This window comes from Plantactinospora veratri, from assembly GCF_036421995.1.
Taxonomy (GTDB): Bacteria; Actinomycetota; Actinomycetes; order Mycobacteriales; family Micromonosporaceae; genus Plantactinospora; species Plantactinospora veratri.
This window is the reverse complement of record NZ_JAZGQL010000008.1, coordinates 228,329-340,736: the sequence shown is the minus strand read 5'-3', so window position 1 is coordinate 340,736 and position 112,408 is coordinate 228,329. Positions and strand designations below refer to the sequence as shown.

Here is a 112,408-nt window from a genome sequence, read left to right as displayed (position 1 = left end):
ACGGCGCGGTGATCGCCGCGTTGAACGTCTCCGCGCACGCCAGCCGGGGCAGCTCCGAGGTGATCCGCAAGGAACTGCTGCCGCCACTGCTCGGCACCGCGAAGCGGATCGAGGAGGACCTGCGCGGCGGCCAGCTACGTTAGCTACCGGCCGTCCCGCAGGTCGGCCAGGCGGGTGGCGGAGAAGCTGATCCGGTCGAACCAGACCGGGCAGCCGGCGCCGGTCGGCGACTGCGCCGAGAGGCCGAATTGGACCGGTGTCGTGGTCGGGTCGAGCCGGAAGTGCCGGACGAACTCCCACCACGTCCCGTCGGTGCTGGCGTGGAAGGCCCAGGCCGGGCCGAGCCGGGAGATCCGCAGCCAGAGCGGGGCGGCGTCGGCGACCACGAACCCGTTGGCGTCGTCGGAGACGTCCCGGGTGATCACCGAGACCACCATCGCGGCGCCCTGCGGTGAGTGCTCGTAGGCGAGCTTGGCCCAGTGCCGGGGGCCGGCGTAGAGCATCAGGCTGCCGGCGTCGTAGGTGCCGGCGAAGCCGACCCGGACCCTGGCCGAGAACTGGAAGTCGCCCTCGGGCGCCGGGGTCAACAGCCGGGGAGCGGAGAGCATGGGCTCGCCGCCGGACGGGTCCACGAAGAGGTCACTCTGGGCCGGTGCGCTGACGGTGAGCGCGGTGACGTCGTCGCGTGCCCAGTCGGCCGGCGCGACCTCCCAGGAAAGCGGTGCCGGCAGCCCGAGGTCGATCTGTTGCATCCGAGCAGGATGCCAGAAACCACCGCCTCCCGGGTACCGGCGGGCCCGGAGATCGGGGAAAACCGCCGGTGCGGCGGGGTTTACCCCTTGGTTGAGCGGCGATTCCGGGGGTAATGGCGGTTCTCGCCGCGCCGCGGCGTGACCATCCAGGGCGGAAGCCTTGCGACCGGGAGCGGAGGAATGGGGTGGGGGGAGCATGGTACTGAGGCGTCGAGCGGTGTTGTTGGTGATGCTCGTGATGACCGCCATACCACTGGTTCTGGCGGGCTGCACGGGCAATCCGCTTGAGCGGGTCGGTCGGCCGGCACCGCCACCACCGAAGTTGGCGATTACCCCCGCACCGGATAGCCGCGATCTGCCGACCAGTGTCGAGATCGGTACGGCGGTGACGGACGGGAAGGTCGCCGACGTGGTCGTGACGGATGCCAAGGGCGTCCGGGTCGATGGCGCGATGCGTGCGGACGGTACGAGCTGGATGCCGAGCAAGGCGTTGGCGAACAAGCAGACCTATACCGCCGAGGTAACGGCGAAGAATGACGCCGGCAAGGTGGTCACCCAGAAGACGACCTTCAGCACCATGGACAAACCGGCTAAGCGGACCGTGAGCAACCTTAATCTGCAGAGTGACCAGACCTACGGCGTGGCGATGCCGATAACGGTTTCATTCGCCTCGGACATCCCGAAGGACGCCCGTGCCGGGATCCAGCGACGGCTGCTGGTCAGCACCGACCCGCCGCAGCCGGGCGTCTGGTCGTGGGACGAGAACGGCCGCCAGGTCTCCTACCGTGCTCCCGACTTCTGGCGTCCGGGTACCACGATCAGTGTCCGGGCCGCCCTGGACGGCGTACCGATGGGTGAGGGCAGCTTCGGCGACACCGACCGCACCGGCACCGCGAAGATCGGCAACCGGCTCTTCCTGGAGATCGACAACGCCACCAAGCAGATGTCGGTGTTCAAGGACGACGTGCTGGTCAAGAAGATCCCGGTCAGCCTCGGCAAGAGCAGCACCCCGACGTCGAGCGGCAAGATGGTGATCATGGAAAAGCACGACTCGACGGTCTTCGACACCACGGGTTCCCCGGACCCCTACGTGGTCACCGTATACAACGCGCAGCGGCTGACCTGGGGTGGCGAGTTCATCCACGCGGCGCCGTGGTCCGTCGGGGACCAGGGGGAGCGGAACGTCTCACACGGCTGCACGAACGTGTCGGACGCGAACTCGCAGTGGCTGATGGAGAACACCAGGATCGGTGACCTGGTGACGATCAGGGGCACCGAGGTCACCCTCGACCAGGGCAACGGCTGGACCGCCTGGAACGTGAGCTGGGACGAGTTCGTCAAGGGCAGTGCCCTGCCGGTGCCCGCCGACATCAGGCCGGCCGCACCGGCTCCGGGCGGACCGGCGAGCGGCGGACCGCCGGCCGCCGAGAAGCGGCCGGCGGACAAGCCGGCCGCGCCGCCGACCCCGTCGTCGAGCAGCGGAGGCCGGTGACCCGGCGACCGGGCCCCGGTACGCGGGTGCCACCGGCGATGGTCTCACCGGTGGCACCTGGTGTTCCGGCGGCGGGTGGGTGACCATTCCGACCGGCACTCCGGCCGGAAATCGGCAGGTCCTCGCCCGTGCCCCGCCCGCTCACCGGCTGTTGTACGCCTGCACCACCGACGACGGAATGCGACCCCGCTCGGAAACCTCGTAGCCGTTCTGCACGGCCCATTCCCGGATGGCGCGGTTCAGGTCGCGGTCACTTCGGGTCGGGCTCGTGGTGCCGCCGCGCCGGACCGACCGACGGCTTTCCACCTGACCGCGCCCGACCCGGCTGCCCGCGTGGATGTAAACATCGAGCGCCTTGCGGAGCTTGCCGGCGTTCTTATCCGACAGGTCAATCGTGTAGTTGACGCCGTCCAGCCCGAACTCGACAGTGCGGTCGGCCTCGCCGCCGTCGAGGTCGTCGGTCAGAAGTGTGATTACCTGCTTCGCCATGGTCGATTACTCCTCGTGAACATTTATTGCTAGGAGTCGAGTTTGACTGATGGCATGGCAATTCTGCAAGACATTGGATATTTCTCGCGCGTCGGCGGCGGCCGCCGGGGACTTCACTTCTGGCGTCGACACGCGCGGTATCCCCGCCGGAGTAAGGCTTCCGTGGTATCCCGGCGCGGCGCCGCCACGGCAGGATGCCCCGGTGTCATTGTGGGCCGTGGAGTGCTATCGGCGATTAATCCGGCGCCACGCATTTCGGGCGTGGCCCCGCGCGGTGCTCCGCTGTGCCGGGCGCCGGGCCGGAACTCGTCCGGGTGACGAACCGGGGAGTCAACGAGACCCGCCGGTTGGTGCGGCCGCCGCTTTCGAGTTGCTCGATCAGCAGGTCCAGACTGCGCCGGCCGAGTTCGGCGAAGTCCTGCCGGACCGTGGTCAGCGGCGGCAGGAAGTAACCCGACTCCGGTACGTCGTCGAAGCCCACCACGCTGACCTCGTCCGGTACCCGGCGCCCGGCCTCGTGCAGGGCCCGTAACGCGCCGAGCGCGATCTGGTCGTTGCCGCAGAAGATGGCGGTCACGGTCGGGTCGGCGGCGAGCAGCCGGCCGTGCTCGTAACCCGCCCGGGCGCTCCAGTCGCCGGACCGGGGCGCGGGTACCGGGGCGCCGGCCGCGTGCAGCGCCTCCCGCCAGCCCTCGATCCGGTCCCGTGCCTCCGGCCAGTCCGGTGGGCCGGCGATGTGCTGCACGGTGGTGTGCCCGAGTCCGAGCAGGTGCCGGGTGGCCATCGCGGCCCCGGTGGAGTTGTCGATGCAGACCGTCGGCACGTGCTCGCCACCGCCGCCGACCCCGACCACGGCCAGTCCGGCCGGCGCCTGGGCCAGGGCGGTGCCCACACTGCTCTGCGGGGCGATCGCCACGATCCCCTCCACCGACTGCTCGCAGAGCCGGTCGACCGCGTCCAGCACCGACTCCCGGTCCAGCGCCCGTACGCTCGCCACGCTGACGAAGTAGCCGGCGGCCCGGGCGGCCTGTTCGAGGCCGTACAGAGTGGAGGCCGGGCCGAAGAGCGTGGTCTCGTAGGCGATCAGTCCCAGGGTGCGGGACCGGCGGGTGACCAGGGTGCGGGCCGCCGAGTTGCGCCGGTAGTTCAGCGCCCGCATGGCCGCGAGCACCCGGTCGCGGGTCTCCGGCCGGACGTTCGGGTGGTCGTTGAGCACCCGGGAGACGGTCTGGTGCGAGACCCCGGCCAGGCGGGCGACGTCGCGCATCACGGAGCCCCGGGTCCGGGGTACCGGGACGCCGGGCTGGTCACCGGCGTCGATACGATCAGCTGTCAACGGCCGCTCCTTCGTCTCGGCCGGCCGCCGGGCGTGCGGGTCCGCCAGACTTCCAGCATCACGGATCCATACCGTCGCCGGAAGTACCCCTTGACGACCGGCATGAGAACGTTAACACTCACGAAACAGGAAGCCCTGTGGATCGTCCGGCGTGCCCTGAAGGTCGGCGTTCTCCGTGGCAGACTGGGCCGAATCCAGGAATCTCCGGCATCGCGCGAGTGGCGAAGCGGGGCACTGGTCGGCCTTGCGTGTGAACGGTAACTACGACAGACAACGATGTTCCCAGGCGAGGAGGAAACGGTGCTGAAAAAGATCTCCGCCGTTGTACTCGGCGGACTGATGGTGACCGCGTTGGCCGCCTGCGGAGGCGACGGCGGCGCGGGCAGCGGCTCCGGAAACGACGATGGCAAGATCACGCTGGGCTTCGCGCAGGTGGGTGCCGAGAGCGGCTGGCGTACCGCGAACACCAAGTCCATCCAGGACTCGGCGAAGGAGGCTGGCATCGACCTCCAGTTCTCCGATGCGCAGCAGAAGCAGGAGAACCAGATCAAGGCGATCCGGACCTACATCACCCAGAAGGTCGACGTGATCGCCTTCTCCCCGGTGGTGGAGTCCGGTTGGGACACGGTGCTCCGCGAGGCCAAGGACGCCAAGATTCCGGTGATCCTGACCGACCGGGCGATCGACTCCCCCGACAAGACGCTGTACAAGACCTTCATCGGGTCCGACTTCGTGCTTGAGGGGAAGAAGGCCGGTGAGTGGCTGGTCACCGAATACCAGGGCAAGACCGAGCCGGTGAACATCGTGGAGCTGCAGGGCAGCACCGGGTCGGCGCCGGCCAACGACCGCAAGGCCGGCTTCGCGGACGTGATCAAGGCGGACCCGAAGTTCAAGGTGATCGCCTCGCAGACCGGCGAGTTCACCCGGGCCAAGGGCAAGGAGGTCATGGACGCCTTCCTCAAGGCCCACAAGGACATCGACGTGCTCTACGCGCACAACGACGACATGGGTCTCGGTGCGATCGAGGCGATCGAGGGTGCCGGCCTGAAGCCGGGTGTCGACATCAAGATCATCACGGTCGACGCGGTGAAGGACGGCATGCAGGCGCTCGCCGACGGAAAGATCAATTTCATCGTGGAGTGCAGCCCGCTGCTCGGCCCACAGCTGATGGACCTGGTGAAGAAGGTCGTCGCCGGTGAGACCGTGCCGGATCGGGTCGTCACCGAGGAGACCACCTTCAACCAGGAGCAGGCCAAGGCCGCGCTGCCGAGCCGGCAGTACTAGCGAGGATCCCGCACCCGAACGACGCGACGGACGGAGGAGAGCGGATGGAGACGTCGGTGCAGCCCCGGGCGATCCTGACCATGACCGGCATCGGCAAGCGGTTCCCCGGGGTACGGGCACTCGACGAGGTCGACTTCCGGCTCTTCCCCGGCGAGGTGCACGCCCTGATGGGCGAGAACGGTGCCGGGAAGTCAACACTGATCAAGGTGCTGACCGGGGTGTACGACGTGGACGAGGGCGAAATCGTGCTCGACGGCACCCCGGTCCGCTTCGCCGGCCCGTTGCAGGCGCAGCACGCCGGGGTCAGCACCGTCTACCAGGAGGTCAACCTCTGCGCCAACCTCTCCGTCGCGGAGAACATCTACATCGGACGGGAACCGCGCCGCTTCGGCGCCATTCACTGGGGCGAGCTGCGGCGCCGGTCCCGGCAACTGCTCGACGGGCTGGGCCTGGACGTCGACGTCTCGGCCCCGCTCGGCAGTCTCTCCCTGGCGGTGCAGCAGATGGTCGCGATCGCCCGGGCCATCGACATCTCCGCCAAGGTGCTCATCCTGGACGAGCCGACCTCAAGCCTGGACGCCGACGAGGTCGGGCAGCTCTTCCGGGTGATGCGCCAGCTCAAGCGGGAGGGCATGGCGATCCTCTTCGTCAGCCACTTCCTCGACCAGGTCTACGAGATCTCCGACCGGATGACCGTGCTGCGCAACGGGCGTCGGGTCGGCGAGTACGCGACCCGGGAGCTGAGCCAGCTCGACCTGGTCAGCGCGATGATCGGCAAGGAACTCGCGGTACTGGAGGAGCTGGAGGAGCAGCCCCGGCGCTCACTGGCCACCCTGGAGCGGGGGCAGCCGGTGGTCGAGGCGGCCGGGCTCGGCCGGGGCGGCGCGATCGCCCCGTTCAGCCTCACCATCCACCGGGGTGAGGTGGTCGGGCTGGCCGGGTTGCTCGGCTCGGGGCGTACCGAGATCGCCCGGCTGCTCTTCGGCGCGGACCGGGCCGACGCCGGGGAGCTCAGGGTGGACGGCGCGCCGGTGGCGATGCGCGGCCCGCGCAGCGCGATGGACCGGGACATCGCCTTCTGCTCCGAGAACCGCCGCACCGAGGGGCTGGTCGCGGAACTCACCGTCCGGGAGAACATCATCCTGGCGCTACAGGCCGCCCGGGGCTGGTCCCGTCCGCTGCCCCGGCGCCGGCAGGACGAGCTGGTCGACAAGTACGTCAAGGCGCTGCGCATCGTGCCGGCCAACCCGGAGGCGCTGGTCGGCCAACTCAGCGGCGGCAACCAGCAGAAGGTGCTGCTGGCCCGCTGGCTGATCACCGAACCTCGCCTGCTGATCCTGGACGAGCCGACCCGGGGCATCGACGTCGGCGCCAAGGCGGAGATCCAGCGCCTGGTGGTCACGCTCTCCGACGGCGGGATGGCGGTGCTCTTCATCAGCGCCGAGCTGGAGGAGGTACTCCGGCTCAGCCACAAGATCGCCGTACTCCGGGACCGGCGGATGGTCGACGAACTCGCCAACGACGACGAGGTGACCGCCGACCGGATCATGGCGATCATCGCCAGTGGCCACGGTTCGGCGCCGCCCGACGCGGCTGGCCAACCGCACGACACGGACGCGGTCGTCGTCCGGGAGGAGGTGTGATGGCCGGCCTCGTACGGCACCGGTTCTTCTGGCCCGTGCTGACCCTGGTGGTGTTGCTGGTCAGCAACCTGTTCTTCACCCCCGACTTCTTCGTCGTCGACGTCCGCCAGGGGCATCTGTACGGCAACCTGATCGACATCGTGCGGTTCGGGGCGCCGCTGATCCTCGTCTCGCTCGGCATGACCCTGGTGATCGCCACCGGCGGCATCGACCTCTCGGTCGGTTCGGTCGTCGCCATCTGCGGCGCGCTGGCCTGCCTGCGGATCAGCGAGCTGGGTGACCAGAACAGCGTGCTCGGGGTGTTGGCGGCGGTGGGGCTCGCCCTCGGACTGGCCCTGCTGCTCGGCGCCTGGAACGGCCTGCTGGTCGCGCAGTTCGGCATCCAGCCGATCATCGCCACCCTGATCCTGATGGTCGCCGGCCGAGGGCTGGCCCAGCTCATCACCGACGGGCAGATCATCACGGTCAACAGTTCGCCGTACAAGCTGATCGGTGGCGGCTACTGGCTGACCGTGCCGTTCTCGATCCTGGTCGCGCTGCTGGTCTTCGGGCTCGCGCTGCTGCTCACCCGGCGTACCGCGCTCGGCCTGCTGATCGAGTCGGTGGGCGGCAACGCCGAGGCGAGCCGGCTGGCCGGGATCCACGCCCGGCGGATCATCTTCACCGGGTACGTCTTCGCCGCGTTCTGCGCCGGGGTCGCCGGTTTGATGATCAGTTCCAACGTCTCCAGCGCGGACGGCAACAACGCCGGCCTCTGGATCGAGCTGGATGCCATCCTGGCGGTCGTGATCGGCGGTACGTCGCTGGCCGGCGGCCGGTTCTCTCTCGGCGGTACGGTGCTGGGCGCCCTGATCATCCAGACCCTCACCACCACCATCTACAGCATAGGCATCCCGCCGGAGACCACGCTGCTGTTCAAGGCGCTGGTCGTCACGATCGTCTGCCTGCTCCAGTCGCCGGCCTTCCGGGCCAAGGTCTTCGGCCGCCGCCGGAAACCGCCGTTGCCGCCCGCTCCGGAGCCTGACCGACAGCCGAAGGTCGAGGTGCCGGCATGAGCGAGCGAAGTGAGCGAATCGAGGAGAGGGCATGAGCGCCGTTCCGGGGACGGTGGCGAACGGGCGGGCCCGGATGCTCCGGCCGCAGCAGAAGTACCTGCCGATCTTCGCCACTCTCGCCCTGCTGGTCCTGATGTACAGCGCCGGGGTGCTGCGCTACGAGGGCTTCTCCGACACCCAGGTGGTGCTGAACGTCTTCGTCGACAACGCGTTCCTGCTCGTCGTCGCGGTCGGCATGACGTTCGTGATCCTGACCGGTGGCATCGATCTCTCGGTCGGTTCGGTGGTCGCGCTGACCACCATGCTCTCCGCCTCGCTGCTGGAGGAACGGGGTTGGTCGCCATACCTCGTGCTGCCGCTGGTGCTGCTGATCGGGGCCCTGCTCGGCTTCGCGATGGGCTGCATCATCCACTACTTCGAGATCCAACCCTTCATCGTCACGCTCGCCGGGATGTTCCTGGCCCGGGGTCTCTGCTACACGATCAGCACCTCGTCGATCACCATCGACGACCCGTTCTGGACCTCGGTCGCACAGCAGCGGATCCGGTTCGGCGGCTTCTTCATCTCGACCAGCGTGATCATCGCGCTGGTGGTGGTCGCGATCGGGATCTACGTGCTCGGCTACACCCGGCTGGGTCGCAACACGTACGCGATCGGCGGGAACCCGCAGTCGGCACTGCTGATGGGGCTGCCGGTGGGGCGTACCCGGATCGCGGTCTACACGATCAGCGGATTCTGCTCGGCGCTCGGCGGGCTGCTGCTCAGCTTCTACATGCTCTCCGGCAACAACGGGCACGCAGTCGGCCTGGAACTCGACGCGATCGCCGCCGTGGTGATCGGCGGCACGCTGCTGACCGGCGGCTCGGGCTACCTGATCGGCACCGTGCTCGGGGTGCTGGTGCTCGGGCTCATCCAGACCATCGTCACCTTCCAGGGCGACCTCAGTTCGTGGTGGACCAGGATCGTGATCGGTGTGTTGCTCTTCGTGTTCATCGTGCTGCAACGTGTGGTGACCCGACGGCAGGCATAGGCGGTGACCCCGCCGCTCCGGCGCCGGGCGGCGGTGCCGGTGGGACACCCCCGGGCTTGGTGATAGCGCTAACACCGTGGTTGGCTGGCGGGTGGCGGAGGTGCCGACGGGTGCCGCCGCGAGCCGGTCCGCCGGGTACGGGTGGTGGAGCCGGCGAGGGAGTACAGGGAACGTCCAGGAGGGACACGAGTGAGCGCTAACGGTGCGGACCGGTACGTGGTGGGCGTCGACTTCGGCACGCTCTCCGGCCGGGCGGTGGTGGTCCGGGTCTCGGACGGCGCCGAACTCGGCTCGGCGGTGCACGAGTACCAGCACGGGGTGATCGACGACCGGCTACCGGAGACCGGGGCCGAACTCCCCGGCGGCTGGGCGTTGCAGATGCCGGAAGACTGGCGGTCGGTGCTGCGCGAGGCGGTGCCGAAGGCGCTCTCGGCCGCCTCGGTGCCGCCCGAGGCGGTGATCGGGATCGGCACCGACTTCACCGCCTGCACCGTGCTGCCGACGCTGGCCGACGGCACCCCGCTGAACGAGGTCCCCGGGCTCGCCGACCGGCCGCACGCATACCCGAAGTTGTGGAAGCACCACGCCGCCCAGCGGCACGCCGACCGGATCAACGAGCTGGCCGAGCAGCGCGGCGAGCCGTGGCTGCCCCGGTACGGCGGCCGGATCTCCGCGGAGTGGCAGTTCGCCAAGGCGCTCCAGGTGCTCACCGAGGACCCCGAGGTCTACGCCCGGACCGAGCGGTGGATCGAGGCGGCCGACTGGATCATCTGGCAGCTCTGCGGCGAGGAGACCCGCAACGTCTGCACCGCCGGCTACAAGGGCATCCACCAGGACGGGCAGTACCCGTCCCGGGACTACCTGGCCGCGCTGCACCCCGACTTCGCCGATTTCGTCGACACCCGGCTCGCCCACCCGCTCGCCCCGCTCGGCGGGCTCGCCGGGCGGCTCACCCCGGAGGCGGCGGCCGCCACCGGGCTGCCGGCCGGGATCGCGGTCGCGGTCGGCAACGTCGACGCGCACGTCACCGCCGCCGCCGCGAACGCCGTCGAGCCCGGCCAGCTACTGGCGATCATGGGCACCTCGACCTGTCACGTGATGGTCGCCGACACCCTGGCCGAGGTGCCCGGGATGTGCGGCGTGGTCCGGGACGGCATCGTCCCCGGCCGGCTCGGCTACGAGGCCGGACAGAGCGGCGTCGGGGACATCTTCGGTTGGTTCGTCGAGCACTGCGTACCGGCCGGTTACGCCGAGGAGGCGGCCCGGCGGGGGACCGGGGTGCACGAGTACCTCACCGAGCTGGCCGCCGCGCAGCGCCCCGGCCAGCACGGGCTGGTCGCCCTCGACTGGCACAACGGCAACCGCTCGGTGCTGGTCGACCACGACCTCTCCGGCGTGATCGTCGGGCAGACCCTGGCCACCCGGCCGGAGGACCAGTACCGGGCCCTGATCGAGTCGACCGCCTTCGGCACCCGGACCATCGTCGCCGCCTTCGAGAACGCCGGAGTGCCGGTGACCGAGTTCATCGCCGCCGGCGGCCTGCTCAAGAACACCTTCCTGATGCAGGTCTACGCCGACGTGCTGCGCCGGCCGCTGTCGGTGATCGACTCCGACCAGGGGCCCGCGCTCGGCTCGGCGATCCACGCGGCGGTGGCCGCCGGGGCGTACCCGGACATCACCGCCGCGGCCGCCGCGATGGGCAAGGTCCGGCGGGGCGTCTACCAGCCCGACCCGGCCAGCGCCGACGTGTACGACCGGCTCTACGCCGAGTACGAGCGACTGCACGACTACTTCGGTCGGGGCGGCAACGACGTGCTGCACCGGCTGCATGCGCTACGCGAGGAGGCACGCGGATGACCAGCGGCGAACTCACCGGCACGATCAGCGAGACGGTCGCCCGGATCCGTGCGGAGGTGTGCCGGCTGCACGAGCAGCTCACCCGGTGGGAGCTGGTCGCCTGGACCAGCGGCAACGTCAGCGCCCGGGTGCCCGGCGCCGACCTGATGGTGATCAAGCCCAGCGGGGTGTCGTACGACGACCTCACCCCGGAGTCGATGGTGGTGACGACCCTGGACGGGGAGATCGTGGACGGCAACTACTCGCCGTCCAGCGACACCGATGCGCACGCCTACGTCTACCGGCACATGCCGCAGGTCAACGGCGTGGTGCACACGCACAGCCCGTACGCCACCGCCTGGGCCGCCCGGGACGAGGCGATCCCCTGCGTGCTGACCGCGATGGCCGACGAGTTCGGCGGGGAGATCCCGGTCGGCCCGTTCGCGCTGATCGGCGGCGACGACATCGGCAAGGGGATCGTCGCCACCCTGGAGGGCCACCGCTCACCCGCGGTGCTGATGCGCAACCACGGTGTCTTCACCATCGGGGCCAGCGCCAAGGCGGCGGTGAAGGCGGCGGTGATGTGCGAGGACGTCGCGCGTACCGTACACATCGCCCGGGCCGGCGGTCCGCTGGTCCCGATCGAGCCCCGGCACATCGACGCCCTCTACGAGCGCTACCAGGGGGTCTACGGCCAGCGCTGACATCCGGGCCGCCAAGGGGGCGCGCCGCAGGCCGGGCGGGTGGACGGTGCGGGCCGGGCGGGTCGACCGGGCAGGCCGGGCGGGTGGACGGCGACGGTCCACGGGCTGGTGCGCCGGCCGCGGGGCTGGCATGCTCGCGCCAGAATGTTCACCGGGCGGGCGGTCCGTGCCCGCCGTCCATCCGCGAACCCTGGTGGTGCCTGTTGACCGGATCCCGCCGCCCGCCCGCCGACCTGCCCGAGGCGGTCCCCTCGACGCCTGCCGGAGCGGGCGGACCGGTCCCGCCGGTGCCGGGCGAGTGCCAGGTGTGGCGGCTGCCGATGGGTCCGGCACACTGGGCCGGAGTCGACGTGCTCGACGACGAGGAGCGGCAGCGGCACGCCCGGTTCCGGCGGGTCGCCGACCAGGAGCGCTACCAGGCCGCCCACGTCGGGGTACGGATGCTGCTCGGGCACTACCTCGGCGTACCGGCCGGGCAGCTCAGCTTCTCCCGGCACTGCCGGCACTGCGGCGCCGGGCACGGCAAGCCGGTGGTCGACCGGCCCGCCACCAAGCTCGACTTCTCGCTCACCCACTCGGGGGAGTGGGTGGCCGTGGCGGTGGCGACCGACCCGGTCGGCCTGGACGTGCAGGAGCTGACCGACGGCACCGACGTGGCCGCGTTGAGCAGGAGCGTGCTGTCGCCGGCCGAACTGCGCTGGTGGGACGGGCAGCCGGCCGAGTCCGCCCGACGGGCGTTCTTCGGGTACTGGGCCCGCAAGGAGGCGCTGTTGAAGGCGACCGGACACGGGCTGGCCGTACCGATGAACCGGATCACGCTGACGCCGCCGGACGAGCCGGCCCGGCTGGTCGACTGGGCCGCCGGGAACCCCCTCGACGGCCCGGTGCAACTGCACGACCTCGACGCCGGCCCGGACTACACCGCCGCCGTCGCGGTGCTCTCCAGCCTGCCGGTCCGGGTCAGCCTGGCGGACTTCCCGGCGGCGCTGGCCAGCGGCCGTCCGATGCCCGAACCGGCCTGAGCCCCGACCGGCCTGAGCCGGGACCGCGTTCTCCTGCCCGCACTCTCAACGGCGGGTCGCGACGATCTCCAGCGTCAGCCCGATCCGCCGGCCGGTCATCCCCCGGGCCCTGGTCAACCCGAAGGCGTACCGGTCGACGGTGGTGCCGGCCCGGGCGCTCAGTTCCGCCGTACCGCCGGCCACCCGCTCGACGTCGAGCGTCACCGGCCGGGTGACGGTGCGTACCGTCAACTGCCCGTGCAGGGTCCCACCGTCACCGGACGGTACGAACCGCTCGCCCCGGAAGCGCAGACAGGGGTGAGTGGCCGCGTCCAGGTAGTCGGCCGAGCGGACGTGGGCGTCCCGGGGGCCCAGCCCGCTGTCGAAGCTGCCCGCGAGCACCTCCGCCTCGGCCGTCGACTCCTCGACCGGCGTGGCCACCGTGATCGTGCCGCTGCCGATCCGGAAGGTGCCGCGTACCGGAAGCAGTCCGAAGACCGCCCGGGTGTCGAACCGGATCACCGAGCGTGCCGGGTCGATGGTGTAGGTGCCGCTCGGCACGTCCTGCCCGGGGTCGCTCCCCGGCTGCCCCGCCCTGTTGGTCACGGTCATGGCCGCTTCGTCTCCTCCGTCGAACTCCTCGTCGAACTCCTCGCCGGGCCCGGAGCGGGCGCACCCCGGACCGGCCCGGGTGACCCTCCAGGATCAGGCCGGCGGACCCGCCTCGACCTGCCGGCGCAGCCGGGCCAGCCAGTCACCGTCCGGAGCGTCCGGGCCGACCACCAACCAGGTGACCCCGGCGTCGGCGTACTCGTCGACCGGCACCGCCGGATCGTGCGGCACCACGATCTCCCGGTCCGGCCCGAGTACGGCGCGTACCTCGGCGACCTGTGCCGGGGTCAGGCCGCCGACCGCGTCGCGGCCGAGTGCGAACACCCCGTCATACCGGGCGGCCCGGTCCAGCGGACGCCGGTGCGGCCAGGTCGCGGCGACCCAGATCGGCGGCCGGGGCCGCTGCACCGTACCCGGCCCGAGCCGGGCCCGGACCCGGAAGAGCGGACCGTCGTGCGTCACCTCGTCGCCGCGCAGCAGCCCGTCCAGCACCACCAGCGCCTCGTCCAGGGCGGCCGCCCTGGCCCGTGGGTCGGCCGATTCGCCGAACCCGGTGAAGTCGGTCTCCGGGACGCCGAGACCGACCCCGACCACCGCCCGGCCGGCGCTGAGCTGGTCGAGCGTGATCACCTCCTTGGCCACCTTCCAGGGCCGTCGGCGGGCCAGCGGGGTGACCATCGCGCCGAGCCGGACCTGCCCGGTGGCGGCGCCGATCGCACCGAGCAGGACCCAGGGGTCGTGCATCGGCATGCCGTCGGCGCCGAGGTGGTCCCAGAGGAAGAAGCCGTGCCAGCCCGTGCGGTCGGCCGCGACCGCAGCGTCGATCAGGTCGGCGGGCGATCCGGCCGGCGGGAGGGATATCGCGTACCGCATGCCCGCATGTCTACCGGTCCCCGCCGATCCTGTCTGTCCCGTCCCGCCCGCTCACCGGGGTTCAGAGGCCGAAGACGTCCTCCTCGGCGCCCTCCCGGACGCCGTCGACGAAGCCACGGAACGCCGGATCGTCCCGGTCGGCGGTCACGCTCGTCACCTGCTCCCCGGTCGCCTCGGCGACCGCGTCGACCAGCGGGGGATAGGTGAGGTCGACCTCGGCGAGTTCGTCGTCGTCGGCCTCGGCCAGGTTGATCACGTCCTGGAGCTGGTCGGCGTCGGTCTCCGGATCGCCGGCCCAGGACTCGCCGAGGTTGAAGCACTCGTCGTACAGCGCGCGCTGGTCCTCGGTCCAGTCGTCGTCGTAGTTCCTCACGCCGTACTCCCTTCCCCGCCGACCATCTGAGCATGCCCCGAGAGCTGCGGGAGGGTTCCCGGTTATCGCTTTTTGCCCGTCGGAGCGGGCCGGCGGCGACCGGCGGGATTACCCCCGCTCGGCCTGGGTAACCATCTCGGCGGCCTGGGTAACCAACTCGGCGCGGACACCCGCGCGGGCGGCGCCGAGCGAGGCGACCGGGCCGGTCGACTCCCGGACGACGAGCCGGCAGGGCTGCCGGATCACCCCGGAGGCCCGTTCGCCGTCGAGCGCGGCGAAGAGCTGCTTGACGGCGGTCGCGCCGAGCTGTTGCAGGTTCAGGTCCACGGTGGTCAGTGGCGGCCGGCAGTCGGCGGCGAAGACCTCCCAGTTGTCGTAACCGACGATGGCGACGTCGTCCGGGATCCGCCGGCCGAGGTCGAGCAGGGTTTCGGCGACCCCGGTGGCGATCTGGTCGTTGCCGCAGAAGACCGCGTCGATCTCCGGGTCGGCGGTGAGCAGCATCCGGCCGGCGTGCCGGCCCCAGCGCTGGGACCATTCGCCGTACAGCGGGTCGCCGCCGGCCAGCGGCAGCCCGGCCTCGCCCAGTACCGAGTGCAGGCCGGTCACCCGGTCGCGGGCGGCGCGGTAGGTCTCCGGGCCGGTGATGTGCCCGATCCGGCGCCGGCCGAGGGCGACCAGGTGCTCCACGGCCAGCCGCGCGCCACCGGCGTCGTCGGCGAGCACCGAGAGGTCGCTCGGGTCGTCGGACTCGCCGTAGACGTAGACGACCGGGACCGGGATGTCCCGGGTCAGCGAGGGGCGGATGTCGTTCGAGTCGCCCAGGATGATGAAGCCGTCCACCTGGCGGGCCAGCAGCGTACGGATGTAGTGCCGGCGCCGGATGACGTCCCCTCGGGCGTCGCAGAGCAGTACGCACATCTGCTCGTTGCCAAGTGCGTTCTCGATGCCGAGCAGCACCGGGAAGGCGAAGCGTTCGCCGAGTTCGTCGGTGAGCAGCCCGATCGTCCGGGTACGCCCCGAGATCAGTCCCTTGGCCAGGGCGTTGGGGTGGAAGGAGAGTTCCTCGGCCGCCTCCAGGACCCGGCGACGGGTGGCCGGCGCGACCTCGTCCCGCGCGTTCAGCGCCTTGGAGGCGGTGGCCACCGAGACCCCGGCCCGCCGCGCCACGTCGGTCAGGGTCACTGATTGAGAGCGTTGTCTGACCACCGAAATCCTTTCGGACCGTCTTTCGAGAAGGCCGAGCACCGAGATTCTAGTCTAGGCCGACTACGCCGTAATTTGCCCCTTCGCGGGGAAGGACGGGTAGTCGCACAACCCGGTCGCTATCCGCCGAAAAGCTTTTCGGAGCCCCGCTCCGTGCCGGCTGCGCCACCGGGCACGAGCCGGGTCCTGGGCACGGCCCACGCCGCACCTGCCCGCCCGAGGTGACCTGAGGGCACGTCCGCGCGTCGGGTACGGCGGCGGGACGCGAGCGGTGTACGGCGGGCGGATGTGCGGCGGCGCGGTTCGGCGGCTCAGCTCCCCGCGGCCGCCTGCTGGTTCCACATGGTGATCACCACGCCGACGACGAAGACCTGTACCGGCATCGGCAGGCCGGGCAGGTCGGCGACGACGTCGCCGCGCCAGAAGCTGGTTCGCTTCACCGAGCCGACCCGGCGCCCGCCAGCGTGCAGTTCCTGCTCGGTGCCGAAGAGCGAGGCGCGCTGGAAGTGGTACGTCTGTCCGTCGGCTTCCACCGTCCACCGCTTGCGGCCGACCCGGTCCGCCGAGGCGACGGCCCCGCCCGCCCCGTCGAGCAGGGTGTAACGGGTTCCCCAGGCGTTGCCGCGCACCTGGTAACGCTGTCCGTCCAACTCGAAGTCGCCGCCGCTGCGCCAGAAGGCGTCGTCCCAGGTCGTCACGACCCGGTCCCGGACGCTGATCTCGTAGCGGCTGCGCCACGCGCTCACCCTGCGGGCCTTCAACACCCCGCCAGGTTAACCAGGGCAGGCAAGGCGGCCCCGGCGGGTGTGCGCCCGGTGGTGACCGACACGACGGAACCTGCCCGCCCGTGAGGTTGTGGACGGCGGGTACCACCTTGCCTGCCACCGGTCCAGCACACCTGTCGGACAGGGCTGGCTGGAAGAATCGGCCCATGATCCGAATCCGACCCGCGGGTGTGGACGACGCGGACGCGCTCGCCGAGGCGTACGTGGCCAACCGGGAATTCCTGGCACCCTGGGAACCCGTACGCCCGGAGAGCTTCTTCACCCCCGCCGGGCAGCGTGCCCGGCTCCGGCAGGCGACCCTGGAACGGGAGAACGGCACCGGCTACGGCTGCGTGATCGAACTCGACGGGCAGATCTGCGGCACCGTCACGCTGTCGGCGATCCTGCGCGGGCCGGCGCAGTCGGCGAACCTCGGCTACTGGGTCGCCGAGTCGGTCAACGGGCGCGGCGTCGCGACCCGGGCGGTGGGCCTGATCCTCGACGTCGCCTTCGGGGAACTGGACCTGCACCAGGTGATGGCCGGCACCCTGCTGCACAACACCGGGTCACAGCGGGTACTCGGGCGCAACGGGTTCGACCGGATCGGCGTCGCCCGGGAACACGTCGAGATCGCGGGGAAGTGGCAGGACCACATCCTCTTCCAACGCCTGACCGACCGCTGACCACCCGGGCGTACCCGGTCACCCGCCCGCGCCGGTGCCGGCTGGACCCTCCCTCGGTGGGAGGGTCCAGGATAGGGCGGTGACCAGGGAACTCCTGCCGATCGGCGCGTTCGCCCGGCTGTGCCGACTCAGCGTCAAGCAGTTGCGGCACTACGACGAGGTGGGTCTGCTGCGGCCGGCGAGCGTCGACCCGGCCACCGGCTACCGCTACTACCGGCGGAGCCAGGTGCGGGACGCGATGGCGATCGCCCTGCTCCGGGGTCTGGACGTCCCGCTCGCGGCGATCACCCAGGTGCTCACCGGCGACGACGACACGCGGGCCGCCGTGTTGCGTACCGAACGGAGCCGGCTGGCCGAGCGGATCGCCGCACAGCAACGCAGCTGGCAACTCCTGGACCGGCTGCTCACCGGCGACCTGCTCACCGACGGGCTGCTCCGGCACGAGGTGACCCTGGCCCGCGAGCCCGCCCGCCGGCTGCTGGTCCGCCGCGCGGTCTGCGCACCGGAGGAAATCGGCGCGACCCTCGGCGGCGAGATCGGCCCACTGCTGGCCGGGATGTCGGGACTCGACTGGAGACCGCCGGTCTGGGGCCTGTTCCCGGTCGACCTGGGCAGCCAGCTCCGGGTCGCGGTGGGGGTGCAGAGCGAGGTACCCGCCGACGTCGTGGCCGGGACGGCCGTCGAGGAGCTGCCGCCGGGTCCGGTGGCGGCGGCGGTGCACGTCGGACCGTACGAACACCTGACGTTGACGTACCAGGCGGTCTTCGCCTGGATCCACGAGCGCGGGCTGCGCCCGTGCGGCCAGGTGCGGGAGGCGTACCTGGCCGACCCGGTGACGACCGAGCCGGCTCAACTGGTGACCCGGGTGGTCGTGCCGATCGAGGACGAGGAGCCGAGCTGAGATGACCACCACGCCGACGAGGACCGATCTGAAGAAGGTCCACTTCCAGTTGTACGCGGCGGGTACCGCCCCGGCACTGGTGGAGGTACCGGAGTTGCCGTACCTGGCGATCGACGGTGTCGGAGACCCGGACGGGGCCGGGTACCAGCAGGCGGTGCGGGCGCTGTACACGGTCGCGTACGGGCTGCGCTCCCGGCTGCGCCGGGCCGACGTGCTGGACTACTCCGTCGCGCCACTGGAGGGGCTGTGGTGGGGGTCGGCGGAGTGGGACCCGACCGGCCAGGACCGGTCGACCTGGAACTGGACGATGCTGATCCTCCAGCCGTCGCAGGCGGCGCAGCCGGATCTGGTCGCGGATCTGGTCGCGGAGACGACCCGGAAGAAGCCCGGGGTACCGGTGGACCGGGTCGAGCTGCGCCGGTTGACGGAGGGGAGGAGCGCGCAACTGTTGCACATCGGGCCGTACGGCGAGGAGCGCCCGACCCGCGACCGGCTGATGGCCTTCCTCGACGAGTCCGGGTACCGGATCTCGGGGCACCACCACGAGATCTACCTGTCCAACCCGGCCCGGACGGCCGCGGCGAGGCTGAGGACGATTCTCCGCTATCCGGTGGCGCTGCGCTGAGACGGTCCCCCCGGCGGGCGGTCGCCAGCGGCGATCCGCTCGGCCACAGTGGACGGTGTTCCTCGCGGAGGCTCAGGGCGTCGCACGAGCCTCGTGCAGCAGCCGGAGCTGGCCGAGTTCGGCGACGTTCTTCATCAGCTCCGCGTTGACCCAGGCGACCATGTGCGCGACGGTGTGCGCCGGGTCGCCCTGCCACGGGAACGGGGCGGTCTCGTCGAGGTCTGCCTCGGTGAGCCCGTCGAGCACCGACAGCCACTCGGTGCGGAGGGTACGCAGCCAGGCGATGGTCGCCGCGAGGTCGCCGGGCCAGTGCACCTCGGTACGGTCCGGCGGGGTGCGTCCCCCGGCGTGGTCGACGGCCGCGCTCCACCACCAGCCGAGGTGCCAACTGAGCCAGCCGACGGTGGGAACCGGGACCGGATCCGGCTCGGTGTCCGACCAGTCCGGCAGCCATCGGCCGGCGTCGTCCGGGCGTACCGTCCAGGAGAGCGCGGCCGGCTCCCAGAGCAGGTGGGCGGGCTCCAGCCGCTCCAGGTGGTACTCGAACAGCGACCAGGTCAGGTCGAACTGCCATCGCAGCAGCTCAGCGCGGGATGCCGACATTGCGCGATCTTCGCATCGCAGCCGTGGCCGGGCGAGCGGTTATCCACGACTCAGGGGGTCGTCGGTCGGATCGACGCCCCGGCGGGAGCCGGTCGCGTGTTCGCAGAGGATGGTATCGATGTCCGAGCCGCGCGGTTGCTCGTTTCCGACCGGAAGAGCTGGCTCAGCCCCGTCTGCCGACGATCTCGGCCACCTCGCCTGGTCTGGACAGGAACGGCGCGTGTGCGGACTCCAGCGTCACGACGGAGGTCGGATTCTCCGGGAAGGCGGCGTCGGCCTCCGCGACGAGTACCCGCTGGAGGGCAGGGCGGATCGCCATGTCCCGGGCGCAGACGACGTAGGTGCGGGGGAGGGAGCCCCAACCGTCCCGGGTCAGCCGGGTGGTGCCGCGCATCATGCTGACCGGGGCGTCCGGGGTGAGCAGGCCCAGCGCGGCATCGGCGACGACCGGGTCGACGTCCGCGTAGAACGCGTCGCGAAGCAGCTGGCGGTAGGCGGGGTCGTCCGAGGCGAGGTCGAGCCGCAGCGCCCCGATCACCGCGGGGTCGCCCCGGAGGGCGGGCAGGACCACCGCGCCCGAGTTCTCCGGCAGCGCGAAGTACCCGTCGGCCGCCTTGTCCGAGGCGGGCATGATGGCGGCGAGGTACACGGCGTGCGCCACCAGTTCGGGAACCTGCTGCGCCGCCCGGGTCAGGACGGGGCCGCCCATGCTGTGCGCCACCACCGTGACCGGGCCGCCACGGCCCAGCGTTTCGATCTGCGAAACCAGCAGCTCGGCCGCCTGGTCGAGGCCCACCTCCGCCACCGGCGAGAACTCGGTGGCCAGCTCATCCGGGTCGAACGGACGCATGGTCAGGCACTCGGGTCGACGCGCGCGCAGCCCGTGCCCGGCCATGTCGACCGCCAGGGTCGGGCGGCCGTACGGCAGGAGGTGGGCGATGACCTCGGTCCAGCACCAGGCACCGTGCCAGGAGCCGTGCAGCAACAGGATCGGGGTCGACCCGGGGGACATGGCCGCTCCTTTCGATGACCACGGCGTTGCGGTTGACGTCCATCGCCCTCCGCTTCAGCGTTCCGGGTCGGCCGGCGGCGACATCCGGCAACTGACGTGGCTTCAACAATCGCAAACGATCAATATGTCGCCATTCCCGACCGGCCGTAGACCCCTCTGCCGCAACGACGGTCGCCGAGGGGATGACCCGGCGCAGACCGGCGCGACGGAGGCGGTGTTACGATCATCGGCGAAGGTCATGAGCGCCAGCGCGAAGCCCCGGCTTGCTGGCCGGCAACCCTCCGTTCGCGGGCGGGGTGCTCCGGGTGAGGACCAGGCTCGGCGCGAGTGCCGTCGAGCAAGCCGCGAAGCAGGAGGTCCAGGTGACGTCGATCCCTTCCTTCGACCAGGACACAGCATCCGGACAGCACCTCAAGCCGACCGGCCAGGTGCGACCGCGGCTGCGCCTCGCCGGTGCCGACGACGCCGAGCAGATTGCCCGGCTGCACGCCGAGAGTTGGCGCCGGCACTACCGTGGCGCCTACGCCGACTCCTTTCTCGACGGCGACGTCGCCGCCGACCGGCACTCGGTCTGGTCGGCACGGCTGGCCGCCCCGACCAACAGCCAGACGGTGGTGGCCGAAGACGACAGCCGGCTGGTCGGCTTCGTCCACGTCGTGTTCGACCACGACCCCAGTTGGGGCAGCCTGATCGACAACCTGCACGTCGTGCACGGCCGCCAGCGGACCGGCGTCGGCACCACGCTGCTGGCCCACGCAGCCCGAGCCGTCCTGGAACACGCGACGGCCGAACGGATGTACCTGTGGGTCCTCGAGCAGAACACGGCGGCGCAGCGGTTCTACCGCGCCTGCGGAGCCCGCGGCGTCGAGACGGCGACAGTGTCACCGCCCGGCGGAGACCCTTCCCGACTCAACGGTGCTCCCCGCAAGTTCCGGATGGCCTGGCCGGACGTCACAGCCCCGAGCGGGCTCGACACCCGTCGCCGAGACCGCGAGTAGCGCGGGGCCGTCTACCTGACCCTGGCACCGCAGTTCCTCGACGTGCGGGGCCCCGTGCTGGTCCCGGTCTCGGCGCCCGGACCCGCTCCTGACGCCCGTCAGCCTCAGGGCAACGCCTTCACCGGGTTCGCGGGCCCGCCGCGTGTGGTGGCCGCGATCCTGAGCAGGCAGGCGAGATCCGGAATCGTCCTGACCTGCCGCGAGACGACCTGCTCGCCGGCGCGGTTCCAGATGCGCAGCCGCACCCGCCCCCGCTCCACCCGTGCGACGTCCGACCAGGCGACGAACCGCCGTCCGTCGCGCACTCCCAGCTTGCTGACCGTGATCGGGCCGAATGCGCTGCTGCCGGTCTCAGTGATCTCCCTGGTCCGGCGCGGGTAGGTCACCTCGGCCACCGCCCGCTCGACGGCCTCGGCGAGCCGGCCGACGCCTGCGTAGGGGGGTCTGGCCAGGTTGAGCGTCGTGCCGTCGGTCAGCTCCAGTACGCAGCGCGGAAACTCCTCAGCCGGGCCGAGCTGGTAGATCCGGGTCACCCAGACCCGGACGTGCGCGACCTCGTCCCACCTGAGCAGGCGGGTCACGGTGGTCGTCCCGGTCGTGGTGAGCAGGCCACGGGTGCAGAGGTACAGGTGACGGCGGGACTTGCGCCAGGCGGGTACGGCGAACAGCACCCCGAGCCCAGCGGCCCCGGCGCCGATCGCCCGCCCGACATCGTCGCCGAAAAGCAGCCCGAACCCGCCGAGCACGCCGCAGGTGACCGCGAAACTCAGCTCCATCGCCACCGTCAGCCGATAGCGCTCGACCACCTCACCGAGGCCGGTTTCCGCGACGATCTCCGCAATCTCGGGCGGGCAGTTCCGCATCCGACGCTCACCTCCCGGACGATCGCTGCGACGGATCCGTTTCCCATCGTCGTCCGGGCGGTCAACCGGTTCGCCGGCTGGGACGGCCGGGACCGGCGGGCGGCGCGATGCCCCATCACACGTCGATCCGCACCGATCCCGCGTCTGCACTGGCGGCGAGGAACGCGACGGTCTCGTCCTGCATCGCGAACAGTTCCCGGATGGGAGCTGGCCGACGTGACGTGGCGGCGAGGTCCGCCTGTGCCTCGCTGGACCACAGGAACGGGTACACCGCCAGACCGTGTGACGCCGCCAGTTGCTCGACCTCGGCGTGCCATCCGGGCCAGCGCTGCGACTCGTAGAACTCGGCCGTGCCGCCGGATGTAGGGTCGCCCGGTGACCGCGTACGACATCGCCGCCCGGCTGCCCACCATCGACCGGCTGCGGCAGCGCTGCAAGGCACTGGCCGTGCTCGACCGCATCATCGACGAGGGGCACCCCTACCACGCCTATACCTCGACCTGGGGCACGGACGAGGCGGCACTGATGAGCAGCGGCAGCGGCGACGAGTGGACCGTGGTGTTCACCGCCGACGGCGCGTTCATCCGGGTCTTTGATCATGAGTCGGCGATGTCGCCCTACGGCGATCCGGACCACGAGTTGTGGCCGGGCCTGCTCGACGGCCTCCCCGTGGTGTTGCGTCCCCAGGTGGAGGAGCCCGCCTTCTGCGATGAGACCGGCCGGTTCGTCGCCACCGCGGTGCTGTGGCGGTCGGTTGGTGACGACCGCTGGCACGCTGGCGAAGGCATCACCTTTCCACCACCGGACGGGTTCGACGATGACGGCGGACCGGACGGGTCCGGGATGCTCGAAATCCTGCTCGACGACATCGTCGACCGGTTCGTCGAGTACGCCGGCGACTACTACGAAATGGAGGTGGACCGGGCAGCAGTGGAGTACGTCGTCGCCCACCGGCCGCTTACCGACACCGTGGTAAGCGCACTGAACCCTCGGCACACCGTCGCCGACCTGGCAGAGGATGTCGCCGCGATCGGCTACCCGAGCACCGCGCTGTAGCGGGCCGCAGACCCGTGGCAGGAGACCCTACCCGGCCGCACCTTCGAGTAGTGCCGGTACGACGAATCCCCCGGCACCGAGCATGATGCTCGGCGCCGGGGCACCTTTCACCGTGATCGTCGGCTCGGTCAACCGGCTGTGGCGTGGAGCAGACTCACAGTCCCCAGCCGTACCGGATACGATCGCGGCCGGAGGCATTGCGGACAGTGAGGTTCAGGTTGGTGCCGCTGCCGCTGAGGGCGAACATCGAGTACCAGTCGTAACCGGAGCTTCCGGTGGGCTTGCCGCCGAGGGCGGGCCAGTAGGTGCCGCCCATCTGGTTGTCCCGCATGACCTGGGTGACGGCGCGAATGTGCCGCACGAAGTTGTCGGTGCTGTTCGCGTTGCCGTAGTTGAGGCCGTTGTCCATGGGCGCGCCGTACTCGGTCACGATCGCGCGGGAGGCGCAGTTCCCGAGGCGGGTCTGGATGTGGCTTCGGAAGGCGTCGTACGTCATCGCGTCGTAGAAGAAGGCGTAGTGGTGGAAGGAGAGCAACGTCCCGTTGAAGCGGCTGTCGTTGCAGACGTCCCGCAGGTCCTGGCTGTAGCCGGTGCCGCCGATGAGCACCCGGCTCGGCACCGCCGAGTAGTGGTAGCTGAGCCAGTTCGCCGCGACGTTGCGCCAGTCCGCCGAGCTGTAGCCGTGCGGCTCGTTCATCGGCTCGAAGTAGACGTTGGTGTTGGAGCCGTAGGTGTTGGTCACGCGGGACCACATCGTGTTCCACGCGGCGAGGTTGGTGATCCTGCCGCCGGAGGCGGCGCCGTCCTCCCAGTACGCGAGGATGACCTTGAATCCGCGGGCGGTGGCGGCGTCGATGGCCCCCCGGTAGTTGTTCCACCACGTCGTGCCGACGGTGTGGGTGTTGATCGGCAGCCGGACCGTGTTGACCCCCACGGCCGCCATGTCGTCGTAGAGGGCATTGGCCTTGGCCCGCACGGTCGCGTTGCTGTCGGACTGGCTCAGCCCCTGGACGACGAGCGGGCCGGTGCTGAAGTTGTCACCCAGCACGGCCCAGTTCATCCCTCTGAACTGATTGGTGGCCGCGCCGGCCGGGGATGCGCCGCTGACGGCGGCGACCGGAATCAGCGCCGCCGTGGCCAGGGCGCCGACGAGGATCCGACCGAGTGATCGTCGACGGGATGTCGGTACCTCGTCGTGTCGAGGGTCGTTCGTGCCTCGACCGATCTGGGTGCCCTGCTGGATTGTCAATGTCTCGTCCTTCCTCGGGGGTTCTGTGCCGGACACGACGGAGCCATGCCGTACTGCCTGCGCGTAGCTGTCCGCTGGGTGTGCACCGTGTCCCCGACCGACCCGGACGGGTACGCCGTGGCGCCGGCCCGCAACACCCCTGGCAACATCTTCTTGATCCACTCGTCCGAGGGCCGTCAGTTACGGGTACGGCCGAGGTAGACGTTGCGGGCGCGGTAGAGGGTCTCGGCGGACGGGCCGGGTGAGCCGGAGGAGCCCTCCATCTGGAGGTTGATGATCAGCCACATCGGCTTGCCGACGAAGTTGGACCCTCGGTGCTGGCCCTTCCACTGGCCGTCGAGGTAGTAGTGGATGTCGACGTCGGTCGCGTTGACCTTGGCGATCCAGACCCGGTACTCGTGCCACGCGGCCGGGTTCGAGACCCCGACGATGGTGTTGTCCCACGCCCCGTCGTAGGTGTTGAACCAGTTCCGCGCGTCCCCCTTGTATTCGAGTATGTCGCTCTCCGGCGGCCAACTGTTCGCTCCGGTGAGCCAGAACGCCGGCCAGGTGCCGCGGCTCGACGGTGCCTGGAACTCGCCCCTGACCTCGTAGTTCGGGAACTGGTCGCTGACGAGCACCTGGTCTTTGGCGTGGATGGCGCCGGAGTGGTAGCGGATCGGCAGATGTGGGTCGGCCGAGCTGGTCCCCTCGTCCCAGGTGATGCGGGTGGCTCTGATGTTGAGTTGCCCGCTGGGCGAGAGGTAGACGTGGTTGTTGTCCGTGGCGCTCGCGTACATTCGGGCGCTGCCGTTGTGGTCGGAGCCCCACGGGTAGCGGAAGTTCCACTCGGCGGTCAGCGCCTCGCGGTCGGCGAACGACGATCCGTCGATGAGCGTCTCCCAGGCGGCCGCCCGGGCCGGCGGCTGGGCGAGCAGCACGGTGCCGGCGAGCAGGGTGGTGAGGGCGAGCGCGGCTCGGACGGTCCGGATCATCGCCACCACCTCCGGGTGGCGGGCCGGTCCGGGCCGTCTGTCGACGGTGGGGCCGGTACGGCGGTGACCTCAGGTCCGGTCGCTGTCGACGCCGGCGCGAGCGCGGCGTTGCGCGGCCAGAGCATCGGTGCTCTGATCATTACCTCTCCGCCTTTCTCCATGGCCTCCCTGGTCGCCGCGCGGGTCCGGGTGCCGAGCGCCCCTGGCGGTCCGGGGGTTGCCCGGGGCGCTCGGACCGGTGCCGAGATCTCACGACTGGGTGCGTGTCCATTGCTGGTTGGTGCCGCTGCCGCAGGTGTACTGGGTGATGTCGGTGCCGTCGGTGGTGCCGCCGCTGACCACGTCGAGGCACTTGCCGCTGTGCCGGGCCCGTAGTTGGTAGTAGCTGCCGGTGGCGACCCACTGCCACTGCTGGTTGGTGCCGTTGCCGCAGGTGTACTGGACGATGTTCGCGCTGTCGGCGGTCGAGGCGGACGCGACGTCGAGGCACTTGCCGCTGTTCTGGTTGACGATCCGGAAGTAGCCGCTGCCGGCGTCCTGGAACTCCCACTTCTGGTTTCCGCCACCGTTCCAGCCGTACTGCTTGACCTCCGCGCTGTCGGCCGTGGAGCTGCTCACCACGTCCATGACCTTGCCGCTGTGCCGGGCGGTGATCCGGTAGTAGGGCGGGGACTGGCCGGTGATGGTGCCGGTGCTGGTGTCGATGGTGATCGACGGGTACCAGTCGAGGCGCATGCTGGTGCTGGACGGGAAACTGATCGGCAACCAGACGTACTGGGAGTCGTTGACGGGCCCGCTCCAGGCGCCGGCCCAGCGGTCGCCCATGTAGAGGTAGCTGGTGGTGGAGCTGCCCTGGATCGGGAGTACGAACGTCGGCTGGGACCGGAACGTCGTCGAGTCCCCGACGTTGGTCCAGCCGGTCCACGGGCCGGAGATGCTCGACGCGGTGGCGTACCTGGCCTGGTTGGGGTTCCAGCCGGTCGCCGCCGAGGTCAGCAGGAAGTAGGTGCTGCCCCGCTTGAACATCGCCGGTGCCTCTCGGTGGGCGTCGTTCCAGAAGTTGCCGACCAGGGTGGCGACGTTGAGGTAGTCCGCGGTCAGCCGGTAGATGTGCAGGTCGTAGTTCTCGTCGGCGGCCGAGATCATGTACGCGGTGCCGTTGTCGTTGTAGAGCGTGATGTCCCGGGACATGTGCTGCCCGAGCGGCCGGAAGCTGCCGTGGTAGGTGTAGGTGCCGTCGACGGTGGCCGCCGAGGCGACGGCGGCTCGGGCCTCGCTGTAGTTGGACCCGTTCTCCTTGTGCATCCACATCACGTACCGACCGGTACTGGCGTTGTAGATGACCTTCGGTCGCTCGATGTTGGCGACCTGTAGCTCTGACGCCGACGACTGGGTGAGGACGTTGTTGCGGAACTCCCAGTCGCGCAGGTTGGTGGAACGGTAGACGGAGACCGCTCGGAAGGTGTTGTCCGAATTGCGGTTCTCGCCGAACCAGTAGTAGTAGTTGCCGACCTTGAGCACACCGCCGCCGTGGGCCTGTAGCAGGTTGCCGCTGGTGTCCCTGAACTGCGTACCGTTGGTGATGGTGACCGGCTCCGCCCGGGCGGCCGTGCTCGTCCCGGCCACCGCTGTCACGATCGCCGCTGCGGTGACGGCCAGCGACAGCCCGAGCGATAGCAACCGCCTGTCCCTCTTCACTCCTGTGTCCCTCCTGTTCGTCTCGGTGCGGTCGGGCGGCCGGGAGCCCGCGGTGCGCTTGGCACGTCCCCGGCCTCGGCCCCCGGGTGCTGGCGCCGGCCTCCGACCGGCCACCCAGGTCGCTGGTGCTGACGCCTCCGGCAACACCTTGGTAATCGAGCGTCAACCAGCGCGCCATACTTCGAACCGATTCATCCACGGACATTCATAAACGAACATCAGTGGCTGCCGCGACGCGTGCGATCGGCGCTAGAATCATCTGCCCAGCTCAGGGTCGACGCGTCGGAGCCAGTCTATCGATGTTTGTCGAAGCCTTTCGCGACGGTCCGCGTCGTCGGAGCCCGGCCTTCGACCCCGCCCCCAATGGCACCGCCGAACCGAGGAGCGCCGATGCAACGCTTCGACAGCCAAACCCGACTGACGCCGATCGGCCGTGGCCGATGGTGGGCCGCACTGGTCGGGGTGCTCGTGCTCGTGGCGGGTCTTCTCACCGCGCCGGCCGTCCCGGCCAGTGCCGCCAGCAGCTACGTGTACACCACCTTCAAGGGGGACGGCGCCGCCGACCAGGAACTGTGGGTGTACCAGTCGACGAACGGTACGAGCTTCAGCGTCCTCGCCGACACCAACTACCGGGGGCCGACCGGCGTGTTGCGCGATCCGAGCATCATCGCGCACAACGGCCGGTACTACATCGCGTACACGGTCCAGTCCTGGACCACGAACTCGACCCACTTCAACGTCGCGACGAGCACCGACCTGACGTCCTGGACACACGTCGCGAGTGTGGCCTCGGGCATCGCCAACACCCGGTTCGTCTGGGCGCCGGAGTTCTTCGTGGAGGGCGGGACGATCCGGATCATCGCCAGCGTGGCGCAGACGACCTGCTCGGCCTGCTTCCGGCCGTATGTCTACACCGCCCAGAACAGCTCGCTGACCTCGTGGAGCGGGCCGGCCCAGATGTGGGGGCTCGGCACGAACCACATCGACACGTTCGTCGTGAAGGACGGCGCCACCTATCACGCGTTCGTCAAGGACGAGACGTCCAAGTACATCGAACACTGGACGACCACGGCGGGCCTGACCAGCGGATGGGTGCAGCGTGCCGCGCTCTGGACCGCGGGCCACGAAGGGCCGTCGGTGCTCCGGATGGACGACGGCACCTGGCGGATCTACATCGACCGTTACACCAACGGTGGGATCTGGACCGCGACGAGCCCCGACCTGAACACCTGGTCCGGGATCACCCGGGTCTCCTGTTCGGGGTGCCGGCACGGCACGGTCGCGCGCCGATGAATCGTCCGTCGATCCCGCCACCTCGCACCCGCGTCACCCGCCACACCCACTAGTGGAGTCGGGACAGGGGCAGCGACGACCCGCGGACGACCAGTTCGGGCGCGAGGAGCACGCGGTGCGGAGGGCGCCGCTCGCCGTCGAGCAGGCGCGAGACTATGAGCTCGACGGCGAGCCGCCCGACGTGGCTCTTGGGCGGCCGGACGGCGGTGATCGCGGGATCGGCGAGGTGGGCGATCTCGTCGTCGTAGGAGACGATCGCCAGGCCGCCGGGGATGGCGATGCCCAGTTCGGCGCAGAACTGGGCGACGGCGATGGCATGCGGATCGCTGTGCACGATCAACCCGGTGATCCTGGCGCGTCTGCACTGCCGGAGGATCCGGACGATGACGTCCCGCTCCCCGGGCGCGGTGACCGTCTCCTGCAACGCGAGGGTGCCGGAGGTTCTGGGATCGGTGGCGGCGATCCGCCAGGCGCGCCCCAGGTGTTCCGAGGTCGGACTGCCCTGCGCGAGGACGAGACCGATTCGTCGATGCCCCTGCTGCCGAAGGTGGTAGACGGCGATCTCCAGGCCCAGGGAGTGGTCGCTGCGTACCCATTCGATCTGGCGTGTGCCGGGCGTCCACCGGCGCGGTTGACGTTCGATCAGGACGGTCGGCACCGGTAGCCGGCCGATCCATTCGAGAATCTCGTCGGCGTCGTCGCCGTCCAGGCTCGGTGCGAGCAGCAGGCCCTGGACCTGTCGGGCCTCGACGAGCCGGCCGATCTGCCGGCGGTCCTCGTCCGGGTCGTAACTCGAACCGCGCAGTTGCACGGTGACGCCGAGGGCCGCCGCGGCGGCGCGTGCGCCCGCCACGATCGGCGGCCAGTAGAAGTCGAGCGAGGGCACGACCATGCCGATGGTGAAGCGGACGGAGGCTCGTCGGGGCTGGCTGAGGGTGTTGGTGTGGGATGGCAGCGTCGCACCGCCGTGGACCTTGGCCACCAGGCCGCGCTCGGCGAGAGCGGCGATGTCGCGGCGGATCGTCAGCTCGCTGACCCCGAGTTCGCGGGCGAGGTCGCGGACCCGTACCGCACCGCTGCCGCGAAGCTCGGCGAGCAGCCGCTCCTGCCGCTGCGCGCTGAACAGCCGATCTGACTCCACGATGCGCACCTCCTATCGGCGAGCCGGCCCGTCCACCGGAAGGACGGCGCCGCGCACGTACCGGGCGGCGTCGGAGGCGAGGGTGATCACGGCGCCCATGAGGTTCTCGGGCACCCGCCAGCGCCCGGCCGGGATGCGCTTCCGGATGACGGGTTAGCACGATCGCGGGCCGGGCCACCAAGCGCTGCGTCAGCGGCGCGAGGATCAGCGGTGTGGCGCTGAGGTACCAACGGCGCACCGCGAGGTACCCGCAGGCGCGGGTCGCGTCGCGAAGCCGCCCGGTGATGGTCACCAGCTCCGGCAGCGCGGGTAGTCGTTCCTGGCTCGGGCTGTCCCGTGTCAAGACGGGTCGCCGTGCTCGCGCCGTCCGGCCAGTCGACCACCAGGTGCAGGCCGTCGGCGTCTTCGTCCAGCCCGGTCCGGCACGGCTGTCGGGGCGCGGTGGTCGCGAACTCCCCGGACAGCTCGACGAGGGTGGCGATCCACCCGCCCGGCCGGACGGGATGGTCCAGCCAGGGCACGACCAGTCCGCCGGCCAGCGGGCCGCCGTCCGGAACGGCGGTGGCGCCGGCCGTCCCGTCGCCCCCGAGCGCCTCCAACCGACTGGTCAGGCCGGCCCCGGTCACGGTCGCCACACTGTCGCCGCAGACCGCCGTCGCAGCACCGGAAACGGCCCAGCCGCCGATCCGCAGCCGCAGCGCGGCCGCCTCGACGCCGTCGGCCAGGCCGACGACGCGGGTCAGGCGTAGCTCCCAGACGCCGCGGACCAGCGAGTACACGGTGAGCTGCCCGGCCGGACGGAACCGCCCCGTACGGCCGCCGCCGTGGTCGCGGTGGCCCGGGTCCGGATCGACCCAGTGGGCGAGCGCGCGCGACCCGGCCACGCCGACGCCGACGCCGTCCCCGTCGCGGTGGAGTCGCAGGGTCAGTAGGCGCATGCCGGCGCGGTGGGTGGCCCGGCCGGCGCCGTCGACGAGGGTGACGGACTGGTCGAGTGGATCGACCCAGCCGCTCTCCGCCAGGACCGGGCTGGTGGCGGTGGAGTAACCGAGCCGGGCGTAGAGCGGGGAGTCGCCGGTCGTGGCGCCGTCCAGCGCGTGGTCGGTGCCGTGGTTGACGACCCGGACGATTCCGTCGGAGCGGGTGGCCGAGACCAGCCAGCCCGGTGCCCCGATGGCGCGTACCGTGTCGTGCTCCTCGACCGGAAGCGGCTGTTCGGGCGCCGTCCACACCGGATGGTCGGCCGGCAGCGCGATGCCGAGCAGGCCCTTGCTGGCCCAGTACGGCGAGCCGGGGCCGGAGTAGGACTGGGCCAGCCGCGGCCACGGTCGGTGCCAGCCGAGGGTGAGCAGTCCCCGGTCGTCCGGGGCGCCGTGGTCGACGAAGTGCCGCACGATCCCGGTGGCGGCGCGGCGCAGCCGGCCGAGGCCGACCGAGGGTACGCCTGCGATCGCGCCGGCCCAGAACGGCGCTGCGGCGGCGAACCGGTAGATCAGGCTCCGTCCCTGGATCAGCGGTGACCCGTCGGCGCCCACCAGGGCGACCGCGTCCTGTAGGAACCGGTCGAGCCCGGCCACATCCCGCTCGCGGCGCTCGGCGGCCAGGTCCGCCGCGCCGACCATCCGGGCCCACAACGTCGGATACAGGTGCAGGGCCCACCCCACGTAGTGGTCGTAGGCGCGCTCCGGCCCGTCGGACATCCAGCCGTCGGCGCGGGCGAAGCTGTCGTGGGTAGCCAGATCCTCGGCCATCTCGTCGCGCGCGTGCGGCCCGCCCACCGAGCGCAGGAACGTCTGTACGACCAGCCGGAACCAGACCCAGTTGATCCGCGGGTAGGTGTGGTCGCCGACCGCCGGAGCCAGATAGTCCACCACCCGCTCCCGGACCGTGGACGGCAGCCGGTCCCAGATCCACGGCCGGGTCATGTCCAGGATCAGGGCGATGGAGGCGGCTTCCACCTTCGCCTGCGGGTGCTCGTCCAGCCGTACCCAGCACTCCGGCGAGGCCGGATCGGTGCCGGCGGCGATGCCCGTCGAGTACCGGTCGACGAGGTCGTCGACGCCGGATCCCCGGGCGCCGGCGATGCGGAAACCTGCCAGCAGGAACGTACGGGCGAACCCCTCCAGCCCGTCGACGGCCCGACCGTAACCGCCCTGCTGGCCGGGAAAGCTGACGAGAGCCTGACCGGGGGAGGTGAACGGCCGGGCGGCAGCGAGGATCCGGTCCGCGAGCGCCAGCCAGTCGTCGCGGCCCCAGCTCGCGGTCGTCCCGGCGGCCGAGCGCCTCCCGGGTGCCGTCTGGCCGGTGCTGTCGGACATCATCCGGGGTCCTGTCGCATCGCTCCGCCTCCGTGGCAAGCGGCGACTGGGCGTCGACCGCAGATGTGGCGTACCGGCAACGGGTGGGTTTCCGAAGTAAAACGCTCACAACCGAGCAAGTCAATGACGTTATCCAACCGGGCCGAACATTTACGAACACCGAAGCGCGCGGGTGCACCGGCACGGTTCGAGCCCGGCGCCTCGATCGAACCCGGTGCCCGGACCAACCTAGCCAGCCGATCGACCACCTGTTGAACCGCGCCCGCCGGAGGATCCCGGGTCGCCGTGGCGACGGAGGAACGCGTCGATCCGGCGTTGTTGCTCGGGTGACGCCCTGCCCACCCTCAGGACGTCGTCGTCGACCACGATCCGGACGGAGGGCACCGGTCGATCGACCAGCCATTCCTGCGCCAGCGCGATCACGGCAGGCAGCGCCGTCGGGACCAGGTCGACCAGCAGCGAGCCCATCGCGAACGCGTCCACCGGCTTCGTGTCGGCCGGTACCTCACCGTGCCGCACCGACGCGACACCGTCCGCGACCAGTCCCAGCAACCGGCCGCCGAGCGCCATGGTCTCCTCGGCAAGCTCGACTATGTCGGACGTCTCGCCCGGTGCGACGAACATCGAGAGCTGCATCCGCGTCGCCTTTCCCTCGAACGCGCGGCCGACCCTAGCCGACCCTGCACGCATCGGTGGCGACCTGTCCACGTCCGCCCGCGATCCCCGCCGACGCATGATCTTCGACGGGGTGCGAGGAGTTGCGGCTACGTCGCACGGCGCAGCGTGCGGATCAGGCGCCGCCGGGCGTCCGGATAGGTCACGCCGTGCCGGGCCAGCGTGTTCGAGACGGGACCCCTCAGGTCGTGTCGGAGCAGTGCCAGCAGGAGATGACCGGAGCTGATCTCCCGGTGCCGCAGGTCGACCGTTTCGCGCAGGCACAGCTCGAGGACCTTGCGGGCCCGGGCGTCGAGCGGCCTGACGAGCCAGCCGCGCCGATCGCGCCGCTCCGGCGGTTCCGGCGGTTCCGGTTGGCGGAGGACCGCGACAGGCCCGAACTCCTGCTCGATACGCCGGAACACCTCGTCGACGTCGGTGTCGACGGCTCGGAGCGCGCAGATCTCCTCGTCGGTGAGTCGCCGCCGCGCGGCCGGCCGGGCCGTCGCGGTCCGGAGTACGGCGGCGGTGACGCCGTACTCCGCCAGGATCCGGGCGCCGGTTCCCGGTGCGCCGTCGGCGAGACCGAGCAGCAGGTGTTCCGGGCCGGCCCTCGTCACACCGGTCTCGGCCGCGATCCGGACGGCGGCGGAGACGGTACGACGCGCGTTCTCGGTGAACCGTTCGAACATGTTCCGCTCCCGGTGTGGCGAGTCGGCCAGCGCAGCCCGTGCTCAGGACAACTGTCAACCTAGGTTGACGTGAGGATTCTGTCAACTCGAGTTGACAATACGTCGGCCGGTCCGGAGGAGAGGCCGTACGTCGTGGCGGTTCTGCACGCTGGCGATCGGGGTGGGGCATTGTTCAGGCTCTATTGAGCGAGCTTCGAACGCCGTGTATGTTAGCGCTCACACAGCTGTCGGCGACGGCAGGCCCGTACCGCCGGAGGTGGCGACGATGACCCGAGCAGGCAACCGTTCCCGATGGCTGTCGGCGGCCACCGCCGCGCTGTTGGTGGTGGCCGGGGCGGTGGTGCCCGCGACTCCGGCCGGGGCCGCCGCGCCGCCACCCGGCCAGGCCACCCGATACACCATGACCGCCTTCACCAACAGCAGCGAATCCAACATGTACGTCTACGAGTCACCGGACGCCACCGGCTTCCGCCTGCTGCGCGGCCCGGCCTACACCCCGCCGTCCGGCCTGATCCGGGATCCGAGCATCATCCGGCACACCGACGGGCGCTACTACATCGTCTACACCACCAACTGGACCGGCAACACCATCGGCTTCGCCACCAGCACCGACCGGGTCAACTGGACGTTCCTGCGCAACCACACCATCCCGCTGACGGTGCAGAACACCTGGGCTCCGGAGTGGTTCGTCGACACCGACGGCAGCGTCAACGTCATCGTCTCGCTCTCCACCAACGGTGCGGACTTCAAGCCGTACCGGTTGCGGGCGACGAACGCCGCACTCACCGCGTTCAGCGCGCCGACCGTACTGAGCGGGATCGGGCCGAACTATATCGACACGTTCATCGTGAAGATCGGCGGCACGTACCACGCGTTCACCAAGCAGGAGACGACCAAGTTCGTCGAGTACGCCACGGCGAGCAACCTGACCGGCCCGTACACGATGCGGCGTACCGGCAACTGGGCCGGCTGGGGCGGTCCGCGCGAGGGTCAGGCGCTGGTGCAACTCGACAACGGCGGCTGGCGGATCTTCTTCGACGGCTACACGGTCGGGCAGTACCTCTTCAGCGACAGCTACGACGGCTTCAACACCTGGACGGCCCCGACCCAGTTGCCCGGGCTCACCGGCTTCGCCCGGCACTTCACCGTGCTGAAGGAGACCGTCTCCGGCGGAGTCACCCTGCCGGTCAACACGGCCCGGTCGTTCCAGTCGGTCAACTTCCCGGACCGGTACGTCCGGCACCGCGACCATCTCGGATATGTCGATCCGGTCTCCGGGTCGAGCCCCGCGCAGACCCGGCAGGACGCCACCTTCACCGTCGTCGCCGGACTCGCCGACCCGAACTGCTACTCCTTCACCGAAGTCGGTGGCCGCTACCTGCGCCACTACGACTACCGGCTGCGCCTGGACCCGGACGACGGTACGGCCACCTTCCGCGGTGACGCCACCTTCTGCGCCCGACCCGGCTCGGTGGCCGGCTCGGTCGCCCTGGAGTCCTACAACCAGCCGGGCCGGTACCTGCGGCACTACGACTACGAACTCCGGGTCGACTGGTACGCCGACAACGCCACCTTCCGGGCGGACAGTTCGTTCCGGCCGACGGCCGGATGGGCCTGACGCCCCGGGCGAGTCGTAACCGCCGACGTCCTGGCCGGCCGGCCCGGCGGCCGGTCAGCTCCGGACGGCCGGGGGAGCGGCGGTGCTCTGCCGGACCACCAGGGTCGGCTCGATCGGCGTGGTGCTGGACAGCACCGGAAGCGGTCCGCCCGCCCGGCCGGGGGTGTCGAGCAGTTGCAGCAGGGTCGCCATGCCGCGCCGGCCCACCTCGTCGAAGTCCTGCCGGACCGTGGTCAGCGGCGGCAACATGAACTCCGCCTCCGGGATGTCGTCGAAGGCCACCACGCTGATGTCGGCGGGCACCCGGACGCCCCGCTCGTGCAGGGCACGCAGCAGGCCGAGCGCCATCTGGTCGTTGGCGACGAAGACCGCGGTGACGTCCGGGTTGCCGGCCAGTGCGGCACCGGCCGCGTACCCGGACCGGGCGCTCCAGTCCCCGGAGATGATCGGCGGCACGACGGCGCCGGCCTCCTCCAGGGTCTGCCGCCAGCCGATGATCCGGTCACCCGCCTCCAGCCAGTCGCTCGGCCCGGAGACGTGCCACACGGTCCGGTGCCCGAGTTCGAGCAGGTGCTGGACGGCGAGCCGGGCCCCGGCCACCTGGTCCACCGAGACGGAGGGCAGCCCGCTGTCCTGGCCGGCCTCGACCGCCACCGCCGCCATCCCCTGCGGCAGGCTGTGCAGCGCGGCGGCGGCGGCCATCTGCGGCGCGATGATGATCACCCCGTCCACGCCCTGACCGTCCAGCGCCTCGACCGCGCTGAGTACGCCACGGCGGTCGACCTTCTCCAGGGTGACGATGCTGACCCCGTAACCGGCGGCCCGGGCGGCGCGCTCGATGCCGAGCAGCGTCGAGGCCGGGCCGAAGAGGATGGTGTCGAAGCTCACCACTCCGAGTACCCGGGAACGGCGGCTGGCCAGGGCTCGGGCCATCGCGTTCGGCCGGTAGCTCAGCTCGGCCATCGCCCGGACCACCCGGTCCCGGGTCTCCGGCCGGACCCGTGGATGGCCGTTGATCACCCGGGAGACCGTCTGGTGCGAGACCCCGGCGAGCCGGGCCACGTCGGTCATCACCGCCGGGCGTCCGGTCCGCGACGGTGTGGTCACGTGGTTCTCCTCCGCCAGCACAATCCCGCTACCGCCTTCCACCCCCGCCGGCGACGCCGGACGCTCGATCCAGGTTAGCCCCCTCACCATGGTCGACGGTCGCGACGGCACGCGTTCGGCCAGGTTACGTTTCGGCTCATCATCGGCGATCATTCCGGTCCCGCGCCCGCGCCGGCTACCACCGCCCGCCGTCTCCGCGCCGCGCTACCGATCCCGTCCGGCCGCGCACCCGATCCGTCCGGCCGCGCACCCCGCCGTGCCGCGCACCCTGCCGCCGCGCACGCCGAGTCCGCCCTGCCGAAACCGCCTCGCCGGTCCGGTATGAGGCAACTGTTATGCGCCGGTCGACGGACCGGAGACATAGATTAATGAGCATCGATCGAGGGCACCCGCGTCCTCGCCTTCCCCGCTCCCATAAGGAGTCGTCATGCTCAGACGCCACCTCCTCCGGGCCACGCTCGGCCTGCTGACCCTTGCCACCTCGCTGGTCGGGGTCGAGGTCGCCGCCGCGCCGGCCACCGCCGCGCCCGCGGTGCGTACGGTCTACTACGACGCGAGTCGGGCCGGAGAGTTCACCACCAACTTCACCCAGGCCGCACAGATCTGGAACAGCAGCGTCAACAACGTGCGCCTGGTGGCGGGTACCCCGGCGACGGTGACGATCTACGTCGACAGCGGCTGGCCCCGGGCGTACGTCACCGGGCTCGGGTCCGGTCGGGTCTACATGGGCTGGCAGGCCGTGAACCAGGGGTACGACCGCACCAGGATCGCCACCCACGAACTCGGGCACATCCTCGGACTGCCCGACCGGCGTACCGGACTCTGCTCGGACCTGATGTCCGGCAGCAGCGCCCCGGTCTCCTGTCGCAACGCGTACCCGAGCGCTGCCGAGGCGTCCCGGGTCGACGCGCTGTTCGCCGGTGGCCTCGTCCCCGCGTACGCCGGTGCCGCGGCGGCGACCGTGGCCGGCACGTACGTCTGGACCACCGGCTGAGCATCCCGGGCCGCGGCGACCCGACGCGGCCCGCCGTACCTCGACCTCCCGGTCCGGGCGGCGCACCACGCCGCCCGGACCCTCCCGAGTCAACCGTTTCCGCCGGCACCCGGGTCCTGCCGGCGGGCGAGCCGGCGCGGGCGCCGGAAGAGCGCGCCTGGGCGGACAGTGCGGTCGCTCCGCCGGGATCGGCCGCCGACAGTGGACGGTGTCCCGGGCGGGTTGTCGGTGGCGGACCGTAGGCTCGCCGGGACCGGCGGGCCGCCCCCCACCGGTTGAGCCGATTGGTTACCTTGAAGCCGGTCGTCCAAGATCTGACCGGCTGGACCATGTCCGGACCGGCGGTTTCCCGTTGCGGTGTTGGGGAGGTTTCGGGTGGGTTCGCACGGGTCGGCGGTGGCCGTGACGCCAGGCCGGTTGGCCGTTCCGCCGCAACCGCGCCCACCGGACCTGATGCGCCGGATGACGACACCGTTGCGCCGTACACCCGGCCGGTTCACCGCGATCCTGGCCGGGGTGGTCGTGCTGGGGCTGCTCACCGGGGTGGTCGCCTTCGTCGGCGTACGGCAGCGCGCGGATCTGGTCCGTGGAGTGACCGCCCGCAGCGGTGAGCTGGCGGTGGCGGCGCAGAGCCTCTACCGCGCGCTCTCCGACGCCGACGCCACCGCCGCCAGCGCCTTCCTCTCCAACGGTCTCGAACCGCCCGCGCTGCGCGACCGCTACCAGCGTGACCTGGCCGACGCGGCCTCCGCGCTGACCGTCGTCTCGGCCGCGGTCTCCGACGACAGCCGGGGTGCCGCGGCGGTCGCCCGGATCACCGTCCGCCTCCCGGTCTACAGCGGGCTGGTGGAGACCGCCCGGACCTACAACCGGCAGGGCCTGCCGCTGGGCGTCGCCTATCTCCAGGAAGCCTCCGGCCTGATGCGCGACGAGCTGCTGCCCGCCGCCCAGGAGCTCTACGCGACGGCCTCGACCGAGCTGGACGAGGCGCGGGACCGGGCGGCCGGCTTCCCCTGGGTGGCGGTACTGCTCGCCGTACTCACCCTCGCGGCGCTGGTGCTGACGCAGCTCCACCTGACCCGGCGGACGAACCGGCTGCTCAATGTGGGTCTGCTGGTTGCCACCGGTGCGACGGTGCTGCTGGTGGCCTGGCTGACCGGGTCGGCGCTGGTCGCGGCGGGAAACCTGCGGGAGAGCCGGGACTCCGGCTCGGCCCAGGTGAACCTGCTCGCCGAGGCCCGGATCGCCGGGTTGCAGGCCCGTGCTGACGAGGCGCTCACCCTGGTCGCCCGGGGCAACGGCGCGGCCTTCGAGGAGAACCACCGGGTGGTGATGGAGCGACTCGCCGGGGCCGACGGCTCGGGCGGGCTGCTGGCGCAGGCCCGGGCAGCCGCACCGGACGACACCACCCGGCAGGCGGTCGAGGCGGCGATCGCCCGGAGCAAGGAATGGTCGGCGGCGCACCGGAACGTGCGGGCCCTCGACGACAGTGGCGAGTACGCCAAGGCGGTGGCCGCGACGGTCGGCACCGGCGAGCAGGCCACGGCCGCCATCTTCAACCAGTTCGACGAGGCGCTCGCGCTGGCCATCACCCACAACGGAGACCGGTTCGAACGTGAGGCGGTCAGCGCCGGCCGGGCCCTGACCGGCGTCGACATCGGTATCGTCGGACTGAGCCTCCTCCTGCTGGTCGGGGCCGCGGTGGGCATGCAGCAGCGGATTGCGGAGTATCGATGAGACATCGGCATCTCGCCGGCCGGTTCGTTGCCGGCGTCCTCGTGGTGGTGGCCACGGTGGGTCTCGCCGCCTGCGGCACGGACGAGCAGGCGCTTCCCGACAACCGGATGGTGGCCGATCCGCCCCGGCCGGTCGGGATGCAGGATCCGGCGGTCATCCCGACCGGCCCGGCGGCCTCGTCCGGCTCGTGCAATCCCCGGGCCAGCCTGCGGCCGTCCGGGGCGTTGCCCCGGCCCCGGCAGATGCCCTCCGGCAGCGCCATGGACAAGATCGTCCAGCGTGGACGGTTGATCGTCGGGGTCGACCAGAACAACTACCAGTTCGGGTTCCGGGATCCGCTGACCGGCCAGCTCACCGGCTTCGACGTCGACATCGCCCGGGAGATCGCCCGGGGCCTCTTCGGCGACCCGGGCCGGATCCAGTTCCGGGCGATCAGCTCGGCCGACCGGATCAAGGTGGTCAAGGACGGCACCGTCGACATGGTGGTCCGCACGATGACGATGAACTGCGAACGGTGGCAGGAGGTCAACTTCTCCACCGAATACTTCACCGCCGGTCAGCGGGTCCTGGTCACCCGTGGCTCCGGGGTGAAGAGCATCGACGACCTGCGCGGCAGGAAGGTCTGCGCGGCGGCCGGCAGCACCTCGATCCGGAACATCGCGGCGAAGGGCACCACGCCGGTCTCGGTGGTCAACTGGACGGACTGTCTCGTGCTGCTCCAGCAGAACCAGGTCGTCGCGGTCTCGACCGACGACAGCATCCTGGTCGGGCTCGCCGCCCAGGACCCGAACACCGAGGTCGTCGGTCCGCGGTTCAGCGACGAGCCGTACGGGGTGGCGATCTCCCGCGAGGCGCCTGAGCTGGTCCGGTTCGTCAACGGCGTACTCGCCAAGATCCGTTCTGACGGGACCTGGACCCGGCTCTACACCCGATGGTTGACGTCGCTGGGCCCGGCACCGGCGCCGCCGGTCGCGCGTTACCGGGACTAGCGTGTCTCGTGGACCTTCCAGCGCGGTGGCGGGACACCGGCGGGCACCCGTCGGCGCCGGCCCGCACCGCGAGATCCGGTCAGCCCCGCCGATGAGCGCGCCGCCGCCGTCACTGATGGGCCGTGCCGAGGTCGACCGGATACTCGACGCGCTCGGTGCGGCGCTCGACCGGGCCTCGGCCGCGATGTACGCCCTGGACGGCCGGCCCGAGCTGGCCCTGCTGCGGGACACCCGGCCGACCGGCGAGACCGCGCGGGTCGCCGCCGACGTGCTCGTCCGGACCGGTGCGCTCTGGTCCCAGTTCGCCGCCTTCGGGGAGCTGCTCGACCGGGCCCGCACGGTACGCGCCCGGCGGTCCCGGCCCGGCGACCCCGAGCTGCGGGAACTCGGCGCACTGCTCACGTCCCCGACGGTCGCGCTCGACGCGGACGCAACGGTGCTGGACGACCCGGCAGGCGCGGCGGTGCACCGGGTCGCGTTGCCCGAGCTGGCCCGGCGGATCGAGGCGGAGGCCGCCGCGCTGGCCGGCACGCTCGACGGGCTGGCGGCCGCACGGGCCCGGCTCGCCGGATGGTTCCGTCAGCTCACCGACGGCCTGCACCGGCTGCGGGCGGAGGTCGTCGAGCTGAGCGGGTCGGTACGGCCCGACGAGCCGGCGGGTACGGAGGCTCCGGCCGCGTCCGGCGTCGCCCCGGCTGCCGGCGCGCGGGTCGCCGCCCGGGCGGCTGGATCCGGTACCGCCCAGGTGCCGCGCGACGACCTCGAACGGCTCGGCCGGGCGGTCGAGGAGGCGTACCGGAGCGCGCTCGCCGACCCGCTCGGCGCGGCCGGGTCCGGGGCGACCGCGACCGCCCTGCGGGACCGGCTCCGGCGGTTGGAGGCCGAACTCGCCACCCTGACCGGGCGAGTCGCCGAGCTGACCGAGGTACGCGACGGCTATCCCGGGCGTACCGCACGGCTGGCGGCCGAACTGGACGACCTCGGTACGGCGGTCGCCGAAACCGCCCGGACGCACGCCCTGGCACGCGCCAAGATCGCCAACTCGGCCCTGCCCGACCTGGCCCCGGATCCGACTCCGGCGCTGCGTGCCCACTTCGCCCAGCTCGGCCAGGTGCACCGGGAGCAGCGGTGGAGCCAGGTCGGCACCGAACTGACCGCCCTCGAACGGGGGGTGGCGGTGGCCCGGCGCCGGCTGGCCGAGTCACACGAGGCGGCGGACGGGCTGCTGCGACGCCGTGCCGAACTGCGGGGCCGGCTCGACGCGTACCGGGCCAAGGCGGGGCGGCTCGGCCTGATCGAGCACACCGAACTCTCCGCCCGGTACCGACGGGCCCGCGACCTGCTCTACACCAGCCCGTGTGACCTGTCGGCGGCGACCCGGGCCGTGGTCGCGTACCAGCGTCATCTCAACGATCTCGCCGAGCGCCCGGCGCCCGGCGCGAAGGGAGCCGCACCATGAGCACCCGCTGCCTGCGACCCGGTTGCCCAGGCTCCTACCTCCCCGACGGCTACTGCGACGAGTGCGGCCGGCGTGCACCGGCTGCCGGTGCGACGACGGGGCCGGCGAGCACCGGCGGCTCGACCGGCACCGGCCCGGTCGGCACGTCAGGTACCGGTCCGGTCGCCACCTCGACCGGTACCGGCCGGGGCGTGGCGCCGACCGGGACGGGCCGGGCGTCCGTGCCGACCGGAAGCGGCCGGGCGTCGGTGCCGGCCGCCGCCGTCGGCGTCACCAGCACGGGCGCCGGCCCTGGCCGTGCCCCCGCCGGACCCGGCGGGGTGGTGCCGGGACAGGCCGGGGGGTCGACCGGCCGCGCCGCGATCTCCGCCGGTCACCCCCCGGGTCCGGCCTCGACCGGCACGGGTCCGGCGGCGACCGGCTCGGGGTGGGGCTCGACGCCGAGCGGAATCGGCACCATGCCGAGCCGGGGGACCTCGCACTCCGGCTCGCGGAGTTCCACCCGGTCCCGGAGCGCGTCCCGGGGTGGTCTCGGCGCCGGCCTGGTCGACATCGCCCGGGTACCGCTGCGCGACCCGGCCACGGCGGTGATGGCCGAGCCGAAGGTCGCCGAGTCACGACGGTTCTGCGTGAGCTGCGAAAAGCCGGTGGGGCGGGGCCGGGAGGACCGTCCGGGTCGAGCCGAGGGCTTCTGCCCGCACTGCGGCACCCAGTTCTCCTTCGTGCCCCGGCTCAGTCCGGGTGACGTGATCAATCGACGGTACGAGATCCTCGGGGCGCTCGCGTACGGCGGGCTGGGGTGGATCTATCTCGCCCGGGACCGCAACGTCAGTGACACGGTCAGCGACCGCTGGGTGGTGCTCAAGGGACTGATCAACACCACGGACGAGGACGCGATGGCCTCGGCCGTGGCGGAGCGTCGCTTCCTGGTCGAGCTGGACCATCCCAACATCGTCAAGATCCACGATTTCGTGGAGCACCCCGACCCGCGTACCGGGATCCCGGTCGGCTACATCGTGATGGAGTACGTCGGTGGCCAGTCACTGCGGGACATGCTGCTGGCCCGGCGCCGCGACACCGGCCAACGCACCCTGCCGCTGCCCGAGGTGATCGCGTACGGGGTCGAGATCCTGCCCGCCCTCGACTACCTGCACGACCGCAACCTGCTCTTCTGCGACTTCAAGCCGGACAACGTCATCCACGCCGAGGAGCAGCTCAAACTCATCGACCTCGGTGCGGTGCGCCACGTCGACGACAGCACCAGCGCGATCTTCGGCACCCCTGGTTACCAGGCGCCGGAGGTCGGCACGCTCGGCCCCTCGGTCGCCTCGGACATCTACACCGTCGGGCGGGCGCTGGCCGTACTCAGCCTCGACTTCCGCGGCTTCTCGACCACGTACGCCAACCGGCTGCCGGAGCCGGCCGACACGCCGCTGTTCACCGCCGAGATGTCGTACCACCGGCTGCTGCGCCGGGCCACCCACCCCGATCCGGACCGGCGTTTCCAGAGCGCCGGGGAGATGAGCGAGCAACTGCTCGGCGTACTGCGCGAGGTGCTCTCCGCCGCAGACGGCGTACCCCGGCCGGCGGTCTCCCGGCAGTTCACCCCGGAGCGACGTGCCTTCGGTACCGAGGCCGGCGAGGTCGGGCGGGCGGTCGCGGGGCGGGCCTGGGGCGCCGGAGGTGGCGTACCACCCGGGGCGATCGCCCCGGCGCCGCCGGTGGTCGCCGCCGCGCTGCCGCTGCCGCAGGTCGATGTCCTCGATCCGGGTGCCGGCTTCCTCGCCTCGCTCGGCGCGACCGACCCGGCGGAACTGGTCCGGCAGCTCACCGCCGCACCGGTCCGCAGCGTGGAGGTGGCGCTGCGGTTGGCCCGGGCCCGGATCGAGGGCGGAGACCTGGCGGGAGCGGCCGCGGACCTGGACCGGCTCGCCGCGGCCGACCCGTTCGACTGGCGCGTCGACTGGTACCGGGGCCTGGCGGCGTTGACCGCGAACCGCCCCGCCGACGCCCGGGTCGCCTTCGACGCGGTCTACGACGTCCTGCCGGGTGAACCGGCGGCCCGGCTCGCGCTGGCGGTCAGCGCGGAGTGCACCGGCGACCGGGAGATGGCGACCCGGCTCTACGACCGGGTCTGGCGGGTCGACCACGGCTATCTGAGTGCCGCGTTCGGGCTGGCCCGGATCCGGTTCCTGGTCGGCGACCGGGCGGGTGCGCTCGCGGTACTGGACCAGGTGCCGGACAGTTCGAGTCAGCACGTGGCGGCGCAGGTCGCCGCGGTGCGGGCCAGCCTGCCCGGGTTGACGGCGGGCACCACCGGCCCGGACGATCTGCTGCGGGCGTCCGCCCGGCTGGAGCGGCTCGGCCTGGACGTGGAGCGGCAGACCCGGCTCACCATCGAGGTGCTGGAGGTGGCCCTGGCCTGGGTACGGCACCGGTCGACGCCCCCCGCCTCCGGGGCGCGTCTGCTGGGGCACGAGCTTTCCGAGCGCGGCCTGCGGTTGGGGCTGGAACGGGCGTACCGGACGCTGGCCCAGCTCTCCCGTGATCCGGAGCTGCGGATCGCGCTGGTCGACCACGCGAACGCGGTCCGGCCGAGGACGCTGGTGTGACCGGCGTCGGAGCCGGCGCTGCCGGCAGCATGCCGAAACCGTGTCCGGAGCACGGCGCCCCGGACGACCCGGCGCACCGTTACTGCGAGGAGTGCGGCCGGGAGTTGGAACGCGTTCCGTCCGGGGAGGCGGCTGGCGCCTCCGGTCGGGCGGCCCCGGTGATCGGCTCGGCCGCTCCGGTCGGGGCGCCCTGGTCGGCCGCCCCGCCCCCGACCGGCCGGTCCGAAGCCTCCGGTTGGGCCGAGGCCTCCGACCCGGCCGAGTCGCCGGAGTCCACTGAGCTGCTGAGGCTGGCCGACATGTCCGGCCCGACCGCGCTGTCCCGGCTGGAGGCACTGGCCGGGTCGACCGGCTCGTCTGGTCCGGCAGGCTCGTCTGGTCCGACGGGCTCGTCGAGTCCCACGGGCTCGTCGGGTACCACCGGCTCGGCCGCATCGTCCGGCACGGCGGGCTGGGGTCCGTCCGGACATCCTGAGGTACCGGCCGGAGCCGGCAACCGGCCCGGTTACCCGCCGCCGCCCGCCCCGTCCGGCTGGACGGGTTCCTCCGCACCGCCCGCCCCGTCCGGCTGGACCGGTTCGGCCGCACCGCCCGCCCCGTCCGGCTGGACGGGTTCCTCCGCACCGGCCGCCCCGCCCGGCTGGACCGGTTCGGCCACACCGGCCGGACCAGCCGCGTGGAGCGGTCCGGCCACGTCGTCCGGCACGGCGAGCGGTTGGCCAGCCGCCGCCTCGGGGACGGGTGCCGTCGCGCCACCCCGGCCACCCGCGCCAACCGGTCCAGCGCAGGCCGCACCCGTGCCGCCCGGCGCTCCGCCCGCCACGGTTGTGCCGCCCGGTGCCCCAGGCACCGCGCCGCCGGTATCCAGCGGTCGACCTCCGGCGGTCCCCTCCGGCCCCTGGCTCTCGTCACGTGCGGTCGGCCAGCCCTGCCCGAGCTGCGGTACCCCGCCCTCCGGCGACTCCGGCCACTGTGACCACTGTGGACGACGGTCGTCCGTGGGCCGGGACCGTGCGGACCTGGATCTGGGGGCCGTCGCCGCCGTCACCGACCGGGCTCGGCGACGACGCAACGAGGACGCGGTCACGGTCGGGCGGCTCGGCCAGACCATCGCCGCGGTCGTCTGTGACGGGGTCTCCACCTCACTCCGGGCCGATCTCGCCGCCCACGCGGCCGCAGAGGCAGGGCTCGCCGCGATGCTCTCCGCGCTCGGGAACGGTACCGCCGCGCCCGATGCCATGGTGGCCGCCGGTCGGGCCGCGGCCGTGGCTGCCCGGGCGACCGCGGTGCAGGACGACGGTCAGGTGCCGCCGAGCTGCACCTTCGTGGCCGCTGTGGTCACCGCCGGCTCGGTCACCGTCGGCTGGATCGGTGACAGCCGGGCGTACTGGCTCGGTCCGGACGGTGCCGCGCACGAGGCGGTCTGCCTGACCGTGGACGACTCGGTGGTCGGCCAGATCCGGGCCGGGCGGCCGGTACCGCCCGGCGCCGAGCAGGACCCGACCTCCAAGGCGTTGATCCGGTGGCTCGGCGCGGACTCCGGCGACGCCGACCCGCAGGTGGTGACGTTCCAGCCGGCACGGCCGGGAAGGCTGATCATCTGTTCGGACGGGCTCTCGCACTATCTGCCGAACGCGGGGGCGTTGGCGGCCCGGATACCAGGGCCGGGCGGTGCCACGCCGATCGCCATCGCCCGGGACCTGACCAGGTTCGCGGCGGAGGCCGGTGGACACGACAACATCGCCGTAGCCGTGTTGCCGTTTCCGCCCGCCGCAGGATCGGGGGAGGCGGGCAGGTGAGCGGAGTACCGCACTTCGTCGCCGAGGTCGACCACAACGAGTACCTGCCGGCAGGTGGCCAGGTGGTGGACGCGATCCTGACCGTGACCGCGTCCGGTCCGGATCTGCGCGACCCGGCGACCGTTCCGACGGCGGCACAAGTGATCATGGTCGACACCTCGGGTTCGATGGCGATGCCGCCGACGAAGCTCGCCGAGGCGAAACGGGCCACGGCGGTGGCGATCGACACCCTGCGCGACGGTGTGGCCTTCGCGGTGGTCTCCGGAACCGCGGTCGCCCGGATGGTCTACCCGGTACAACCGGGGATGGTGCCGGCCAACGCGCAGACCAGGGCGGCGGCGAAGGCGGCGGTGGCCGGGCTGCGGGCGGACGGCGGTACCGCTATCGGCCGCTGGCTGGACCTGGCCAACTGGCTGTTCGCCAGCTGCCCGGCCGAGGTCCGACACGCGATCCTGCTCACCGACGGACGCAACGAGCACGAAAAACCCGAGGACCTGCGCCGGATACTCGCCGCCTGCGAGGGGCGGTTCGTCTGCGACAGCCGGGGTATCGGCAGCGGCTGGGTTGCCGGTGAGCTGCGCGCGATCGCCTCGGCCCTGCTCGGCACCGCCGACGGGCTGGAACACCCGGCGCAGTTGCCGGCCGCGTTCCAGGCGATGACAGCGTCCGCGATGGGCAAGCGGGTGGCAGACGTCGCGCTGCGGATCTGGAGTCCGGCAGGCGCCACGGTACGGATGGTCAAGCAGGTCTTCCCGCACGTCGAGGAACTCACCGGGCGCCGTCGCGCGGTCAGCGCCCGGATCGGGGACTATCCGACCGGCGCATGGGGAGCGGAGACGCGCGAATACCACCTGTCCGTGGCCCTCGAACCCGACTCGGTCGGTGAGGAGGTGCTGGCCGCCCGGGTCAGCCTGGTCAGCGCAGGTCAGGTGCTGACCGAGCGGCTGATTCTGGCCAGGTGGACCGACGACACCATGCTCTCCACCCGGATCAGCCCGCAGGTGGCGCACTACACCGGACAGGCCGAACTCGCCGCCGCGATCCAGGAGGGGCTGCGGGCCCGGGAGGCCGGCGACGTGGAGACCGCGACCGCCCTGCTGGGCCGGGCGGTGCAGTTGGCCGCCGAGTCGGGACACGACGAGACCGCGATGCTGCTCGGCCGGGTTGTCGAGGTCGTCGACGCGCCGACCGGCACGATACGGCTCAAGCGGCAGGTGGCCGCACTGGACGCCGAGTTGACCGACGTGCGGTCGGTCAAGACGGTGCGGGTGAAGAAGGAGCAGGGGTGAGGCCGTGACGGCAGCCACCTGCTCCCGGGGACATACGTCGTCCACGATGGACTACTGCGACGTCTGCGGCGTACCGATGTCGGGTGGCTCCACCACGCCGGCGGGCGAGGGCGCCGAAGCCTCGCGCCCGGCGTCGGCGGCCGGGATACCGGCGGAGCCGGCGGGCGACGGGGCGTCGGCGAGCGGTGCAGCGGAACCTGTCCGGCAGTCCACTCCGGCCGCTCCGTGTCCCCACTGCGGTACCCCGAGGGTGGGGCGGTTCTGCGAGGAGGACGGCTACGACTTCCTGCTGGCCCCGCCCGTCGTCGCCGCCCCGGCCGTTGCCGCCCCGTCGGCCGGTGGTGTCCCGGACGACGTCGGACCGGAGGCGTCCGGTCCGGTCCAGCCGCGAGCCGAACCGGGTACCGGCGGTCCGGCCGGATCCGAGGCCGGCACACCGGGTTCGGAGCAGGGAATCACCTGGCAACTGGTGGTGGACGCCGACCCCGGGTACTTCGACCTCGTCACCTCCTTCGGCGGTACGGACGCCGAAAGCCTGACCTTTCCCCGCTTCGTCGTGCCTCGCCGGTTCACCCTGGAGCCCCGGCAGTTGCTGATCGGTCGGCGTAGCCGGTCCCGGGGTGTGCAGCCGGACATCGACCTGGTCGGGCCGCCGGAAGATCCGGGAGTCTCCCACCTGCACGCACTGCTGCTCCCGCAGCCGGGCGGCTGGGCGGTGGTCGACCTGGAGTCCGCCAACGGCACCTACCTCAACGATCCGTCGACGCCGCCGATCGTGGCCAACACCCCGATCCCGCTCGGCGACGGCGACCGCGTCTACCTCGGTGCGTGGACCCGCTTGACGATCCGGGCCGACCGCTGACCGGCGGCCTCACCCAGGCCACCAGCCGACAACCCGGGCCCGGCACCGCCGACCCGATGCCGCCCGCCGCGACTGCCCTCCGTCCCAGCCGCCGATTGCCGCGACTGCCCACCCGGCGTGGCCGCTGCCGCCGCGTCGATCAGGCCGATGCCCGTTCCTGGTTCTGTCGCCAGGTCCGGATCCAGCTCTGTGCGGTGTGCCGAGGAACTCCGTAGTGGTCAGCCACGGCCGTGACGGTACCGGCCTGGCCGTACACCTGCGCGAGGTCGTCCGGGGCACGCCGGTAGGAACGGCTGGCTGTCGGAGTGGCGGCGGTGGCCGGGCTCGGGGCGCGTCGCCCGCCGACCCCCCGGCTGGTGGCGGTGTCCGGGGCGCTCTTCGCCGCCCGGCCGCTCGCCCGCTTGGTGGTGGTCGTACCGGCGCCGGTGGTCGCCGGAGCCCTCCTGGTCGGGGTCGCCTTCCGGCCGGTGGTCGTCGTACCGGAACCGGCGGCGGCCCGCCTGGTCGCACCGGTACGCCCACCGGTCGCGGTCCTCCCTACAGCCGTGCCGGTGCTCTTCGCCGTGCCGGTGCGCTTGGTGGCGCTGGTGGTCTTGGTGGCGGTGGTGGTCTTGGTGGCGGTGGTCCGCTTCGCGGTGCCGGTGGTCCTGGCCGTGCCGGCGCGCTTCGCGGGGGTGGTGGCGGTGCCGGCGGTACCGACGCTCCTGGCGGCGTTGGCGCTCTTGGCGGCGCCGGTTCCCTTCGCGGCTGCCGTCGTCTTGCTGGCACGACTCCTGGTCGGAGTCTCCTTCGCAGTGGAGCGACGGGTCGAGGGGCTCTTCCTGGCGGTGGTCCGGGTCGGTGCCGTCTTCCTGACGGCGCTGCGCGCACCCGCCGCACGGTGGGCGTTCGCCGGCTCGGCATCTCCGGTAGGCGTCGATGTGACCGCGTCGACCGGGATCCCCGGCGCCGCCGCCTCCGCCACTGCCGCCTCCGCCACTGCCGCCTCCGCCACTGCCGCCTCCGCTGCGTCCGGGTCGACGGTGAGCGGGCCGGCCGAACGCTCCACGGTAAACAGCTCCGGCCCCGACGCGTCCGCGCCCGACTCGTCCGGCAACGACGAGTCGGACAACAGGGAGTCCGACAACGATGACAACGGGGTCGGCGCGGTCGGAGCCGCACCGGCGGGCATCACGGCGCGGAGCAACTGCTCGACGTCGACCGTGGGCAGTTCGGCAGGAGTGAGTCCGCCGCCTTCACCGGCCCGTACGACCAACTCGGTGATCCTGGTGGTGCCCCCGGTGACCTCCACCCGCACCGTCGTGGTCGCCCGCGTCCGATCGTCCGGGGAAATCGTAATTGTGTAGGCACTCACCGGGACCCAGCCTCCAATAACCACGCCACTCGGCACCGTCGCGCTCCCGGCCCCGTCAACGGTCACGTCGGTACGACTCAACGATGTCGGCGGCCAAGCTACCTTCCGGTACGGCGGTTGGCCAAGTCCGGTGCGAGGTGACGGGCTGCCAGGACCGGTCGGGCCGGCCCCACCAATCGACGTACCCGGGTGGCCTATCTAGGATAAGTCGTCAATGTTCCCCCCATCGGCAATCTCTTTTCCGTCGTAGTCAGCCGTTCTCGGTACGGCCCGCCCCGACCATTCCGACAACCCCGGAATGCGCCGCATCGTCTGATGTGGACAGCGCTCCGCCCCGAACGCCGCGACAATCGGTCCCAGGGGTGGACGGCACGGCGTCGGGCGCCGATCCACGAGGACCGGTCGAGAGGAGCAACTCCATGCCATCAGCAGGTCCCGTGAGAATTCTCGGGGCGTACGCGGTGGGCCTGGCCCTGGTCGCCGCACCGGTACCGGCCCGCGCCGCCACGGCTGCGCCGCCGCCGGGCATCGTCGTGCAGGACGGCATGACCCAGCCGGTCTTCTCCCTGGCCGACGCCATCGAGGAGCGGGTGTGGGTCGAGACCCCGCTCGACACCGACCACGACGGCCGGCGTGACCGGGTGGTGGCGGACATCTCCCGGCCCCGCGAGACCGACACCTCGGGGCTTCGGGTGCCGGTGATCCTGGAGCACTCGCCGTACCGGAAGGACACCTGGGACGACGTCCCCTATCCGAGCGTCCTCGTCGACGACCTGCCGCAGAACACGTCGACCGGCACGTCCGCCCGGCGGGCCGAGCAGCCCGGCGTCCTGCGGGCGAAGGCGAACCTGCCCGGCCAGCTCGACGACTACTACGTGCCGCGCGGCTACGCGGTGGTGCTGGGGCAGAGCGTCGGCACCGGCGACTCCGACGGCTGTCCGACCACCGGCGACTCGGCCGAGACGTTGGGCACCAAGGCGATCATCGACTGGTTGAACGGGCGGGCCAGGGCGTACGACGCCAGCGGCGCACCGGTACGGGCCGGTTGGACCACCGGCGCGGTCGGGATGACCGGTGTCTCCTACAACGGGACCCTGCCGAACATGGTGGCGACGACCGGCGTCGAAGGGCTCAGGACCATCGTCCCGGTCGCCGCGATCAGCAACTGGTACGACTACTACCGGGCGAACGGCCTGGTGGTGGCACCCGGCGGATACCAGGGCGAGGACGCCGACATCCTCACCATGTACACCGCCGGGCAGGCTCGTTCCGAGGGGACCTGCGCCGACGAGATCGCCGAGATCGCCGAGGAACAGGACCGGGTCACCGGCGACTACACCAGGTTCTGGCGGGAGCGGGACTATCTGCCCGGGGCGCGCAGGGTCCGGGCCAGTGTCTTCGTCGTACACGGGCTCAACGACTGGAACGTGAAGACCGGACAGTTCGCCGACTGGTGGGACCAGCTCGACCGGTACGGTGTGCCGCGCAAGCTCTGGCTGCACCAGGGCGGTCACGGCGGACCGGGCAGCGCTGCCACGGTGACGCTGCCGGACGGGCGGTCGTGGACCTACAAGCAGACCGAGAACCGCTGGTTCGACTACTGGCTGTGGGGCGTCGACAACGACATCATGGCCGAGCCGAGGGTGGTGTTGCAGCGCGAGGACCGGGTCTACGCCACGTACCGGGACTGGCCGGACCCGGCCACCCGGGAGGTGTCGCTGGGCCTGTCGGCGAGCGACGCCACCGCGCCGGGTCGGCTACTCGGGCACGGTGGGCGGGGCCGCACGGTGCAGAGCATGGTCGATTCGGGACGGACGATCACCCCGGCCGAACTGGTGGCGGGACCCGATGTCGCCAACCCGAACCGGCTCGTCTACACCTCCCCGGGACTGGAGCGGGACGTCCGGATCTCGGGGCGGCCGGAGCTGCGGGTACGGCTCTCCGTCGACAACCGGACGGCCGCGAACCTGACCGGCTACCTGGTCGACTACGGTCCGGCCGGCTCGACCGACGCGCCGGTGGTGGTCAGCCGAGGCTGGCTGGACCCGCAGAACCGCACCAGTGAGGCGCACGGCCGGCCGCTCCGGCCGGGGCGCCTGGCGGACTACCGCTGGACGATGGAGCCGAAGGACTACGTGTTCCGCTCCGGGCACCGGCTCGGTCTGGTGATCTTCTCCAGTGACCAGGACTACACGCTGCTGCCGCTGCCCGGCACCCGGCTGACGATGCTGCCGGCGTCGAGCACCCTGACCCTGCCGGTGGTGGGCGGCCGGGGCGCGCTCGGCTTCTGAGCGCGCTGCTGTAACGCAGAAGCGGTCCGAACAGATCACGGGCCCCGGACGCCGACGGCGTCCGGGGCCCGTCGGCCGGGGCGGACGTACCCCGGCCGGGTCGGAACAGGTCAGGGCCGGCAGGTCAGAACTTGACGTCCACCAGGTCGACCACGAAGACGAGGGTGGCACCCGGCTTGATCCGGTTGCCGACACCCTGGTTGCCGTAGCCGAGCTGCGGTGGGATCACCAGCTTGCGCCGGCCGCCGACCCGCATCCCGAGCACCCCCTGGTCCCAGCCCTCGATGACCTTGCCGCCACCGACGGGGAAGCTGAACGGCGAGCCGCGGTTCCACGACGAATCGAACTCGTCGCCGGTGTCGAACGAGACGCCGACGTAGTGCACCACGGCCCATTGGCCCGGCTGGACCTCCTGGCCCGTGCCGATCGTAATGTCCTCGATGACAAGGTCTGGCGGCGGCGGACCGTCGATCAGACCCACGGTGGGCTTTTCCATCCGGGTACCTTAACGCCGGCCCGGGATCGTGATCACTTTGCCGGCGGGAGTGTCGCGGCAGGGCGGCGAGCAGAGAAAACCGGTTGCTGCGGCCGCCACCTGCTGAGCTAGGGTGGGCGGGTGTCTGGCACCTTCCACGCCCTGATCCGCGGGTCCCTGACCGGGACGTGCACCGCTGACCGGGCGCCCCAGCTCCTGATCCGCCTTCGGGCCGGCGGCTCCGCCCTGGTCGGCTGAGCGCGGGAGTACCTGGGTCCGATCACCGGCGCCGCTGACGCGGCGTCGTCGAACGCCGGTCCCGTCCATTCGGCGGTGTGCGGCGTGCTGTGACGCCGTCGGCGTTCCTGACGCGGTGTGGCGCCGTTCGGGTGTGCCGTGCTGCGATGCCGCTCGCGTGCATGATCTGCTGCGGTGCCGTTCGCTTGCGTGATCTGCTGCGACGGCGTTCGCTGCGTGACTGCTGCGACGGCGTTCGCGTCGAGGACGCGTCGTCGCGGGCCGCCGAGACATCCGCACGTCCAGGGTCATCCGAGTCCTGATCATTTCCGGAACAGGTCGTGGCCATCGCGCCCGCCTGTCCACAGACCGGCCCGGAGCGTCCGGGCGGGAGGACACGGCTGTGCCGCAGCACCATCCGAATCGAGAGAACCGTCCGCATCCCCGCCGGACGAACCCGCCGGCCCGCCGGCAACCCGACCGGCCCGCCCGGCCGACGGTGCCGCGTACCGGGCAGGACCGGTCGCGCCGGGTACTCGGGCAGAACTTCCTCCGCGACGAGCGGACCATCGCGCAGATCGTCGCGTCGGCCCGCCCGGACCCCACCGGGCTGATCCTGGAGGTCGGCGCGGGGCAGGGGGCGCTGACCAGGGAACTGGTCCGGCGGTGCCGCCGGGTCGTCGCGTACGAGATCGACCCGGCGCTGGTCGCCCGGCTCGGCGAGGAGTTCCGCTCCGAACCCGGACTCCGGCTGGTGCACGGAGACTTCGTCGCCGCCGTGCCGCCGACCGAGCCGTTCGCGGTGGTCGGCAACATCCCGTACGCCTCGACCAGCCGGATCGTCGACTGGTGCCTGGCCGCCCCACGGCTGACCACCGCCACCCTGGTCACCCAGCTCGAGTACGCCCGGAAGCGCTGCGGCGACTATGGCCGGTGGACGCTGCGGACCGTGCAGACCTGGCCGTGGATGAACTGGCGGCTGGCCGGCCGGATCCCCCGGGAGCGGTTCCGGCCGATGCCCCGGGTGGACTCCGGCATCCTGCGCCTGGAGCGTCGGGCGGTGGATCTGCTGCCGGGACGTCAGCTCGCCGACTACGAGCGGTTCGTCGCGCTCGGCTTCGGCGGGGTGGGCGGCTCGCTGCGGGCCTCGTTGCACCGTGCCTATCCGGCCCGCCGGGTCGACGCCGCACTGCGGGCCAACCGGGTGCCGGCCGACATCCCGGTCGGGTACGTCTGGCCGGAGCAGTGGATCTCGCTCTTCCAGGCGATCCATTCGAGCCGACGGTGAGGTGACGCGCAGGACGACGACGTACCCGATCGGCCCGGCGCCGTCGGCGGTGCGCCGACGGCGCCGGCCACCGGGCCTGGTGGTGGGCCGCGCGGTGGCGGTCACGGTGTAGGCGGTGTCACCGTCGAGCGGTCGGGTACCGCGCCGTCCCGTTCGAGGACGAGCGGCTGTGGTTGCTCAGTAGGTGATGAAGCCGTACAGGGCCAGGTGGTTCGACCTGGTACCGGCCACCGTGTGGTCGACGGCCGACGGTTGCACGCTGCCCCGGACGAAGAGGTAGTCGATCTTGCTGGAGCCGCTGGTTGCCCTCGAACCGTAGCCGGTCATGCCGTAACCGCTCAGCGTCGACGCCGGGATGCCGGTGCGGTTCGCGTCGATGCCGACCACCCGGATCGTCGAGGCGTTCATCAGGCTGGTGGCGTCCGCCCCGATGTGGATGCCGGTGCCACCGATGCCGGTGTAGCCGGCTCCGGCGCAGGCGTTCTGCCGGTTCTCCTGCGGCAGGTGCATGGTCGCGGCGAAGACGGTGGTGCCGGACGCCCTGATGGTGAACCTCGCCGCGATGGCGCTGGTCCGCTTCCACTTGTGGTAGTCGGTGCTGTCCGGGTCGCTGTTCGGCGGCTTGTAGAGCGTGCACCCGGCACCGTTGGCGTACGCCGTGCCGGGCCGCAACCAGCCGGCACTCCAGTATTTCGAGATGTCGCCGGAGGCGAGGCTCAGGGTCCGGGTGTTGTAGAGGATGCCGTTGGTCTGCTTCTTCTTCAGGTCACCGAGCGACTGCGAGCTGCACTTGTGGGTGCTGCCCCACGGCTCCGGGTCGCTCCAGGCCACGATCGCCCGGTAGGTGCCGGCCGGATAGCCGAACTTGGCCGAGAGCTGGTCCGCGTACGCCTCCGCCTGCCCGGTGCCCCGGACCTGCTGCACGATCAGCAGGTCCGGTGCCGCCACACCGGTGGTACCCGTCCGGCCGTTGTCGTCGACGAGTATCGAGGTGAGATGGTCCGGGCCGGAGATCCGGGTGCAGGTCCCGTCGGCGTTGTTCACGACGAGGTTCTCGATGTTGTTGTTGTAGACCCGCAGGACCCGCTCGGCCGCCACGGCGCTGTCGCCGGCCACGATCCGGGTGTCGCCGGCCGTCGTTCGGGTGTCGCCGTCGCGCGCCGACGCGTCGCCCGCCGGGACCGCGACCAGTGCGACGGCGGCGAGGATGGTGGCGGTGGTCCGGGTCGACCGACGTGCGGCGGTGGACATGGCGGGCTCCTGTCCGGGGGGGGGCGTTCCGACGGGGTACCGGCGCGGACCGGTGGCCGGGACTCTACCGCGACCGCACCGTCCTCAGCGGAGCGTGCCCGACCACCACGTTGGGACGGTGTTCCGCGGCGGATGGACTGCCACGTCGGGCTACCGGCCGCCCCCGGCCCCGGACGGGTGGGCCGGATTCAGGCCGAGTCCGTCGAGCGCGTGGGCGAGGCGGGCGTTCTCGGTCCGGAGGAAGTCGCCGAATGCCGCCCCGTCGAGGTACGCGTCGGTCCAGCCGTACCTGGTCAGCACCGCCCGCCACTGTGCCGAACGGTGCAACCGGGCGACCATCCCACGCATGGTCGCCACGTCCCCGCCGTCCAGTCCGGGCGGCGCGACTATGCCCCGCCAGTTGGTGAAGACGACGTCGACACCGCGCTCCCGCAGGGTCGGCGCCTCGGTGCCGGCCAGCCGGAACTCGCTGGTGACGGCGAGTACCCGGAGTTGGCCGGAGGCGATCTGGTCGGCGTACTCGCTGCGGCCGGAGACGCCGAAGTCGACCTGGTGGTCGAGGATCGCGGCGAGCAGGTCGCCGCCCCCGTCGAACTGCCGGTAGCTCACCTGTCGGGGCGGGATGCCGACCGCGTCCGCGATCAGCATCGGGGCGAGATGGTCCGGCCCACCGGCGGACGAGCCGCCGCCCACCGGCACGCCCGCCGGATCGGCCCGCCAGGCCGCGATCAGCCCGTCGATGTCCCGGTACGGCGAGTCCCGGGTCACCACCACGATGGCCGGCTCCTCGATGAGCCGGGCGATCGGGGTGGTGTCCTGGAGCGTGAACCGGGCGCCGGAGGCGTACTGGCTGCCGACCACGCCGAGTCCCATCAGCATCATCAGGTCCGGGTTGCCCCGCTCGTAGCCGAGTCGCCGCAGCCCGACGACGCCACCGCCACCGGGCAGGTTGAAGACCTCCACCGCCCGGGTGATCCCGGCGTCGGCCAGGGCCTTGGCCGCGGTGCGCGCTGTCACGTCGTAGCCGCTTCCGGGTGGGTTCGGGACGAGCAGGCGCAGTTCGGCGGAGCCGTCCGGGAGGTGCCCGGCGCAGCCGGAGACGACGATCAGCACGGCCGCGAGGCCAGCGGCGACCGAGCCGGCCAGCCACCTCGTCGCCGGATACCTCGTCGTCCGACAGCTCGTACGGTCCATTCGCCGATCCTGGCCGCCCGACGCCCGGTTGTCACCACCCGGGACAGCTCCGTCCGCCGGTTGACGTCGGGGCTGGTCAGGTGAGAGCTTCCCGGTTGCCCGGCGCCGCCGACCTGATGTCAGGCAGGGCCGGCGACCGTGCCGGTACCGGGCCGGCGCGACGACCGGACGAGGAGGAGCGATGCGGCAGCGGATGTCCCTGGCCGGTCAGTTCCTGCTGTTGCAGCTCGGCATCGTCCTGCTGGTCGTCTGCACGGTGGCGGCCGTCTCGATCGCCGAGTCGGACGCGGCGTTCCGCCGGGACGAGGGTTCCCGGCTGCGCTCGGTGGGGGAGAACGCGGCGATCAACCGGACCGTACGGATGGGCATCGGCGACCCGCACGGCCAGGAGGCGCTGGCGGCGGTGGCGGAGAGCGCGCGGGCGGTCTCCGGCGCGACGTACGTGTTGATCGCCGATGCCACCGGCAAACTCGTCACCGGCCCGGACGCCGGATCGCCGATGGTGCTCGGCAGCAGCGACGGCCTCGCCGGCCGCTCCTGGGTCGGTGTGGTCGACGACGGCTCCAAGGCGCTGGTCGCGCACGTGCCCGTGCTCGACGAGCGGGACGGCCGCTTCCTCGGCCTGATCGTGGTCGGCCAGACCTATCCGACGCTGCCCGAGCAGCTCGCGGCCGGCCTCACCAACCTGCTCACCTATCTGCTGCTCGGCGGGGTGCTCGGGGTGGCCGGGTCGCTGCTGCTGGCCCGGCGGGTGAAGCGACAGACGCTGGGGCTGGAGCCGCGCGAGATCACCGGCCTGGTCGAGCATCGCGAGGCGATGCTGCACGGCATCAAGGAGGGCGTGCTCGGCACCGACACCGCCGACCGGGTGACCCTGGTCAACGACGAGGCGGTCCGGCTGCTCGGGCTGGCGGCGCTGCCGGTGGGCCGGTCGCTGCACGCCGAGCCGATGGAGCCCCGGCTGCGGGACGTACTCACCGGCAGGGTCACCGGGGTCGACCAGATCGTCCTGAGCGACGACCGGGTACTGGTGCTCAACCGCCGGCCGGTGCTGGTCCGGGGCCGCCGGGTCGGCTCGGTGACCACGCTGCGGGACCGGACCGAGCTGACCGCGCTCCGCCGCGAGCTGGACGCCAGCCGGCAGACCACCGAGGCGCTGCGGGCGCAGGCGCACGAGTTCTCCAACCGGCTGCACACCATCGCCGGGCTGATCGAGCTCGGCGAGCACGACGAGGTGATCCGGTACGTCAACCGGGCCAGCCAGGTACACGAGAAGCTGAACCGGGACGTCACCGAGCTGGTTCGCGATCCGGCGCTGGCCGCGCTGCTGATCGCCAAGGCCAGCCTCGCCGCCGAGCAGGGTGTCCGGCTGGCGGTCGCGCCGGAGTCGGACCTGCCGGCGGTCGACGAGCAGCTCGCCGCCGACCTGGTCACGGTGGTCGGCAACCTGGTCGACAACGCGCTGGACGCGGCCGGCTCCGGTGGCCGGGTGGAGGTCGCCCTCGCCCGGGTCGACACCGAGGTCGTGGTCCGGGTCGGCGACTCCGGTCCGGGGGTGCCGCCGGAGCGGGTCGAGGAGGTCTTCCGGCAGGGTTACAGCACCAAGGACCCGGCCCGGGGTCACCACGGACTGGGGTTGGCGCTGGTCCGGCTGATCTGCCAGCGGCGGGGCGGCAGCGTCGAGGTCGACGGCGCGTCGTTCCGGGCCCGGCTGCCGCTGTCCGGCACCGGCCGGGACCCGGCTCGGCCCGCCACCGGCCGGGACCCGGCTCGGCCCGCCACCGGCCGGGATCCGGTCCCGCCGGCCACCGGTCGGGATCCGGTCCCGCCGGCCACCGGTCGGGATCCGGTCCCGCCGGCCACCCGCCGGGAAATGGTCCCGTCCGCCGGCAAGCCGGCCCGGGACACCGCGTCGGCCCGGGACACCGCGCCGCCGGCCGACAGCCCGGTCCGGGATACCCCGCTGCCCGGGACGGCGTCGACATGATCCGGGTCCTGGTGGTGGACGACGACTTCATGGTGGCCCGGGTGCAGCGGGGCTTCGTCGAGCGGACGCCCGGCTTCACCGTCGTCGGGGTGGCGCACACCGGCGCGGAGGCGCTCGACGCGGTGCACCGGCTCCGCCCCGATCTGGTACTGCTCGACATCTACCTGCCGGACCTCTCCGGGCTGGAGGTGCTGCGCCGGCTGCGCGAGGGCGAGGTGGTGGTGGACGTACTCGCGGTGACGGCGGCCCGGGACGTCGACACGATCCGGACAGCCCTGCGCGGCGGGGTCGTGCACTATCTGATCAAGCCGTTCAGCTCGGACGCGCTGCGCGACCGGCTGGAGCGGTACGCCGCCGCCCAGCAGCGGCTGGCCGGTTCCGCAGAGGTCGGCCAGGAGGACGTCGACCGGCTCTTCGTCGCGCTTCGGCCGGCCCCGGTCGAGTTGCCGAAGGGCCTGACCCAGCCGACCGCCGACCTGGTCGCCACGGCCCTGCGGTCGACCGACGGCGATCTCTCCGCGACGGAGTGCGCCGACCGGGTCGGCCTGTCCCGGGTCAGCACCCGCCGGTACCTGGAGCACTTCGTCGGGTCCGGCAAGGCCGGGGTGAGCCTGCGGTACGGCTCCGCCGGCCGACCGGAGCGACGCTACCGGTGGACCGGCGGAACCTGAGCCGGCGGAACCTGACCGGCGTGCCCGGCGACGGGATCGACCGTGCCCGGCGGCGGGATCGACCGGCTGGTCCTGGCCGGCAGCGGCGTGCCTAGTCGTCCTCGCCGAAGGTGAGCCGCCGTGCCGTGGCGGGCCGGCCACGCAGCCGGGCGACGATCCGGGGCAGGAACGGCACCAGCACCGACAGCACGACCAGCCCGAGCAGTACGGCGGTGAGCGGCCGGGTGACGAAGACGCTCAGGTCCCCGTTGGAGAGCACCAGCGTGCGACGGAACTGCAACTCCATCATCGGACCGAGGATGGCGCCGAGGATCACCGGTGCGATCGGGAACTCGAAGTGCCGCATGAAGAACCCGACCACCCCGATCCCGTACGCGATCAGCACCTGGGTCACACTGCTGGTGGCCGCGTAGACGCCGAGGGTGGCGAAGACCAGGATGCCGGCGTAGAGGATCGGCCGGGGGATCTGGAGCACCTTCACCCAGAGCCGGATCAGCGGCAGGTTCAGCGCCAGCAGCAGTACGTTGCCGACGTAGAGCGAGGCGATCAGTGCCCAGACCAGTTCCGGGGACTTGTCGAAGAGCTGCGGCCCCGGCTGCACGTTGAAGATCTGGAACGCCGCCAGCATCACCGCCGCGGTTGCCGAGGTCGGGATGCCGAGGGTGAGCAGCGGCACGAGTACCCCGGAGAAGGCCGCGTTGTTCGCCGCCTCGGGCCCGGCGACCCCCTCGATCGCCCCCTTGCCGAACTCGGCCCGGTTCTTCGCCCGGCGCCGTTCGTAGGTGTAGGAGAGGAAGGTCGGGATGTCGGCACCGCCGGACGGCAGCGCGCCGAACGGGAAGCCGACGGCGGTGCCGCGCAGCCAGGGCCGCCACGACCGCGCCCAGTCCTGCCGGCTCAGCCAGCCGAAGCCGCCCCGGGCCGGCTCCAGCGGGGTGACCCGGTCGGGCAGTTGTCCGAGCCGGCTCGCGACGTAGAGCGTCTCGCCGATGGCGAAGAGGCCGACGATGATCACCACCACGTCGATGCCGTCGAGCAGTTCCAGGGTGCCGAAGCTGAACCGGGCCTGTCCGGTCAGTTCGTCGAGCCCGACCAGGCCGAGCAGGAGGCCGAGACAGAGCGAGATGAGGCCACGGACCAGCGAGCGGCCGACCAGGGCGGTGACCGCGACCATCGCCAGCAGGGCCAGCGCGAAGTAGTCCGCCGCGCGGAACTCGACGGCGAGCGCGGCCACCGGCTTGGCGAAGAGGGTCAGCAGCAGCGTCGAGATGGTGCCGGCGACGAACGAGCCGATCGCCGCCGTCGCCAGCGCCGCCCGGGCCCGGCCGCGCCGGGCCATCTGGTACCCCTCGATCGCGGTCGCGACCGAGGCGGACTCGCCCGGGGTGTTCAGCAGGATCGAGGTGGTGGAGCCGCCGTACATGGCGCCGTAGTAGATGCCGGCGAACATGATGAAGGTGCCGATCGGGTCGTCCAGGTTGAAGGTGACCGGCAGCAGCAGGGCGATGGTCAGCGCCGGGCCGATCCCGGGCAGCACCCCGACGAAGGTGCCCAGCGTGACGCCGATGGCCGCGTAGAGCAGGTACTGCGGTTCGAGGACGGTGCCGAAGCCGCCGAGCAGGTCGCCGAAGACGTTCACAGCGGCAACACCCCGGCCGGCAGCGCGATGTCGAGTCCGCGGGTGAAGCCGTAGTAGACCCCGGCCACGAGCGGTGCCGCGACAGCGATGTCGCGGACCCAGCGCCGGCTGCCGAGGATCCGGGCGCACGCCACGAAGAAGAGTGCCGAGGAGAGCACGAAGCCGGCCGGTTCGAGCAGCAGCACGTAACCGAGCAGCGCCGCGCAGAGCAGGGCCGGGGGCAGCCAGCGTACGGGCGACGCCTGTTCGGCCTCCGGCTCGGTGCCGGCCGGCTCGGCCCGGGGCGGCGTACGGAACTGGTCGATGAGGTACCAGCCGGCCAGCACCACCCAGCCGGTCGTCACCACCAGCGGGGCCAGCCACGGCCCGGCGACCGAGTAGTCGCCGTCGGCGGCCCGGTACGCCGTCCAGAGCAGGAACAGCCCGGCGGCCAGCAGTACGGTTCCGAGGATCCGGGCCCCCCGGCGTGTCGGGACGGGGGCGGCCGCTTCGACCACCCCCGTCCGGTCCTGCGACTCCGACGGCATCAGCCGGCCAGTCCGATCTCGGTGAGGACGTCGGTGATCCGCTTGCTCTCCTGCGCGAAGTACGCCTCCGCCTCGGCGCCGCTGCGGTAGAAGTCGTCCCACTTCTGCGCGGCCAGGGTCTGCTTCCACTGCTCCGAGGCGTGCAGCTTGTCGACCAGTTCGATGATGGCGGCCCGCTCGCCGTCCGAGATGCCCGGTGCGGCGACGAGTCCGCGCCAGTTCATCAGCTCGACGTCGTACCCGGATTCCTTGATGGTCGGGGTGGGCTTGCCGGCGCCGACGTCGATGCCGGCGGCGCCGGAGACGGCGAGGGCGCGGACCTGACCGCCGCCGACCAGGTCGGCGTACTCGCTGGCGCCGGAGACCGCCGCGGTCAGATCGCCGGAGAGCAGCGCCGCCTTCGACTCGCCGCCGCCGGAGTAGGCGACGTATTTCATCGCCTTCGGGTCCGCACCGGCCGCCTTGGCGAGCAGCCCGACGAGGATCTGGTCGGTGCCACCGGCCGAGCCGCCACCCCAGTTGACCGAGGCAGGATCGGCCTTGGCATCGGCCATCAACTCCTGCAACGTCGTGTACTTCGAGTTCGCCGGTACGACGACGACCTCCTGCTCGGCGGTGAGCGTGGCGATCGGCGTGGTCTGGCCGAGGTTGACCGGGGACTTGTTGGTCACCACGCCGCCGATCATCACCAGGCCGGTCACCATGAGGTGGTGCGCGTCGCCCTTGTTCTTGGTGACCAACTGGGACAGTCCGAGGGTGCCGCCCGCACCGGTCACGTTGGTCACCTCGACCGATTCGGTGACCAGCTTGCCGTCGGTCAGCGCCTTCTGCAGCGCCCGGGCGGTGCTGTCCCAGCCGCCGCCGGGTGCGGCCGGCGCCATCAACTGGATCGTCCGGGTCGGATACTCCACGGCCGAGGCATCGCCGCCCCCGGCACCGTTCTGGCCACAGCCGGCCGCGGCGAGCGCGATCAGCGGTACGCAGGCGAGTGCCGCGACCCGCCGCCGGCCGCCCGTACCCGAGTCGGGGACGCCGGCCGGGCGGGAGCCGCCCCGGAGCAGGCCGGGCGCGTTCCGAAGGTATGTCATCGGTCTCTCCTCGACGTACGTACGAAGCTGTGCCACAGCGTTACCGCTGGGTTGCGTAGATGGTTCCGCCCGAGGTGACGGCCGTCACCGTTACGGTCATGGAGTTCGTTGTGGTCTTTGTGGTCACCGGCCCACGCGCCCGGGGCGCCGGGCGGGTCGGCGCCGCCTAGCGGTCGGCGTCGATATCTGGTAGGAATTCTTCAACCATTGCGGCTGCGGGTAAGGATTTCTCCAGGAGGCTCGGATGAAGAGAACCGTGGCGGGCCTGACCGGCCTCGCCGCCGTGGTCGCCGGCACGACGATGGCGGTGCTGCCGGCCCGGGCCGGCCTCGCCGACGACCCGGTCGCGCCGGAGCGCAGCCGCACGGTGAGCTACCAGGGCTACCGGGTCGCCGTGCCGCAGAACTGGCAGATCGTCGACCTCGCGGCCCGGCCGCACGCCTGCGTCCGGTTCGACCGTCCCGCCGTCTACCTCGGCCGTCCGGGTGACCAGGCCGAGTGCCCGGCCCGACTCGTCGGGCGGACCGCCGGGCTGCTGCTCGAACCGGTCGACGCCCGCTCGGCGCAGCGGCTGCCGGCCGCTGCCGCCACCACCGCGCCCGGCGCGGCGACCGTGGCCGCGCCGCCGTCGCGGGACGACGCGATCCAGATAGCGGTCCGGGACGCGGGCGTACTCGTCACGGCCGTGCACACCCCGTTGACCGAGGGCCTCGTCCGACGGATCCTCGCCGGTGCGACCCTCGGACCGGACGCGGTACCGCTGTCACCGTCCGCCCTCGGGGCGCTGACCCGGCCCGCCGCCCCGGTCGCCCCGCTGGCGGCGGCCGGCCCGCAACCCGGCACCTTCCTCGGCCGGGGCTTCGACACCTGCACCGCCCCGTCCCAGTCCACCATGAACACCTGGCGGGCCAACTCGCCGTACCGGGCCGTCGGGATCTACATCAGCGGGGCCAGCCGCTCCTGCGCCCAACCGAACCTGACCGCGACCTGGGTGACGAACCAGACCAACAACGGTTGGCGCCTGATCCCCATCGAACTCGACCGCCAGGCCCCCTGCGGCACCCGGACGCCGAAGATGTCCAGCGACCCGGCCACGGCGCGATCCCAGGGCGCCAGCCGGGCGACCAGCGCGGTGAACGCCGCACAGGCCCTCGGCATCCCCGCCGGCAGCACGATCTACAACGACATCGAGCACTACCCGTCGAACGCGTCGTGCAGGGCCGCCGTGCTGTCGTACCTCTCCGGCTGGACGGAACGGCTGCACGCGCTCGGCTACCTCTCCGGGATGTACTCCAGCGGCTCGTCCGGGGTCGCTGACCTGTGCGGCGCGTACAACGACCCGGCCTACACCCGGGTGGACCAGCTCTGGTTCGCCTGGTGGAACGACGCGGCGAACCTCGACGCCGGCCCGTACTGCCCGGCGGAGTACTACGCCAACCACCAGCGGCTGCACCAGTACGCCGGTGACGTCCACGAGACCTGGGGCGGGGTGCAGATCAAGATCGACCGCAACTACCTCGACGTCTCGGCCGACGGAGGTGGCGGCCAGCCGCCGGCCTGGAGCAGCATCGTCGACAACAGCACCGCCGGCCGGTTCACCGCGAGTGCCGGCTGGGGCACGTCCACCTACTCCGGTCAGCGGTACGGCGCCGACTACCGCTTCGCCGACCCGGTGCTGGCCAGCGACGTCGCCTGGTTCAGGGTGAACGTGCCGGAAACCGCCAGTTACGAGGTCTCGGTCTGGTACGCGGCCAACCCCGACTACAACGACTCCACCCCGTTCATCGTCGCCAGCACCGGCGGCAACCAGACGGTACGGGTGAACCAGCGCCTCACCGGAGGCCAGTGGGTGTCACTCGGCGTCTTCGCGCTGGCCGCCGGTGACGCGGACCGGGTGGGCGTGAGCCGGTGGACCAGCGGTACCGGCTACGTCATCGCCGACGCGGTCCGGCTCACCCGGGTCTGACCCGCGGGCCGGCGACCCCGGCAGTCCAGCTCGGCCGGGCCGGGCCCGGGTTCTCCGGGCTCGGTTCCGGCGGCCGGCGGCTCGGTCAGGGGCGCTCGCCCACGCCGGTGCCGGCCTCGGCGAGCCGGCCACCGGTGAGCCGGGGTGTCAACGGTGCCGTCGGCATCCCGGCGGTGCTGCGCAGGCCGTGCAGGAACTCCTCGATCGCCTCCCGGGCGCTGTGCCGTGGTGTCCAGCCGAGTTCGGTCCTGGCCCGGGTGATGTCCATGATCGGCACCCGGAGCACCGCGTCGAGCAGGTGCGGAGAGGCCGGCACCAGGTGCAGGTGCCAGGCGAGCGCGAGCGCGGCACGGACCGGTCCGGACGGCAGCCGTACCGGCCGGGCCCGCAGGATGTCGGCGAGCAGCCGGCCGTCGACGACCGGCTCGGCGGCCACGTTGAAGGCGCCGCGCACGTCGCGCAGCACCGCCAGCCGGTACGCCTCGGCGGCGTCCGCCGAGTGCAGGGCCTGGAACCGCAGGCCGGGCAGGTCGGGGAGGACCGGTACGGTGCCCGGCCGCACCAGCCGGCCCGGCAGCAGCGGGCCGGTGAAGAGCCGACGCTGCTGGCTGGCGGCCTCGCGCTTGAAGATGAACCCGGGTCGCAGCCGTACCACCCGCATCTGCGGGTGCTGTTGCTCGAAGGCGTCGAGGGCGCGCTCCAGGTACGCCTTCTCCCGGGTGTACCCGGCGATCGGCCAGCCGTCGGTCGGCCAGTTCTCGTCCACCGGCCGGTCCTTCGGCCCCGGCGAGTACGCGCCGACCGACGAGGCGTACACCAGCGCCGGTACCCCGGCCCGGGCCGCCGCGGCGAAGACCCGGCGCCCGCCGACGACGTTGACCCGCCAGGTGGTCAGCGGCCGGTGGGTGGGCTGGAAGAGCCAGGCGAGGTGCACCACGACGTCGGCGCCGTCGAAGATCTCGACGAGGTCGGCGCTGACGATGTCCGCCTCGGCCCACTCGGTCTTCGGGGGCCGCCAACGGGGCGGCCGGCGGGATACTCCGACGATCGTGCCGACCGCCGGGTCCCGGCCGAGCGCCTCGACGAGACTCGTTCCGACGTTGCCGGTCGCGCCGACCACCACCACCCGCAGGCCGGAGCCGGTGCCACCCCGCGCCGCCGTCACCGCTCGGCCCCGCCGTGCCGGTGGTGCCACCCGGTCTGGTCGTGCCGGTCGGTTGGGCCGTCGGCGGCCACCCGAGCGCTCATGGCGACAGCCGTTCCCGCCGATCGCCGCGCCAAACGTCGATCACGCCGAAAATCCGGAAAGGGTGTCCCGTCGGCGTCCGGACCGTGCGGGCGGGGCCCCGGGTCCCGCCGCCGGTGACCTGCGTCTACCTGCGCCAATCAAAATCCCGAGGGGGCCGCCCGGCGCGCGTTGACAGTACCGACCCGGCCAGTAACATAGACGTAAATCAATCGATGGTGATACGCCGGCATCCCCGCCGGGGTTCCGCCCGGCCGCTCCGGTGACCGGTGCGGCTCGCGCTCGCCGCAGGGCGGGCGAGCCCCGGTCCCCGCCGTCCAACGCACCGCCTGCCGGGGTCCACGTTCCCCGTCGATTCACCCACCATCGTTCGGAGGACCAGCAATGCGCCTACATCGTCCCCGATCCCGGCTGTGGTCAGCCGTGACCGTGGCAGCCGTGGCCGCCGCCAGCGGCACGGCCATCACCATCGCCGGACCCGCGGTGGCGGCCGCCGGTTGCGGCGTCACCTACACGGTCGGCTCCCAGTGGCAGGGCGGCTTCACCGCGACGGTCACCGTCAACAACCTCGGTGACCCGATCAGCTCCTGGACGCTCACCTGGAGTTACGACGCTGGCCAGCGGGTCACCCAGGCCTGGAACGCCACCGCGACGCAGAGCGGCAGCCAGGTCACGGTCCGCAATGCGACGTACAACGGAAGCATCGCCACCGGAGCCAGTGTCTCGTTCGGTTTCAACGGATCCTGGAACGGGAGCAACCCGGCACCGACCAGCTTCGCGGTGAACGGCACCGCCTGCACCGGGGCCCCTGGTCCCAACCCCACGACCGGGCCGACGGCGCCGCCGACGGCCCCGCCGACGACCCAGCCCAGCACGCCGCCGAGCACGGCGCCACCCGGCAACCCGACCTGGGGTACCGCGCTGCCACCGGCGAGCGCCCAGCGGAGCCGGGCGTACGAACTGATCGCCACCGCCAACGAGAAGGGCTACCTGCCGAGGTCCGGTGAGTGCTCCGTCGAGATCCACGCCCGCTACTGGACGTACGGCCCCGACGGCAAGGTCTACCCGACCTGGCACCCGACCCGGGACCCCAGTGGCTGCAACTTCGGCCACGAACACGGGGACGACCCCCGGCCGTCCGACCTGTACAGCACCGTGGGCTGGCCCGCCTTCGGCTACACCAGCGAGGTGATGCTGGACAGCATGCCCGAGCACAGTCACCGGCACGAGGACCACGTCGGGCACAAGGTGCTGACGGTCAACAACGTCAACGTGATCCAGGGTGACAACGGCACCAGCTTCTTCCCGCCGCAGGGCACCACGATCGCGACCTGCGACACCCTGCTCAAGTTCCACCAGGGCACCCACTCGCCGGACGCGTTCAGCAACAACATCCACGAACTGCTCTTCAACCAGCGCTGCACCGCGAGCAACGGCGGACAGGTCACCGAGGCCCGGTACAACGCGATGATCCCGGTCGGGCGGCCCGGGGGATTCAGTCCCAGCGAATGCCCGGGCTTCGGCGGCGCGTTCATCAACGTCGCCCCGGCGGTGCCGGCGGACTCGCCGTCGGACACCCGCTCGCTGGGCCGGCTGATCACCGAGCCGGGCTGCGTGCAGGCGATCCGGGAGGGCCGCACCCACAACGACCCGCTCTACCCCAACCCGGTGCCGTTCACCGTCTCCGACATGGACGACTTCTGGTTCTCCGACTTCCAGGTGACGGGTTCCGGGCTGACCTTCCGGCTCGCGCCGCTGTTCTACGTGGTCAACCCGTCGCGCTACTACGACCCGACCAAGCCGAACAACCTGGGCCGGATCGTGGACCTGTGCTACACGAACCTCGCCGGTGGCGACTACTGCAACCAGGCGCGCCAGGCTGGGCAGAACCTCGCCTGGGACGACCCCCGCTCGCCGTTCAAGGGCACCCTGCGGGAGTTCCGGCCGGGTACCTTCCAGGTGCGGAACACCGGCCCGACCACGGTCTACACCGACGTGTACGGCCGCAACGCCTCCAGCACACCGTTCACCGGCTCCATCCAGCAGTACTTCTCCGGTAACCAGTCGTCGACCATGTACGTCCGTGGTGCTACCAGGGACTGGGCCGCCAACGGGGTACACGCCCCGAACTGACGGCAGCGACCGGTTGGTCCGGGCCCGCGGCGGATCCGTCCGTCGCGGGCCCGGCCCGCACCGACCGACATCCCGGTCAGGACTGCCGGATGGCCTCGCCGGCGATCTCGATCCGTACGCTCTTCCCGACCAGCACCCCGCCGCTCTCCAGGGCCACGTTCCAGACCAGCCCGTACTCCTCGCGTTCGATCTCGGCGGAGGCGCTGAACCCGAAGATGTCCTGGCCGTACGGGTCGCGCCGGGCCCCACCGAACTCGACCTGGAGGTCGACGGGTCGGGTGATCCCCTTGACGGTCAGCTCTCCGGTGAGCACGAACCGGCCCGACGTCTTCTCGACCTGCTCCGGTACGGCGACCTCACTGCGCCGTCCCGGGCGCTGACTCCGCAACCGGGCCCAGTAGAAGATCGAGTCGTTCCGGTCCGGCCGCCACCTGATCCCGGTACTGCGGTACTCGAGCGTGGGATACCGCAGCACGTCGAGGAAGTCGGGACTGCTCAGGTGGGCGTCCCGGTCGGCGTTTCCGGTACCGATGCTGGCCGCGCCGATCGTCGCGGTCACCGAGGAGGCCAACGGATCCGGCTCGACGACGATCTGCGCGGTCGCTTCGCCGAACTCACCGCGTACCGGGCTGACCATCATGTGCCGGGCGAGGAAGCCGACCCGCTTGTGCGCGGGGTCGAGGAGGTATGTCCCGGGCGCCGGAATCGTCATGCCCTGCCAGGAGCGTGTGGCGGAACCGGTCATGCTGGTACTTTCCCCCCGGACGGCTGCTGCGCGGCGCGGTGATCTTCCCGCCCGCCGGTTCCACAGAGTAGTCAAAGGGCCGACGTGGCATTCCTGACCTGGGCGGCGTCCGTGACGATCATCACCTTGAGTAGCGATGGCGGTGTCCTCCCTCAGTACTGCAACGCCGTGGTGACGTCCCGGCCGATCCGTTCCACCGCCGCCAGGTCGAGCCCGTAGAGCACGTAGCGGCCGTGCCGTTCCAGCCGTACCAGCCCGAGGTCGCGCAGCACCCGCAGGTGCCGAGAGACCTGGGGGCGGGTCATCGACAGCCGGTCCGCCAGGTCGGCGGTGGTCATCGCCTGCCGGGCGATCAGCCGGCACAGCCGGACCCGACGCGGATCGGTGAGCGCCAGCAGACGACTGCGGGCCAGGGTGACACCGACGTCCGGCGCCTCCACCGGAAAGTGCACCACCGGCGGCAGCCCCGGCTCGTTCTTCACCAGCAGGTGCGGGGCGCCGTACCGGGTGGGGATGAGCAGGACCGGGGTACGCGACGGACTGATCACCGCGTGGTGCACCTTGTCGAAGACGACCCGGGACGGCCCGGTCGACGGGGTGGCCAGGCGCGCGGTGGAGGGGCTGAGTCCGATCAGGGCGGCCGCCGGACCCTCGTCGGCCAGCCGCTGCCGCAGCCGGTGCGCGGCCCGGGTGAGGATCGGCTGGGTCCGCGCCCAGAGGTCGCCGAAGTAGACCCGGTGGCACAGGTCGAGGAAGTCGAGCAGGTCGGCCCGGAGCGCCTCGGGGTCGCGCAGCAGATCCTCGGCGAGACCCAGGTGCGGCTCCGGCAGCCGGGAGGCGGCCTGCCGGAGCGCGCCGGCCTGCGCCGGGTCGTGCAGTACCCGACCGAAGTCGAAGCCGTGGTAACCGCTGGCGCAGGTGAACGCGGTGAGTTCGGCGAACTGGTGCAGTGGGATCCGGGCCAGCGTGGCGGCCGGTGCGGCCGTGCCGAGTCCCGGGTAGAAGGCCCGCCAGCGTAACGGTGTCCACAGTGGCGCGAAGCGGAGCAGCCCGGCCCGGAAGGCGGGTGGTGCGGACCGGGCGACCTCGGCCGCCCAGGGCGCGTGCTCGGGGTGGTGGCGGTGGCCGGTCAGCACGTGCAGGCTCGCCGCCAGTTCCGCCAGCGGCGACACGACGACGGGAAATCGGTCGGGGCCCACCCCCGCCAGGAGGATCACAACCGACATGACGCCGAGTGTATGGTCGGCAACTCGTCACACCCGTACCTCGGGCTGCGCCGCGAACTCCACCCGCGCCGCCGCCAGCAGTTCCGGCCGGGTGAGCAGTTCGGCGACCACCCGGGCCAGCCCGGTCGCCGCGACCTCGGTGCGGTCGTGCGCGAAAGGCGTCGCCGCCGCCTCGCGCATCGCCGCCGAGTGGCTCGGCGTACCGGGCTCGGCGATCTGGACGTACGGGTGGATGACCGGCAGCACCCTGGAGAGGTTGCCGATGTCGGAGGAGCCCGCCGGGCCGTCCGGGTCACCGGGCAGGATCTGCACCCCGAGGGCCCGTACCGCCGCGCCGAACCGCTCGGCGAGCACCATGTTGTTGCGGCGCTCGGCGTACATCGGGCCGGTTTCCCGAACCGCCGCCGCTGTTCCGGTGGCCAGTGCCGCCCCGTCGGCGGCAGCCCGGACCCGGTCGACCAGCGCCTCGACCGAGGCTGCCGTCCGGTCCCGGACGTACAGGTCGACGGTGGCGTACGCGGGTACGACGTTCGGGGCCGCTCCGCCGTCGGAGACGATGCCGTGCAGCCGGACGGTGGGTGGCACGAACTGGCGCATCGCGTCGATCGCCTGTAGGAACAGTTGGGCTCCGGCCAGCGCACTGCGGCCCAGCCAGGGGGAGACCGACGCGTGTGCGCTGGTTCCGGTGAAGGCGACCCGCAGGTGCGCCGCGGCCAGCCCGGGGCGGGCGGTCAGCGACCGGTCGCCGGGATGGAACATCAGCGCCGCGTCGACACCCTCGAAGGCCCCCGCCTCGATCAGCCGAATCTTGCCGGCGCCGCCCATCTCCTCGGCGGGGGTGCCGAGCACGGCGACGGTGCCGGGGTGGTCGGGCAGCGTCCGGAGGACCGCGATCGCCGCCGCGGCGGCACCGGCCGCGATGAGGTTGTGGCCGCAGCCGTGCCCCAGGCCGGGCAGTGCGTCGTACTCGGCGAGTACGGCGACGTACGGTCCGGGACAGCTCCCCTCGTGTACGGCGGCGAACGCCGTCTCCATCCCGCCCAGGGGCGTCCGCACCGTGAAGCCCGACTCGGCGAGCCAGTCGGTCAGCAGCTTCCGGGCGTGGAACTCGGTGAACTTCAGCTCGGGGCGGGCGTGGATGGCCAGGCTGACCGCCTCCATCCGGGGCCGGAGCGCGGCAAGTGCGGTGGAGAGGACCTCCAGCGCCGGGGTGGCGGTGGACGTGTGGGACATGGCGACTCCCGTGGTAGGCCGTGACAGGCGACGATCGGTGTGCCGACGCGTCCCGGCGGAGGTGACGCGTCGCGGAGTACTCCGAGACTGCGACCGCCCGGACGGCGGTGGCGGCGGATTGCCGCGGCCGAGGTAACCGTCGCCGGATGCCCCTGGCGGCCCGCCCGCGACCGGTCCATCACCCTGGGACTGACCCGCCACCTGCACGCCGACTGCCACGACCCGGGGCAGGTGCTCGCCGAGGCGCCGGCTCGGGCGGCCCGCCGGGCCGGTCGCGAGGCCGTTCCACCCGGCGGGCCGCTCGGTCAGCTCCGGGTGATCCGCACGTCGTCCAGAGCCGCCTCGACCAGGCTGGCCCTGCCGGCGTCGGCGGCCTCCACCACGATCCGGACGCTCTGCCCGGCGAAGGCCGAGACGTTCGCGCTCGCGGTCTGCCAGGCGGCGGCCCGGTTGGCGGCGGTGCCGGCGACGTCGAGTACCGTGCCGGTGCTGCTGCCGACGACCCGCACCCGTAGCTGGTCGGCGCTGTTCGCGTTGCTCAGGTGCGCCAGATACCAGGAGAACTCCAGCGTCAGCGTGCCGGTCGGCAGGCTGATCGGCGGCGACTGGACGCTGGTCACCCCACCGTCCACGTCGTGGTCCCCGGCGGCACCACCGGCGAGCGCTCCGGTCACCAGGTCGAAGCTGCCGCTGACGGTGGTGCCGAGCTGGGTCGCCACCTGCGAACTGGTGGCCGCCGGATCGGCCCGCACCCACTGGCCGGCGGTCGCCGTGTCGGTACCGGCGGGGTTGACGGTCCAGCCGGTCGCCGTCTCGAAGGTGTCGGCGTAGACCGTGCTGCCCGGTGGCATCGGCGTACCGGCGAGGGTCCACACGGTGTGCGCGATCGCGTCGGCGTTCCGGTCCAGCGCCGTGTCGTTGATGTTGCTCGCGGTGTCGCAGGCCCGGTGGTAGCACGGATCGAAGGCGGCGCCGGCCGTGCCGCCCCAGAGCGTGGCCTGGCTGCTCGACTTGATGCCCTCGGCGCCGGTGAAGGTGCCGCCGGCCGGGATACCCACCCGGATGAACGGCCCGTAGTCGCTGCGGCCGTCGAAGTCGGTACCCCGGGTCGGCACCCCGATCGAGGTGAAGTACCCCTGGATCGTCTGCTCGATCAGGGCCGAACCGGCCGGTCCGGGGCCGGAGCCGACGCCGTCGGAGTTGTCCCCGTCGTAGACGAAGTAGCCGGCGTTCGGCGAGCCGACCATGTCGAAGTTCAGATACTCGCCGATCCGTGCCCGCTCGGCGGCCGGCAGGTTGTCGACGTAGTACTGCGAGCCGCGCAGTCCCAGCTCCTCCGCACCCCACCAGGCGAACCGCAGGTGCTTCCGGGCAGCCAGCCCGGTACGGGCGACCGTCAACGCGACCTCGAGGATCGCCGCCGAGCCGGAGGCGTTGTCGTTGATGCCCGGACCGGCGGACACGCTGTCCAGGTGTGCTCCGGTCATCAGCACGTCGTCGGGATCGCCGCCCGGCCAGTCCGCGATGAGGTTGTATCCGGTGGCGCCGTTGTAGCTGAACGACTGCACCGCCGTGCGGTAACCGACGGCGTCGAGTTGGGCCCTGACGTGGTTGACCGAGGCGAGGTAGCCGGGGCGGCCGTGCGCCCGGTTGCCGCCGTTGGCGGTGGCGATGGACTGGAACTGGGCCAGGTGCGCCTTCAGGTTGGCCAGCGAGATGTCCGGCGCGGCGAGCGGCCGGGCCGGATCGGTGGCCGAGCCGGTTGGTCCGGCGGCTCCGGCCGGGCCGGCTCCGGCGGGTACGACCACGCTGACGGCGGCCAGTACGGCGCCGGTGAGGCAGTGCAGCAGACGACGGTTCACATGTCCTCCCAGGGTCACCGGATCGGTTCACCCGGCTACCGCCGATCGGCGTTACCCGGGTGGCGGACGCCGTCGTCGCCGCCCGGTCGGGCCGGCCGTCACATCGACGACATTCATCCGCGAGGAGCAGCGTGGCGATCCAGGGGCGCGGCGGCAATACCCGAGAGTTCGATTCCCCGCCTGCCCCGAATTGGGGCGACTCACCCGACATCGCCATCCGGCCGGTCCCGACACGCCGGCTGCCGGCGGCCGGGGAGTTATCCGACACTGCCGTTCAGGCGACAGAACAATATGAACGCCCCTCGATATCTTCGATGTGGCACTCGAGAGCCGGTCCTGATTTGCCTCGCATCAGATGGGACATCCATGCGACTACGACCATCTCTTCGGACCACCACCGCGACGATCGTCATCCTGGCCGCCACCGTCCTGTCGTCGACGTCGGCGACGGCGGGCGCCTCGGCCGCGCCGGCAGCGGATCCCGCCGGGGTCAGCTCGACGTCGGTCCGGCTCAGCCCGGAGGCTGCCGCGCTGGGCAGCACTCCGGAGACCGCACTCGCCCGGTTCTGGACGAAGGAGCGCATCGCCGCGGCCCGGCCGGCCGACAACGGCGTCTCGCTCGCCGAACTCCGCAAGACCGCGCAGAGTTCCGTACTCGGAGAGACCGTCGTGGCGGGACGGCCGCCGCGCGCCGCCGCGACCGGCCTCGACGGCCAGGTCGCTACCGGCCCGGCCAAGGCCGCCCGGGGCGACGCCGCCGTGCTGGCGGGCCCGACCGGTACCTCCTGGCCGTGGCGGCACGACTTCGTGTCCCTGACCAACGGCAAGGTGCTCTACCAGCACAACGGCGGGCTCTGGCACTGCTCGGGCGTGGTCGTCAGTACCGAGGCCCGCAACACCGTCTTCACCGCGGGACACTGCGTGCACGAGGGCTCCGGCGGTGCCTGGCAGAACACCAACTGGACCTTCATCCCGGACTACTACTACGGCGACCGGCCGCTGGGCACCTGGACCGCCCGGGAACTCTGGTCGCTGAACGGCTGGATCAACGACGGTGACCGGGCGTACGACGTCGGGGTCGCGGTGATGCACCTGAACGCCGGGCAGCGGCTCGCCGACGTCACGGGCAGCCAGGGCATCCGGATCAACGGACCGACCACCCCGTCGGTGTGGCACTTCGGGTTCCCGCTGAACTCCCCGTTCGACGGCGAGGACCTGATCACCTGCGACGGCGCGACGTCGCGGCGGTACATCATCACCGGGGACCTGAAGCTGGCCTGCACCATCCAGGGCGGTGGCAGCGGTGGCGCCTGGCTGGCCGACTTCAACGGCGACTCGGGCTACACGATCAGCGTCAACAGCTATCACGTCGGCAACGACCTGACGCAGATCTACGGACCGTACTTCGGTGACGGGGTGTCGAACCTCTACGCAGCGGTGCGTAACCTTAGCTGATGCGTTCCGTACGCCGCCGGGTTGCCGCCATGGTCGTCCTCTCGACCGTGGTGGCAACACCGGCGGCGTGCGCGGGTGCGGACCCGGGCGGCGAGGCGGCCCCGCCCCGGGTGGTGCCGGCGCTGAGTCTCACCCTCGAACGCAGCCCGGGGCCCGCCGACCGCGAACTGCGGATCCGGGTCGGGATGTCGGCGCTGGCCGACGGCATCGACCGGGTCGAGCAGCGCCGCGACGGCGACCAGTTGGGCCTGCTGGTCTGGGTACGGGAACGGGCGGCGGGCCCGACCGAGGCGGTACCGAACTCGGCGCGGGTCGAGAGCACCGCCGTACCCCTCGACGAGCCGGTCGGTACCGCCCGGGTGGTCGACCTCTCCAGCCGGCCACCGCGACCGGTCCCGGTCGTCCCGGCTTCCTGACCGGGACGGTCGGTTGACGGTCGTGGCCGGCGGGGACCCGGTTGACATTTGTCACGGGCCCGGCCGGGTGCGCCGCACGGAAAGCGGTGAGCGGTGGCACTGCCGCCGGCCAGCCACGGCCCGAACAATCGAGACATGAACCAGACGATGACGGCCACCGACCGGGGAACCGGGGCGTTCGACCGGGAGACCGTCGTCCAGGTCGACGACCTACGGCGACGGTACGGCGGAAGCGGCGGCTTCGAGGCGGTACGCGGGATCTCCTTCTCGGTCGGCCAGGGCGAGCTGTTCGCGCTGCTCGGCACCAACGGTGCGGGCAAGACCTCCACCCTGGAACTCGTCGAGGGGCTGGACCGGCCCAGCGGCGGCACGGTCCGGGTCTTCGGGCGGGACCCCTACCGGGATCGGGCGGCGGTGCGGCCGCGCACCGGCGTGATGCTCCAGGAGGGCGGCTTCCCCGCCGACCTGACCGTGACGGAGACCGCCCGGATGTGGGCCGGTACGCTGCCCGACCCGCAACCGGTCGACCGGGTACTGGAACTGGTGGACCTGCGCCACCGGGCGCGTACCCAGGTCAAGGCGCTCTCCGGCGGCGAGCGTCGCCGGCTCGACCTCGCCATGGCGATCCTCGGCCGGCCGGAGGTGCTCTTCCTCGACGAGCCGACCACCGGGCTGGACCCGGAGAGCCGGCACAACACCTGGCAGTTGGTCCGGGCGCTGCTCGTCGACGGCCTCACGGTACTGCTCACCACGCACTATCTCGCGGAGGCCGCGGAACTCGCCGACCGGCTGGCGATCATGCACCGGGGACGGATCGTCACCGCCGGTACCGTCGCCGACGTGGTGGCCGCGCACCCGGCCCGGATCAGCTTCGTACTGCCGGACGGGCTGGACCGGGGGGAGCTGCCGGCGCTGCCCGGCGCCCAGCCGCCACCGGCCGGTGCGCCGGCTGCGGCCCCCGGCCGGCTGACCCTCTACACCGACGCGCTGCAACCCGCGCTCACCACGCTGCTGGACTGGGCCAACGGGCGCGGCCTCGAACTGGCCGGACTGGACGCCCGGTCCGCGTCCCTGGAGGAGGCGTTCCTCGCGGTGGCGCACTCCGAGGAACCCATCGAGGAGGAGGTCCGATGACGGCATCGACCCAGGCGACCGGCGGTGGCGGCCGGCTCCGGCGACTCGGGCCCGGCCCGGTGAGCCTGCGCCGGATCGGCGCGCTCGGGCGGGCCGAGATGATTCTGCTGCTGCGCAACAAGACCGCCGCGACCACCGCGCTGCTGCTGCCGCTGGGCACCGTGGCACTCTTCTCGACCTTCATCGACGGTGCCGGGCACGTCTCCACCGGGGCGCTGCTCGCCACCACCATGTTCGGCTTCGTGCTGCTCTACGTCGTCTACTACAACCTGGTCACCACCTATGTGGCCCGGCGCGAGGAGCGGGTGCTCAAGCGGCTGCGGACCGGGGTGGTCACCGACGCCGAGATCCTGGTCGGCGCGGCGGTACCGGCCCTGGCGCTGGCCCTGGCCCAGGTGGTACTCACTGTCGTCGCGGCGACGGTCTTCTTCGGCCTGCCGGTACCGGTCAACCTGCCGCTGCTGCTCGTGGCGGTGCTGGCCGGCTGTGCCGTCTTCGTACTGCTCGCCGCCGCCTCGTCGGGCTTCACCAGGACGGTGGAGACCGCGCAGATCACCACGCTGCCGGTACTGGTGCTGTCGATGATCGGTTCCGGGTTCACCGGCCCGGTGGAATCGCTGCCGGACGGGATCGCCGCGGTGTTCCAGATGCTGCCGCTGACTCCGGTGCTCGAACTGGTCCGGCTCGGCTGGGTCGGCACCACCGGAGCGGACGCGCCGCGTGACTTCGTCGGCGTACTGGCCGAGGCGGGGCGGCCGGCGCTGATCATACTGGTGTGGCTGGCCGCGGGTGTCTCGGCGACCCGCCACTGGTTCCGCTGGGACCCGCGACACTAGCCCGGCAGGCGACACTGGCCGACGGAGGACAGGGGAGGTCCCGGGATGCGTGAGCTGATCGGCTGGTGGACCAGACGCGGCCAGCCCGAACGGTTCGACCTGGTCACCCGGGCCACCCTCTACGTGGTGCTGCTGACCGAGCCGGCCGCGCTCCTCAACGCGACCGGCGAGGCGTGGCCAACGGCCGGCCGGGTCGTGGTGGTCGGCCTCGGCATCACGCACATGGTGCTCTGCCTGCTCGCCGTACGGGCCGGGGTCGAGCACTTCCTCGGCCGCCGGGAGCGCCCCACCCGGCTGGTGCTGGCGACCGGGTGCCTGACCCTGGTCACCATCGTCGCCGCCGAGACCACCAACGTGCTGACGCGGCAACCGGCCGACTCGGCCGGGTGGACGCTGCCGGTGACGGTACTGGTCCTGTGGTACTTCCTCGGCACGCTCTGCACCGTGACCCCGCCCCGGTACGCCTTCTGCGGGGCCGTCGGGCTGGCCGGCGTCGTACTGCTGGTCGGGCTGCTCGACGGGGCGCCGGCCGCGCTGCTCTTCTCGTCGGTCTGGATGCTCCTCTTCGGCTTCGTCGTGCTGCTCTCCACCTTCCGGTGCTCGTTGTGGATGCTCGGGGTGCTCTGGGAACTGGAACGGTCCCGGGGCAACCAGGTCCGGCTGGCGGTCGCCGAGGAGCGGCTGCGGTTCGCCCGGGACCTGCACGACGTACTCGGCCGGAACCTCTCGGTGGTGGCGTTGAAGAGCGAGCTTGCGGCGCAGTTGGCGAAACGGGACCGGCCCCGGGCCGTGGAGGAGATGCTGGAGGTGCGCCGGATCGCCCAGGACTCGCTGACCGAGGTACGCGAGGTCGTCCGGGGCTACCGCTCCGTCGACCTGGACGCGGAACTGGCCGGTGCCCGCGCCGTGCTCTCCTCGGCGGGGGTGCGGTGCCGGGTGCTGGGGGAGGGGCGCGACCTGAGCCCGCAGGCGCAGAGCGCGCTCGGTTGGGTGGTCAGGGAGGCGACCACCAACGTGCTGCGGCACAGTGAGGCGCTGACCTGCGTCGTCTCGCTGCGCCGGGAGCGGTCGGCAACCGGGCCGGACGCTGCCGTGGCCGCCGACGGCAGGGCCGGCCACCCCTCCGATCCGTCCGACGGCGCGCCGCTGGTCACCCTGGTGATGGAGAACGACGGGGCACGTCCGGGCGGCCCGCCCGTGTTCGGCAACGGCCTGCTCGGGCTCACCGAACGACTGGCGCCGCTCGGCGGTCGGGTGACGGCCAGCCGGCCCGGCCCGGAACGGTTCCGGCTGACCGCGCAGCTGCCGCTGGCCGCGGCGACACCGTCGGCCGTCTCCCCGTCGCCCGTCTCCCCGTCGGCCGACGGAGCGCAGGCCGTCTCGCCGTCGCCCATCTTGCCGTCGACCGACGGGGCGCAGGCCGTCTCGCCGTGGGTCGGCGGGGCGCAGCCTGTCCTCCCGGTGGCTGGCGGTGTGCCGTCCGGTGCGACGCCCGGCTCCGCCCCGGCCCAGCGGGAGCGGTCGTGACCGGCCAGCCGGGCCCGCCGCAGTCGGAGCCGATCCGGATCCTGCTCGCCGAGGACGAGCACCTGATCCGTGGCGCGCTGACCGCGCTGCTCGGCCTGCACGACGACCTGGTGGTGATCGGCGAGGCGGCTACGGGTACCCAGGCGTTGTCGCTGGCCCGGGCGTTGCGGCCCGACGTGGCCCTGCTCGACCTGCAGATGCCGGAGTTGGACGGCATCGCGGTCGCCGAGGCGATCCGGGCCGAGGTGCCGGGCTGTCAGACGATGATCGTCACCAGCCATGGCCGGCCCGGTCACCTGAAGCGGGCGCTCTCGGTGGGGGTACGCGGCTTCCTGCCGAAGACGGTCTCCGCCGAGGTGCTCGCCGACGTGGTCCGCAGCGTCCACGGCGGCGGCCGGTACGTCGATCCGCAGTTGGCCGCCGAGGCGATCAGCGCCGGGGACAGCCCGTTCACGCCCCGCGAGTCCGACGTGCTGGAGTTGGCGGCGGACGGCGCGCCGATCGAGGAGATCGCCCAGCGCATCTCACTCTCGCCGGGTACAGTGCGCAACTACCTCTCCTCGGCGGCCGGCAAGGTCGGTGCGGCCAACCGGCACGAGGCGGTGGCCATCGCCCGCCGGTACGGCTGGCTCTGAACCCGGTCCAGGCACCAGGTGGATTCCGGCGCGGCGCCGGAGTTCGCCTCCCACGGCCGGGTGCTCCGCCGCCCAGCCGACCGGGCAGTTTCCGGTGCGCAGCGGAACTCGGGCAGCTCTCGCCACTCGGCGGGAACCGGCCGGTTCCCGGAACTCAGCGGGCCCAGGGCAGCTCCCGGGGCTGGGGATCGTCCGGGACGGTGGCGGTCCCGCCGGCCGGCATGCAGACCAGCGCCTCGGCCGGCTCGGCACCGGCCCGGATCTGCCGGGCCACCCCGGCGGGCAGGATCGCCGCCTGGCCGGCGCCGACCACCCGGGTCTGACCGTCGACGGTGACGGCGAAGGACCCGGCCAGCGGCATCCAGACCTGCTCCCGGTCGACCGCGTGCACCGGTCCGGCGCCGTCCGGAGCCATCCGGACCCGCCAGGTGGCCAGCTCCGCGCTGCCCTGACTGGGCGCGGCGAGCCCGGACATCGTGCCCCCCGGGGTACGGGTCGTCCGGTTCGCGCTCTCGGTCACCACGATCATGTCGTCTCCGCCGACCGTCATGTCGTCTCCTCGCTAGTCAAGTAGCTTTACTTGCAACATGAGTAAAGCAACTTGACTCATACGTGTCAAGATGGGTCGTGACCACAGACGACCCCCTGGCCCGTACCGAGCTGACCTTCCTGCTCGGGATGGGCTTCCAACTGGTGCTCGCCGAGTTCGTCCGGCGGGTGGCCGAGGCCGGCTACCCGGACCTGCGCCCGGTGCACGGACTGGCGTTCCAGGCGCTGCGCGGCGGCGGTGCCACCGGCACCGAACTGGCGGAGCGGCTCGGTGTGACCAAGCAGGCCGCCGGGCAACTCGTCGACGAACTGGAGCGGCGCGGCTACCTGCGCCGCGAGCCGCATCCGAGCGGCGGGCGGCGCCGGCTGATCGTGTTGACCGATCGGGCCACCGAACACCTCGCCGTCGCCGGCCGGGTACTGCACACCCTGGAGGCCGAACTGGCCGCCGGGATCGGCGCCGAGGGCCTTGCCGCACTGCGTACCGAACTCAGCCGGCTGGTACGGCACCTGGCCGGCGACGAGCCGCCGCCGCTGCGCCCACTCTGGTAGCGGCCGGGTTCACCCCTCGCCGCAGGGGCACCGGAGGCGCCGGCCGGACCGGGCCGCGTCCTCGGAAACCGCGCTCCGGCTGACGCGCGCCGCCGGGCGACGTCAGTGCACCCGGACCGGGCTGGCGGCGTCGATCCGGGCGGTCACCTCCAGCCGGCGCGGGGCCAGCCCGGAGGTGGTCCGGAACCGCTCGACCGCCGTCGTCACATGGTCCCGGACGGTGGTCAGCCCGGCCCGGGAGTTGAGCTGCAACTCGATCCAGAGTTCCGGCCGGGGTGCCGTACCGGCCAGCGTGACCGATGCCCGGCGGACCTGCGGGTCCCGGGCGAGGTCGCGTTCGAGGCCCCGGGCCAGCCGGGTGCCCCGGACGCGGGTGGCGCCGGGCAGTGCCGGGCCGGCAGCCGCGGTCCGACCGGTGACGGACCGCAGGTCGAGATCGCCGAGCACCGGGTAGCGCCGGGCCCGGAGTACCCGGCCGAGCAGCCTCGACCCGAGCCAGGCGAAGAGGAGCCCGAGTACGCCGAGGATGACCAGACCCCACGGGTCGATGCCACGCCAGGTACGCAGCAGTCCCGACCAGAGCAGCGGCGCCCCGTTGTCGACCCCGGCCAGATGTCCGAGGCTGGCGATCAGTCCCACCACGCCGACGGCGGTGAGCACGAGGCCGACCACCGTCCAGAGCACCCGGATGGTGCTGTTCGTCATGCCGGCTCCCCGCGTCGGCGCATCAGCCCTCCACCCGGGCCACGTCGGTTCGGGGTCGGCTGCCCGACCGGATCATCTGCACGTCGACATGGTCCTGGGCAGAGGCACCCAGATGCTCCAGTTCGCGTCGGACCGTGAACTCCACCGCCAGCCGGACCGAGGCGTCGCCGGCCGCCCGGATCCGGGTCCGCCAGCCGAAGCCCTCGCGGCGGACCCGGGCGCTCGCCGACTCGACTCCGGGTACCGAGTTCGCGACCGTCGCCAGTTGCCGTTCCACCGACCGGCGTTGCAGGTGCCAGCCGTCGGCGAACCGGGCGGGCAGTCGGTCGGGTTTCCAGCGGACCAACTGTCCCCACAGGATCAGCAACCCGACCACACCCGCGGCGATGATCCCGGTCCGCACCCAGGGATCCGCCAGCCGGGTACCGGTCAGGGTGCGGTACCAGCCCGTCCGGTCGATCGCCACCGACCCGCGGTCCAGAGCCACCGCGAAGACCTCCACGATCAGCAGTAGTCCACCGCCGAGCAGCGCGCAGCCGAGCAGCAGGGTGGCGAGCCGGTTGACCAGGCGCATCCTCAACTCCCGTCCACCGGTACCGGCAGGTCGATGTCGTCGACCACCACCTCCACCGAGGGCTGCTGCCCGTAGTCGGCCAGTACGGCGCGGACCGCCACCCGGATCTGCTCGGCCACCGGGGCGATCGGGACCGGACCGACCTCGACGTGCACCTCGACCGGGTTCCCGAGCCGGATGCCGACGATCTTGCCGCCGGGGAAGAGGGTGGCCACCTCCACACCGGTGCCGGCGGTCAGCCCGGACACCCCGGGGACGGCGAGTACGGCGTCCCGGACCCTCCCGACAACCGTGCTCCGGTCCGTGGTCGTGACCGGGGCGGCCCCGGAAGCCGCGTCGGCGGTCGCCCGGCTGCTCATCGCGCCCGCTGCTGGTCGTCGCCGTCGCCGTCCTGGTCGCCCTCGACGAAGACGTCGTCGACGTTGATGTTCACCTCGACGACCCGGAGGCCGGTCATCGCCTGCACCCGGTCGACGACGTTGCGGCGTACCGCCTCGGAGACGTCGACGATGCTCTGGCCGTAGAAGGTGACGATGTCCAGGTCGACCGCTGCCTCGCGCTCGCCGACCTCGACCGAGACGCCCTGCCGGATGGTCTCGCTGCCGCCCGGGACGAGGCCGCGGAGCTGCCCGACCCGCCGGGCCAGACCGGCACCCATCGAATGAACGCCCGGGATCTCCCGGGCCGCGAATCCGGCGATCTTGGCGACCACACCCTCCGCGATGCGGGTCTTGCCGGCCTCGGTGCTCAACTCGGCCCGGGGCGGTCCGCCGCCGTCCGGCGTGGCCGTCGGTCCCGGCGCGGCGGCCTGCTTCCGGTTGTCGTTCCTGGTGGCGGTCCTGCTGTCAGCCATCGGCTGTCCTCATCTCCTGCCGCTGCTCGGTGGATGTCGGGTGCGGGTGGCCGGCACCCGCTCAGCGCCTCCGGGAGGCGGTCGCCCGGTCGGCCAGGCCGGCGACGTTGAGGTCACCGTCGATCACCCGTACGGCGAGCCACCCGACCAGGCCGGCGAGCACGGCACCCGCCGCCGCTCCGAAGCCGGCGACGGCCCACACCGCCGCGACGAGGAAACCGGCGACGAAACCGAACTGTTGGCGTGACATGGGTTCCTCCCCGGCTGGTGCGGCAGATCCGCAGTGGCTTACACATTTGGCGGAGGAGTCGAACCCGGCCGGGTGGACGAGATATGTGATCTGCGTCACTCAAATCCCTGATCATGCTCGGGTGTGTCGCCGGTACCCTCTCCGGGGTGCGGCTCACCAAGTACACCCACGCCTGCGTACGGCTCGAACACGACGGGGCCGTCCTCGTCGTCGACCCCGGCTCCTGGAGCGAGCCGGCGGCGCTGCGGGGTGCCGACGCGGTACTGGTCACGCACGAGCACACCGACCACATCGACGTACTGCGGCTGGCCGGCCTCGGCGTCCCCGTCTACGCCCCGGCCGGGGCGAACATCCCGGACCTCGACGTGCATCCCGTCGCGCCCGGGCAGGAGTTCACCGCCGCCGGGCTCCGGGTACGCGCCTTCGGCGGCCGGCACGCCACGATCTACGGCGGGAAGCCGGACTGCCCGAACCTCGGCTATCTGGTCGAGGGGCGGGTCTACCATCCCGGCGACTCCGTGCACCGGCCGGAGGTGCCGGTGGAGACGCTGCTCGTACCGGTGCAGGGGTCGTGGCTGAAGACCGCCGAGGCGATCGACTTCGTCCGGGACGTCGCACCCGAGCGGGCGTACGGCATCCACGACGCGCAGGTCAACGACCGGGGACTGCAGAGCGTGCACGGGTGGCTCGCCGAGGAGGCCGCCGACTGCTACCGCTGGCTCACCCCGGGCCAGACGGCCTGACCGACCGGCGCCGCTCCTGCCGGCGCCGGTCGACGAACGCCGGTCGGCGACCGCCGCGCCCGGGATCCCGGACGTCCGGAGCCGTCAACCGGTGCGGCCGGGACCGGCCGGGGTGCCGGGCCGCTCGGTCCAACTGTCCACGATCGCCGCGACCAGGGCGACGAGTACGAATCCGATGGTGGCCAGCAGGGCGTCCCGGAAGGCCCGCGACCAGCCGCCGTGCGTGGCGGCCAGGGTGCTGAAGAAGATCGCGCCGACTCCGGCGATGCCGGCGGCGGCGCCGATCCGCTGGGCGGTCTGCAGCATCCCGGCCGCGCTGCCGGCCTGGCCGACCGGCACCTCGGAGAGCGTCAGGTTCTGGTTGGGGGTGATCACCAGGCCGCTGCCGAGCCCGGCGACGAGCAGCGGCAGGGCGGTCGCCAGCGGCGCGCCGTGCCCCGGCACGAAGTGCAGGGCCAGGATCACCCCGCCGAGCCCGACCGCGACGGTGGCCAGCCCGACCGCGACCAGCGGCCGGCCGAACCGGTCGACGATCCGGCCGCCGAGTCCGGCGGTGAGCGCCGAGCCGAGCGCGAACGGCGTGATCGCCAGGCCGGCCTCCAGCGCGCTGTACCGCAGCCCGCTCTGTAGATAGAGGGTGAAGAGGAAGAAGACCGCGACGAAGCCGCCGAAGTAGAGCAGCCCGATCAGGGTGCCGAGCGAGTACGACCGGAGCCGGAACAGGGCCAGGTCGAACAGTGGTTCGCGGTGACGCCGGTAGCGCAGTTCCCAGCCGACGAAGCCGAGCAGCACCAGCAGGCCGCCAGGGATCAGCAGCCACTTGAACGGGCCGTGCCACTGCTGCCGTTGCACGAGCGGCAGCAGCACCAGGACGACACCGACGCCCAGCAGCAGTACGCCGACCGGGTCGAGACCCTTGCGGCTGGCCTGTCGCCCGGGACCGGTCGGCAGCAGCCGCCAGGCGAAGAGGATCGTGGCGATGCCTACCGGCACGTTGACGAAGAAGACCAACCGCCAGCCGAGGTGCTGGCCGCCGAGTTCGATCAGGGCGCCGCCGAGCAGCGGGCCGACGGCGGTGGAGATGCCGATGGTGGCGCCGAGCATCCCGAACGGGCGCCCTCGGGCCGCACCCCGGTAGAGCTGCTGGATCAGCCCGATCACCTGCGGGTTCACCAGGCCGGCCGCCGCGCCCTGGAGCAGTCGGGCGCCGATCAGCCAGGCCGGTGACTCGGCCAGTCCGGCCGCCGCGCTGGTCAGGGTGAACAGCGCGAGACCGAGCATGAAGACGTTGCGCCGGCCCCGCGCGTCGCCGAACCGGCCGGCGGGGACCAGCAGCAGCCCGAAGGTCAGCGCGTAGCCGGAGAGGATCCACTGGAGATCGCTCGGGTCGGCGCCGATGGCCTGGTCGATCGAGGGGATCGCGACGTTCACGATGCTGACGTCGAGCAGCGTCATGAACGCGGCGACCAGTCCGACGGTCAGGATCTGCCTGCGCCGCCGGGTGGCGGTCCGCTCGTCCAGCCCGGCCAGTGGGTCCGGTTCCGGTTCGGTCGGTCCGGCCGGCCCGCCCGGCCCCGGTCGACCGGCACGACCCGGTGGATTGCCTTGTGCCGTGCTCAATCGGGCCTCGCTGACTGTGCCGCGTCCGGGTGCGGGCCCCGAACGGCGACCGCCGGGACAGACTATCGCAAATCACTCCGAACGCCTGGTCAGCGACGTGCCGGCCGGTTCGTCACGCCGCCGGTCCGCACGGCCGGTGCGGCGGTGCCCGGCCGTACGCTCAGGCGAGCTGCTGGGAGCACCAGCGCGGACCGAAGTCCAGACCCTCCATCGGGGAGTCCTCGCGGTGCAGCAGGTTCTTCTCGCCGAGCACGTGCAGCGGCGTCGCCAGCTGGTCCGGCGGCAGGCCGACCTCCTCCGCGATGGCTTCCGGGAACGGTACCTGCCCCCGGGCCTCCAGGGTGGTGACCGCCTGGTACACCCGCTGTTCGATGTCGGTGAGATGTAGCTGTTGCATGGTGACCTCCTCGCCCGCGCACAGCGCGCGGACAGTTCGCGAGGCCGCGATTACCCATCGTGGCGAAGTTGATGCACCGGCTACCCGATCCGCCACCTGTCGTCGACCGGCGTCCCGTTCCCGGCACTGCCGGGCCGGTCGCCTAGGCTGCTACCCGTGACCTGGGACGTCGCCGTGATCGGGGCCGGACCGGCCGGGCTCTCCGCCGCGTTCGCCGCCGCGCGGGCCGGAGCCCGGACCGTGGTGCTGGAGAAGTCCGAGCATCCGCGCTACAAGACCTGCGGCGGCGGGCTGATCGGCACCTCGTTGGCGGCTGCCGCGGCCCGGATCGAGGTACCCGCCGACGACCGGGTCGACCGGGTGACGTTCACCGCCGACGGGCGGCGGGAGTTCACCCGCCGGCACCGGCCGGGGCAACTGCTCACGATGGTGCGGCGGGAGGAGTTCGACGACCGGCTGCGGGGCGCCGCCGTCGGTGCCGGCGCCGAGATCCGGCAACGGGTCGCCGTGCGCGGGGTCGAGCAGGACTCCGACGGCGTACGTGTCCGGCTCGCCGACGGCACCGAACTGCGCGCCCGTACGGCGGTCGGCGCCGACGGCTCGGCCGGGGTGACCGCCCGCCAGGTGGGGGTACGGTACGCGCAGGTCGATCTCGGGTTGGAGCTGGAGATTCCGGTACCGGCCCCGCTCCAGGAGCGCTGGCGCGGCCGGCTGCTGCTCGACTGGGGCCCGCTGCCCGGGTCGTACGCCTGGGTCTTCCCCAAGGGCGACCGGTTGACGGTCGGGGTGATCGCGGCCCGGGGCGAGGGGGAGCGGACCCGGCGTTACCTGCGGCGGTTCGTCGAGCGGCTGGGCCTGTCCGGCCTGGAGCCGGCGCACGACTCGGGACACCTGACCCGGTGCCGCGCCGACGACTCCCCGCTGCGGCACGGTCGGGTGCTGGTCGCCGGGGACGCGGCGGGCCTGCTGGAGCCGTGGACCCGGGAGGGGATCAGCTTCGCGCTGCGCTCCGGCGCGCTCGCCGGTACCGCCGCGGCCGGCGGTGACCTCGACGGGTACGTCCGGGCGGTGCACGACCAGCTCGTCCCGCCGATGCGGGCCGGGCACCGGATCCTCGACGCGTTCTCCCGGCATCCGGGGATCTTCCACACCGCCCTGGCCACCCCGCCCGGCTGGCGGATGTTCACCGCCTTCTGCCGGGGCGAGACCAGCTTCGACCGCACCCTGGAGCGTCGCCGGGTACGCGCGGCTCTGGCCCTGCTCGGCCGACCCGCCCCGGCGACGCCCCCGGTGGTGGCTACCCGCCGGCCGTGACCGCCCGGTCGGGCTGGTACGGCGTGAAGCGGCGCAGCCGCAGCGAGTTGCCGACGACGAAGACCGAGGAGAAGGCCATCGCCGCACCCGCGATCATCGGGTTGAGCATCCCGATCGCGGCCAGCGGCAGCGCGGCGACGTTGTAGGCGAACGCCCAGAACAGGTTGCCCCGGATCACCCGTAGCGTGGCCCGGGACAGCCGGATCGCGTCGACGGCGGCGGTCAGGTCACCGCGTACCAGGGTCAGGTCGGCGGCCTCGATCGCCGCGTCCGTACCGGTGCCCATGGCCAGCCCCAGATCCGCCTGGGCGAGCGCGGCGGCGTCGTTGACGCCGTCGCCGACCATCGCCACCACCCGGCCCTCGGCCTGGAGCCGCCGGACCACGTCGAGCTTCTCGGCCGGCAGCACCTCGGCGATCACCTCGTCGATGCCGACCTCGGCGGCGACCGATCGGGCGACCGCGCCGTTGTCCCCGGTGAGCAACACCGGGGTGAGGCCGAGCCGGCGCAGTCCGGCGACCGCCTCGCGGCTGGTCGGCTTGATCGCGTCGGCGACCACCAGCGCACCCCGGACCTGGCCGTCCCAGCCGGCCAGCACGACGGTCCGGCCGGCGGCCTCGGCCTCCGCGACCGCCGGGCCGAGCGTGTCGGGCAGGTCGAGGCCGCGCTCGGCCAGCAGGCGGGCCCGGCCCACCGTGACCGCGCGGCCGTCGACGGTACCGGTCACGCCGAGCCCCTCGACGTTGGCGAACCCGCCGACCTCGGGATGCGGTCCGGTCCGCTCGGCGGCGGCACCGGCGACCGCGCGGGCGATCGGGTGCTCGGAGGCGTTCTCCAGCGCGCCGGCCAACCGCAGCAGTTCGTCCGCGTCCTGGCCGTCGGCCGGGAGGATCTCGGTCAGCGTCATCCGGCCGGTGGTGACGGTGCCGGTCTTGTCCAGCACCACGGTCTGCACCCGCCGGGTCGACTCCAGCATCTCGGGGCCCTTGATCAGGATGCCGAGCTGGGCCCCCCGGCCGGTGCCGACCAGCAGCGCCGTGGGGGTGGCGAGCCCGAGGGCGCAGGGGCAGGCGATGATCAGCACCGCTACTGCTGCGGTGAAGGCCGCGGTGACGCCGTCTCCGGAACCGAGCCAGAAGCCGAGGGTGGCGACGGCGAGGGCGATCACGATCGGTACGAAGACCCCGGAGATCCGGTCCGCCAGGCGCTGCACCTGGGCCTTGCCGGCCTGTGCCCGCTCGACCAGGGTCGCCATCTGGGCGAGCTGGGTCTCCGCGCCCACCCGGGTGGCCCGGACGACGAGCCGGCCACCGGCGTTGACGGTCGCCCCGACCACCTGGTCGCCGGGACCGACCTCCACCGGTACCGATTCTCCGGTGAGCATGCTGGCGTCGACCGCGGAGGAACCGTCCTCCACCACACCATCGGTGGCGATCTTCTCGCCGGGCCGGACCACGAAGCGGTCACCGACGGCGAGCCGGTCGACCGGGATCCGGGTCTCGACGCCGTCGCGCAGCACCGTCACCTCCTTGGCGCCGAGTTCGAGCAGCGCCCGCAGCGCGGCACCGGCCCGGCGCTTCGACCGGACCTCGAAGTAGCGGCCGGCGAGGATGAAGAGGGTGACCCCGGCCGCCGTCTCCAGGTAGATGTTGCCGGCCCCGTCGCTCGGTCCGATGTCGAGGCTGAACGGGTGCGTCATGCCGGGCGTACCGGCGGTGCCGAGGAAGAGCGCCCACACCGACCAGCCGAACGCGGCGAGCGTACCGAGCGAGATCAGGGTGTCCATGGTGGCTGCCCCGTGCCGCAGGTTGATCCAGGCCGCCCGGTGGAAGGGCAGGCCGCCGTACCCGACGACCGGGGCGGCGAGGGTGAGCGAGAGCCACTGCCAGTAGTCGAACTGCCAGGCCGGCACCATCGCCAGCACGATCACCGGTACGGTCAGCACCAGCGACACCAGCAGCCGGGTGCGCAGCGTCCGCAGCTCGTCGACGGGTGCCGCCGGATCCGGCCCGGAACCGTCGGCCGGCCGGGGTGGCGGTGGCAGGGCGGCGGTGTAGCCCGTCTTCTCCACCGTGGCGATGAGTTCGTCCGGGGTACGGGTGTCGTCGAAGGTGACCGTCGCCTTCTCGGTGGCGTAGTTGACCGTGGCGGTCACCCCGTCGAGCCGGTTGAGCTTCTTCTCGATCCGGTTGGCGCAGGAGGCGCAGGTCATCCCGCCGATCTTCAGTTCGATCCGGTTGGGCGCCATCGGTGGTCGTCCGGCGGCCGGTGCCATCACTGCCTCCTGGGCTAGTTGTGTCCGTGTCCGGGCTCGCCGTGCCCGGATTCGTCCGCCCCGACGGTGGCCGTCGGCGCGGGCGTCGCGCCGTCGCCCGGGGTACCGGTCGGCGACGGTTCGGCCGGCGCTCCGGCGAACAGGGTGAACTCCGCGGTACGGACGGTGCCACCGTGCTGGAAGTCGAGGTAGAGCCGGTAGCTGCCGGCCGAGGGCACGTCGGCGTAGAAGGTGATCTCGGGACCGGCGGCTGTCCGCCCGTCGCCCGGCTCGCCGTCCGGGTGCACGTGCAGGTAGGCCAGGTCGCCCTGGCGGAGCGCGACCAGGTGGCCGTACGCGCCGAGGTAGGGCTCGAGGTCGGTGACGGGTCGCCCGTCGCGGCTGACGGTCAGGGTCAGTTCGCTGGTCTGCCCCGGCGTCAGGGCGCCGTCGAGGCGTACCCGGTATCCGTCGACCTCGGCGGTCGGCGCCGGTGCCGGCAGCGGCCGGGGCTGGAAGTCGCCGGCCACCGCGACGTCGAGCCCGAGGGTGAGCGCCGCCGCGCCGCTGGGCTTGAAGTCCGCGAACGCCCGCCAGCTTCCGGGACCGGTCAGTGGCGAGGCGACCCGCCAGGTGCCGTCGGCCGACATCTCGGGGTGCACGTGCCGGAAGCCGGAGAGGTCGCGACGGGCGACGATCAGGTGCATCCGCTTGTCGTGTTCCACGTCGTAGCCGGTCACCGGGCGCCCGTCCGGCCCGATGATCCGGAACGCGAACTCGCCGGCCGGTGCGGGTACGCCGGTCAGCGTGTAGCCCCGGTCGGAGACGAGCAGTCCGCCGGGTAGCCGTGGTGTGCCGGTCGTCCCGGCGTCGGTGCCGTGTCCGGTCGAGTGGGCCGGACCGGTCGAGTCGGCGGCGTCGGCGGTGCGTACGGGGCCGGTGAGCTGGCCGACCCCGTACGCCGCGCCGAACACTGTCGCGAGCCCGAGCGCGAAGGCGCTCAACTTCGTCGCGGTGTTCATCGTGTTACCTGGTTTCTGCTCTTCGGGCGTGGTCAGGAGGTGACGAGTTCGTAGCCGGCCTCGTCGACGGCGGCGCGGAGCCGCTCGGTGTCCACCGGGCCGTCGCTGGTGACGGTGACCGCGCCGGAGGTCACGTCGACGCTCACCTCGGTCACGCCCGGGATCGCGCCGACCTCGGTGCTGACGGCGTTGGCGCAGTGTCCGCAGGTCATGCCCTTGACCTGGTAGCTCTCGGTGATCATTGCAGTTCTCCCTTCCCTTCCCCCACCCTATACCCTAGGGGGGTATACGACGGCCAGTTTACCCCTCGGGGGTATCCGTACTCCAGGACCGTAGCATACCCCTGGGGGGTTAGCTATGCTTGTGGCATGACGACACCCGCCGAAACCCCGACCCGTGGCTACACCGCCAGCAAGGACCAGTTGCTCGCGCGGCTGCGCCGGGTCGAGGGGCAGGTGCGCGGGATCGAGCGGATGGTCGAGGACGACCGCTACTGCATCGACGTGTTGACCCAGATCTCCGCCATCCAGGCCGCGCTGGACAAGGTCGCGCTCGGGCTGCTCGACGGGCACGCCCGGCACTGCATGCACGAGGGCGCCGCCGAGGGGCGGGCCGACGAGATGGCCACCGAGATGATGGCCGCCGTCGGGCGACTGATGAAGCGCGGCTGACAGCGCAACCCCCGACCGGTCAGCCCCGGGCCGGGTCGGCCTGGCCCTCCGGGGCAGGGGTCGGGAAGAGGTCGACCTGGTCGCCGAGTCGCACGTCCCCGCCCAGGTGGTCCGGAGCCGGCCGGTCGGTGGCCGGCAGCCTCGAGTACCGCCGACCGGAGCCCTCCCGGTCGGGCCGGGAGGTGACCCGGAACGGCACCAGCGCGATCGGGGCCGGCGGCGGCTCGAACCTGCGGTCGCCCCAGCGCAGCCAGACGGCGATCCGGCCCGCCTCCGCCTCCAGCCTGAGCTTGTCGACCGAACGCCGCCGGTCGGAGTGGTCGACCTCGACCACGACCGGCGCGCCGTCCGGCCGCGCGCATCCGACGTCCACTATGGAATATCGATGCTCGTACGGCGGCGGCAGCGGCATCACGCTGGCGGCCCGCCGGTACACCCGCCAGCCCTGAGCCATCGCCCAGGCTGCCACCGAGTCGATCAGCAGCACGGTGACCTCGTCACCCGTCTGGTCGGTGAACGTCAGCCGGCCCAGCCAACCGGTCAGCGCGGCGCCGATCCGGGCGCCCTCCTCGGCCTGGTCCACCGTCCGACCGTACCGCGTCGGTGTCACCGCACGGTGGCCGTGGTGAGGTCCCAACGCGCGCGCCGGGGTGCCCTCGCGGGGGAGAGGCGGCACCGGAGCGCACCGAACGGGCGGCGTCCGCGCCGCGAGGCCGTCAGGTGACCGCCGGCAGGACGACCCGCTCCAGCAGCGTCATCGGCGTGCGCCACTGGTCCGGGCCGTTGTAGTTGCCGGCGGTGACGGCCACGGTGAGATCCAGGTCCGGCAGCACGAAGAGGCGTTGGCCACCGTTGCCGCTGCCGGAGACCAGCCGGTGGCCCGAGACCGTCTCGACATACCACTGGTACCCGTACTGGCCGCCCCAGGTGGTCTCCAGGCGGGGCCGGAGCATCTCGTCGATCCAGCCGGCGGGGACGAGCTGACGACCCTGCCACGCCCCCCGGGCGAGTACCAGCTCGCCGATCCTGGCCAGCGCGCGCGGCGTGAGCCGAAGGCCGGAGGCGGCCGAGGCCACCCCGTCCGGGCCGCTCATCCACTCGACGTCGTGGATCTCCAGCGGTGTGAACAGCGCAGCCCGGCCGTACTCCGCCAGCGACTGCCCGGTCCCGTCGGCGATGAGCCGTCCGAGCAGTGCGGCCGCGCCGCCGCAGTAGTGCCAGCGGGTGCCGGGTGGCTCGATGACCGGCCGCTCCAACACGTACCGGTACCGGTCCGGTGCCAGCTCCATGGCGATCTCGGCATTGGCCGGGTCGTCGTACGGGAGATCCTCGCGCCATTGCAATCCGAGCGACATCGTCAGCGCGTGCTCGACGGTGAGCCGGGCCCGGGCCGGGTCGGCCGCCAGGTCGGGGTATTCCGGGAACTGTCGCAGCAGCGGCGCCGTGGCGTCGGGAACCAGCCCGTCGCCGAGGGCGATGCCGTAGAGCAGCGCGGTAATGCTCTTGCTGATCGACCGGATGTCGTGCAGCGTCCCCGGCCCGAACTCGACGACGCCGAGGTGGATGTTCCAGGTGAAGTCCTGGCCCGTGCCGTAGTACTCCAGCAGGGTTTCACCGCCACGGACCGCCACGGCCCCGTGCAGGCCGTCGAGCGCGCCCTCCCGGAGCGGCTCGGCCAGCCGGTCGTGCGGTGCCGTCACCGGACACCTCCCCGGCGGAGCGGCACCGCACGCACGGTCCGGTGCGGTCGCTGTCGGCGACGACAGCCGTCGGGGTGGGTGGCGAGGGTCACGCCGCCGAACGTTACCGGAATCCGCGCCGGGACGTGGGCCACGTAACGGGGGGTCGCCTCCGGCCGGACTCCCTCCGCTCCGATGTGGAGCGTGCTACGCCTCCTTGCCGGGCGCCGGTTCCGGCGCGGGTGGCCCGGTGCCGGACGGGCTCGGCGCGCCGCGCCGCCGGAGGCCACCCGGCGGACCGGCGGGGCGGTGGACCGGACCGCGGCGCCCGGCCCGCCACAGGTGCAGCGGAAGGTAACCGAGCCCGGCGAGGCCGACCAGCACGAAGAGGTTGCTGTACAGCAGGCCCCAGCCCCGGAAGTGCAGGTCCCAGCCGTGCAGGCCGGCGAACACCCAACTGGTGCCGGCGACGAAGACGAGCCAGGCCAGCACGGCGGCGGCGAGCCCGAGCCGGCTGCGCGCCCGCCATGACCGTACGGCGAGCAGCGCCAGCGCGGGTACGCACCAGACCCAGTGGTGGTGCCACGAGACGGGAGAGACCAGCACCCCGGTCGTGGCGCAGGCGAGGATGCCGAGCAGGTGCTCCCCGGCCCGGGCGCAGTACGCCGCGACCGCCATCCCGAATACCGCGACGAGCCCGGCCACCACGAGCCAGCCGGTACCCCGCCCGGCGGAGTCGGTCAGTCGGGCCAGCGCACCGGCCAGCGACTGGTTCAGGATCGTCCGGGGATCGGCGGTGACCCGGGCGGTGTCGAAGAGCGCCTCCGTCCAGAACCGTACCGAGTCGTCCGGCCGCCAGGCGAACCCGAGCGCCACCGTGGCGGCGAAACCGGCGACCGCGGTACCGGCCGCCCGGAATCGGCCGGTGACCAGCAGGTACAGCACGAAGATCAGCGGAGTGAGCTTGATCCCGGCGGCGATTCCCACCCCGAGGCCGGACCAGCGTCGCCGGGGGTCGCCGGTCAGGTCGAGCAGCACGAGCAGCATCAGGAAGAGCCCGACCTGCCCGGCCTGGAGGTGCCCGGAGACCGGGAACACCGGCAGCGCGACGGTCCCGCCGGCCAACGTCGCCAGCGCGCGACGCTCCGCCGGTACGCCCGCCGCCCGGAGTGTCACCCAGACCGCGGCCAGCAGTGCGAGGACCGAGGCGAGGGTCCAGAACCCGACGGCGACCGGCACGCCGACCGGCACGAGCGGCTGGAACAGCAGGGCTGCGAAGGGCGGATAGGTGAAGCCCAGCGCGATCCCGTCCGTTCCCCGGTGGATCGCCTGGTAGAGGGCGCCGTCTGCGGAGGCGGCGGCGGAGGCGCCCGAGCGGTACGTCGCCAGGTCTCCCCAGAAGCTCCCGGTCGCCTGCTGTACGGCCAGCGCGGCGGCGGTGACCAGCAGGGGCAGCACCAGCAGACCGAGTCTCGGGTACGCCTGCCGGTGCGGGCGGCGGTGCGGCCCGGTCGGTACCGGCGGCGCCGATCGGCTCGGGCCCGGCTGGCGGCGCGGCGGCGGATGCCCGGTCCCGTCCGCGTCGGCGCCCAGATAGGTACTGGTCACGGCGCTCCTCCGCATCCACCGAGCCGGTAGTCCGCAGCCGGGGTCCGGGCAGCGGTACGGAGAAAAAGTAGCGATCCTTCCTTCACCGTTCCTGGACCGAACCTCGATCACCCGCGGTTCCGGCCCGGCCCGCGAAACCCGGCCGGCGCTGACGTCAGGAGTGGACTCCGCTTCATAACCGGTCGGAGGTGTTGTGCCGCACTCTCCGACTGGGTTAGACAGGTCGCATGACAGAATCGCCCGGAGTCGAATACCCGCTGCCGCCGATCGTCGACCGGCAGACCTGGCAGGCGAGGGTCGACGAACTCCGGGTCAAGGAGAAGGCGCACACCAGGGCCGGGGACGCACTGGCCGCCGAACGCCGTCGGCTGCCGATGGTCGCGGTCGATCCGCGGACTCCGCTGATCGGAGCCGACGGTCCGACACCATTGATCGACATCTTCGGCGGCCGGTCCCAACTGATCGCCTACTTCCAGATGTGGCACCTCGGTCGGCCGGCGGCGGAGCAGTGTGAGGGCTGCACCTTCTCCACCACCCACATCAACGAGTTGTCCTACCTGCACTCGCGGGACGTCAGCTACGCGACCTTCTGCCAGGGGCCGTACGAGGAGAGTTCGCGCTACCGCGACTTCATGGGCTGGACGATTCCCTGGTATTCGGTGCCGCAAGAGTCGGTGGACCGGTTGGTCGCGGACCGGCACTTCGGCATCCTGGTCAGCTATCTCCGGGACGGCGACAGCGTCTACGAGACCTACTGGACCACCGGTCGCGGCAACGAGGTGATGGCACCCTCGTACGGGCTGCTGGATCTGACCGTCCACGGCCGGCAGGAGTACTGGGAGGATTCGCCGGAGGGCTGGCCGCAGCGCTGGGACTCCCGAGGCGGCCAGTTCCGGCTGGACGGTCGACCGACCGCGCAGTGGGCCCGGATCAGGGCCGGACGCGACGACGACCTCGGCACCTCGGTCGACGACCACCACCAGCCGCACCACCACTGAGTGCAACGGCGACGGGCTCAGGGATGCAGGCTGGGCCGATAGACGAGCTGCTGGGTGTGGCCGTCGAGGGTCCGGCTCTCGATCAGTTCGAGGTCGAAGTCGGCCGCACCCTTGAAGATCGGCTCGGTCCCGGTCCGACCGGTGATCACCGGGAAGAGTGTCACCTGGACGCGGTCGACCAGACCGGCGGCCATCAGGGCGCGGTTCATCGACAGGCTGCCGTGCGAGCGCAACGGCACCTCGGACTCCTTCTTGAGCCGGGCGACGACGTCGACGGCGTCGCCGCGCACGACGGTCGCGTCCGGCCAGTCGAGGGGTTCTGCCAGGGTGCTCGACACCACCGTCGCCGGGAGGTTCCTCATCCGGGTGACCCAGGCGTCCCGGACCTCGGACTCCTCGGTGCTCTCGGCCAGCAACCGCGCGAACACCCGGTACGTGTCGGCCCCGAAGACCATGCGCTGCTCCTCGCTGTACAGGGCGAGGCGGTGGTCGAGCAGCTCCGGGCCCTGCTTACCCCAGTAGCCGCCCCAGTCGCCGTCGGCGTAGGAGGCGAAGCCGTCGAGGCTGGAGAAGACGTCGAAGGTGTAAGTGGCGGTCATGATGCTCTCCTGGTGTGGGTGAGTTCGGTACGGCGGGTCTGCAGGAAGGCCCGCTCGGTCTCGTTGGTGGCCAGTGCGATGGCCTGGTCGTAGGCGGCCCGGGCCTCCGCGTCGCGTCCGAGCCTGGCCAGCAGATCGGCCCGGGTGGCGGGCAGCCGGTGGTAGCCCGGAAGGTCGAGGTCCTCCAGCGCGGCGAGGGCCACCGCCGGTCCGTGCACCTCGGCGACGGCGACCGCGCGGTTGAGCGCGACGATCGGGGTCGGCACGAGCGCGAGGAGCTGGTCGTAGAGTGCCAGGACCTGCGGCCAGTCGGTGGCGGCGCCGTCGGTGTGCACCGCACTGATCGCGGCCTGGATCTGGTACGGGCCGGGCCGGTTGCGTCGCAGGCAGCGGCGGACCAGGTCGTGGCCCTCGGCGATCAGGGTCCGGTTCCACAACGACCGGTCCTGGTCGGCCAGCAGCACCAGTTCGCCGGTCGGGTCGAGTCGGGCCGGGCGGCGCGCCTCGGTCAGCAGCAGCAGGGCGAGCAGGCCGAGGGCCTCGGGCTCGTCCGGCATCAGGGCGGCGAGTTCGCGGGCGAGTCGGATCGCCTCGGTGCAGAGGTCGGTTCTGATCAGCGGTCCGGCGGTGGACGTGTAGCCCTCGTTGAACATCAGGTAGAGCACGGTGAGCACGGGTGGCAACCGGTCCGGCAGCTCGTGTTCCGCGGGTACCCGGTAGGGGATGCCGGCGTCCCGGATCTTCTTCTTGGCGCGCACGATCCGCTGGGCGACCGTCGCCTCCTGGATCAGGTAGGCCCGGGCGATCTCCGGTACTTCGAGGCCGCCGAGCAGGCGGAGCGTGAGGGCGGTCCGGGCGTCCGGGGCGAGCGCCGGGTGACAGCAGGTGAAGATGAGTCGCAACTGGTCGTCTTTCACCGGTCCCACCTCCTGGGGCTGGTCCTGTTGGTGCAGCAGCAGCGCCTGGGCGTGCCGGGCCTCGCGGGTCGATTCCCGGCGGAGCCGGTCGACGGCCCGGTTGCGCGCGGTGGTGACGATCCAGGCGCCCGGGTTGGGCGGCGGGGTCTGCCACTTCTGCAACGCTGTGGTGAAGGCGTCCTGGACCGCCTCCTCGGCGAGGTTGATGTCACCGAGGAGGCGGGCCAGGGTGGCGACGCAGCGGCCGTACTCCGCGCGGTAGATGCTCGCCAGGTCCATGTCGGGTGCCGGCCCCGGTCAGGCCTGCGACAGGTCGTCGAAGGGGCGCACCTCGACCGGGCCGCAGGCCGCCGCGCACTTCTCGGCCCAGGCCAGCGCCTCGTCCAGGTCCGCGCACTTGATGACCCAGAATCCGGCGATGTGTTCCTTCGTCTCGGCGAACGGCCCATCGCTCATGGCGGTGGCGCCGTTCTCGATGCGGACGACGGTGGCGCTCTCCGGTGGCAGGAGTCCTCCGCCGAAGACCCAGGCGCCGGCGGCCTGCATCTCGTTGTTGATCCGATCGGTCTCCCGGAACATGGTCTGCATCTCCTCGTCGGACGGCTCCGGCGCGCCCTCGACGAAGTGCACGGACAGCAGGTACTGCTTCATGACGGTCCTCCGGTAGTTCGGTGTGGATGGCGACAGGTCAGGCGGCCAGGCGGCGCGCGAGGGCGGGGATCACGATCGCGGCCGCGACCAGGTGGGTGAGCATCAGCAGCGCCTTGGTGGCCACCCCGGCGTCGACGATCACGTCCGGCACCAGCGACAGGACGGTCAGCACCACCGTGGTGCGGACGAACGTGCGCCGCGGATGCCGGGCGAACCGGGACAGCAGCGCGGCGAGGACCACGCCGATCAGCGAGAAGACAGCGGTCAGCACGCCGAACCCGGTGACCGGGATCGGAGCGCCGTCCAGATCGAGGCTGATCCCGGCCGCGTGGCCGGCGGCGGCGACGGCCATGGTCGCGGCGCTGGCGGCAACCGTGGCGATGATGCCGGTCCGGATCACCGCACCGACGGTCGAGGCGGTGGCGCGGGTCTGGGTCACAGTGCTGGTCATCGTGCCCTCCAGTGGGCGTGTGGACCGGCTCGGTGCCGGCCTCTCACCAGGGCTACGAAAAGGATCAAGCCCAATCGACAGGCCCGCCCAGATCTTTTCGAAAAGATTCGAGTCCGGGGTATGTAAGGCGCTGTACCGGCATAACGGACGCCCACCACAGGTCGATGCCGGTCAGTCCAGGAGCTCGACGTACCCGTCGGCGCCGTGCACCCGGATCCGCTGCCCGTCCCGGATGAGCCGGGTCGCGTCGACCACACCGACGACGGCCGGCAGGCCGTACTCCCGGGCGATCACCGCGCCGTGGGTCATCAGGCCGCCCACCTCCGTCACCAGGCCCGCGATCGCGACGAACAGGGGCGACCAGCTCGGATCGGTGTAGGTCGTGACCAGGATGTCACCGGCCTCGAGATCGGCCTCCGCCAGGTCGAGGATGACCCGGGCCCGTCCCTCGACGGTCCCGGTGGACACCGGCAGGCCGACCAGGGCACCGGCCGGTACGTCGTCCCGCCGGTACGCCCCGACGATCGCCTCGCCGTCCGAGGTGAGCACCCGGGGCGGGGTGAGCGCGTGGTACGACCGGAACGCCTCCCTGCGCTGCCGGATGAGCCGTCCGTCCACCCGGTTGGAACGCGCGACGTCGTGGAGTTCCTGGAACGTGAGGTAGCAGATGTCCTCCTCCGCGGCGAGCACGTTGGCCCGCACGAGGCGCTCGGCCTCGGCCAGCAACGCCTGCTTGTAGACGAAGTAGCGGCTGACGATGCCGTACTTCGGGTACTCCCGGTACCCGATGAAGGTCCGGACCCGGTCGATCATCCGCTTGGCCTCGGCGGCCTTCTGCGCCCCGTCCGGCAGGTCCCGCAAGCGTGCGAGTACCTCCTCTTCCTTCTGCTGCGCCGCCTGCCGTCCCTGCGCGAAGCGTCGCTCGGCGGCGCCCGGGGCGAAGTTCCGGACGTTGTCGAGGATCAGCGGCACGAGGGTGCTGGGGCGTTCCCTCCAGCGCGGCCTGGTGATGTCGATCTCGCCGACGCAGCGCATGCCGTAACGGTCGAGGTACGCCTCGATGGCGTCCCGCGCCTCGGCCCCACCGGCGAGCTTCGGCAGCTCATCCAGGAAGTCCTCGTCCTCGACGCCGGCCAGGAACGCGACCACCTCCGGGTACCGGCGGATCACGTCGGCGACGTCGAGCAGCGCGAGTCCCATCTCCGAGGTGACGTTGTTCGGAGCGGAGAGGGTGAGGGTGTCGGCCGCGTTCTTCTCGCCGAGCCACTCCTGCAACCGGTCGTTGAGCCACCAGGTGGCCTCCATGCCCGCCATGATCGCCTGCATGCTGAGCGGATCGCCGAGGACGCGCTTGTGATCCTGGAACGCCTCCAGCAGGAAGTCGAAGAGCGCGGGTCCGGTCTTCGTCCGGATCTCGCGCCGCAGCGCGGCGATGGATGCCTCGCTGCGTTCGATCAGCTCGGTGACGATGGCCGGATCGGTCTCGATCGGGGCGGGCCCGCCGCTGGCCGGCGGCCCGGCGGGCTCCGCCTCCGGGACGGGCGGGATGAAGTCGTCGCGGTCGAGGACGGTCTCCAGTGCGTTCCTGGTCAACGGATCGGCTCGCTGCATGGCGTCCAGCAGGGCGGCGCGGCTCGCGGCCGAGCCGAGCCTCGGGGTGACGTCGACGAACAGCCTCCCGCCGGCCTCGTGCATCGGTGCCATGGCCGTCAGCTGCCACATCGATACCCCGAGGGGCCGCATGGGGTCGGTCATCATCTGTTGGTGACCGACCGATAGGTAGACGCGGTTCTCCGCGTCCCGGGCGGCGGGGATGGGAAACAGCGTGGTGATCGGTCGGCTCTGGACGATCTGGAAGTCCTCGTCGACCAGGCACCATTCGATGTCCTGCGGGCGGCCGAAGTGCGCCTCGATCTGCCGCCCGAGCCGCACGAGCCGCACGACCTGCGCATCCGTCAGCGCCGGCAGCTCCTGCTGCCGCGGGTCGATCGCCACGTCCCGGGTACCGCCCGTCGGCAGGGGGTGGATGGCGCGCTTCTTCGCCGCGATCGTCCGGTCGACGATCCTGCCGTCGCGCACCCTGAAGACGTCCGGATTCACCAGGCCGGAGACCAGGGCCTCGCCGAGACCGAAGCTCGCGTCCACGGTGGCGACCTTCCGGTTGCCCGTGACGGGGTCGGCCGTGAAGAGGATGCCGGACGTGCGCGGGAAGACCATCCGCTGCACGACCACGGCCATCCTGACCGTGCGGTGGTCGATGCCGTTGCGCTGGCGGTAGGTCACCGCCCGCTCGGTGAACAACGACGCCCAGCACCGGCTGATGTGCCGGAGGATCGCCGCCGGCCCCACGATGTTCAGGTACGTGTCCTGCTGGCCGGCGAAGGAGGCCGTCGGCAGGTCCTCGGCGGTCGCGCTGGACCGGACGGCGTAGGCGGCCTCCCCGCCGAGCCCGGCCAGGGCGCCGCTGATCGCCGCCGCGAGGTCGTCGGGGATGGCGGTCCCTTCGATGGTCCGGCGGATCTCCGCGCTCAGCGTCCGGATCGTCTCCCGATCGTCCGGGTCCGACCGCGAGAGCTGGTCGAGCCGGGCGTCGACCGAGGGCGCTTCCGCCATGATCCGCCGGAAGGCGTCCGTCGTCACGCAGAAGCCGGCCGGCACCCGGACACCGTCGATCCGGGACACCTCGCCCAGGTGGGCGCCCTTGCCACCGACGGTCGCGCCCCGCGCTCCGTCGACCTTTCGAAGATCCAGAACGTACTGCTCGGTCACCGCGACACCTCGCACCTCGGGCCCCCATTTCCGCAGGTTGTGGCTCGGCCGACGATTCTGCGCCACGACCCGGGTCTTGCCGCAAGACCCCCGGTGCGGTATACGTTAAGAGTGGCAGGGAGAGATCTCCTTGCCATTCTCTGTTTGTTTCCCTTGCCGGGTCGGTCAGGGACGCATCGGTCACGGACGCAGCAGTGTCTTGATCGCGCGGCGTTCGTTCATCGCCCGGTAGCCGTCGGCAATCTGTTCCAGCGGCAGGGTGAGGTCGAAGACCCTGCCGGGGTCGATGCTCCGGGTGTAGATCAGTTCGATCAGTTCGGGCAGGAAGCGGCGCACCGGGGCGGGCCCGCCGTGCAGGTGTACGCCGGAGAAGAACAGCTCGGTGCCGGGCAGTTCGACGCCGTGCGCGACGCCGACGTAGCCGACGTGCCCGCCGGGCCGGGTGGAGCGGATCGCCTGCATCATGGATTCCTGGGTGCCGACGGCCTCGATGACCGAGTGCGCGCCGAGCCCGTTCGTGAGTTCCTTGATCCGGGCCACGCCCTCGTCGCCGCGTTCGGTGACGATGTCGGTGGCGCCGAACTCCAGCGCCAGCCTCTGGCGGGGCTCGTGCCGGCTCATCGCGATGATCCGCTCCGCGCCCAACTGCCTGGCGGCGAGTACACCGAGCAGGCCGACGGCGCCGTCGCCGACGACGGCGACGGTCCTGCCGGGGCCGACCTGGGCGGCGATGGCGCCGAACCAGCCGGTGCCCAGCACGTCGGAGGCGGTGAGCAGGCTGGGGATCAGGTCCTTGGCCGGCAGGTCCGGAGTGGCCACGAGGGTGCCGTCGGCGAGCGTGATCCGGGCGTACTCGGCCTGCGCCCCGGTCGGGCTGGCGAACTGCCGCTGGACGCAGTGCGTGTGATAGCCGGCCCGGCAGATCTCACACGTGTTGTCCGAGGCGAAGAAGGAGCCGACCACGAACTGCCCGGGCCGTACGGTGCGGACCGCGCCGCCGATCTCCTCGACGATGCCGACGTACTCGTGTCCCATCGGCCGTGGCTCGGTCACCTGCTCGATGCCCCGGTACGGCCACAGGTCGCTGCCGCACACGCAGGTGGCGACCAGCCGGATGACGGCGTCCGTCGGCTGCTCGATGGTCGGGTCCGGACGCTCCTCGACGCGTACGTCGCCAGGGGCGTAGAGCACTGCTCCTCGCATGAGAGCTGATTCCTTCCGATGGTGGTGCGCGGCGCCGGGATCAGTGGCGTCCCGGCGTGACGCGTTCCAGGAAACCCGCTGGCACCGTCCGGAGGGAGGGCCTGCCGAGACAGGTAATGACAGAACCCCTCTCGACGAGGCAGGGGGTCGTAGCGTGGCTACCATGGACACCCGGGACGAGGTACGCGAGTTCCTGGTCTCCCGGCGCGCCAGGATCACCCCCGAGCAGGCCGGCCTGCCCTCGTTCGGAGGCACCCGCCGGGTCGCCGGGCTACGCCGCGCCGAGGTCGCGTTGCTGGCCGGCGTGAGCCCCGACTACTACACCCGGCTGGAACGCGGCAACCTGTCCGGCGTTTCGGAGAGCGTGCTGGACGCCATCGCCCGCGCCCTGCGGCTCGACGACGCCGAACGTTCCCATCTCTACGATCTCGCCCGCGCGGCCAACACCGCCCCGCGGGCCCGGCGGCGCCCGGCCGGAGCGCAGATCCGACCCGGCGTGCGGAACCTGCTCGACGCCATGACCCACGCCCCCGCGTTCGTCCGCAACGGCCGGCTGGACATCCTCGCCGCCAACCAGCTCGGCCAGGCCCTGTTCGCGCCGGCCTTCGACACCCCCGACCGGCCGGTCAACCTGGCCAGGTTCTGCTTCCTCGACCCTCGCGCCGCAGACCTCTACGACGACTGGGAGGACGCCGCCAACGCCACGGTCGCGCTGCTGCGCACCGAGGCCGGCCGGGATCCCTACGACAAGACCCTCACCGACCTGGTCGGTCAACTCGCCACCCTCAGCGACGACTTCCGCACCCGCTGGGCCGCGCACAACGTGCGGCTGCACCACACCGGCGTCAAACAGTTCCACCACCCCACCGTCGGCCGCCTCGACCTCGGCTTCGAAGCCATGCCGCTGCCGGCCGACCCCGGTCTGACGATCGTCGCCTACAGCGCCCAGCCCGGCACGCCGACTCACGAGGCCCTCCGGCTGCTGGCGAGCTGGGAAGCGACCGCGGATGCCCGTACCGGTCCGGCGAACGCCGACGGGGCCCGCCCGTGAACCTGGATACGGCTCTGCTCGGTACCGGCCCGGCCGGGCTACGACAGGCGGGCCGCGTAGACGCGTACCGGGAGCCCTGACCGGGCGGTGGTGGCTCGCTCGGGGCGAAGGCCGACCTTCTCGGCGACCCGTTGCGACGGCGTGTTGCCGGGATGGATTATCGCGATGAGCCGACCGACTCCCAACCGGTCGCGGGCGTGGTCACGGCAGGCCGTCGCCGCCTCCGTGGCGTACCCGTGACCCTGTAGGTCACCCCGGACGTGGTAACCCAGCTCGACGTCGACTGCCCCGTCGACCTCCTGCGGCGTCAGACCGCAGTCGCCGACGAATTCGCCGGTCTCCCGCAACCTGATGATCCACAGGCCGAACCCCTCCCGCTGGTACAGGTCCTGGTTCCACCTGATCCAGCTCAGCGCCTCGGCGCGATCCTTCGCGCGCGGGTAGTACCGCATCACGTCCGCGTCGCCGAGCAGCGCGGCCATGTCGTCGAGGTCGTCGGCCGTCATCTCGGCGAACGCCAGCCGTTCGGTGTCCGGGGGCGGACGGCGACGCAGGTCCACAGAGCCTCCTCGACCCAGGGCAGGCAGGCCCGCCAGCGGCCGTCCCGGAACCCAACGTACGGCATCGACCAGCACGGGTACCGGCGTCACTCCTGGTGGACCGGGCCCCGGTCCATCTCGTCGCGCGGGGGGCTCCCGGGGTCGGCCGCGCGGCGGTGCCGGAAGCTCTCCTCCATCGCGGCGAGCCCGCCCACCAGCAGGAGCAGCAGCCCGAGTGCGGCGAGGGCGGGGAGCAGTGCCACCAGCGGCAGCAGGCCGAAGCAGGCGGCGGCCACGCCGAGCCGCTGCCAGGCGATCTTCCGGTGGATCCGCCAGTGTGTGTAGGCGAAGGTGCCCAGGAAGAGGGCACACCCGCCGACGAGCCTTGTCATCTCGCTGTCGGTCAGCAACCCGACCGGCGCCATCACGACGTCGGCCAGTCCGTCGGCGATCGCGATGATCGCCAGGCTGAACAGCAGGTGGCAGTAGATCAGGATCGCCCGCCGCAGACGTGCCTGTTCCTCGGCGCCGGACCGCTCCAGCGCCGACCGGAAAGCCTGCACGCCATAGCCGAAGTACGTCCACCAGAGCGCCGCGATCAGGGCGTACCCGGCCGCCACGGCCAGCAGCCGGACGGCGGTCAGCGGCTGCTCGACGGCCGCCATCCCGAGCTGGATCACCGACTCGCCGAGCACGAGAATGATCAACAGCCCGTAGCGGTGTGCGTAGTGTCGTGGCTGCACCTGCACGAGCTGTACCGTCCGGGCGGCCAACCACGGGCTCAACACGTCGAGTGCGGCGGCGACCGCCCAGAGCACGATCCGGGCCGTACCCTCGGACAGCGCACCGGCCAGCAGCAACGGCGCGGTCACCACGACCACCCCGTGCGGGCTGAGGAAGAAGGCCCGCCAGCGGGGGAGATTGCGCAGCGAGACGACGCCCAGCAGGATCCGGGCACCCAGCGCGGCGCTGACGAAGAGCAGACCACGGTCGCCGTACGCCTCGGGAACGGTCATCGCCAGCAGCACGCTGGCGAAGCCGAGCGTGAGGATCACGACCCGACCGGACCTCATACTGACGTTCTCCTGGTCGGTGTAGAGACCGGCGCCGCCCCAGATCCAGTAGACCGTCACGAAGAGGACCAGAGCCTTGCCGACGCCCGCCCAGGTGTGGTCGTCGTGCAGCACGTGCGAGAACTGGGTGAGGGCGAAGACGAAGGCCAGGTCGAAGAAGAGTTCCTCCCAGGTCACACCCTTGGCGCTCGGCTGCTCAGGAGGGCACCGGCCCACCATATCGAGACGGTGACCAGGGAGAATCCGGTTCGGCCGGGCGGGCTCCCGAGGATGGCCCGGTCAGCGCCGGGTGACGGTGAGCAGCAGCGGGGTGCTGACCCCCTGCCCGGCGCCCAGGTCGGCGAGGAAGCCGGCCAGCCAGCCGAGCGTGTCGAGCGACCACTCGGCGAGCGTGCCGTGGAAGGTCACCCGGTGCCGGGGCGGGCCGTTCCAGGAGGCGTCGTCGAACGGCGGTGCCGTCGTCAGCGGGTCATGATCGACCAGGGAGGACGACTCGCACTCGAACACCTGCTGGTCCAGCCGGCCGATCCGCTCCCGGATCAGCGGTGCCGCCGAGGTGATGGTCGGGGCCTGGCCGCTGTCCAGGGTGACCCGGACCGGGGTACGCGACCCGGGCGCACCGGTGCCGAACCAGCCGGCGGTGCGCAGCGACGGCATCCCGGCGTACTCCGGGGGCGACGACGCGGGGTCGAGGCCCTGTACGGGCAGCAGCACCTGCACCGCCCGCAGGTCCAGGATGCCGAGCCGGGCGACCACGTCACCGGCACAGTGCAGGAAGGGCTGCACCGGCAGCGGCCGGCCCTCCGGCAGTGGCTCGACCCCCACCTGGAACCAGGCGACCAGGGACGTGCCGGGGACGGCGAGCGGGTGCTCCTGCCCGGCGTCGTTCATGCCCCACAGGCCCGGTGCCCCGGTCCTGCGCTCCTGGAGGCCGGCGTCGGTGATCCGGACGACCCCGCCGACGTCGTCGAGCCAGCCCATCGCGAGCGACCGCTCGTAGAACAGCGCGTACGCGTCCCGGCCGTCGGCCGGGTCCTGCCACGGATGCGGCGTCAACCCGCCGTAGAGCGCCGCGAACATGGTGCCCACCGGCGAGCGGGAACCCGGTGCCAGACCGGGACGGGCCGGCGCGCTGTCGCCGGTCATCCTCGCTCCGCCGGCCGTCCGGGTGCCGTGGTCGGGTCGGCACCGTCGAACAACCCGATGGTGGCGGAGCCGGGCTTGCGCAGCGGCTTCGAGGTCGACGGCAAGGGTCCTCCTGTCCCGCGCGGGTGACCTGGAGCATCGACGTGACGGCCGGGAACAGCCGAACCCGGTTGCCCCGGGATCCGCCGATCGGCGATGCTGCCGCAAGTCTGCCCCTCGACCAGGAGAACTGTCTTGCCCGTCCGGAAGATGCACGAGGATGAGATCGACATCTCGGCGGAGATGGTCGCCCGGCTGGTCGCCGGGCAGTTTCCCGAGTGGGCGGATCTGCCGGTGCGTCCGGTGGCCGCTTCGGGCACCGTCAACGCGCTGTTCCGGCTGGGCCCGGAGCTGGTGGTGCGGCTGTGCCGGGTGCCGTGGGCGGCCGGCGAGGAGGCCGAGGAGCACCGCTGGCTGCGGCGGTTGGCGCCGTACCTGCCGGTCGCCGTGCCGGCACCGCTGGCGGTGGGGCAGCCCGCCGAGGAGTACCCGTGGACCTGGTCGGTGCTGCGCTGGCTGCCCGGCACCAACCCGCTGCCCGGCCGGCTCACCGCCGCGGAGGAGCTCGCCGCCGACCTGGCCGGCTTCGTCCGCGCGTTCCGCGCCGTCCGGCTGCCGGACGGGCCGGCGGCGTACCGGGGTGGGCCGTTGGCGGCGCTGGACGCGCAGACCCGCAACGCCATCGCCCGGTTGCGGGGGAGCGTGGACACGGACGCGGCCACCGCCGTCTGGGACGACGCCCTGCGCGCGCCCGCCTGGGCGGGGCCGCCCACCTGGGTGCACGCCGACCTGATGCCGGGCAACCTGCTCACCGTCGACGGGCGGCTCAGCGCGGTGATCGACTTTGCCACGGTGGGCGTCGGCGACCCGGCGTGTGACCTGATCGTGGCCTGGAACCTGTTGCCCTCCGGCGTCCGGGACCGATTCCGGGTGGCGGTCGACGTCGACGATGCCACCTGGCGGCGCGCTCGGGGCCGGGCGCTGTCGATCGCACTCATCGCGCTTCCCTACTACCGGGACCGGGCACCCGGGTACGCGACCGAGGCCCGGCACACGATCGAAGAGGTTCTCGGCGACCTCGACTCCGGTCCGGGCGTCCCCTGAGACGCTGCCCGCACCCCTGGCGGGATCGCGGCGGCGAACTATCCGGATCCACCCTGCGTCATGCGTCCGTTGTGAGATGGTTTGCCCAGTGGGGTTCGCTGTTCCACCGCGACGCCCCGCGTCAGCATTCGACGTCGACGGGGGCCGACACATGAGGTGGCTGGTCACAGGGGCGGCAATGGTCGCCGGTGGATTCGTCGCCCGGCGGCTGCTCGGCAGGTCGGAGGAGGGCGGCGGCCATTGGCCGCAGCGCCTGGTCGGCCGCCGGAAACCCCGCTGGCACGTCGCCACGGTCAACCGCCCGGTCGACAAGATCGGTGCGGACGGTCAGCTACCCGAGCCGTTGACCGGGCTCGGCGACGCGGTGGAGATCCAGCTCCGGCCGGCGGCCGGGGACCGGGGTACCGAGATCGCGGTGCGGCTCAGGGACGGTGCCCGGCTCCCCGCCGCCGACGCCGTGCGGCGGGCGATGGGCCGCGACCCCGAGCAGGCGATCCGGGCGGCGCTGCGGGAGGCGAAGCAACTCATCGAAACCAGCGAGGTGCTGCACCCCGACCATCCGCCGACCACCGAGACGACCCCGCTGAACCGGCCACTCCAGATGGTCACCCGGCACGGGCGCCGGGAGGGGCGGCTGTGAAGGCACTCGTCTGGGAAGGAGCCAACGAACTCGCCGTACGGCAGGTGCCGGACCCGCAGATCCGCAACGACCAGGACGCCATCGTACGGGTGCGCCAGACCGTGACCTGCGGGTCCGACCTGCACCTGCTCGGCGGGTACGTGCCGTTCATGGAGCGCGGCGACGTCATCGGGCACGAGTTCCTCGGTGAGATCGTCGAGGTCGGTTCGCAGGTGCGCAAGCACCGGGTCGGCGACCGGGTGGTGGTCTGCTCCTTCGTCTCCTGCGGCAAGTGCTGGTACTGCCAGCAGCAGCAGTACTCGCTCTGCGACAACGGCAACACCAACCCGGCGATCACCGAGAACGTCTGGGGATTCGCACCCGGCGGCTGCTACGGGTACTCGCACGCGCTCGGCGGCTTCGCCGGCAGTCACGCCGAGTACATCCGGGTGCCCTACGTCGACCAGGGCGCCTTCGCCGTCCCGGAAGGGGTGAGCGACGAGCGGGCCGTCTTCGCCTCCGACTCCGCGCCGACCGGCTGGATGGGCGCCGACCTCGGCGGCGTGCGACCGGGCGACGTCGTGGCGATCTGGGGCGCCGGGGCGGTCGGGCAGATGGCGGCCCGCGCCGCCACCCTGCTCGGCGCCGACCGGGTCATCGTGATCGACCGGCTGGACGACCGGCTGGAGATGGCGCGCCGGCACCTCGGCGTGGAGACGCTCGACTACGAGCGGCAGGACCTCGGCGGGGAACTGCTGGAACGCAGCGGCGGCCGGGGCCCGGACGTCTGTATCGAGGCGGTCGGCATGGAGTCGCACAGCGGTGGTCCGCAGCTCTGGTACGACCAGGTGAAGCAGCAGCTCCGGATCGAGACCGACCGCCCGGTGGCGGCCCGGGAGGCGATCTACCACTGCCGCAAGGGTGGCAGCGTCTTCGTCCTGGGCGTCTTCGCCGGCATGGTGGACAAGTTCCCGCTCGGCGCGCTGATGAACAAGGGGCTGACCCTGCGTGGCGCACAGCAGCACGGCCAGCGGTACATCCCGATGCTGCTGGAACGGATGGCCCGGGACGAGCTGGTCACCGAGCACCTGGCGACGCACACCATGCCGCTGGACCAGGCGCCGCGCGGCTACGACATGTTCAAGCAGAAGCTCGACGGTTGTGTACGGGTCGTCTTCGAGCCCGCCGGCTGAGCTGTCCGGGCTCGCCGCCAGCATCTCCGTACGCCGCGCCCCGGCGCCGGAGCCACTCGCCCTGCCACTGCGTTCTTCGATGGGATGAGCCGCGATGCGGAAACGGGTAACCACCGAACCCGGACAGGACCCCGGGCGGCTGATCCTGGCCCCCGCACGCTCGGGTGGGTATCCCGGGCCGGTCCGGGAGGCGGTGCGGGGCAGCCGACTCATCCGTCTGCTCGGCACCACCGACGCCAAGCAGATCGGGCTGCTCTATCTGACGACGTCGTTCGCCTTCTTCATCGCGGCGGGGGTCGAGGCGCTGCTGATGCGGGCCGAACTGGCGCGCCCGGGGATGCAGTTCCTCTCGCCGGAGCAGTACAACCAACTCTTCACCTCGCACGGCACCATCATGATGCTGCTCTTCGCCACCCCGCTGGCGTTCGCCTTCGGCAACTACCTGGTGCCGTTGCAGATCGGCGCCCCGGACGTGTCGTTCCCCCGGCTCAACGCGCTGGCGTACTGGTTGTACCTGTTCGGTGGCCTGCTGGTGCTCGGCGCCTTCATAGTGCCCAACGGTGGGCCGGACTTCGGCTGGACGGCGTACCCGACGCTGAGCCTCTACCAGCACACCCCGGGCATCGGCGGCAACCTCTGGGTGGTCGGTCTGGTGATCTCCGGCCTGGGCACCATCCTCGGCGCGGTCAACCTGATCACCACCATCCTGACCCTGCGGGCGCCGGGCATGACGATGTTCCGGATGCCGCTCTTCACCTGGGCGATGCTGATCACCGCGCTGATGGTGATCGTCGTCTTCCCGCTGCTGGCGGCGACGCTGCTGGCCCTGCTCGCCGACCGGGTACTCGGCGCGCACGTCTACGCCGCCGACCACGGCGGCCCGATCCTCTACCAGCACCTGTTCTGGTATTTCGGCCATCCCGAGGTCTACATCGTGGCGCTGCCGTTCTTCGGCATCATCAGCGAGATCATCCCGGTCTTCAGCCGCAAGCCGCTGTTCGGGTACAAGACCATGGTCCTCGCCATCGTCGTCATCTTCCTCTACTCGATGACCGTCTGGGCGCACCACATGTTCGCCACCGGTCTGGTACTGCTGCCGTTCTTCTCCGCGTTCACCTTCATCATCGCCGTACCGACCGGGCTCAAGTTCTTCAACTGGATCGGCACGATGTGGAAGGGGCAGTTGACCTTCGAGACGCCGATGCTCTTCTCGATCGGGTTCCTGGTCACCTTCCTCTTCGGCGGGTTGACCGGGGTGCTGCTGGCCAGTCCGCCGGCGGATTTCCACACCCACGACACCTACTTCGTGGTCGGCCACTTCCACTACGTGCTCTTCGGCACGATCGTCTTCGCCGCCTTCGCCGGGGTGTACTTCTGGTTCCCGAAGATGACCGGCCGGCTCCTCGACGAACGACTCGGCCGGGTGCACTTCTGGACGATGTTCGTGGGGTTCCACGTCACGTTCCTGGTGCACCACTGGCTCGGCAACGAGGGGATGCCCCGCCGGTACGCCGACTACCTGCCGACCGACGGTTTCACCACCCTGCACACCGTCTCCACCATCGGCTCGTTCGTCCTGGGCGCCTCCACGCTCTTCTTCATCTACAACGTCTGGAAGTCGTGGCGGTTCGGCCGGTTGGTCGGTGTCGACGACCCCTGGGGCTTCGGCAACTCTCTCGAATGGGTCACCACCTGCCCGCCGCCGCTGCGCAACTTCGACCGACTGCCGCAGATCCGGTCGGAGCGGCCCGCCTTCGACGCCAAGTACGGCCCGCTCGTCGCCGACCTCGGCCGGGACCTGCCGCAACGGGCCGCCGAGCCGCCGCAGCGGATCCGGGACGAGATGCACCGTGACCGTAGGACGCCCGAGCCGCCGACGGCCCAGGGTGCCCAGGGTGCCCGGGAAACGGTCGGGGACTATCCGCCGGAGCGGTCCGGTGCCCGGCCGGTGGAGGTACCCGATCCGGAACACGTCCGCCGGCCGAGTTTCGAACACACCGACGAGGCGACCGAGAACCCGTTCGACGCCGAGCGCACCGGACCGAGCGCGAAACGGTGGCGGGACCCCGGCGGCGGCGAGGAGGGCGACGACGAGGAAGAGAGGTAGCCGGTTTTGTCGTACCCGGCCGACAGGATGCGGCGGACGACGAGACCAGGGAGTGCATGATGATCGGAAAGCTGGAGATGGTGGTGCTCGACGCGCCCGACATCGAGAGCCTTGCCGCGTTCTACCGGGGGCTGGCCGGCTGGGTGGCGTCGGACGTCGACGGCGACTGGATCACGCTCGACACGCCCGACGGCTGGCAGATCGGCCTCCAACTGGCTCCGGACCACCAACCGCCGGGCTGGCCCGGCCAGGAGCGGCCACAGCAGGCCCATCTCGACCTGCGGGTGCCCGACCTCGACGCCGCCCTCGACCGGGCCGTCGGCCTCGGCGGGACCCTGCTGGCCAAGACCGAGACGTGGTACACGGTGGCCGATCCGGCCGGGCATCCCTTGGACCTCTGCCTGAAGGCGGACAACCCCGACACCACCCTGATGGGCGTGATGCTGGACTGCCCCGACGCCAAGGTGCTCAGCGCCTTCTACGCCGAGTTGCTCGGCAAGCCGGTCACCTACGAAGCCGACGGCATGGCGATGATCGGCAACGACGGTGAGCAGCCGGTGCTGTTCCAGCAGGTGGCCGACTACAGCCCGCCGCGCTGGCCGGACCCGGCGCATCCGCAGCAGTTCCACCTCGACGTGGTCGTCGAGGACTTCGACGTCGCGGAGCCGGCGGCGCTCGCCCTGGGCGCGACCCGGCAGCCCGGTGGCGGCAGGACGTTCCGGGTCTACACCGACCCGGCCGACAAGCCGTTCTGCCTGACCCGTACCGAGACGCCGTAGCCGCCCCGCGTGAGGTGGTAGCCGCCTGCCCCGGGTGAGGCGGTAGCCGCCTGCGCCCACGCAGGCTTGCCCGGGAGGCGCCCCGCCGCAAGACGCCGTAGCCGCCCGCCGGTCTCCCGCACCGGTGGGCGGCATCGACGCGGATGAAGTCGCTCTGAAGCCGGTCAGCGCTACGTTCTCGCCAGCGGAACCCATCCGAACAGGAGGATCCCTGATGAGAACCCGAGTATTGGCGGCCGTCCTGACGGCATCGCTCGTCGCGGTCTTCGCCGCGACGCCCCAGGCATCCGCAACCACTCCCACGCCCCGGACGGCGGCCGACTGCGAGCGCGGCGCAAACGGCTTCCGCGACATCCCGGACACGCTGCGCGGTACCCAGGCGGTCGCCCCGGTGACGCTGCCCGGCGGCCCCGTCGTCCGCCTCTACTACGGTACGGTCGGCGGAGCGCAGCGCGGCTGGGCGATGATCGACGGGGGCACCTACGCCCGCGACCGGGTGTGGCTGAACTGGAGCGTCGACGGCGGCGCGAACATCCACGTGCAGTGCGGTCCGTTCCTGGTCGACGCCACCGGCCGGACCAAGACCAGCGCGGCGAAGACCACCAGCAGCGACCCCAACTACCGGTTCCAGGCCTGCGGCCAGTCCTTCCCGTACGCCACACCGTTCCAGTGCACCGCCTGGTGGTGATCGGTGCCCGGGTGACCGGCCGGCGGGCCGGCGCCCGGCGGCACGGTGGCCGGATCGGCCGGGACGGGTCAGAACGACCGGGCAGGTTCAGCCGTGCGGGGTGAAGAGGCCCTGGATCCCGACGATGATCGCGATGAGGCCGAAGATCGCGAGTAGCAGGCCGACCCCGGTCGCCGCGCCGTTCGCCTGGGTGCGCGGGGTCTGCCGGCCGGTCAGCCGGTCCCAGAGCAGGGCGAGGCCGACGCCGATCCCGACCACCTCGAAATGGAACGGGCGCGGCCCGGAGACCAGGTGGACGATGAGGTAGTAGCCGCCCGCCACCAGCGCGACGATCCCGACGACCCAGCCGAACGGCGCGACCCGGGCGGCGAAGCGTCCGAGGTCGTCGCCGACCCGGGGCAGCCGGCGCAGGAGTGCGACGGCGAGCAGGAAACCGCCGACGATGTTGGCGAGGTCGAGCAGCAAGGCCATGATCACGGAACGCTCTCCTCCACCGGCGTCACGAACGCGAACTCACGCATGTCGATCGAGAGCATAGTGAGGTCCGGCCCGTCCCGCCCGGCGGCCGACCGCTTCGGGCGGGACGGGGTGACGGCGGTCGGCCCGCGAGGCGGCGCCGCCCGTGCTCAGCTACCGGGGCGGGGGAACGCCACCGGGCTGCGGTGCCCGGCCCGGTCGACGGCGCGTACGCCGAAGAAGACGTTGTCCTTCGACAGGTCGACGGTGACCGTGGTGACGTCGCCGACCGGGATCACGTGCGTCCACTCCGGTGCCGTGGTCTCCCGCCACACGATCTCGTAACCGGCCAGGTCCGGCTCGGTGCCCCGGGTCCAGCGCAGCTCGGTGTCGTTGGTCAGGTTCGTGGTGACGATGGTGACCCCCTTCGGCGTACCGGGGGCCTGGGCCAGGGACCAGAGCGCGGCCGCGTTCACCCTGGCGACCCGGGTGATGTACTCGAAGTCGCAGAACTCCGGCAGGTCGCCGTACTGCTTGCCGTCGACCACCCGGACGTCCTGGTGCTGGTGCGCGAAGTCCTCGTTCGGCTCGGTGAACCGGCCGGCCGGGTAGCCCTGCTCGAGGAAGGAGATGTGGTCGCTGCCGCGCAGGTAGCGGTCCCGGCGGTAGATCACCCGGACCCGCATCCCGGTGCTGTCGTTGTCCGCCACGTCGCTGACGTACCGGGCGAGCTGCCGGCTCGGCGAGTCGTTCTCGCCGCCGACGGAGCGCCGGGTGTTCGCCTCGGCCGGCGTCTCGGCCGTCGGCACACCCTCGGCGAAGAGCCGGAGCGTACGCCGGTCCCGGGTGCCGTCGTCCGCCGTCGAACTGCCGACGATGTCGTCGCTGAACATGCCCTGCACGTCGGCGCCGGCCGCCTTGTACTGCCGGGCCATGTACCCCGACCCGTAGAGGCCCTGCTCCTCGCCGGCCACCGCGGCGAAGACGATGGTGGCCTCGCTGCGCCGGGTCGCCATCACCCGGGCGAGTTCCATCGCCACCGCCACCCCGGAGGCGTCGTCGTCGGCGCCCGGAGCGTCGCTGGTCGCGTCCATGACGTCGGTGCACCGCGAGTCGTAGTGGCCGGTGACGACGTAGATCCGC

General features: G+C 72.0%; 107 protein-coding genes and 1 riboswitch (2 of these 108 cut by a window edge). Of the genes, 49 read left to right on the top strand and 58 right to left on the bottom strand.

The window, feature by feature from the left end:
* Positions 1 to 143: the 3' end of an IclR family transcriptional regulator gene (locus V1634_RS13760; RefSeq protein ID WP_331208170.1), read on the top strand. Its footprint begins 652 nt before the window's first position; 143 of the gene's 795 nt are visible here — the last part of the coding sequence; its start codon lies off the left edge, out of view; the stop codon is at positions 141 to 143.
* Here the strand turns inward: V1634_RS13760 and V1634_RS13755 are convergent, their stop codons facing one another.
* Complete coding sequence (locus V1634_RS13755) at positions 144 to 752, bottom strand: DUF1349 domain-containing protein (RefSeq protein ID WP_331208169.1); 609 nt, start codon at positions 750 to 752, stop codon at positions 144 to 146. It abuts the gene before it with no gap.
* Positions 753 to 948: 196 nt separating this feature from the next.
* On the opposite strand from V1634_RS13755, the gene V1634_RS13750 reads away from it, so the two are divergent.
* On the top strand, positions 949 to 2,244 hold the full coding sequence (locus V1634_RS13750; RefSeq protein WP_331208168.1) for a L,D-transpeptidase: 1,296 nt from the start codon (positions 949 to 951) through the stop codon (positions 2,242 to 2,244).
* A 141-nt stretch (positions 2,245 to 2,385) separates the two neighbouring features.
* Here V1634_RS13750 and V1634_RS13745 read toward each other — a convergent pair whose 3' ends face one another.
* Positions 2,386 to 2,733 (bottom strand): histone-like nucleoid-structuring protein Lsr2, encoded by a 348-nt coding sequence (locus V1634_RS13745; RefSeq protein WP_107256318.1) that lies wholly within the window; start codon positions 2,731 to 2,733, stop codon positions 2,386 to 2,388.
* 235 nt (positions 2,734 to 2,968) lie between these two features.
* Positions 2,969 to 4,000, bottom strand: a complete 1,032-nt coding sequence (locus V1634_RS13740; protein WP_407951789.1) for a LacI family DNA-binding transcriptional regulator — start codon at positions 3,998 to 4,000, stop codon at positions 2,969 to 2,971.
* Between the two features lie 408 nt (positions 4,001 to 4,408).
* Here V1634_RS13740 and V1634_RS13735 point away from each other — a divergent pair, with 408 nt between their 5' ends.
* From V1634_RS13735 to V1634_RS13705, 7 genes are all read left to right on the top strand, one after another.
* Positions 4,409 to 5,353 carry an ABC transporter substrate-binding protein gene (locus tag V1634_RS13735; protein WP_331208396.1) on the top strand — a complete coding sequence of 315 codons (945 nt, stop codon included), beginning with the start codon at positions 4,409 to 4,411 and terminating at the stop codon, positions 5,351 to 5,353.
* A gap of 44 nt (positions 5,354 to 5,397) precedes the next feature.
* Entirely contained in the window at positions 5,398 to 6,996 is a 1,599-nt protein-coding gene (locus V1634_RS13730) for a sugar ABC transporter ATP-binding protein (protein ID WP_331208166.1), read from the top strand.
* A complete protein-coding gene (locus tag V1634_RS13725) occupies positions 6,996 to 8,051 on the top strand; it encodes an ABC transporter permease (protein WP_331208165.1) in 1,056 nt (351 codons plus the stop codon). Before V1634_RS13730 ends, V1634_RS13725 begins: the two co-directional genes overlap by 1 nt.
* A 73-nt stretch (positions 8,052 to 8,124) precedes the next feature.
* A complete protein-coding gene (yjfF, locus tag V1634_RS13720) occupies positions 8,125 to 9,081 on the top strand; it encodes a galactofuranose ABC transporter, permease protein YjfF (protein ID WP_407951788.1) in 957 nt (318 codons plus the stop codon).
* A 189-nt stretch (positions 9,082 to 9,270) separates the two neighbouring features.
* Positions 9,271 to 10,938, top strand: coding sequence for a ribulokinase (araB, locus tag V1634_RS13715; protein WP_331208163.1), 1,668 nt, complete (start codon positions 9,271 to 9,273; stop codon positions 10,936 to 10,938).
* Complete coding sequence (locus V1634_RS13710) at positions 10,935 to 11,621, top strand: L-ribulose-5-phosphate 4-epimerase (protein WP_331208162.1); 687 nt, start codon at positions 10,935 to 10,937, stop codon at positions 11,619 to 11,621. The genes araB and V1634_RS13710 overlap by 4 nt, the downstream gene beginning before the upstream one ends.
* 203 nt (positions 11,622 to 11,824) lie before the next feature.
* Positions 11,825 to 12,643 (top strand): 4'-phosphopantetheinyl transferase family protein, encoded by an 819-nt coding sequence (locus V1634_RS13705; protein WP_331208161.1) that lies wholly within the window; start codon positions 11,825 to 11,827, stop codon positions 12,641 to 12,643.
* A gap of 45 nt (positions 12,644 to 12,688) precedes the next feature.
* On the opposite strand, the gene V1634_RS13700 is transcribed toward V1634_RS13705, so the two are convergent.
* The 5 genes from V1634_RS13700 to V1634_RS13680 all read right to left on the bottom strand — a co-directional run bounded on the left by V1634_RS13700 (position 12,689) and on the right by V1634_RS13680 (position 16,450).
* A complete protein-coding gene (locus tag V1634_RS13700) occupies positions 12,689 to 13,234 on the bottom strand; it encodes a YceI family protein (protein WP_331208160.1) in 546 nt (181 codons plus the stop codon).
* 93 nt (positions 13,235 to 13,327) lie between these two features.
* Positions 13,328 to 14,107 (bottom strand): LLM class flavin-dependent oxidoreductase, encoded by a 780-nt coding sequence (locus V1634_RS13695; RefSeq protein ID WP_331208159.1) that lies wholly within the window; start codon positions 14,105 to 14,107, stop codon positions 13,328 to 13,330.
* Positions 14,108 to 14,168: 61 nt separating this feature from the next.
* Complete coding sequence (locus tag V1634_RS13690) at positions 14,169 to 14,480, bottom strand: hypothetical protein (RefSeq protein ID WP_331208158.1); 312 nt, start codon at positions 14,478 to 14,480, stop codon at positions 14,169 to 14,171.
* 108 nt (positions 14,481 to 14,588) lie between these two features.
* A complete protein-coding gene (locus V1634_RS13685; protein ID WP_331208157.1) occupies positions 14,589 to 15,689 on the bottom strand; it encodes a LacI family DNA-binding transcriptional regulator in 1,101 nt (366 codons plus the stop codon).
* A gap of 308 nt (positions 15,690 to 15,997) precedes the next feature.
* Complete coding sequence (locus V1634_RS13680) at positions 15,998 to 16,450, bottom strand: LURP-one-related/scramblase family protein (RefSeq protein WP_331208156.1); 453 nt, start codon at positions 16,448 to 16,450, stop codon at positions 15,998 to 16,000.
* Positions 16,451 to 16,617: 167 nt separating this feature from the next.
* On the opposite strand from V1634_RS13680, the gene V1634_RS13675 reads away from it, so the two are divergent.
* The 3 genes from V1634_RS13675 to V1634_RS13665 all read left to right on the top strand — a co-directional run bounded on the left by V1634_RS13675 (position 16,618) and on the right by V1634_RS13665 (position 18,659).
* A complete protein-coding gene (locus tag V1634_RS13675; RefSeq protein ID WP_331208155.1) occupies positions 16,618 to 17,133 on the top strand; it encodes a GNAT family N-acetyltransferase in 516 nt (171 codons plus the stop codon).
* A gap of 79 nt (positions 17,134 to 17,212) precedes the next feature.
* On the top strand, positions 17,213 to 18,034 hold the full coding sequence (locus tag V1634_RS13670) for a MerR family transcriptional regulator (protein WP_331208154.1): 822 nt from the start codon (positions 17,213 to 17,215) through the stop codon (positions 18,032 to 18,034).
* A gap of 1 nt (position 18,035) precedes the next feature.
* Positions 18,036 to 18,659, top strand: coding sequence for a GyrI-like domain-containing protein (locus V1634_RS13665; protein WP_331208153.1), 624 nt, complete (start codon positions 18,036 to 18,038; stop codon positions 18,657 to 18,659).
* A 72-nt stretch (positions 18,660 to 18,731) separates the two neighbouring features.
* Here V1634_RS13665 and V1634_RS13660 read toward each other — a convergent pair whose 3' ends face one another.
* Positions 18,732 to 19,262, bottom strand: a complete 531-nt coding sequence (locus V1634_RS13660; protein ID WP_331208152.1) for a DinB family protein — start codon at positions 19,260 to 19,262, stop codon at positions 18,732 to 18,734.
* Positions 19,263 to 19,425: 163 nt separating this feature from the next.
* Complete coding sequence (locus tag V1634_RS13655; RefSeq protein ID WP_331208151.1) at positions 19,426 to 20,274, bottom strand: alpha/beta fold hydrolase; 849 nt, start codon at positions 20,272 to 20,274, stop codon at positions 19,426 to 19,428.
* 234 nt (positions 20,275 to 20,508) lie between these two features.
* Positions 20,509 to 20,624: riboswitch (SAM riboswitch) on the top strand.
* Between the two features lie 12 nt (positions 20,625 to 20,636).
* Between V1634_RS13655 and V1634_RS13650 the strand changes: the two genes are divergently transcribed.
* Positions 20,637 to 21,272: a GNAT family N-acetyltransferase gene (locus V1634_RS13650; protein ID WP_331208150.1), complete on the top strand. Its 636-nt coding sequence runs from the start codon at positions 20,637 to 20,639 to the stop codon at positions 21,270 to 21,272.
* 104 nt (positions 21,273 to 21,376) lie between these two features.
* On the opposite strand, the gene V1634_RS13645 is transcribed toward V1634_RS13650, so the two are convergent.
* Complete coding sequence (locus tag V1634_RS13645; protein WP_331208149.1) at positions 21,377 to 22,135, bottom strand: DUF6585 family protein; 759 nt, start codon at positions 22,133 to 22,135, stop codon at positions 21,377 to 21,379.
* A gap of 115 nt (positions 22,136 to 22,250) precedes the next feature.
* Positions 22,251 to 22,577: a DUF2625 family protein gene (locus V1634_RS13640; RefSeq protein ID WP_331208148.1), complete on the bottom strand. Its 327-nt coding sequence runs from the start codon at positions 22,575 to 22,577 to the stop codon at positions 22,251 to 22,253.
* Here V1634_RS13640 and V1634_RS13635 point away from each other — a divergent pair.
* Positions 22,511 to 23,191, top strand: coding sequence for a hypothetical protein (locus V1634_RS13635; RefSeq protein WP_331208147.1), 681 nt, complete (start codon positions 22,511 to 22,513; stop codon positions 23,189 to 23,191). The genes V1634_RS13640 and V1634_RS13635 overlap by 67 nt on opposite strands.
* 154 nt (positions 23,192 to 23,345) lie before the next feature.
* On the opposite strand, the gene V1634_RS13630 is transcribed toward V1634_RS13635, so the two are convergent.
* The 3 genes from V1634_RS13630 to V1634_RS13620 all read right to left on the bottom strand — a co-directional run bounded on the left by V1634_RS13630 (position 23,346) and on the right by V1634_RS13620 (position 27,112).
* Positions 23,346 to 24,440, bottom strand: a complete 1,095-nt coding sequence (locus V1634_RS13630; protein WP_331208146.1) for a glycoside hydrolase family 5 protein — start codon at positions 24,438 to 24,440, stop codon at positions 23,346 to 23,348.
* 176 nt (positions 24,441 to 24,616) lie between these two features.
* The gene (locus tag V1634_RS13625; protein ID WP_331208145.1) at positions 24,617 to 25,414 is read right to left on the bottom strand and encodes a LamG domain-containing protein; all 798 of its coding nucleotides are present in this window, start codon (positions 25,412 to 25,414) and stop codon (positions 24,617 to 24,619) included.
* 249 nt (positions 25,415 to 25,663) lie between these two features.
* A complete protein-coding gene (locus V1634_RS13620) occupies positions 25,664 to 27,112 on the bottom strand; it encodes an RICIN domain-containing protein (protein WP_331208144.1) in 1,449 nt (482 codons plus the stop codon).
* Between the two features lie 390 nt (positions 27,113 to 27,502).
* On the opposite strand from V1634_RS13620, the gene V1634_RS13615 reads away from it, so the two are divergent.
* Complete coding sequence (locus tag V1634_RS13615) at positions 27,503 to 28,405, top strand: family 43 glycosylhydrolase (protein WP_331208143.1); 903 nt, start codon at positions 27,503 to 27,505, stop codon at positions 28,403 to 28,405.
* A gap of 49 nt (positions 28,406 to 28,454) precedes the next feature.
* On the opposite strand, the gene V1634_RS13610 is transcribed toward V1634_RS13615, so the two are convergent.
* From V1634_RS13610 to V1634_RS13590, 5 genes are all read right to left on the bottom strand, one after another.
* On the bottom strand, positions 28,455 to 29,546 hold the full coding sequence (locus tag V1634_RS13610) for a LacI family DNA-binding transcriptional regulator (RefSeq protein ID WP_331208142.1): 1,092 nt from the start codon (positions 29,544 to 29,546) through the stop codon (positions 28,455 to 28,457).
* 12 nt (positions 29,547 to 29,558) lie between these two features.
* On the bottom strand, positions 29,559 to 29,645 hold the full coding sequence (locus V1634_RS35465) for a hypothetical protein (protein WP_407951787.1): 87 nt from the start codon (positions 29,643 to 29,645) through the stop codon (positions 29,559 to 29,561).
* Positions 29,633 to 31,867: a DUF2264 domain-containing protein gene (locus V1634_RS13600; protein ID WP_331208141.1), complete on the bottom strand. Its 2,235-nt coding sequence runs from the start codon at positions 31,865 to 31,867 to the stop codon at positions 29,633 to 29,635. Before V1634_RS13600 ends, V1634_RS35465 begins: the two co-directional genes overlap by 13 nt.
* A 225-nt stretch (positions 31,868 to 32,092) precedes the next feature.
* Complete coding sequence (locus V1634_RS13595) at positions 32,093 to 32,500, bottom strand: hypothetical protein (protein WP_331208140.1); 408 nt, start codon at positions 32,498 to 32,500, stop codon at positions 32,093 to 32,095.
* A 128-nt stretch (positions 32,501 to 32,628) separates the two neighbouring features.
* Positions 32,629 to 33,210, bottom strand: a complete 582-nt coding sequence (locus tag V1634_RS13590) for a Clp protease N-terminal domain-containing protein (RefSeq protein ID WP_331208139.1) — start codon at positions 33,208 to 33,210, stop codon at positions 32,629 to 32,631.
* A 265-nt stretch (positions 33,211 to 33,475) separates the two neighbouring features.
* Here V1634_RS13590 and V1634_RS13585 point away from each other — a divergent pair, with 265 nt between their 5' ends.
* The gene (locus tag V1634_RS13585) at positions 33,476 to 34,828 is read left to right on the top strand and encodes a glycoside hydrolase family 43 protein (RefSeq protein ID WP_331208138.1); all 1,353 of its coding nucleotides are present in this window, start codon (positions 33,476 to 33,478) and stop codon (positions 34,826 to 34,828) included.
* Positions 34,829 to 34,882: 54 nt separating this feature from the next.
* On the opposite strand, the gene V1634_RS13580 is transcribed toward V1634_RS13585, so the two are convergent.
* Positions 34,883 to 35,899: a LacI family DNA-binding transcriptional regulator gene (locus V1634_RS13580; protein WP_407951786.1), complete on the bottom strand. Its 1,017-nt coding sequence runs from the start codon at positions 35,897 to 35,899 to the stop codon at positions 34,883 to 34,885.
* Between the two features lie 463 nt (positions 35,900 to 36,362).
* On the opposite strand from V1634_RS13580, the gene V1634_RS13575 reads away from it, so the two are divergent.
* From V1634_RS13575 to V1634_RS13560, 4 genes are all read left to right on the top strand, one after another.
* Entirely contained in the window at positions 36,363 to 36,929 is a 567-nt protein-coding gene (locus V1634_RS13575) for a snapalysin family zinc-dependent metalloprotease (RefSeq protein WP_407951782.1), read from the top strand.
* Between the two features lie 462 nt (positions 36,930 to 37,391).
* Entirely contained in the window at positions 37,392 to 38,666 is a 1,275-nt protein-coding gene (locus V1634_RS13570; RefSeq protein ID WP_331208136.1) for a hypothetical protein, read from the top strand.
* Complete coding sequence (locus V1634_RS13565; protein ID WP_331208135.1) at positions 38,663 to 39,655, top strand: glutamate ABC transporter substrate-binding protein; 993 nt, start codon at positions 38,663 to 38,665, stop codon at positions 39,653 to 39,655. The genes V1634_RS13570 and V1634_RS13565 overlap by 4 nt, the downstream gene beginning before the upstream one ends.
* A 1-nt stretch (position 39,656) precedes the next feature.
* On the top strand, positions 39,657 to 41,114 hold the full coding sequence (locus V1634_RS13560; RefSeq protein WP_331208134.1) for a hypothetical protein: 1,458 nt from the start codon (positions 39,657 to 39,659) through the stop codon (positions 41,112 to 41,114).
* Between the two features lie 49 nt (positions 41,115 to 41,163).
* On the opposite strand, the gene V1634_RS13555 is transcribed toward V1634_RS13560, so the two are convergent.
* A complete protein-coding gene (locus tag V1634_RS13555; protein ID WP_331208133.1) occupies positions 41,164 to 41,394 on the bottom strand; it encodes a hypothetical protein in 231 nt (76 codons plus the stop codon).
* A gap of 178 nt (positions 41,395 to 41,572) precedes the next feature.
* Between V1634_RS13555 and V1634_RS13550 the strand changes: the two genes are divergently transcribed.
* The 6 genes from V1634_RS13550 (at position 41,573) to V1634_RS13525 (ending at position 51,321) form a co-directional block, all read left to right on the top strand.
* Positions 41,573 to 43,726 carry a serine/threonine-protein kinase gene (locus V1634_RS13550; protein ID WP_331208132.1) on the top strand — a complete coding sequence of 718 codons (2,154 nt, stop codon included), beginning with the start codon at positions 41,573 to 41,575 and terminating at the stop codon, positions 43,724 to 43,726.
* Between the two features lie 998 nt (positions 43,727 to 44,724).
* The gene (locus V1634_RS13545; RefSeq protein ID WP_331208131.1) at positions 44,725 to 45,525 is read left to right on the top strand and encodes a PP2C family protein-serine/threonine phosphatase; all 801 of its coding nucleotides are present in this window, start codon (positions 44,725 to 44,727) and stop codon (positions 45,523 to 45,525) included.
* A complete protein-coding gene (locus V1634_RS13540) occupies positions 45,522 to 46,814 on the top strand; it encodes a VWA domain-containing protein (protein ID WP_331208130.1) in 1,293 nt (430 codons plus the stop codon). The genes V1634_RS13545 and V1634_RS13540 overlap by 4 nt, the downstream gene beginning before the upstream one ends.
* A gap of 250 nt (positions 46,815 to 47,064) precedes the next feature.
* Positions 47,065 to 47,676 carry an FHA domain-containing protein gene (locus V1634_RS13535; RefSeq protein WP_331208129.1) on the top strand — a complete coding sequence of 204 codons (612 nt, stop codon included), beginning with the start codon at positions 47,065 to 47,067 and terminating at the stop codon, positions 47,674 to 47,676.
* A 314-nt stretch (positions 47,677 to 47,990) separates the two neighbouring features.
* Entirely contained in the window at positions 47,991 to 49,022 is a 1,032-nt protein-coding gene (locus V1634_RS13530; RefSeq protein ID WP_331208128.1) for a hypothetical protein, read from the top strand.
* A gap of 427 nt (positions 49,023 to 49,449) precedes the next feature.
* Positions 49,450 to 51,321, top strand: a complete 1,872-nt coding sequence (locus tag V1634_RS13525) for a Xaa-Pro dipeptidyl-peptidase (protein ID WP_331208127.1) — start codon at positions 49,450 to 49,452, stop codon at positions 51,319 to 51,321.
* Between the two features lie 124 nt (positions 51,322 to 51,445).
* Here V1634_RS13525 and V1634_RS13520 read toward each other — a convergent pair whose 3' ends face one another.
* Complete coding sequence (locus tag V1634_RS13520) at positions 51,446 to 51,817, bottom strand: FKBP-type peptidyl-prolyl cis-trans isomerase (RefSeq protein ID WP_331208126.1); 372 nt, start codon at positions 51,815 to 51,817, stop codon at positions 51,446 to 51,448.
* 715 nt (positions 51,818 to 52,532) lie between these two features.
* On the opposite strand from V1634_RS13520, the gene erm reads away from it, so the two are divergent.
* Complete coding sequence (gene erm / locus V1634_RS13515; RefSeq protein WP_331208395.1) at positions 52,533 to 53,321, top strand: ErmE/ErmH/ErmO/ErmR family 23S rRNA (adenine(2058)-N(6))-methyltransferase; 789 nt, start codon at positions 52,533 to 52,535, stop codon at positions 53,319 to 53,321.
* Positions 53,322 to 53,498: 177 nt separating this feature from the next.
* Here the strand turns inward: erm and V1634_RS13510 are convergent, their stop codons facing one another.
* A complete protein-coding gene (locus tag V1634_RS13510; protein ID WP_331208125.1) occupies positions 53,499 to 54,572 on the bottom strand; it encodes a hypothetical protein in 1,074 nt (357 codons plus the stop codon).
* A gap of 150 nt (positions 54,573 to 54,722) precedes the next feature.
* Positions 54,723 to 55,766, bottom strand: a complete 1,044-nt coding sequence (locus V1634_RS13505; protein WP_331208124.1) for a Bug family tripartite tricarboxylate transporter substrate binding protein — start codon at positions 55,764 to 55,766, stop codon at positions 54,723 to 54,725.
* Positions 55,767 to 55,947: 181 nt separating this feature from the next.
* Here V1634_RS13505 and V1634_RS13500 point away from each other — a divergent pair, with 181 nt between their 5' ends.
* Positions 55,948 to 57,753 (top strand): sensor histidine kinase, encoded by a 1,806-nt coding sequence (locus tag V1634_RS13500; RefSeq protein WP_331208123.1) that lies wholly within the window; start codon positions 55,948 to 55,950, stop codon positions 57,751 to 57,753.
* The gene (locus V1634_RS13495) at positions 57,750 to 58,424 is read left to right on the top strand and encodes a response regulator (protein ID WP_331208122.1); all 675 of its coding nucleotides are present in this window, start codon (positions 57,750 to 57,752) and stop codon (positions 58,422 to 58,424) included. Before V1634_RS13500 ends, V1634_RS13495 begins: the two co-directional genes overlap by 4 nt.
* 91 nt (positions 58,425 to 58,515) lie before the next feature.
* Here the strand turns inward: V1634_RS13495 and V1634_RS13490 are convergent, their stop codons facing one another.
* From V1634_RS13490 to V1634_RS13480, 3 genes are read right to left on the bottom strand one after another with little or no spacing between them, the layout of a single operon-like run.
* Positions 58,516 to 60,063, bottom strand: coding sequence for a tripartite tricarboxylate transporter permease (locus tag V1634_RS13490; protein ID WP_331208121.1), 1,548 nt, complete (start codon positions 60,061 to 60,063; stop codon positions 58,516 to 58,518).
* Positions 60,060 to 60,590, bottom strand: coding sequence for a tripartite tricarboxylate transporter TctB family protein (locus tag V1634_RS13485; protein WP_331208120.1), 531 nt, complete (start codon positions 60,588 to 60,590; stop codon positions 60,060 to 60,062). The genes V1634_RS13490 and V1634_RS13485 overlap by 4 nt, the downstream gene beginning before the upstream one ends.
* On the bottom strand, positions 60,590 to 61,678 hold the full coding sequence (locus V1634_RS13480; protein WP_331208119.1) for a Bug family tripartite tricarboxylate transporter substrate binding protein: 1,089 nt from the start codon (positions 61,676 to 61,678) through the stop codon (positions 60,590 to 60,592). Before V1634_RS13480 ends, V1634_RS13485 begins: the two co-directional genes overlap by 1 nt.
* A gap of 244 nt (positions 61,679 to 61,922) precedes the next feature.
* Between V1634_RS13480 and V1634_RS13475 the strand changes: the two genes are divergently transcribed.
* Positions 61,923 to 63,644, top strand: a complete 1,722-nt coding sequence (locus tag V1634_RS13475) for a glycoside hydrolase domain-containing protein (protein WP_407951781.1) — start codon at positions 61,923 to 61,925, stop codon at positions 63,642 to 63,644.
* A gap of 85 nt (positions 63,645 to 63,729) precedes the next feature.
* Here V1634_RS13475 and V1634_RS13470 read toward each other — a convergent pair whose 3' ends face one another.
* Positions 63,730 to 64,809 carry an NAD-dependent epimerase/dehydratase family protein gene (locus V1634_RS13470; protein WP_331208118.1) on the bottom strand — a complete coding sequence of 360 codons (1,080 nt, stop codon included), beginning with the start codon at positions 64,807 to 64,809 and terminating at the stop codon, positions 63,730 to 63,732.
* Between the two features lie 504 nt (positions 64,810 to 65,313).
* On the opposite strand from V1634_RS13470, the gene V1634_RS13465 reads away from it, so the two are divergent.
* The gene (locus tag V1634_RS13465; RefSeq protein WP_407951780.1) at positions 65,314 to 67,023 is read left to right on the top strand and encodes a cellulose-binding domain-containing protein; all 1,710 of its coding nucleotides are present in this window, start codon (positions 65,314 to 65,316) and stop codon (positions 67,021 to 67,023) included.
* A 76-nt stretch (positions 67,024 to 67,099) separates the two neighbouring features.
* On the opposite strand, the gene V1634_RS13460 is transcribed toward V1634_RS13465, so the two are convergent.
* The 4 genes from V1634_RS13460 to V1634_RS13445 form a co-directional block, all read right to left on the bottom strand.
* On the bottom strand, positions 67,100 to 67,768 hold the full coding sequence (locus tag V1634_RS13460) for a YceI family protein (protein ID WP_331208116.1): 669 nt from the start codon (positions 67,766 to 67,768) through the stop codon (positions 67,100 to 67,102).
* A 152-nt stretch (positions 67,769 to 67,920) separates the two neighbouring features.
* The gene (locus V1634_RS13455; protein WP_331208115.1) at positions 67,921 to 68,994 is read right to left on the bottom strand and encodes an ArsR/SmtB family transcription factor; all 1,074 of its coding nucleotides are present in this window, start codon (positions 68,992 to 68,994) and stop codon (positions 67,921 to 67,923) included.
* A 27-nt stretch (positions 68,995 to 69,021) separates the two neighbouring features.
* Positions 69,022 to 70,227, bottom strand: coding sequence for an amidohydrolase (locus V1634_RS13450; RefSeq protein WP_331208114.1), 1,206 nt, complete (start codon positions 70,225 to 70,227; stop codon positions 69,022 to 69,024).
* A gap of 305 nt (positions 70,228 to 70,532) precedes the next feature.
* Complete coding sequence (locus tag V1634_RS13445; protein ID WP_407951785.1) at positions 70,533 to 72,035, bottom strand: M28 family peptidase; 1,503 nt, start codon at positions 72,033 to 72,035, stop codon at positions 70,533 to 70,535.
* 420 nt (positions 72,036 to 72,455) lie between these two features.
* Here V1634_RS13445 and V1634_RS13440 point away from each other — a divergent pair, with 420 nt between their 5' ends.
* From V1634_RS13440 to V1634_RS13415, 6 genes are all read left to right on the top strand, one after another.
* The gene (locus V1634_RS13440; protein WP_331208112.1) at positions 72,456 to 73,544 is read left to right on the top strand and encodes a trypsin-like serine peptidase; all 1,089 of its coding nucleotides are present in this window, start codon (positions 72,456 to 72,458) and stop codon (positions 73,542 to 73,544) included.
* Positions 73,544 to 73,960, top strand: a complete 417-nt coding sequence (locus V1634_RS13435) for a hypothetical protein (protein WP_331208111.1) — start codon at positions 73,544 to 73,546, stop codon at positions 73,958 to 73,960. Before V1634_RS13440 ends, V1634_RS13435 begins: the two co-directional genes overlap by 1 nt.
* 135 nt (positions 73,961 to 74,095) lie before the next feature.
* Positions 74,096 to 75,094 (top strand): ABC transporter ATP-binding protein, encoded by a 999-nt coding sequence (locus V1634_RS13430; RefSeq protein WP_331208110.1) that lies wholly within the window; start codon positions 74,096 to 74,098, stop codon positions 75,092 to 75,094.
* Positions 75,091 to 75,930 carry an ABC transporter permease gene (locus V1634_RS13425; RefSeq protein ID WP_331208109.1) on the top strand — a complete coding sequence of 280 codons (840 nt, stop codon included), beginning with the start codon at positions 75,091 to 75,093 and terminating at the stop codon, positions 75,928 to 75,930. The genes V1634_RS13430 and V1634_RS13425 overlap by 4 nt, the downstream gene beginning before the upstream one ends.
* Before the next feature lie 45 nt (positions 75,931 to 75,975).
* The gene (locus V1634_RS13420) at positions 75,976 to 77,457 is read left to right on the top strand and encodes a sensor histidine kinase (RefSeq protein WP_331208108.1); all 1,482 of its coding nucleotides are present in this window, start codon (positions 75,976 to 75,978) and stop codon (positions 77,455 to 77,457) included.
* Complete coding sequence (locus V1634_RS13415; protein ID WP_331208107.1) at positions 77,454 to 78,092, top strand: response regulator transcription factor; 639 nt, start codon at positions 77,454 to 77,456, stop codon at positions 78,090 to 78,092. Before V1634_RS13420 ends, V1634_RS13415 begins: the two co-directional genes overlap by 4 nt.
* A gap of 154 nt (positions 78,093 to 78,246) precedes the next feature.
* Here the strand turns inward: V1634_RS13415 and V1634_RS13410 are convergent, their stop codons facing one another.
* Positions 78,247 to 78,642, bottom strand: a complete 396-nt coding sequence (locus V1634_RS13410; RefSeq protein ID WP_331208106.1) for a cupin domain-containing protein — start codon at positions 78,640 to 78,642, stop codon at positions 78,247 to 78,249.
* Positions 78,643 to 78,719: 77 nt separating this feature from the next.
* On the opposite strand from V1634_RS13410, the gene V1634_RS13405 reads away from it, so the two are divergent.
* Positions 78,720 to 79,193: a MarR family winged helix-turn-helix transcriptional regulator gene (locus V1634_RS13405; RefSeq protein ID WP_331208105.1), complete on the top strand. Its 474-nt coding sequence runs from the start codon at positions 78,720 to 78,722 to the stop codon at positions 79,191 to 79,193.
* A 102-nt stretch (positions 79,194 to 79,295) separates the two neighbouring features.
* Here V1634_RS13405 and V1634_RS13400 read toward each other — a convergent pair whose 3' ends face one another.
* From V1634_RS13400 to V1634_RS13380, 5 genes are all read right to left on the bottom strand, one after another.
* Positions 79,296 to 79,898, bottom strand: coding sequence for a hypothetical protein (locus V1634_RS13400; RefSeq protein WP_331208104.1), 603 nt, complete (start codon positions 79,896 to 79,898; stop codon positions 79,296 to 79,298).
* Positions 79,899 to 79,920: 22 nt separating this feature from the next.
* Entirely contained in the window at positions 79,921 to 80,472 is a 552-nt protein-coding gene (locus V1634_RS13395; protein WP_331208103.1) for a DUF6286 domain-containing protein, read from the bottom strand.
* A gap of 2 nt (positions 80,473 to 80,474) precedes the next feature.
* Positions 80,475 to 80,831 (bottom strand): hypothetical protein, encoded by a 357-nt coding sequence (locus V1634_RS13390; protein WP_331208102.1) that lies wholly within the window; start codon positions 80,829 to 80,831, stop codon positions 80,475 to 80,477.
* A complete protein-coding gene (locus V1634_RS13385; RefSeq protein WP_331208101.1) occupies positions 80,828 to 81,325 on the bottom strand; it encodes an Asp23/Gls24 family envelope stress response protein in 498 nt (165 codons plus the stop codon). Before V1634_RS13385 ends, V1634_RS13390 begins: the two co-directional genes overlap by 4 nt.
* A 61-nt stretch (positions 81,326 to 81,386) precedes the next feature.
* Positions 81,387 to 81,575, bottom strand: a complete 189-nt coding sequence (locus tag V1634_RS13380; protein WP_331208100.1) for a hypothetical protein — start codon at positions 81,573 to 81,575, stop codon at positions 81,387 to 81,389.
* A gap of 146 nt (positions 81,576 to 81,721) precedes the next feature.
* Here V1634_RS13380 and V1634_RS13375 point away from each other — a divergent pair, with 146 nt between their 5' ends.
* A complete protein-coding gene (locus V1634_RS13375; protein ID WP_331208099.1) occupies positions 81,722 to 82,318 on the top strand; it encodes an MBL fold metallo-hydrolase in 597 nt (198 codons plus the stop codon).
* An 84-nt stretch (positions 82,319 to 82,402) separates the two neighbouring features.
* On the opposite strand, the gene V1634_RS13370 is transcribed toward V1634_RS13375, so the two are convergent.
* Positions 82,403 to 83,773 carry an MFS transporter gene (locus V1634_RS13370; protein ID WP_331208394.1) on the bottom strand — a complete coding sequence of 457 codons (1,371 nt, stop codon included), beginning with the start codon at positions 83,771 to 83,773 and terminating at the stop codon, positions 82,403 to 82,405.
* Positions 83,774 to 84,098: 325 nt separating this feature from the next.
* Entirely contained in the window at positions 84,099 to 84,335 is a 237-nt protein-coding gene (locus V1634_RS13365) for a hypothetical protein (protein ID WP_331208098.1), read from the bottom strand.
* Between the two features lie 156 nt (positions 84,336 to 84,491).
* On the opposite strand from V1634_RS13365, the gene V1634_RS13360 reads away from it, so the two are divergent.
* A complete protein-coding gene (locus V1634_RS13360; protein WP_331208097.1) occupies positions 84,492 to 85,649 on the top strand; it encodes a geranylgeranyl reductase family protein in 1,158 nt (385 codons plus the stop codon).
* Here the strand turns inward: V1634_RS13360 and V1634_RS13355 are convergent.
* The 3 genes from V1634_RS13355 to V1634_RS13345 are packed head-to-tail and all read right to left on the bottom strand — an operon-like array spanning position 85,633 to position 89,167.
* Positions 85,633 to 87,924: a heavy metal translocating P-type ATPase gene (locus V1634_RS13355; protein ID WP_331208096.1), complete on the bottom strand. Its 2,292-nt coding sequence runs from the start codon at positions 87,922 to 87,924 to the stop codon at positions 85,633 to 85,635. The genes V1634_RS13360 and V1634_RS13355 overlap by 17 nt on opposite strands.
* A 14-nt stretch (positions 87,925 to 87,938) precedes the next feature.
* Positions 87,939 to 88,925 carry a hypothetical protein gene (locus V1634_RS13350; protein ID WP_331208095.1) on the bottom strand — a complete coding sequence of 329 codons (987 nt, stop codon included), beginning with the start codon at positions 88,923 to 88,925 and terminating at the stop codon, positions 87,939 to 87,941.
* 32 nt (positions 88,926 to 88,957) lie between these two features.
* Positions 88,958 to 89,167 (bottom strand): heavy-metal-associated domain-containing protein, encoded by a 210-nt coding sequence (locus V1634_RS13345; protein WP_331208094.1) that lies wholly within the window; start codon positions 89,165 to 89,167, stop codon positions 88,958 to 88,960.
* 126 nt (positions 89,168 to 89,293) lie between these two features.
* On the opposite strand from V1634_RS13345, the gene V1634_RS13340 reads away from it, so the two are divergent.
* Positions 89,294 to 89,596, top strand: a complete 303-nt coding sequence (locus V1634_RS13340) for a metal-sensitive transcriptional regulator (RefSeq protein WP_101365859.1) — start codon at positions 89,294 to 89,296, stop codon at positions 89,594 to 89,596.
* A gap of 19 nt (positions 89,597 to 89,615) precedes the next feature.
* Here V1634_RS13340 and V1634_RS13335 read toward each other — a convergent pair whose 3' ends face one another.
* The 3 genes from V1634_RS13335 to V1634_RS13325 all read right to left on the bottom strand — a co-directional run bounded on the left by V1634_RS13335 (position 89,616) and on the right by V1634_RS13325 (position 92,883).
* Positions 89,616 to 90,179, bottom strand: a complete 564-nt coding sequence (locus V1634_RS13335) for a hypothetical protein (RefSeq protein ID WP_331208093.1) — start codon at positions 90,177 to 90,179, stop codon at positions 89,616 to 89,618.
* Between the two features lie 133 nt (positions 90,180 to 90,312).
* A complete protein-coding gene (locus V1634_RS13330) occupies positions 90,313 to 91,296 on the bottom strand; it encodes a serine hydrolase domain-containing protein (protein ID WP_331208092.1) in 984 nt (327 codons plus the stop codon).
* A gap of 186 nt (positions 91,297 to 91,482) precedes the next feature.
* Positions 91,483 to 92,883 (bottom strand): glycosyltransferase 87 family protein, encoded by a 1,401-nt coding sequence (locus tag V1634_RS13325; RefSeq protein ID WP_331208091.1) that lies wholly within the window; start codon positions 92,881 to 92,883, stop codon positions 91,483 to 91,485.
* A 227-nt stretch (positions 92,884 to 93,110) separates the two neighbouring features.
* Between V1634_RS13325 and V1634_RS13320 the strand changes: the two genes are divergently transcribed.
* The gene (locus V1634_RS13320; protein ID WP_331208090.1) at positions 93,111 to 93,881 is read left to right on the top strand and encodes a DUF899 family protein; all 771 of its coding nucleotides are present in this window, start codon (positions 93,111 to 93,113) and stop codon (positions 93,879 to 93,881) included.
* A 17-nt stretch (positions 93,882 to 93,898) separates the two neighbouring features.
* Here the strand turns inward: V1634_RS13320 and V1634_RS13315 are convergent, their stop codons facing one another.
* The 6 genes from V1634_RS13315 to V1634_RS13290 all read right to left on the bottom strand — a co-directional run bounded on the left by V1634_RS13315 (position 93,899) and on the right by V1634_RS13290 (position 100,471).
* A complete protein-coding gene (locus V1634_RS13315) occupies positions 93,899 to 94,480 on the bottom strand; it encodes a dihydrofolate reductase family protein (protein WP_331208089.1) in 582 nt (193 codons plus the stop codon).
* Positions 94,477 to 95,676, bottom strand: a complete 1,200-nt coding sequence (locus V1634_RS13310; protein WP_331208088.1) for an RNA polymerase sigma factor — start codon at positions 95,674 to 95,676, stop codon at positions 94,477 to 94,479. The genes V1634_RS13315 and V1634_RS13310 overlap by 4 nt, the downstream gene beginning before the upstream one ends.
* 18 nt (positions 95,677 to 95,694) lie before the next feature.
* Entirely contained in the window at positions 95,695 to 96,048 is a 354-nt protein-coding gene (locus V1634_RS13305; RefSeq protein ID WP_331208087.1) for a YciI family protein, read from the bottom strand.
* A 37-nt stretch (positions 96,049 to 96,085) separates the two neighbouring features.
* A complete protein-coding gene (locus V1634_RS13300; protein ID WP_331208086.1) occupies positions 96,086 to 96,499 on the bottom strand; it encodes a DUF6069 family protein in 414 nt (137 codons plus the stop codon).
* A 171-nt stretch (positions 96,500 to 96,670) separates the two neighbouring features.
* Positions 96,671 to 99,268 carry a rifamycin-inactivating phosphotransferase gene (gene rph / locus V1634_RS13295; RefSeq protein ID WP_331208085.1) on the bottom strand — a complete coding sequence of 866 codons (2,598 nt, stop codon included), beginning with the start codon at positions 99,266 to 99,268 and terminating at the stop codon, positions 96,671 to 96,673.
* Positions 99,269 to 99,448: 180 nt separating this feature from the next.
* A complete protein-coding gene (locus tag V1634_RS13290) occupies positions 99,449 to 100,471 on the bottom strand; it encodes a zinc-dependent alcohol dehydrogenase family protein (protein ID WP_331208084.1) in 1,023 nt (340 codons plus the stop codon).
* Between the two features lie 163 nt (positions 100,472 to 100,634).
* Between V1634_RS13290 and V1634_RS13285 the strand changes: the two genes are divergently transcribed.
* The gene (locus tag V1634_RS13285) at positions 100,635 to 101,522 is read left to right on the top strand and encodes a helix-turn-helix transcriptional regulator (protein ID WP_331208083.1); all 888 of its coding nucleotides are present in this window, start codon (positions 100,635 to 100,637) and stop codon (positions 101,520 to 101,522) included.
* Positions 101,523 to 101,560: 38 nt separating this feature from the next.
* Here the strand turns inward: V1634_RS13285 and V1634_RS13280 are convergent, their stop codons facing one another.
* The 3 genes from V1634_RS13280 to V1634_RS13270 all read right to left on the bottom strand — a co-directional run bounded on the left by V1634_RS13280 (position 101,561) and on the right by V1634_RS13270 (position 104,280).
* A complete protein-coding gene (locus V1634_RS13280; protein WP_331208082.1) occupies positions 101,561 to 102,082 on the bottom strand; it encodes a GNAT family N-acetyltransferase in 522 nt (173 codons plus the stop codon).
* Between the two features lie 86 nt (positions 102,083 to 102,168).
* Positions 102,169 to 103,311 carry a low temperature requirement protein A gene (locus V1634_RS13275; RefSeq protein WP_331208081.1) on the bottom strand — a complete coding sequence of 381 codons (1,143 nt, stop codon included), beginning with the start codon at positions 103,309 to 103,311 and terminating at the stop codon, positions 102,169 to 102,171.
* Positions 103,312 to 103,413: 102 nt separating this feature from the next.
* Entirely contained in the window at positions 103,414 to 104,280 is an 867-nt protein-coding gene (locus V1634_RS13270; protein ID WP_331208080.1) for a hypothetical protein, read from the bottom strand.
* Between the two features lie 234 nt (positions 104,281 to 104,514).
* Here V1634_RS13270 and V1634_RS13265 point away from each other — a divergent pair, with 234 nt between their 5' ends.
* The 6 genes from V1634_RS13265 to V1634_RS13240 all read left to right on the top strand — a co-directional run bounded on the left by V1634_RS13265 (position 104,515) and on the right by V1634_RS13240 (position 110,809).
* The gene (locus V1634_RS13265) at positions 104,515 to 105,423 is read left to right on the top strand and encodes an aminoglycoside phosphotransferase family protein (RefSeq protein WP_331208079.1); all 909 of its coding nucleotides are present in this window, start codon (positions 104,515 to 104,517) and stop codon (positions 105,421 to 105,423) included.
* Between the two features lie 178 nt (positions 105,424 to 105,601).
* A complete protein-coding gene (locus V1634_RS13260) occupies positions 105,602 to 106,063 on the top strand; it encodes a hypothetical protein (RefSeq protein ID WP_331208078.1) in 462 nt (153 codons plus the stop codon).
* A complete protein-coding gene (locus V1634_RS13255; protein WP_331208077.1) occupies positions 106,060 to 107,235 on the top strand; it encodes a zinc-dependent alcohol dehydrogenase in 1,176 nt (391 codons plus the stop codon). The genes V1634_RS13260 and V1634_RS13255 overlap by 4 nt, the downstream gene beginning before the upstream one ends.
* Positions 107,236 to 107,329: 94 nt before the next feature.
* A complete protein-coding gene (gene ctaD, locus V1634_RS13250; protein WP_331208076.1) occupies positions 107,330 to 109,342 on the top strand; it encodes an aa3-type cytochrome oxidase subunit I in 2,013 nt (670 codons plus the stop codon).
* A gap of 59 nt (positions 109,343 to 109,401) precedes the next feature.
* Entirely contained in the window at positions 109,402 to 110,121 is a 720-nt protein-coding gene (locus tag V1634_RS13245; RefSeq protein WP_331208075.1) for a VOC family protein, read from the top strand.
* A gap of 214 nt (positions 110,122 to 110,335) precedes the next feature.
* Positions 110,336 to 110,809 (top strand): hypothetical protein, encoded by a 474-nt coding sequence (locus tag V1634_RS13240; RefSeq protein WP_331208074.1) that lies wholly within the window; start codon positions 110,336 to 110,338, stop codon positions 110,807 to 110,809.
* An 87-nt stretch (positions 110,810 to 110,896) separates the two neighbouring features.
* On the opposite strand, the gene V1634_RS13235 is transcribed toward V1634_RS13240, so the two are convergent.
* A complete protein-coding gene (locus V1634_RS13235; RefSeq protein ID WP_331208393.1) occupies positions 110,897 to 111,280 on the bottom strand; it encodes a hypothetical protein in 384 nt (127 codons plus the stop codon).
* Between the two features lie 155 nt (positions 111,281 to 111,435).
* Positions 111,436 to 112,408: the 3' portion of a M20/M25/M40 family metallo-hydrolase gene (locus V1634_RS13230; RefSeq protein ID WP_331208073.1), read on the bottom strand. It continues 482 nt past the right edge of the window; the window shows 973 of its 1,455 coding nt (coding positions 483-1,455); the start codon falls outside the window, past its right edge; its stop codon occupies positions 111,436 to 111,438.

What these genes read in the sequence shown, in the direction of transcription:
- V1634_RS13755 (WP_331208169.1), bottom strand. Translation starts at nt 752, where the DNA reads ATGCAACAGATCGACCTCGGGCTGCCGGCACCGCTTTCCTGGGAGGTC.
- V1634_RS13750 (WP_331208168.1), top strand. Translation starts at nt 949, where the DNA reads ATGGTACTGAGGCGTCGAGCGGTGTTGTTGGTGATGCTCGTGATGACC.
- V1634_RS13745 (WP_107256318.1), bottom strand. Translation starts at nt 2,733, where the DNA reads ATGGCGAAGCAGGTAATCACACTTCTGACCGACGACCTCGACGGCGGC.
- V1634_RS13740 (WP_407951789.1), bottom strand. Translation starts at nt 4,000, where the DNA reads ATGCGCGACGTCGCCCGCCTGGCCGGGGTCTCGCACCAGACCGTCTCC.
- V1634_RS13735 (WP_331208396.1), top strand. Translation starts at nt 4,409, where the DNA reads ATGGTGACCGCGTTGGCCGCCTGCGGAGGCGACGGCGGCGCGGGCAGC.
- V1634_RS13730 (WP_331208166.1), top strand. Translation starts at nt 5,398, where the DNA reads ATGGAGACGTCGGTGCAGCCCCGGGCGATCCTGACCATGACCGGCATC.
- V1634_RS13725 (WP_331208165.1), top strand. Translation starts at nt 6,996, where the DNA reads ATGGCCGGCCTCGTACGGCACCGGTTCTTCTGGCCCGTGCTGACCCTG.
- yjfF (WP_407951788.1), top strand. Translation starts at nt 8,125, where the DNA reads ATGCTCCGGCCGCAGCAGAAGTACCTGCCGATCTTCGCCACTCTCGCC.
- V1634_RS13710 (WP_331208162.1), top strand. Translation starts at nt 10,935, where the DNA reads ATGACCAGCGGCGAACTCACCGGCACGATCAGCGAGACGGTCGCCCGG.
- V1634_RS13700 (WP_331208160.1), bottom strand. Translation starts at nt 13,234, where the DNA reads ATGACCGTGACCAACAGGGCGGGGCAGCCGGGGAGCGACCCCGGGCAG.
- V1634_RS13695 (WP_331208159.1), bottom strand. Translation starts at nt 14,107, where the DNA reads ATGCGGTACGCGATATCCCTCCCGCCGGCCGGATCGCCCGCCGACCTG.
- V1634_RS13675 (WP_331208155.1), top strand. Translation starts at nt 16,618, where the DNA reads ATGATCCGAATCCGACCCGCGGGTGTGGACGACGCGGACGCGCTCGCC.
- V1634_RS13665 (WP_331208153.1), top strand. Translation starts at nt 18,036, where the DNA reads ATGACCACCACGCCGACGAGGACCGATCTGAAGAAGGTCCACTTCCAG.
- V1634_RS13660 (WP_331208152.1), bottom strand. Translation starts at nt 19,262, where the DNA reads ATGTCGGCATCCCGCGCTGAGCTGCTGCGATGGCAGTTCGACCTGACC.
- V1634_RS13655 (WP_331208151.1), bottom strand. Translation starts at nt 20,274, where the DNA reads ATGTCCCCCGGGTCGACCCCGATCCTGTTGCTGCACGGCTCCTGGCAC.
- V1634_RS13645 (WP_331208149.1), bottom strand. Translation starts at nt 22,135, where the DNA reads ATGCGGAACTGCCCGCCCGAGATTGCGGAGATCGTCGCGGAAACCGGC.
- V1634_RS13625 (WP_331208145.1), bottom strand. Translation starts at nt 25,414, where the DNA reads ATGATCCGGACCGTCCGAGCCGCGCTCGCCCTCACCACCCTGCTCGCC.
- V1634_RS13615 (WP_331208143.1), top strand. Translation starts at nt 27,503, where the DNA reads ATGCAACGCTTCGACAGCCAAACCCGACTGACGCCGATCGGCCGTGGC.
- V1634_RS35465 (WP_407951787.1), bottom strand. Translation starts at nt 29,645, where the DNA reads ATGGGCGCCGTGATCACCCTCGCCTCCGACGCCGCCCGGTACGTGCGC.
- V1634_RS13600 (WP_331208141.1), bottom strand. Translation starts at nt 31,867, where the DNA reads ATGATGTCCGACAGCACCGGCCAGACGGCACCCGGGAGGCGCTCGGCC.
- V1634_RS13595 (WP_331208140.1), bottom strand. Translation starts at nt 32,500, where the DNA reads ATGCAGCTCTCGATGTTCGTCGCACCGGGCGAGACGTCCGACATAGTC.
- V1634_RS13590 (WP_331208139.1), bottom strand. Translation starts at nt 33,210, where the DNA reads ATGTTCGAACGGTTCACCGAGAACGCGCGTCGTACCGTCTCCGCCGCC.
- V1634_RS13585 (WP_331208138.1), top strand. Translation starts at nt 33,476, where the DNA reads ATGACCCGAGCAGGCAACCGTTCCCGATGGCTGTCGGCGGCCACCGCC.
- V1634_RS13580 (WP_407951786.1), bottom strand. Translation starts at nt 35,899, where the DNA reads ATGACCGACGTGGCCCGGCTCGCCGGGGTCTCGCACCAGACGGTCTCC.
- V1634_RS13575 (WP_407951782.1), top strand. Translation starts at nt 36,363, where the DNA reads ATGCTCAGACGCCACCTCCTCCGGGCCACGCTCGGCCTGCTGACCCTT.
- V1634_RS13570 (WP_331208136.1), top strand. Translation starts at nt 37,392, where the DNA reads ATGACGACACCGTTGCGCCGTACACCCGGCCGGTTCACCGCGATCCTG.
- V1634_RS13565 (WP_331208135.1), top strand. Translation starts at nt 38,663, where the DNA reads ATGAGACATCGGCATCTCGCCGGCCGGTTCGTTGCCGGCGTCCTCGTG.
- V1634_RS13550 (WP_331208132.1), top strand. Translation starts at nt 41,573, where the DNA reads ATGCCGAGCCGGGGGACCTCGCACTCCGGCTCGCGGAGTTCCACCCGG.
- V1634_RS13525 (WP_331208127.1), top strand. Translation starts at nt 49,450, where the DNA reads ATGCCATCAGCAGGTCCCGTGAGAATTCTCGGGGCGTACGCGGTGGGC.
- V1634_RS13520 (WP_331208126.1), bottom strand. Translation starts at nt 51,817, where the DNA reads ATGGAAAAGCCCACCGTGGGTCTGATCGACGGTCCGCCGCCGCCAGAC.
- V1634_RS13510 (WP_331208125.1), bottom strand. Translation starts at nt 54,572, where the DNA reads ATGTCCACCGCCGCACGTCGGTCGACCCGGACCACCGCCACCATCCTC.
- V1634_RS13505 (WP_331208124.1), bottom strand. Translation starts at nt 55,766, where the DNA reads ATGGACCGTACGAGCTGTCGGACGACGAGGTATCCGGCGACGAGGTGG.
- V1634_RS13500 (WP_331208123.1), top strand. Translation starts at nt 55,948, where the DNA reads ATGCGGCAGCGGATGTCCCTGGCCGGTCAGTTCCTGCTGTTGCAGCTC.
- V1634_RS13495 (WP_331208122.1), top strand. Translation starts at nt 57,750, where the DNA reads ATGATCCGGGTCCTGGTGGTGGACGACGACTTCATGGTGGCCCGGGTG.
- V1634_RS13485 (WP_331208120.1), bottom strand. Translation starts at nt 60,590, where the DNA reads ATGCCGTCGGAGTCGCAGGACCGGACGGGGGTGGTCGAAGCGGCCGCC.
- V1634_RS13480 (WP_331208119.1), bottom strand. Translation starts at nt 61,678, where the DNA reads ATGACATACCTTCGGAACGCGCCCGGCCTGCTCCGGGGCGGCTCCCGC.
- V1634_RS13475 (WP_407951781.1), top strand. Translation starts at nt 61,923, where the DNA reads ATGAAGAGAACCGTGGCGGGCCTGACCGGCCTCGCCGCCGTGGTCGCC.
- V1634_RS13460 (WP_331208116.1), bottom strand. Translation starts at nt 67,768, where the DNA reads ATGACCGGTTCCGCCACACGCTCCTGGCAGGGCATGACGATTCCGGCG.
- V1634_RS13455 (WP_331208115.1), bottom strand. Translation starts at nt 68,994, where the DNA reads ATGTCGGTTGTGATCCTCCTGGCGGGGGTGGGCCCCGACCGATTTCCC.
- V1634_RS13450 (WP_331208114.1), bottom strand. Translation starts at nt 70,227, where the DNA reads ATGTCCCACACGTCCACCGCCACCCCGGCGCTGGAGGTCCTCTCCACC.
- V1634_RS13440 (WP_331208112.1), top strand. Translation starts at nt 72,456, where the DNA reads ATGCGACTACGACCATCTCTTCGGACCACCACCGCGACGATCGTCATC.
- V1634_RS13435 (WP_331208111.1), top strand. Translation starts at nt 73,544, where the DNA reads ATGCGTTCCGTACGCCGCCGGGTTGCCGCCATGGTCGTCCTCTCGACC.
- V1634_RS13430 (WP_331208110.1), top strand. Translation starts at nt 74,096, where the DNA reads ATGAACCAGACGATGACGGCCACCGACCGGGGAACCGGGGCGTTCGAC.
- V1634_RS13425 (WP_331208109.1), top strand. Translation starts at nt 75,091, where the DNA reads ATGACGGCATCGACCCAGGCGACCGGCGGTGGCGGCCGGCTCCGGCGA.
- V1634_RS13420 (WP_331208108.1), top strand. Translation starts at nt 75,976, where the DNA reads ATGCGTGAGCTGATCGGCTGGTGGACCAGACGCGGCCAGCCCGAACGG.
- V1634_RS13410 (WP_331208106.1), bottom strand. Translation starts at nt 78,642, where the DNA reads ATGACGGTCGGCGGAGACGACATGATCGTGGTGACCGAGAGCGCGAAC.
- V1634_RS13400 (WP_331208104.1), bottom strand. Translation starts at nt 79,898, where the DNA reads ATGACGAACAGCACCATCCGGGTGCTCTGGACGGTGGTCGGCCTCGTG.
- V1634_RS13395 (WP_331208103.1), bottom strand. Translation starts at nt 80,472, where the DNA reads ATGCGCCTGGTCAACCGGCTCGCCACCCTGCTGCTCGGCTGCGCGCTG.
- V1634_RS13390 (WP_331208102.1), bottom strand. Translation starts at nt 80,831, where the DNA reads ATGAGCAGCCGGGCGACCGCCGACGCGGCTTCCGGGGCCGCCCCGGTC.
- V1634_RS13385 (WP_331208101.1), bottom strand. Translation starts at nt 81,325, where the DNA reads ATGGCTGACAGCAGGACCGCCACCAGGAACGACAACCGGAAGCAGGCC.
- V1634_RS13380 (WP_331208100.1), bottom strand. Translation starts at nt 81,575, where the DNA reads ATGTCACGCCAACAGTTCGGTTTCGTCGCCGGTTTCCTCGTCGCGGCG.
- V1634_RS13370 (WP_331208394.1), bottom strand. Translation starts at nt 83,773, where the DNA reads ATGACGCTGCTCGACGTCAGCATCGTGAACGTCGCGATCCCCTCGATC.
- V1634_RS13365 (WP_331208098.1), bottom strand. Translation starts at nt 84,335, where the DNA reads ATGCAACAGCTACATCTCACCGACATCGAACAGCGGGTGTACCAGGCG.
- V1634_RS13355 (WP_331208096.1), bottom strand. Translation starts at nt 87,924, where the DNA reads ATGGCACCGGCCGCCGGACGACCACCGATGGCGCCCAACCGGATCGAA.
- V1634_RS13350 (WP_331208095.1), bottom strand. Translation starts at nt 88,925, where the DNA reads ATGAACACCGCGACGAAGTTGAGCGCCTTCGCGCTCGGGCTCGCGACA.
- V1634_RS13345 (WP_331208094.1), bottom strand. Translation starts at nt 89,167, where the DNA reads ATGATCACCGAGAGCTACCAGGTCAAGGGCATGACCTGCGGACACTGC.
- V1634_RS13340 (WP_101365859.1), top strand. Translation starts at nt 89,294, where the DNA reads ATGACGACACCCGCCGAAACCCCGACCCGTGGCTACACCGCCAGCAAG.
- V1634_RS13320 (WP_331208090.1), top strand. Translation starts at nt 93,111, where the DNA reads ATGACAGAATCGCCCGGAGTCGAATACCCGCTGCCGCCGATCGTCGAC.
- V1634_RS13315 (WP_331208089.1), bottom strand. Translation starts at nt 94,480, where the DNA reads ATGACCGCCACTTACACCTTCGACGTCTTCTCCAGCCTCGACGGCTTC.
- V1634_RS13310 (WP_331208088.1), bottom strand. Translation starts at nt 95,676, where the DNA reads ATGGACCTGGCGAGCATCTACCGCGCGGAGTACGGCCGCTGCGTCGCC.
- V1634_RS13305 (WP_331208087.1), bottom strand. Translation starts at nt 96,048, where the DNA reads ATGAAGCAGTACCTGCTGTCCGTGCACTTCGTCGAGGGCGCGCCGGAG.
- V1634_RS13300 (WP_331208086.1), bottom strand. Translation starts at nt 96,499, where the DNA reads ATGACCAGCACTGTGACCCAGACCCGCGCCACCGCCTCGACCGTCGGT.
- V1634_RS13290 (WP_331208084.1), bottom strand. Translation starts at nt 100,471, where the DNA reads ATGCGAGGAGCAGTGCTCTACGCCCCTGGCGACGTACGCGTCGAGGAG.
- V1634_RS13285 (WP_331208083.1), top strand. Translation starts at nt 100,635, where the DNA reads ATGGACACCCGGGACGAGGTACGCGAGTTCCTGGTCTCCCGGCGCGCC.
- V1634_RS13270 (WP_331208080.1), bottom strand. Translation starts at nt 104,280, where the DNA reads ATGACCGGCGACAGCGCGCCGGCCCGTCCCGGTCTGGCACCGGGTTCC.
- V1634_RS13260 (WP_331208078.1), top strand. Translation starts at nt 105,602, where the DNA reads ATGGTCGCCGGTGGATTCGTCGCCCGGCGGCTGCTCGGCAGGTCGGAG.
- ctaD (WP_331208076.1), top strand. Translation starts at nt 107,330, where the DNA reads ATGCGGAAACGGGTAACCACCGAACCCGGACAGGACCCCGGGCGGCTG.
- V1634_RS13245 (WP_331208075.1), top strand. Translation starts at nt 109,402, where the DNA reads ATGATCGGAAAGCTGGAGATGGTGGTGCTCGACGCGCCCGACATCGAG.
- V1634_RS13240 (WP_331208074.1), top strand. Translation starts at nt 110,336, where the DNA reads ATGAGAACCCGAGTATTGGCGGCCGTCCTGACGGCATCGCTCGTCGCG.
- V1634_RS13235 (WP_331208393.1), bottom strand. Translation starts at nt 111,280, where the DNA reads ATGGCCTTGCTGCTCGACCTCGCCAACATCGTCGGCGGTTTCCTGCTC.